Raw genomic sequence first — 113070 nt, 5'->3', positions numbered from 1 at the left:
TCCGGGCGTCGGCTGCGGCGGTGGTGTGCCGACCCGGTTCTTCACCGTCGCCCTCGACGCCGCGCGCCCGGGAGTCGTGCCCGAGGCGGGGCACGCGAACTTCCCCTTCAAGGTGAGTGAGAGCGACCCGGAGGTGTACTACATCCGGGCCGACGCCTCCGCGTACGACGTCAGCTGGTACCTGGAGCTGGCCTGGTCCAGCGGCGACCGGACGGGCACGCTGACCGTGGACGACCACGGCCGGCCCTTCCGCACGAGCGGAAACAACGGGCGCCCGGCCTACGAGTTCCCGCTGGGCGGCGAGAAGTGGGTCAAGGAAGGGACCACGCGGTAGCCGGCCCCGGACGAGCGTGCGGGCACCACCAACTCGGCGGATTCGTTAGGTTGTTGACCGCCGCAGTTGTTGCTGATTGAACAAGCTACTCTCAGGGAGAGGTCCATGTCCGGTGACGCCCTCAGCCAGGATCCCGCCGAGCTGCAGAGGAGGATCGACAGCAGCAAGGCGCACCCGGCCCGGGTCTACGACGTCTTCCTGGGCGGCAAGGACCACTACCCCGCCGACCGTGACGCGGCCGCCGCCGCGCTGGCCGCCAACCCGCGCGGGTACCTCGACGTACGGCACAACCGCGACTTCCTCCGGCGTGCGGTGACCACGCTCGTGGAGCAGGAGGGCATCCGGCAGTTCCTGGACATCGGGACCGGGCTGCCCACCGCCGAGAACGTGCACCAGATCGCGCAGCGGATCACGCCCGAGTCGCGGGTCGTGTACGTCGACAACGACCCCGTGGTGCTCGCGCACGCCCGTGCCCTGCTGACCAGCGGCCCCGAGGGGTGTACGGACTACATCGACGCCGATCTGCGCGACCCGGCCCGCATCCTCGAACAGGCCGCCAAGACCCTGGACTTCGACCGGCCGGTCGCGCTCTGCCTGGTCGCGGTCCTGCACTTCGTCGCGGACGAGGAGGCGTATCCGCTGGTGCGCGGGCTGCTCGACGAACTGCCCCCCGGCAGCCGGCTGGTGCTGAGCCACCTCACCGAGGACCTGAACCCCGAGAACATCCGCGCGGTTCAGCGGACCTACACCGAGCGCGGGTTCACCTTCGTGCTGCGGTCCCGCGCCGACGTCGAGCGGTTCTTCACGGACAGCGCTCTGGAGATCGCCGACCCGGGGATCGTCCCGGCGCACCGCTGGCGGCCCGACCACGCCGCCCCCGTCCCCGAGCAGCCGGAGGAGCCCTTCCTCGCCGGGCTGGAGGAGATCGAGAAGGTGCGCTACCGCGACATCAACGACGTGACGGACGCGGACATCAACGTGTACGCGGCGATCGGCGCCAAGGCGTGAGCCACGGGTTCCCGCCGCGGTGACCGGCGCCAAGGCGTGAGCCACGGGTTCCCGCCACGGTGACCGGCGCAAGGGGTGGGCCACCGGGCCCGCTGTGGTGACCGGCGGGGCGTCCGGATCCCGGAAACCTGCTTGTAGACGGCACGTACTTCCTTAGGCTGCGGGGCACCAGGCGTCATCGCAGCCGAAGGAGCCCTGTCATGACCGTCGCCGAGCCCCTGCCCACCCACTCTCCGGTGCCGCCCCTGGCCGCGCGGGCGCGGGCCGTCGGCGGCTCCCCCGTACGGGACATCCTCGCCGTCACCGCCCGCCCCGAGGTGATCAACTTCGCGGGCGGGCTCCCGGCACCGGAGCTGTTCGACGCCGAGGGAATCGCCGCCGCGTACGAGGCGGTGCTCGCCGAAGCGCCCGCGCGGGCGTTGCAGTACTCCACGACCGAGGGCGAACCCGCGCTGCGGGACGCGCTCGCCGCCCGGACCACCGCGCGTGGCCTGCCGACCGGCCCCGACGACCTGCTCGTCACCACCGGCTCCCAGCAGGCCCTCTCCCTCCTCGCCACCGCGCTCCTCGAACCCGGGGACACCGTCCTCGTCGAGAGCCCCTGCTATCTGGCGGCACTCCAGGCCTTCGGCTTCGCCGGAGCGCGGATCGTGCCCGTGCCCGGTGACGAGCACGGCGTCGACCCCGCGGCGCTGGAGGAACTCGTCGTGCGCGAGCGGCCCAAGCTGCTCTACACCGTGCCCACCTTCCAGAACCCCACCGGCCGGACGCTGCCCGCCGAGCGGCGCGCCGCCGTGGCCGCCGTCGCCGCCCGGCGCGGACTGTGGATCGTCGAGGACGACCCCTACGGGGAGTTGCGCTACGACGGTGAACGTGTGCCGTGGATCGCCGCCCACCCGGGCGCCGAGGACCGGACGGTGCTGCTCGGCAGCTTCTCCAAGGTCATGGCGCCCGGGCTGCGGCTGGGCTGGCTGCGGGCACCCGCGGAGCTGCGGCGTGCCTGTGCCGTCGCCAAGCAGGCCGCCGACCTGCACACCCCGACCGTCAACCAGCTCGCCGCGGCCCGCTACCTCGCCGACAACGACCTGGACGCCCATGTGGCCCGCGTCGCCGGCGTGTACCGAGACCGCCGCGACGCGATGCTCTCCGGGCTCGCCGGTGCGCTGCCCGAGGGGTCGGTCTGGAACCGGCCCGAGGGCGGCATGTTTCTCTGGGCGCGCCTGCCGGAGCCGTACGACACCACGGACCTGCTGCCGCGGGTGGTCCGGCAGAACGTGGCCTACGTCCCCGGCGCCCCGTTCTACGCGGGCACGCCCGACCGGACCACCCTGCGGCTGTGCTTCGTGACCCAGACACCGGAGGAGATCGGGGAGGGGCTGCGCAGGCTGGGGGAGGGGCTGCGGGACGACTCCACCGGGGCGTGAGGGGCCGGGGCGGCCGGCGTGGAGGGTCGGTCATTCCTCCGCGTCGCGGACCAGGAGGGCGATCTGCACCCGGTTCTCGACCGCCAGCTTCGCGAACAGGCTGCTCGCGTGTGCCTTGACGGTCGCGACGCCGATGTGCAGCCGCTCGGCGATCTCCGCGTTGCCCAGCCCGTCCGCGATGGCCCGGGCGGTGTCGAGTTCCCGTTCGGTCAGTGCGGACAGCCTCTTGCGTGCGGCCTCCCGGGACGGGCGGCGGGCCTCGGAGGAATGCGGCCCGGTGGCCGCGGCGATCACCCGTGCGGTGGCCGCCGGGGACAGTGCGGGGTCCCCGGTCGCGACGGTCCGCACCGCGTCGACGATCCGCGACGGCGGGGTGTCCTTGAGGACGAACCCGAGTGCTCCGGCGCGCAGTGCTCCGAGCACCAGATCATCGGAGTCGAACGTGGTGAGCACGAGGACCCGCGGCGGCGCCGGCCGGGTGAGGAGCTCCCGGGTCGCGCTGAGACCGTCACGGCCGGGCATCCGCACGTCCATCAGCACGACGTCCGGCCGCTGTTCGTCCACCACGGTGAGCGCGATGTCCCCGTCGCGCGCTTCCGCGACGACGGTCAGGTCCGGTTCGCCGTCGATGACCAGGCGCAGTGCCATCCGCACCAGCTGGTCGTCGTCGACGATGACGACGCGCACCCGCTCCCGTTCGCTGTCCACTCATGCACTCTTTTCACGGGTGTTGGACCGGCCAGGGTAGTCGGGCGGCGAGGACGTATCCGTGGTCGGGTGTCACGTGGTGGTCGAGTCGTCCGCCGGCGAGGCCGACGCGCTCGGCGAGGCCGAGCAGGCCGAACCCCGAGGACGGCGGCTGAGGGGCCGTGGCCCCGAGGGCCGCGGAGTTGCGGACGCTGACGTGGAGTTCGCCGCCGGCCGTTCCGTCCAGGGCGATGTGCACGTCCGAGCCCGGGGCGTGCTTGGCGGCGTTGGTCAGTCCTTCCTGGACGACCCGGTAGCAGGTGCGTCCGACGGCGTCGGACGGTTCTCCCGTCACGGTGGTGGTGAGCGTGACGGACAGTCCGGACGCGCGGGCACCCGCCACCAGCTCGGGGATCCCGTCCAGGGAGGGCTGGGGCAGCTCCGGCAGGCCCGGGTCGGCCCGGAGCACACCGAGGACGTCCCGCAGTTCCTCCAGTGCCTGGTGGGAGCCGTCGGCGATGCCGCGGACCAGCACGCGGTGGTCTTCGGCCGTGAGGTCGGTGCGGTGGTCCAGCACGCCGGCCTGCATGGCGACCAGGGAGATCCGGTGCGCGAGCACGTCGTGCATCTCGCGGGCGATCCGGTTCCGTTCCAGGGCCCGTGCCTGCGCCGCCCGTGCGTGCTGTTCGCGCTCCGCGCTCTCCGCCCGGTCCCGCAGGAACCGCACTTCGACGCGCCGCGCGCCGATGGCCACGCCCACGGCCGACGCGACGCCCGCGCTCAGTGCGGGGAGCGCGAGCTGCAGCCAGAGCGACGCGGGCGGGACCCGGGTCGGGTAGATCCCGGCGGCGAACTGCGCCCCGGCCACGTAGGCCGCCGCGACCAGCCCGATCTCCACCGGACGGCGTCGCGTGGAGACCGAGCACAGAGCCAGTAGCGCGGCGCCGGTGGCGAGGGTCGACGTGGCGGCGGCGACCACGACCGTCAGGGCGACGGCGAGCGGGAACCGCCGCCGCCACGGAAGCACCGTCAGGCAGCCGAGGGCCACCAGCGGATCACCCGTGACGAACCAGGAACACGTGCCGGTCGCGCACCCCCGGGGCAGTACCACGGCCGTGGAGAGCCAGAGGGCGACACCCAGCGCCCCGGCCGCCGTCAGCCGCCATGCCTGTCGCCACGTTCCGAGCCGTGGCGCGACGTCCCTGTCCATCCGGCCATTGTCGTGAAACGGCGTGGCGGGCACAGCAGCCCCAGGGCGGAGGCGTCCTTCGACCCGGGTCGAAGGACGGTCTCGACTTTCGTCGAGGCGATGTGAGCCGCCGGGCCGATGCGGTGCCCGCCTCGCAGCTCACAGACTCGTTCAGGTTCGACCATCCACCTTCACCGCCGACGCCCCTCGGGAGAGCATCCATGCAACGAACCCTGTCCCTCGCCCTCGCCGCCGCCGCCGTGGTGGTGACGGTGACTCCGGACGTGCGGGCGGCGACACCGGACACCGTGCGGTGGGGCCCGTGCTCGGAGAAGCCCTCCTCGTCCCGGCTGCGGTGCGCCACCCTCGAAGTCCCCCTGGACTACCGCGATCCCGAGGGCCGGCAGATCGAGATCGCGATCTCCCGGCTGGCGAGCGAGAAACCGGACGGGCGCCGCGGGGTGCTGCTGACCAACCCCGGCGGCCCCGGCATCTCAGGACTCGGCTACCCGGTCGTCCTCGCCGCCTCGAAGCTCCCGCAGAGGGTGCTGGACTCCTACGACGTGATCGGCTTCGACCCGCGTGGTACCGGCCGCAGCACGCCGGTGACCTGCGACCTGACGCCGGCACAGCGCGACCGCGGCAACGTGCCGCCGTACGCGCACACCGCGGCCGACGTCGCGCGGGCGGCCGGGCCCGCGCGAACCGTCGCCCGGCAGTGCGCCACCTCACGGACGGCGTGGATGCTGCCGCACACCACCACCGCGAACACCGCCCGCGACATGGACCGCATCAGGGAGGCACTGGGCGAGCCGAAGGTCTCGTACCTCGGCGCGTCCTACGGCTCCTACCTCGGCGCGGTGTACACGACACTGTTCCCGGGGCGCGGCGACCGGGTCGTGCTCGACAGCAGCCTGGGTCCCGGCGGCTACGACGTCACGGCCATGCGGTCGCTCGCTCTTGGACTGCAGGACCGGTTCCCGGACTTCGCGGCGTTCGCGGCCGCACGCCCCGAGTACGGTCTGGGCACCACACCGGAGCAGGTGACCGCCACGTACTTCGACCTCGCGAAGCGGTTGGAGGCGAAGCCGGTCCGGGGCATCGACGCGACCCTGTTCCGCGGACTCACCTTCGACCGTCTCTACGACGACGCGTCCATGCCGTTGGTCGCCGAGATGTGGCAGGCGCTCGACGAGGACCGCCCGCTGCCGCCCGGCACCCCGCCCTCGATGGACGCCATGGAGAACTTCATGGCGGCCCGTTTCCATGTGATCTGCGGTGACTCCCGCTGGCCGAGGGCGGTCCGGGAGTACCAGCGCGATGCCGCCGTCGACCGGATCAGGTACCCGATGCTGGGTGGGGCCACGGCGAACATCGGACCGTGCGCGTTCTGGCCGGACGAGCGGGTCGAGCCGCCGGTGCGCATCGGTGACCGGGGTCCGTCGAACGTGCTCATGGTGCAGAACGAACGCGACCCGGGGACACCGCTGGCCGGAGCCCGGAAGCTGCGGCGGGCGCTCGGGAAGCGGGCCACGATGGTGACGGCCGACCAGGGCGGTCACGGTGTCTATCCGTTCGGCCGCAACACCTGCGCGAATGACGCGGTGACGACGTTCCTGACCACCGGACAGCGCCCCTTTCAGGACCTCGCCTGCGCGGCCGAGCCGGGCAAGTAGCCGGGGAGAAAGCCATGTTCAAGGAATGGCGCCGGCGTCGGGCCGTGCGGCGGGTCAAGCCCGGGGACGGCCGGGCACTGCAGCGTTTCCGCTGGTGGCAGTTGCCCTTCCGCGCACTGTTCTACCTTCGGCTGACGCACGAGGAAGGCCGGCGGACGGTCTACGCCGTCGACGTCAGGCACGGGCAGAACCAGTCGTCCGGCCGGGTCCGAGCCCATCTGTACCTCGACGGCAGGCACCACGCCGAGTGCCGGCTCCCGGCAGCCTTCCCTGTCCAGGGCGGCATCGTCGAGGTGTCGATGAGCGACTTCGGGCTCAGACGCTGCCACTACGTCACCGCCGACGGAACCGAGTTCCCGCTCGAACCGGACCCCGACTCCGCCGAAGGGCGCCGCGCGCGCCTCGACCGCGCGCACCCGGCACTGAGCCGCGGGATCGGTTTCCTCTCGGCCCTCGTGCTCGTCACCGCCCTCGCCCTCCTCGTCCCGCAACTCGTCGGGCCGCTCACCCAGGTGGAGGCCGTCTCCCGGCATGTCGGCACCTTCACCTCGCCCGTGCGTCTGCCGACATGGCTCAACATCGCGATCGGGCTCGCAACGCTGGCGGCCAGCACGGAGCGGGCGCTGCGGCTGCGTTACAGCCGGCTCCTCGACGGGGCGGCGGGCTGACCGGATTCAGGGACCAGGTGTGCGGTTCGGGCAGGTGGGTGACGCGGCCGGGGGCGGGCCGCGCCGGAGGGGACGGCCCTGCCGGCTGAGGCCCTAGTCCCACCAGAAGTGCCAGGCCGGGCGGCCGAGGACTTGGTGCGCGGCGTAGGCCTCGAGACTCGGGTCGGCGCCCTGCCGGATGTTGTCCGGGCAGAAGCCGAAGTGCTCGGCGGCCACGACTTGCGCCAAGGCCGGGGTGGTGGGCGGGGCGGCGACCGACACCAGCAGATGGTCGAAACCGAGGGCGACGACCCGTATGCCGAAGCGGTCCTCCCAGGAGCGGAGCACCGCGCTGAGCCGGGCCGTGTCCCCCTCGTGGTTCGCCGGGCCCGTCCAGCCGATCGCCGTCGGGATGTCCGCGCTGCGGCGGGCCGGGACCAGGGCGAAACGGGGGTCCTTGAGGGGGCCGCCGTCGCCGAGCAGGGCGTCCACGATGCCGGCGGCCGCGGAATCCGGGTCCCGGGCCCCGGGAGCGGCATCGGCCGGGCCGGGCCAGGTTTCGCCCGGCGAGGCATGCTCCTCCCAGTACTCCGCCAGGACCTCCTCGGCGTCGTGGTCCCCGGGGTAGGACACCTCGCCCGGCATCAACTCCCAGCGGTCCGGGCCGCCGTGGCCGTCGCCCGTGTCCAGGACGACCGGCAGGAGCCCTGCACGACGGGCCGGCTCCAGCGCCGTCCAGCCGCCCGGGACGGCCCGTTCACCGGCGCACCACAGCAACGGCTCGTGCCAGGGGCCCTCGTCGGTGGTGTCGAGGAGCGCCCCGGCGGGGAGCCGGAGGCCGAGCGAGCCGCCGCTCGGGTCTGCCGCCAGCTTCGGCAGGAGGTTGGGAAGAGTCGCCATGGTGGTGACTGTAGGGCCGGGCACTGACAATCCGACCCGGCCTACGACCGCCGTAGCGGACAGCGACCGACCTACTTCCTCCCTACCGTTGGGACATGACCACTTCCTCCGAGAAGACGGACCTGCTCGCCGCGTTCGCGGAGCAGCGCGCGCTGCTGCTGATCACCGTGCGCGGACTCACCGACGCGCAGGCCGGGCGGCGTACGACCGTGAGCGAGCTGACGCTCGGCGGCATCGTGAAGCACCTCGCCACGGGAGAGGAGATGTGGACCCGGATCATGTCCGAGCGCGACGGTGAACTGCCCGACGGCATGCTCGACACGGCGCAGTACCGCATGGCCGAGGGTGACACGCTCCCCGCGCTGCTGGAGCGCTACGCGTCGGCCGCAAGGGCCACGGAGGAGGCGGTGGCCGCGCTGCCGGACCTGGACGTCGGCGTGCCGTTGCCGAAGACGCCCTGGTCGCCGCCGGAGCCCGAGTTCCGGTCGGCGCGCCGGATCCTGTTGCACCTGATCAGGGAGACCGCCCAGCACGCCGGGCACGCGGACCTCGTCCGGGAGGCCCTGGACGGTGCGAACACCACGGCACAGCGCTGACAGGCCGAGGGCGGCACCCCACGCGGGGTGCCGCCCTCGGCCTGTCGGTCAGGGTCCGGCTTCAGAGCCGCTCGGGTGTCCGGATGCCCAGCAGGTCCATGCCCCGGTGGAGCGTGCGGGCCGTGACGTCGCAGAGGAACAGGCGGTTCTCGATCTGCTCCTGCGTCTCGGCCTTCAGGACCGGGCACTTGTCGTAGAACGTCGTGTACAGCGACGCCAGCTGGTACAGGTACGCCGCCAGCTTGTGCGGGGCGTACTCCGTCGCCGCCTCCGTCACCGTCGCCGCGAACGAGTCCGCGTGCAGGCCCAGCGCGCGCTCCGCCTCGTGCAGCTCCAGCTCGGGGTGCGCGGCCGGGCGGGAGGCGCCGGCCTTGCGCAGGATCGACTGGATACGGGCGTAGGCGTACTGGAGGTAGACGGAGGTGTCGCCGTTGAGCGAGACCATCTGGTCCAGGTCGAACTTGTAGTCGCGGTTCGCCGACGTCGACAGGTCGGCGTACTTCACCGCGCCGACGCCCACCTGGGTGCCGCGCTCGGCGATCTCCTCCTCGGAGAGGTCTTGGGCCTTCTCGCGGACGACCGCCGAGGCACGGTCGATCGCCTCGTCGAGGAGGTCGACCAGCCGGACCGTCTCGCCCTCACGGGTCTTGAAGGGCTTGCCGTCCTTGCCGAGGACCGTGCCGAAGGCCAGCTGGTGGGCCTTCACGTCGTCGCCCAGCCAGCCCGCCTTCCGGGCCGTCTCGAAGACCATCTTGAAGTGGAGCGACTGACGGGCGTCCACCACGTAGATGATGCTGTCCGCCTTGAGGTTGAAGACGCGGTCGCGGATCGCGGAGAGGTCCGTCGCCGCGTAGCCGTAGCCGCCGTCCGACTTCTGCACGATCAGCGGGACCGGGTTGCCGTCCGGGCCCTTGATGTCGTCGAAGAAGACGCACAGGGCGCCCTCGGAGCGGACCGCGACGCCCGACTCCTCCAGCAGGCGGCAGGTCTCGGCGAGCATGTCGTTGTAACCCGACTCGCCGACGATGTCCGCGTCGCGGATCTCCATGTCCAGCTTCTCGAAGACGGAGAAGAAGTAGATCTTCGACTCGTCGACGAACTTCTGCCACATGGCCAGCGTCCGCGGGTCGCCCGCCTGGAGGTCCACCACCCGGCGCCGGGCGCGGGTCTTGAACTCCTCGTCGGCGTCGAAGAGCTTGCGGGCGGCCTTGTAGAGGCGGTCGAGATTCGACATCGCCTCCTCGCCGGAGACCTCGTCGGCCTTGTGGTCCAGCTCGTGCGGGTGCTCCTCCAGGTACTGGATGAGCATGCCGAACTGGGTGCCCCAGTCGCCGATGTGGTGACGCCGGACCACGTTCTCGCCGGTGAACTCCAGCAGCTTGACCACCGCGTCGCCGATCACCGCGGAGCGCAGGTGGCCGACGTGCATCTCCTTCGCCACGTTCGGCTGGGCGTAGTCGATGACCGTGGTGCCCGGCTGCTCGGTGTGCGGCACGCCGAGGCGGCCGGAGTCGTCCGCGTAGCGCGCGGCGAGGTTCGCGGTGATCGCCCGGTCGGTGAGGGTGATGTTGAGGAAGCCGGGGCCGGAGACCTCGACGTCCTTGATCAGCTCACCCGACTCCACCCCGGAGACGACCTGCGTGGCCAGCTCGCGCGGGTTGGCCTTCTCCTTCTTGGCGAGGGCCAGGATCCCGTTGGCCTGGAAGTCGGCCCGGTCGCTTCGTCGCAGCAGCGGGTCCGCGGAGCCGGCCTGCGGCAGAGCCGCCGACAGGGCCGCCGCGAGGCGCTGGTGGACGGAGTCGCTGAGGGACGTGACCGAGGCCATAGGTAAGGGTGCCGTTCTCCTCGAGGGAATCGATAGACACGGTCAGTATCCCATGGGGGTAAAGCCGTTTTTCCGGGCGCGAGGTGGTCTGGGACAATGGGGCGGTCAGCCGTGCGACCGTACCGGCTGCCCGATGCAGAAAGAAGGACGTGCCGATCGTGGCTCAGAGCACCGAGACCACCGACTGGGTCTCCCGTTTCGCGGATGAGGTCATCGAGGAGTCGGAGCGCCGGGCCCCGGGCAAACCCGTCGTCGTCGCGTCCGGCCTGTCACCGTCGGGCCCCATCCACCTGGGGAACCTGCGCGAGGTCATGACCCCGCACCTCGTCGCCGACGAGATCCGCCGCCGGGGCCACCAGGTGCGGCACCTGATCTCCTGGGACGACTACGACCGGTACCGCAAGGTGCCCAAGGGCATCGCCGGGGTCGACGAGGAAAGCTACACGGAACACATCGGCAAGCCGCTGACGTCCGTCCCGGCGCCGAAGGGCTCCTCGCACCCGAACTGGGCCGAGCACTTCAAGGCCGCGATGATCGAGTCGCTTGCCGAGCTGGGCGTGGAGTTCGACGGGATCAGCCAGACCGAGCAGTACACCACCGGTGTGTACCGCGAGCAGATCCTGCACGCCATCAGGCACCGTGGCGACATCGACGCGATCCTCGACCAGTACCGCACGAAGAAGGCACCGGCGAAGAAGCAGGGGCAGAAGCCGGTCGACGAGGCCGAGCTGGAGGCCGCCGAGGGCTCCGGCGCGGCCGCTGAGGACGACGGCAGCTCCGGCACCGTCGGGTACTTCCCGTACAAGCCGTACTGCGGCAACTGCGAGAAGGACCTCACCACCGTCACCTCCTACGACGACGACTCCACCGAGCTGACCTACGCCTGCACCGCGTGTGGCTTCTCGGAGACGGTCCGGCTGGAGGAGTTCAACCGCGGCAAGCTGGTCTGGAAGGTCGACTGGCCGATGCGCTGGGCGTACGAGGGGGTCGTGTTCGAGCCCTCCGGCGTCGACCACTCCTCCCCGGGGTCGTCGTTCCAGGTCGGCGGGCAGATCGTCGGCATCTTCGGCGGGAAGCAGCCGATCGGGCCGATGTACGCCTTCGTCGGCATCTCCGGCATGGCGAAGATGTCGTCCTCCAAGGGCGGCGTGCCCACCCCGGCCGACGCCCTGCAGATCATGGAGCCGCAGCTGCTGCGCTGGCTGTACGCGCGCCGCAGGCCCAACCAGTCCTTCAAGGTCGCCTTCGACCAGGAGATCCAGCGGCTCTACGACGAGTGGGACCGGCTGGACGCCAAGGTCGCCGACGGCAGCGCCCTGCCGGCCGACGTGGCGGCGCACGCGCGTGCCGTGGGCACGGCCGCCGGTGACCTGCCCCGGACGCCCCGGCCGATGCCGTACCGCACGCTGGCGTCCGTCGCCGACATCACCGCCGGGCACGAGGACCAGGCGCTGCGCATCCTCAGCGAGCTGGACCCCGAGCAGCCGCTGACCTCGCTCGACGAGGTGCGCCCGCGCTACGACAAGGCCGAGGCCTGGATCAACACGCACGTCCCCGCCGACCAGCGGACGATCGTGCGGGACGAGCCGGACGCCGAGCTGCTGAAGTCGCTCGACGAGGCCTCCCAGCAGTCGCTGCGGCTGCTGCTGGACGGGCTGGCCGAGCACTGGTCGCTCGACGGGCTGACGCACCTGGTCTACGGCGTGCCGAAGGTACAGGCCGGGTTCTCCGCCGACGCCACGCCGAAGGAGCTGCCGCCGGAGATCAAGACCGCCCAGCGGTCGTTCTTCGCGCTGCTGTACCACCTGCTGGTGGGCCGGGACACCGGGCCGCGGCTGCCCACGCTGCTGCTGGCGGTGGGCCAGGACCGGGTGCGCGCGCTGCTCGGCCGGTAGTCGCCCGAACGGGAAGGGGCCCTCCGCCGGAGGGCCCCTTCTCATGTCACGCCCCGGGCTTCCGGAACAGCAGCATCGTCGACGAGCCGAACGCCTCGGTGTCCGTGTGGGTGCTGCTCACCAGCCGGAAGCCGTGCCGGCTGATCTCCTCGGTGAGGGCGTCCCCGGACCGCTCCGAGTAGGGGAGCACCTCCAGGCCGATGTTCTTCTCCCCGTCCTCGACGCGGATCCTGCGGGAGATGACCCGCCCCGGGACGAGCTCGGCGGAGATGTCGTCGTAGTCGGGGATGGAGAAGAAGCCCTTCCCCCACTCGCTCGCGCAGTGGTCCACGACGAAGTGCCCGCCCGGGCGGAGGATGTCGTGGACGCGGGAGATGTGGCGGGCCCGCTGCTCCTCGTCGACCAGCATGTGCAGGCAGCCCATGTTCATCGCGAGGTCGAAGGAGCCCTCCTCGAAGCCGCGCAGGTAGATGATGTCGCGCTCCATGAACCCGGAGGGGTCCAGGTTCGAGGCGGCGGCCCGCTCCCGCGCGCGGGACAGCGCGGAGTGCGACACGTCGACCGAGACGACGTCGTGCCCCTGCGACAGCAGGTAGAGGGAGTCGCGACCCTCGCCGCAGCCCAGGTCGATGATCCGGCCGGAGAACACGTCCGGGCGCTCCTGCATGAGCAGATGCAGCGAGGCGTTCGGCTCCGCCGACTCCCACAGCTCGGCTCCGTGCTCGTACACGGTCCGGTAGCGGTCCTCGTAGCCGTAGTAGTAGTCGTCGAGCGAGCCGACGATGCTGCGGACGTCGTCGCTGGTGGGGGAGAACTCCACCGGGGCGGCCGTGACGTTCGCGCCCAGCACCAGGAGCGCGGTATCGTCGAGCAGCCCGATCGCCAGCAGGTACTGCGACTCGGAGCACTCGACCGCCTCGCCGACGCCGAAGGGCGCGCAGCACTCCTTCAGGGCGTCCAGGGTCAGGGCCGCCGCCTTCTCGCAGACGAAGACCGCCGCCCGGCCCTGGGCCACCTTGGCGGCGAAACCTGCCGGGCTGTCGAGCTGCCACACGGTGGTCCGGTCGGCGAGTTTGACCGTGCTCAGCGGCAGGTCGCCGGGCGCGGTCTCGTCGAGTATCGCTTGGTAAAGGCTCACTTCAGTACCCCCTGTGTGTGGCGTTCGGATGGGCGCAGACCCGCCAGCCGGGCCGCGTACTCGTCGAGCACGGGGCCGCGGTGGCGGAAGATCCGGCCGGACTCGCGCAGGTGCGCGGCGAGTTCGTAGTTCCGGGAGCGAAGGGCCGCCTCGATCCCGGTGAGTTCGACGACGTCGCGCTGGGCGTTGGAGCCGCCCATCGCGAACGCCCGGTGGTAGGACCTGGCCAGCCGCTCCGCCGCGTCGGCGTAGTCGCCGGTGGTGAAGGAGCGGAAGCCGAGGAAGACGTCGACCATCTCCTCGGGCACCTCCTTGCCGCGGGTCAGGACGGCATCCAGGAGGGCGTCGGCACGGCCGTACTCGCCGACCTGGCAGTAGGTGAGGTAGGCGTGGAAGTCGTTGAAGAGGTACCAGCTCTCCTCCAGATACGGCTCCCAGTCCTGGTAGAGGGAGCGCCAGTAGGCGGAGAGGTCGAGCTGCGGCCTGATCAGGGCGAGGCGCCAGAGCAGGGTGACGGCGTCCAGGTCCTCGGCGGAGCGCAGGGACGTCTTCCTGCGGATGCCGATGCGGTAGCAGGCCAGTACTTCCTGGATGTTGTCCGCGTAGAGCTCGAACAGGGCGTAGTGCCACCAGACATGGATGCGCATGGGCGTCGAGGCGTCCCGGCCGCGCATGTAGTCGCGGATGTAGCGGGCGCCCTCCTCGTGCCGGCCGGTCTCGTAGAGGCAGTGCACCATCGCGTGCATCGCGTAGATGTCGTCGGCGTTCAGCGCGAGGGCGAGCCGGCAGCGTTCGATCGCCGCCTCGATCAGGCCGTTCTCCTCCAGCGCGAAGGCGTGCAGGCCGTGCAGGTAGCCGATGACCGGGTCGTCGGGGGCGAAGGCCGCCAGGGAGTCCGTCGTCGTCGCGAGCATGTGCGGGGCGTCGCCGAGGAAGAAGTCCAGCATGTGCACGGCGTAGATCGACACGGCGTCGCCGGGATACGTGTCGACGAGGGTCTGGAAGCCGTTGCGGGCGGCGACCAGGTCCCCGGCGGCCCAGAAGCCGAGGGCGGAGCGCATCGCCTCGGTCCGGGCGTCGGAGGGGTCGCTCTCCGGCAGGGCGGCGAGGACCGAGGTGGCCTCCAGGACCGCCGGGCGCTCCATGGAGCACAGCAGGTCCATGGCCAGGATCAGGTGCAGGGCCGCACCGGAGCGGCGACATCGGTCGTGGTCCAGTTTCATGGAGACGAGTTGGACGATCGCGCTCTCGACTTCTTTCATGTCCGGCGGGCTTTCCACGTGTTGGGGAACGCCTCGGGAATCGGTGAGCACGGTCATTCGGACACCTCCGCCGGTACGAGTCGGTTGTGCTGGGCCTTGCGAATGGCGTGGAACGAGACAACGAGCAGCAGGGTCAGCGCGAAAGGCGCCAGCCAGATCTGCGCGGAGAAGAATCTGCCGCCCGCGAGGACCGCCGACAGCAGAAGGAGGGAGCAGGCGTTCGCGTTCGCCACGATCGCGCCCACCTGGCGTGGCGAGAAATTCTCCGCGGCTTCCGCGCGCAGGAGTACGCGCAGGGAACCGAAGGCACATCCGAGAGCGAACACGGCGACCATCTGCGCCGCCCCGAACACCGGGACGACGGCCCAGATCACCATCGCCGCGGCCACCGCGACGGCGGCTCCCGTCAGCACCCAGCGCATGTCCAGGCTCTTCGTCAGACGGTGCAGGAAGGTTCCGGCGACGGCCATGCCGATGCCGAGCAGCATGTCCAGGACGCCGACGGTCAGCATGCTCCTGCCGTGGGCGAGGGCCTGCAGCGGCAGCATGAGGTTGAACGTCCCCAGGATGGGCCACACCAGCAGGAAGGCCGCGAGATAGAGCCTGTTGACGCCGCCCGCGCGCCGCGGCCCGGCCGTCTCGGGCGTCTCCTCCGAGGCCGTGGCGGTGCGGTGGGACCCGAGGCTCAGAACCGCGACGACGGCGAACAGCCCGGCGCACACCACCAGCACCCACTCGGCCCGGATCAGACGCGTGAACAGCGGAGCGAACAGCGGACCCACCATCAGCGCGACCTGGTTGACGGTCATGGTGAGCGAACTGTGCTTGCGCAGGACGTCACCACGGACCCCGGACGCCTCGTCGTTGAACCAGACCTCCCAGGTCGACTCCAGGTAGAAGAAGAAGATCCACAGGACGAAGTTCAGGGCGACGACCGCGTGCACCTGGGACCAGCAGGCCGCGATCGCGAGCAGCGTCAGGGAGATTCCGGTGAGGCCCGCCGCGGTCATCCGGGCCCCGCCGGCGATCGGCGTGAAACGGATCAGCGGCGGGACGAAGACGGCCGGGACGAAGGAGAGCGTGGTGGAGACGGCCAGCGCGTCGTAACCGCCGCCCTGCGCGGACGCGATGTGCCAGTTCAGGAGCAGCAGCACCACTCCGTTGAAGAATCGGTAGAGACCGGAATAGAGCGTGTACCGCGTCACGCCCCGGCCGCCTCACCCGTCACGAAGATCTGGTCGGCCAGGTCCTTCGCCACCGTCACCGGCAGCGGCGTCTTCGCATCGAACAGCTCGTCCCATTCGAGCTCGACGAGACCTTCCCTCGTGCTCCAGTTCTTGGCCGCGTGGGAGAGGTCGCCGGGCTTGGCGGCGATGTTGACGCTGCGCACCTCGGGCGGCAGCGGCTTCCCGTCGAGCACGTCCAGGATCCGTCCCGGCGCGGCCTTGAGGAACGCGATCGCCGAAGTCCTGACGGGCACCGCGGCGGCCACGGTGCCGAGGAGGTCGACACCCAGGTAGGAACCGACGTGCAGCCGGTAGGGATTGAGCTCGTAGGCCCGCTCGACCTGGTCCATGATGCCGTCACCGCCCGGACGGGCCGCCACCTCGATCACCCAGGGCGTGCCGTCCGCACCGAACTTGATCTCCACATGGGCCAGGCCCCGGTCGATGCCCAGCGCGACACAGGCCCGTACGGCGAGGTCGGTCAGCGCCTCGTCGCCCGTGCGGTGACTCGGCACCAGATGGGCGAGCTCGGCGAACCAGGGGCGCGGGGACAGGTACTTCTCCGTCACGGCGAGGACCTGTGCGCGTCCGGCACCGCAGAGCACCTCCACGGACACCTCGTCGTCGGAGTCGACGAACTGCTCGACCAGGTACTTGTCGCCGAGGATGTTGAACGCCGCGCCGTACTGGGCGATGACGCCCTTGGACTCCGCGAGAGCGGCCAGCGCCTCCTCGCGGGTGGTGGCCAGGACGACGCCGCCGCTGCCGCCGAAGTCGTACGGCTTGACGACCACGGGCAGCCCGAGGTCCTCGACCGCGTCGAGCAGTTCCTCGTCGGACTGCACCAGCCGGGACCGGGGGGTGCGCACGCCGGCCGTCAGGAGGGCCAGCTTCATCGCGTGCTTGTTGCGGGCGTTGGTGACCGCGGTGTCGTCCAGGCCGCCCAGACCCAGGGTGCGGTTGACGACGTTCGCCGAGTCCACCGTCCAGTCGTTGAGCGGCACGACGACCCGGGGGTGCCAGCCCCGGGCGGCATGCGTGCGGATGGCCCGCAGCAGGGAATCCGCGTCCTTGGGGTCGGCGGAGAGCATGGTGTCGAACGTGCGGTTCAGTCTGCGGACGGCGTCCTCCGACGCCGCCCAGACCGGAAGGCCGATGGCCTCCTTCGCGCCCGAGAAGGCCCTTTCCCGGAGATATTGATCGGCTCCGAGCAGGAGTACATATTCTTTCGGCTGCATGGCTGCGCCCCCAACTTCCAGAATTCCCCCGCCATGCGACGTCGCTACGAGACATCGTCGCCCGGGAGTTGGGTGATAAAGTGAATCAATTCATCGCCGAGAGGGGTCGCCACAATGACTTGCGGCGAACTCATGTCATCTCTATCGGCGTATTCAGTGAACTGCCTGCATAGATCCCCCGCTTCCGCCGCAGGATCGTAGCCACGCGGCGCGGGAGCGCGCAAGGGATCGTTTTCGGAAATGGCCTGAACGGAGCCGTGTGCCGACCAGGGGTCCGGTGGCGGAATTAATGATTCCGAAATTCTCCCCGGCTATGCGATGTGGTCCTCTTCCAGTTCCGCGTTGTGACGGTTCGTGAAGCGGTTGACCATGCGCTTGGCGTCCTCCGGCGGCAGGCCGATGCCGAACTCCGCCTCCACGTTGTCGATGAGCTCACGCGGCGTGGGGTAGCTGCCGTTGATCGACTGCTTGAAGACCTGGTAGTACGACTCCTCGTCCGGCTCGGAGGCGGGTGAGGAGCCGGGGGCCTGCGCGCCCGGGGCCGGCGTGCCGCCGCCTTCACCCAGTTCGCGGGTGCGGCCCGGCCCCACCGGGATGGGGAAGCTGCCCGTGTCCTCCGGGGAGGACTCCTGCTCGAACCGGGCCTGGTACTCCTCGGCCTCCTGCTGTTCCGCCATCCACTGGGCGTACTGCTCGGCGGGGTCGTAGTGGGGGTCGTAGCCGCCCTGGTAATCGACCTCACGGGGAGTGTTGAACCACGGGCTCTGCTCGGGCTCCGCGATGTCGTCCAGCTGCTCGGCGCTGCGGTTGCTCTCGAGTTGCGGGCGCTGCTCGCCGGAAGCCGCGGCTCTCCGGGGGGCGGGCACCTGGCCCGCCGCACGACTGCCCGCGGCCACCTCGCTCTGCTGCGGAGCCGGCGGGATCAGCGCCGGCTCGATACCCGCCGCCGCCAGCCCCGCCGGAGCCGTCTCGGCCAGCGGCACCCCGTACCGCGCCAGCCGCAACGGCATCAGGGACTCCACCGGAGCCTTCCTGCGCCACGCCCGCCCGAACCGCGACCGCAGCCGCGCCTGGTAGACCAGCCGCTCCTGCTCCAGCTTGATGACCTGCTCGTAGGAGCGGAGCTCCCAGAGCTTCATACGGCGCCACAGGAGGAACGTGGGAACGGGGGACAGGAGCCAGCGGGTGAGGCGGACACCCTCCATGTGCTTGTCGGCCGTGATGTCGGCGATACGGCCGATCGCGTGCCGGGCCGCCTCGACCGAGACCACGAACAGGATCGGGATCACCGCGTGCATGCCCACACCGAGCGGATCCGGCCACGCGGCCGCGCCGTTGAAGGCGATCGTCGCCGCCGTCAGCAGCCACGCCGTCTGACGCAGCAGGGGGAACGGGATCCTGATCCAGGTGAGGAGCAGATCCAGGGCCAGCAGGACGCAGATGCCCGCGTCGATGCCGATCGGGAAGACGTAGGAGAAGTTCCCGAAGCCCTTCTTGAGGGCCAACTCGCGGACCGCCGCGTACGAACCGGCGAAGCCGATGCCGGCGATGATCACGGCACCGGCCACGACCACGCCGATGAGAACGCGGTGCATCCGAGTCAGCTGCAGTGGCGCGGCCACCCGTACTCCCCTCCCCTTGCGTGTTGTTGCGCGCAACAGGGTGGCACATATGTGCGGAGGACGGGTGGCCGGATCCCGTCGGAGATGCTCAGCTCTTCGACGCGGGCTTCTTCGACGGCGACGAGGCGCTCTTCGAGGGCTCGTCCGAGGCCTCCTTGGACGCCGACTTGGACGGCGACTTCGACGGGGACTTCGAGGGAGCCTTCGACGGCGTCTTCGAAGCGCTGCCGCCCGCCTTGCCGCCACCCTCGCCGTTCGCCTCGGACACGGCGTCCACCGCCTCCTTGGCCGCCTTCTTCGCGTCCTTCAGCATGTCGGAGCCGCTCGGCGTCTTGTCACCGGCCAGACCCGCGCCGTTGTAGTCGAGCGTGACCACGACGTTCTCCACGCGCGCCACGACCGTCTGCTGCTTGAAGGTGCCTTCCTTCTTCTTCAGGTCGTAGTGCACGGCCGTCGCCTGGTCGCCCGTACCGGCCACCGGCTCCGTCTTGACGCCCTTCGCACCCTCGACGGCCTGGGCCTCCTGCACCTGCTTCTCGAAGTACTCCTGGGCCAGCTTGTCGGCCGGGCCACGGGTGACGTCCGACTCGAAGCGCAGCATCGACACGTTCAGCCAGCGGAACTGCGAACCCTTCACGCCGTTGTTGTCGAGGCTGTCCCAGGAGCAGCTGCCCCGGGTCGAGATGTCGTCCGACTTGCCCTCCTTGCCGGACTTGCCCTTCGGAACGAGGTCCTCCAGCGTCTTCTTCGAGAACGCCTTGCACGGCTCCGGAAGCTTGCCGTACGCCGCCGCCTGCACGGTCGGCGACGGGCTCGCGGACGCCGACGCGGCGGCCTTCGCGGCCTTGTCCGTGCTGTCGCCGGAGCCGGAGTCCGAGGAGCAGCCGGCGGCGACCAGCATCACGGGTACGGCGGCCGCGCAGACAAGGACGCGGTTGCGGCGCTTCGCTCGCTGGTCTCGCTTTTCTCGCTGTGCTCGTCGCTGCATGGTTCCTTCACTCATGACGCTCGTGGTTCCCTGCGGTCGGAACGGGTCCGAGTGGTCACGGTACGCGGTGAGGCAACGGTGTGTTCTTCCTTCGGGTGCTTTGCGGGCACGCGTGAAGGGGGAGTGAAAGGGCCTCAGTCGCTCAGCGAATCCGCCAGCTGCGAGGCCAGTTTCTGCGCCCTGTCCTGCATTTCCTTGCTGTCCGGGACGACGCCCACGGTCGTCGGCTGCTCCGCGTACTCGATGGTCACGATGACGTTGGACGTGCGGAACGCCACAGTCACCGTCCGCTGCTTGGCCGTCGAACCGGAGCTGCTGAGCCCGTCGTCGAGGAAGGCCTCGTCACCGAGGTCCTCCAGCACCCGGGGCTGCAGTTCGGTCGGGGCGGCGGACACGGACGCCGAGGGCGAGGAGGAACCGGACGGGGACGGGGAGCCGCTCGGGGACGCGCTCGCACCGCCCGGCGGAGTACTGCCGGCCGCGGCCGTCTCGGTCGCGGTCGGCACGGGCAGATGGGCCGCGGCCTCCTGCTCCGCGAAGAGCTGCTCGGCCTGGTTGTCGTCACTGACGGCGCTGTCGTAGGAGACGACCCGCTCGAAATCGATCAACAGGTGGTCGGTGGCGTCCGGGGAGTCCACCTTCCAACGGCAGCCGACCTTGCGGTCGGTGTCGAACGTGGTCGTCGGCTCGCCCTCGTAGGCCTTCTCGCGCTGCTCCTCGTCGCCGATCCTCGGGATGCCCGGGAGGAGTTCGTCGAGCGTGCTCTCGCCGACCTCGGCGCAGGGCTCGGGGAGCGTGCGGTAGCGGCCGGGCTCGGCGGAGGCCGATGCCGTGCCGGTGTCGTCCGGGTTGGAGCCGTCCGTCGGACCTTCGTCGCCCGAGCCGCCGGTGCAGCCGGCCAGTACCGCCGCGAGGAGCACGGCGATACCGGGTACGTACGCCTTCCGTTGCACGTGGTGGCCCCTCTCGACACGGATATTGGCTTGCCGCCCCAGGCCGGGCGATGAACACAATGTGTATCGCACGCACTGCCGTGAACGCCGGTCCGATTTCCCTTTCGTCGACCTTGGCTCCGGTATTTGCTGTTGAGGACTTCTGTTCGCTTACGGGGGATTGAGGGCGTTATGTCGTATGTAGAGATACCGGGGGCGAAGGTGCCGATCCGGATGTGGACCGACCCGGCCTCGGTCGAGGAGGGCGCGCTCCAGCAGCTCCGGAACGTGGCGACCCTGCCCTGGATCAAGGGCTTGGCCGTCATGCCCGACGTGCACTACGGCAAGGGCGCGACGGTCGGCTCGGTCATCGCGATGCGGGGTGCGGTGTGCCCGGCGGCGGTGGGGGTCGACATCGGCTGCGGAATGTCGGCGGTGAAGACGTCCCTGACGGCGAACGACCTGCCCGGCGACCTGTCCCGGCTGCGGTCGCGGATCGAGCAGGTGATTCCGGTGGGGCGGGGGATGCATGACGACCCGGTGGATCCGGGGCGGTTCCATGGAATGGCCACTGCCGGGTGGGACGACTTCTGGTCGCGGTTCGACGGGGTGGCGGAGGCGGTCAAGTTCCGTCATGAGCGTGCCACCAAGCAGATGGGAACGCTCGGCGGAGGAAATCACTTTGTCGAGGTGTGCACCGATACGACCGGTTCTGTCTGGTTGATGCTGCACTCCGGTTCCCGGAACATCGGCAAGGAACTGGCCGAGCACCACATCGGCGTGGCCCAGAAGCTCCCGCACAACCAGAACCTGGTCGACCGCGACCTCGCCGTGTTCGTCGCGGACACCCCGCAGATGGCGGCGTACCGCAACGACCTGTTCTGGGCGCAGGAGTACGCGAAGCACAACCGCTCGATCATGATGGCGCTCCTCAAGGACGTGATCCGCAAGGAGTTCAAGAAGGCCAAGCCCACCTTCGAGCCGGAGATCAGCGCGCACCACAACTACGTGGCCGAGGAGCGCTACGACGGGATGGACCTGCTCGTGACCCGCAAGGGCGCGATCCGGGCCGGCTCCGGCGAGTACGGGATCATCCCCGGCTCCATGGGCACGGGTTCGTACATCGTGAAGGGCCTCGGCAACGCCAAGTCCTTCAACTCGGCCTCGCACGGCGCGGGCCGGCGCATGAGCCGCAACGCGGCCAAGCGCCGGTTCACCACGAAGGACCTGGAACAGCAGACCCAGGGCGTGGAGTGCCGCAAGGACTCCGGGGTCGTCGACGAGATCCCCGGCGCCTACAAGCCGATCGAGCAGGTCATCGACCAGCAGCGTGACCTCGTGGAGGTCGTGGCGCAGATCAAGCAGGTCGTCTGCGTGAAGGGCTGACCGGCGCTACGCGTCCCGGTGCACCTTCGTGTTGGACGCCTGGGCGCGGGGGCGCAGGACCAGGAGGTCGACGTTGACGTGGGCGGGGCGGGTGACCGCCCAGGTGATCGTGTCGGCGACGTCGTCGGCCGTGAGGGGTTCGGCGACGCCCTGGTAGACCTTGGCCGCCTTCTCCTCGTCGCCGCCGAAGCGGGTCAGGGCGAACTCGTCCGTCTTGACCATGCCGGGGGCGACCTCGATGACCCGGACGGGCTGGCCGACGATCTCCAGGCGGAGGGTCTCGGCGAGGACGTGGGAGCCGTGCTTGGCGGCGACGTAGCCACCGCCGCCCTCGTAGGTGCCGTGGCCGGCGGTGGAGGAGACGACCACGACCGTGCCGTCGCCGCTCGCGATCAGCTTGGGCAGCAGGGCCTGGGTGAGGTTGAGGGTGCCGATGACGTTCGTCTCGTACATCTGCCGCCAGTCGGCCGGGTCGCCGGTCGCGACCGGGTCGGCGCCGAGCGCGCCGCCCGCGTTGTTGACCAGGACGCCGATCGTCTTGAACGCCGTGGCGAACTCGTCGACCGCCGCGCGGTCGGTGACGTCGAGGGGGTACGCCGTGGCCTGGTGGCCCGCCGTGGTGATCTCCTCGGCCAGGGCCTCGATGCGGTCCTTGCGGCGCGCGGTGAGGACGACGCGGTAGCCCGCCGCGGCGAGCTGCCGGGCCGTGGCGGCGCCGATCCCGCTGCTCGCACCCGTGACGACGGCGATGCGGGAGGCTGCGGGCGGGGCGGCGGTGGCCATGGGGTGCTCCTCGGGTCCTCGGGCGTGGGCGGGCCCGGCGTCCGCGTCGGGTCCGTGGCCAGGATAGGCGGGCCCTTCGGTGGGAGAATGGGGACGGGTGATCCCCTGTTTTCCCGGAGGTGGATCATGGGCGAGGCACGTGAGGTCATGGACCGGCTCACGGACGCGGTCACCACACACGCCGATCTGAAGGTCCTGGGCGAGCTCTACGCGGAGGACGCGGTCGCCTTCACTCCCGACGAGGGTGAGCTGCGCGGGCGCGACGCGATCGTCGAGTACTGGCGGGCGATGACCGAGGCGGTCCCCGAGGCGACGTTCGAGGTGCTGCACTCCTACGAGGCCGGGGACACGGCCATCGACGAGGGGATCTACCGCGGGCGGAACACCGGGCCGCTGGAGCTGCCCAACGGCGAGACGCTGCCGCCGACGCAGAAGGAGGTCCGGATCCGCGGGGTGGACATCGCCACCGTGCGGGACGGGCGGATCGTCGACTACCGGCTGTACTTCGACGAGATGGACTTCCTCGGTCAGCTGGGGCTGCTGCCCGACGAGCCGCTCTGAGGCCCGGTCGGCCCGGACGGCCCGGTCGGCCCGGTCAGTTTCCCCGTGGGGCGTACATGATGACGGCCATGCCCGCGAGGCAGACGAGCGCGCCCGTGATGTCCCAGCGGTCCGGGCGGTAGCCGTCCGCGACCACGCCCCACAGGATCGAGCCGGCGACGAAGATCCCGCCGTACGCGGCGAGGACGCGGCCGAAGTGGGCGTCGGGCTGGAACGTCGCGACGAAGCCGTAGGCGCCCAGCGCGAGGACGCCGCCGGCCGCCCAGAGCCAGCCCTTGTTCTCACGCACGCCCTGCCAGACGAGCCAGGCGCCGCCGATCTCGAGGAGCGCGGCGAGGACGAAGAGGGCGGCGGAGCGGAGCACGGACATGGCGGTCAGCTTCGCATGCCCTCACCACCTCGTGGCGTCGGCGTCAGGGCGGCAGGCGTCCCAGGCGTCCAGGACGTCAGGCGTCGTCGGTCTCGGTGGCGTGCCCGGCGCGTCGTCGGCAGGCGTCCAGGGCGTCAGGTGTAACCGGTCTCGGCGTCGTCGCGCTCGCGGGTGGCCGTCCGGGCGGCGACGCTGCCGCTGAACGCGCCGACCGCCGGGCGGGTCGGCCTCCGGGATGACGCCGATGTGCCGGCCCCCGTCGCGCACTCCCGCCAGGGCCGGCTCACCGAGGGACCGCGGTGTCCGGCACCGCGTCGACGTCCCGGTCCGCGACAGCGCCGCCGACGGGACGCCCGGGCCCCAGGGACCGCATCAAGGCCTCGTCACCCTCGCGGCGCCGGCCCGGTCACCGCCATGCCCCCCGGTGCGCGGCGAGCTGGACGGCGTACCCGCCGACCGCGCCCGCCGCGCCCGTCACCGGCAGCGCACCGCCCGGCGCGGGCTCCAGCCGGTCCAGGACGCCGCGAAGGCGCCCGCCCGGCTCGACGGGGGGCGGCTGGTGCTCGTGCCCTGAGAAGTGCGGCTCCTAGGGCTCGGCGCGTCCCGCCCGGGCCTCCGTCGTGTATGCCGTGGGGGGCACCCCCACCGTCGCCGTGAAGTCCCGTACGAGATGGGCCTGGTCGGCGTAGCCGAGGTCGGCGGCGAGGGTGGCCCAGTCGATGTCGTCGCGGGTGCCGGCCTGTTCGAGGGCCTCGTGGATGCGGTAACGGAGGATGACCCACTTCGGGCTCACGCCCACGTAGGTGGCGAACAGCCGTTGCAGGGCCCGCACCGACAGGCCCTCGGCGCGGGCGAAGTCGCCGACGCGGCGCATGGTGCGGTCGGCGCGGATCCGGCGGACGAGGTCGATCGCGAGGTCGGCCCGTGGGTCCGGGCCGTGGGGCAGGGAGAGCAGGAAGGCGTCCAGGGCGGCCACCTTGGCGCGGTCGCCGGCGGCGGTGACGACCGTGCGGGCGGTGTCGCCGGTGATCTGCGGGAACACCTCCCGGGCGGGCAGCGCGCGGCCGGTCCACCGGGAGACGGGTGTCGCGGGGGTGTAGGGCCGGAAGCCGCCGGGGCGGAACTTCACCCCGCAGACGTGGCCGCGCCCGGTGAGTTTCCTGGTGTAGAGGCCCAGGGCGACGCCGGTGACCTCGGCGTACGGCGGCGCGTCCGTCTCACCGGACTCGTCCCACTGGAAGGTGAGGTTGACGGAGGGGTGCGGGACGATGTGGGAGGCGTAGGGCGCGGGCAGGTCCCAGTCGATGAGCCAGTACCACTCGACGTACCGGCGCAGGGGCTCTGCGGGCTCGTGGCGGCGGAATCGGACGCGGTGGAGCAGCCCTGACGGGTCGACGATCCCGCGGGTGTCGTGGCGGGGTGCCTCCATGGCCGGATCGTACGTCGCGTTTCTTCAAGAGGGGCAGCCCCCGGCCTGCCTACGGTCGGGGTATGGACACGAACGCGGTGAGGATCCACGGCATCGGTGAGTTGCTGGCCCGGGCGAGGGAGCGGGCGGTGCCGGTGGTGCGGGGCATTCCGGACGCGGCCCTGGCCGCTCCCACGCCCTGCGCCGAGTACGACGTGCGGGCCTTGGTCGATCACCTCTTCCAGGTGGTCGTGCAGTTCCAGCGGCTGGCCGTGAAGGAGGCGTCGGATTTCGGCGAGACGGCCGGGGTGGTCGCCGAGGACCCCGGGTGGCGTGAGCGGTTCGCGCGGGAGGCGGACCGGTTGGTGGCGGCCTGGTCCGCGCCCGGCGCCGAGGAGGGCACGACCGGCGGGATGGACATGCCGGCCCGGCTGGTCGGCTCGATGGCGCTGCTCGATCTGACGGTGCACGTGTGGGACCTGGCGCGGGCTACGGGCCAGGACTTCCCGGGTGCCGACGAGGCGGTCGTGGCGGAGCTGACGGGCGCGGTGGACGAGCTGGCGCCGACGGCCCGGCGGATGGGCGTGTTCGGGGAGCCGGTGCCGGAGGGTGAGGACGCGTCGGCGTTCGAGCGGTTGCTGGCGCGGACCGGCCGGGACCCGCACTGGGAATAGCCCCCGGGCGGCGGCCGTTCTCCGGGTATGGTTGAACCGTAAACAACCTGGAGGGTGAGCGACCATGCAGTTCGGGATCTTCAGCGTCGGCGACGTCACGCCCGACCCCACCACCGGCCGGACACCGAGCGAGCGCGAGCGGATCAAGGCCATGGTCGCCATCGCGCTGAAGGCCGAGGAGGTGGGGCTCGACGTCTTCGCGACCGGCGAGCACCACAACCCGCCCTTCGTGCCCTCGTCGCCGACCACCATGCTCGGCTACATCGCGGCCCGCACCGAGCGGCTGATCCTCTCCACGGCCACGACCCTGATCACCACCAACGACCCGGTGAAGATCGCCGAGGACTTCGCGATGCTCCAGCACCTGGCCGACGGCCGGGTGGACCTGATGCTGGGCCGCGGGAACACCGGCCCGGTCTACCCCTGGTTCGGGCAGGACATCCGCCAGGGCATCAATCTCGCCGTCGAGAACTACGCCCTGCTCCACCGCCTGTGGCGCGAGGACGTCGTCGACTGGGAGGGGAAGTTCCGCACGCCCCTGCAGGGCTTCACGGCCACGCCCCGCCCGCTGGACGGCGTACCGCCCTTCGTCTGGCACGGTTCGATCCGCTCGCCGGAGATCGCCGAACAGGCCGCGTACTACGGCGACGGCTTCTTCCACAACAACATCTTCTGGCCGGCCGACCACACCAAGCGCATGGTCGAGCTGTACCGCACGCGCTACGCCCACTACGGCCACGGCACGCCCGAGCAGGCGATCGTCGGGCTCGGCGGGCACGTCTTCATGCGGAAGAACTCGCAGGACGCGGTGCGCGAGTTCCGGCCCTACTTCGACGTCGCGCCGGTGTACGGGCACGGTCCGTCGCTGGAGGACTTCACGGAGCAGACCCCGCTGACCGTCGGCTCCCCGCAGCAGGTCATCGAGAAGACGCTGGCCTTCCGCGAGTACGCGGGCGACTACCAGCGCCAGCTGTTCCTGATCGACCACGCCGGGCTGCCGCTGAAGACCGTGCTGGAACAGATCGACCTGCTGGGCGAGGAGGTCGTGCCGGTGCTGCGCAAGGAGTTCGCCGTGGACCGCCCGGCGGACGTCCCCGACGCCCCGACCCACGCCGCCCGGCTCGCCCACGAGCAACGGTGAGGGGACGGTAGGAACCGGCTCCCGGGTTGCCCGGCCCCTGGTGAGAGGGGAGTAAGAAGGACGCCCCGGCGCAGCGCGTACGGCCTGGGGGGCCGGGCGGCTTGGCACACTGGACGCGTGCCCCACACCGTGCTGCTCGCCGAAGACGACCGCGCCATCCGCAACGCCCTGGAGCGTGCCCTGACCCTGGAGGGCTACCAGGTCATGGCGGTCGCCGACGGGGTCGAGGCGCTCGCACAGGCCCACCGCAACCGCCCGGACGTGCTCCTGCTGGACGTGATGATGCCCGGCATCGACGGGCTCCAGGTGTGCCGGGTGCTGCGCGCCGAGGGCGACCGCACGCCCGTGCTGATGCTGACGGCCCTCGTCGAGACGGCCGACCGTATCGCCGGGCTGGACGCGGGCGCCGACGACTACGTGGTCAAGCCCTTCGACGTGGAGGAGGTCTTCGCCCGGCTGCGCGCCCTGCTGCGCCGCACCAGCCCGGTGGGAGCCGGCAGCGCACCGGCGGCCGAGGCGCCCAGGCCGCTCCCGGAGCGGTTCATCGAGGCGGCCGGCCTCCGCATGGACCCGCAGGCGCGCCGGGCCTGGCGCGGCGCGCGTGAGCTGGAACTGACCCGCACCGAGTTCGAGCTGCTGGAACTGCTGGTACGCAACGCGGGCATCGTCCTCGACCACTCCACGATCTACGACCGCATCTGGGGCTACGACTTCGGGCCCGGCTCGAAGAACCTCGCCGTCTACGTCGGCTACCTGCGCCGCAAGCTCGACGAGCCGGAGGCGCCGCAGCTGATCCACACGGTGCGGGGCGTGGGTTACGTGCTGCGGGAGGACTGAGTGGGCCGCCCGGGCCGCCTGCTGGCCGGGCGGCGGCCGAAGCTGGTCTCGCTGCGCACCACGTTCGCCGTGTCGTTCGCGGCGGTGACGGCGGCCGTGACGATCCTGGTCGGCATCCTGTCCTACAGCGCCGCCGCCCGGTTGGTGCGGGTGGACCAGCAGACGGTGTTCGACGAGGTCGTGCAGGACCTGCGCGACGAGGTGCGGCAGAACCACATGACGCCCGGCGACTTCTCGTCCGCCGCGCCCGGCCACGACCTCGTACGCCCCGCACGCACGGATGTGCAGGTGCTCGGCCCGGACGGGCATGTCGTCGACGGGGGCAGTCCGGGGCTGCCGGTCACCGGCACCGACGCGCGGATCGCCGCCGAGACGCTGTCCGGGCAGGTCGCCGAGCACAAGGACGTCGACGTGGGCAGCGACGTCTACCGCGTCGCCACCGTCTCCCTCGGCGGCGGGCGCGGGGCGGTGCAGGTCGCGCAGGAGTTCAGCGACGTCGAGGACCTGCTGCGGGCACTCCAGCAGCGGACGCTGCTGCTGATGGCGGCCGTGGTGGTCGGCGCGGGGCTGTTCGGCTGGTGGCTGGCCCGGCGGATCACGCGCCGCCTGGTCGTGCTGACCGACGCCGCCGAGGACGTCGCCCGCACCCGCCGGCTGGGCATCCAGGTGCCGGTGGCCGGTCATGACGAGGTGGGCCGGCTCGGCCGGGCCTTCGACCGGATGCTGGGGCGGCTCGCACAGTCCGAGGAGGACCAGCGCCGGCTGGTCCAGGACGCGGGCCACGAGCTGCGCACGCCGCTGACCTCGCTGCGCACGAACATCTCCCTGCTGCGCCGGATCGACGAACTCCCGCCGAAGGCCCGCGAGGAACTGGTCGCCGACCTGGGCCAGGAGGCCCGGGAGCTGACCGACCTGGTCAACGAGCTGGTGGATCTCGCGGCCGGGCAGTCCGACACCGAGCCGCCGCGCCGGGTGGACCTCGCCGACGTCGCCGAGGAGGTGGCGGGGGTGGCCCGGCGCCGCAGCGGCCGGGAGATCCTGCTGCGCGCGAGCGGCGACACCACGACCGACGGACGGCCCGGGATGCTGACCCGGGCGCTGTCCAACCTCGTCGAGAACGCGGTCAAGTTCGACCAGGGCGGCCGGGCCCCCGTCGAGATCGTCGTCGCCGGGCCCGCCCGGCCCGGCACGATCCGGGTCGAGGTGCTGGACCGCGGCCCCGGCATCACCGATCACGACCTCGCCCGGGTCTTCGACCGCTTCTACCGTGCCGCCGACGCCCGCTCCCTGCCGGGCTCGGGCCTCGGCCTGTCCATCGTCCGCGAGGTGGCCCTGGCGCACGGGGGAGCGCCGTTCGCGCACCGGCGGGACGGGGGTGGGGCGGTCATCGGGTTCACGGTGGGCGGCCGGCCGGCGGGAAGCGGTGGCGAGGCGGGCTGAGGAGGAGTCCGGCAGGAAACCGGGGCAGCCGCCGTCCGACGACGGCCCGCACACCGGCCGGTCACCGCTTTCCTCGCAACGCCCGGACCACCTCGGCCACTGCCACGAGGATCCCCGCCCGGTCCTTCGACTCGGATCCGCTGAGCGCGGACCGGACGACGAGTACGGCCGCACAGGCGATGATCAGGAGCATCAGCACGCCACAGGCGGCGGCGGCGAGCACGGGGTCCATCGAGGTTCCCTCCCGGGAAAGCGGAGCAGCGGGGTGACGCGACCGACCGTGCCCGGAGCGGTGCGGCCGGCGTTCGGGCGCAATCGCCGATTCCGCGGTGATGCCGCAGGTCAAACCGGTAATGTGCGGCCTCACGAGTCGTACGGGTCGTACGACTCGGGTTGCTCGGCCGACTGGGGCGCCGGTGGGGGCGCGGGAGGGGGACGGCGGCGATGGCGGGACGGCAGCGGTACGACCAGGCGCTGGCCAAGCTGATCGAGTGGGCCGGGAACCCCAGCCCGGCCGAAGTGCGCGAGGAGATCGCGACGGACCTGGAGCGAGGCCGGCGTCCACCGGGAGTGAGCTCGGTCGACTCCCGGCTCTCCGGGGCGATCCCGCGCGACCGCAGGGACCGGCACGACTTCCTGAACGCCCTGGCGAGAATCGCGCACCGACGCAACGGAAGCCGCTTACCGCTTCCCACGCTGACGCAGTGGGACAGCATGGCGGAGGAGGCGCGCAGGGCCCGCCTCAAACGGTCGCCCGAGACGGCCGGCCCTCCGGCCGGGCCGCTCCCGGCCCGCCCGGAAGGGCAGGACTGGCAGGACGACACGGCTCAGTCCCAGGCCTGGCAGTTCGTCCGGCCCGGCTCCGAAGAGCGCGCCGACGCCCTGCGGGAGCAGGCCCGGGAGTTCGCAGGCCGGCTGGCCGAGCTGTACGGACCCGCGCGCGACCTCCTCGCCGACGACCCGTGGCACGACCCGAACCTGGCCCGGCGCGTCGCCCACCGGACCAACCTCCTCCTGTACCAGCTCCGCTGCCACCAGAAGGGGATCCTCGAACCGGCCGAGGCGGCCCTGCTCGCCCTCCTGCCGTTCCTGTACCAGGTGCACGGTGCGCAGGCGGCCGCGACGCTGTCCCACGTGGACCCGGCCGACCTCCGGGAACAGCCGGAGGGAAGTCCCGAGCGCCGGGCGTACGAGGTGCTCCTGCGCTCCCACAAGAGGCTCGTCCGCCAGGCCGTGCGCGGTGACGCGCTCCAGGACCGGGCCGGTGGACGCCGGGAGATCGGGTGGTGGCTCTTCCACCAGTGGGCGAAGGGGCAGCCCGTGGACCTCCGGGCCGTGCCGAGCACGGCGGACGGCGCCGGGACCGACATCGCGACCGTCTGCCGTCCGGACCTGGTGTCCCGGTTGCTGGCCTGTGCGCAGGTGGCGCCGCGCAAGCTGTACGGGCGCGGCGGCGCCGCCGGCGCCCTGCGTGAGGATCCCTACCAGCTCGACTTCGGCGGCCGGGACTGGCAGCAGGTGCGCGAATGGCTGGTGGGGCCGCTGTTCGCGATCGCCCACGCCCTGGCGATCGAGGTCACGGACCTTCCCCCGGCGGTCGTCCGGCACCTCGGCATCCCGGACCCCCTGGACCTGGAGTGCCTCTTCACCACCGTGGGAGAGGCCACCTGGACCGCCCACCGGGACGTCCTCGGGCTGAGAGCGGTGTGTGATCACCCCGCGGCCGTGGCCGCACTGTCCGAGCACGCCGAACTCGTGGACACCCTGCTGCGCGGCGCCCGGCGCGCGAAACTCGCCGAGGAGGTCGGCGCGCTTCCGGTGTATGCCCACGCCGACGAGGTGCACGAGGCGGACGACGGATCGGGACCAGCGCAGGCCGGGGAAGTGATCCGGTTCCGGCTCGACGAGGAACGTATCCAGGAACTTCTCATGGGCGAGAACCTCTACCGCGACCGCAGCCTCGCCATCCGCGAGCTCTACCAGAATGCCCTGGACGCCTGCCGCTACCGCCGCGCGCGGCAGCACGCGCGCGACGGCCGCGACACCTACGACGGCGAGATCACCTTCACGCAGGACTTCGACACGGAGGAAGGCCGCTACTACCTGGAGTGCGCAGACAACGGGATCGGCATGGACGAGACGGTCCTGGCGGACGTCTTCTCCCGCGCCGGCGTCCGGTTCACCGACCTTCCCCGCTACCAGGAGGAGCTGCAGGACTGGGAGAAGCAGGGCATCACCGTCCATCCGAACAGCAGGTTCGGCATCGGAGTGCTCAGCTACTTCATGATCGCGGACGAGATCAGGGTCACCACCTGCGCCATGGACGGCGGCACCGGACGCCCGGAGGAACTCACCGTCCTGATCACTGGCCCCGGCCACTACTTCAGGGTGCGCCGGACCGGCCGGAAGGGCCCCGTGGGCACGAAGGTGCGCCTGTACCTCCGGGACGGGGACAAGGCACCTTCTTGCGTACGGGAGTTGCGAAGACTGCTGGGGCTGGCCGAGTTCGTCACCACCGCCCGGCACGGAACCCAGGAGGCGACCTGGAAACCGGGGGAGCTGCGCCTGCGGGAGGCTGCCGGAAACCGGTCCGAAGGTTTCGTGGCCCACGGGCGGACGGTCGCCTGGCCGGTGGGCGCCTACCAGGCCGACGGCCAGGTGATCTGGTGCGAGGAGGGGGGCGGCATCCTGGTCGACGGCATCCACACCGAGCCCCGGGCACGGCGGGGGGTGCTGACCGATCCCGGCGATCACCGCCGCCCGCGCGGGGTCGTCGTCAACCTGACCGGGGGAACTCGGCCCAGGGACCTGTCGGTGGACCGTACGGAGATCCTGGACGACGACGTGTGTGAGCCGGTGGAGCGGCTCATCGTGGACGCCCTGCCGGCTCTGCTCTCCGCCGATCCCCCCCTGCTCGGCTTCGAGTGGCTGTCCGAGGTGGCGTGGCGCAGCCCGCGCCTTGCGGACATCGTGACCGAGGCGGCCGGAGAGGCCGGGGTCGAGGTGGACCTGCACGGTTACCCGGTGCCGGTCGCCAGGACCGGGTTCTTCCCGCCGGACGACGGAGTCGTCCACCAGGCCGACTCGGGCCTGCCCCAGCCCGGAGGATTCACGGGCAGCCTCGTCGGCGGCGAGATCTACGGCTTTCCTGACGACATCACGTTGCTGTGGCGGCTGCTCGCCCACCGGCCGAACGTCGAACTGTCCACGCTGGCCACGTTGGTACCCGAGCTGGACCGGGTCTGCTCGGTGCTCGCCGCCAGGCCCTCGGACATGCTGCTGTGCACGGACTCCAGAGGGGTGTGGAACAGCAGAAGCTGGATGGACCCGCACACGCTGAACGACGTGACGGCGTGCCCGGGCCATGCCTTGTCCGTGGCGCTCAACTGCGGGATGCCCTACGAAGCGGCCGTCGCCCGCCTGGAGCGACTCCGTCTGCCCACACCGGGTCCCGCCGACGCCGCCGCCCAGGTCGACCCTACCGGAGTGGCGATGCTCGACCAGGACAACAGGGCCCACGGGGGCGGCTGGTGGCAGCCCGGGGAGGTGGTGCCTCCTGGCCACGTTCTCAAGGCGGCACTGCTGTTGAACGTCGGTGTCGACGAGGCAGTCGGCCGGATGAGGGCCTTCGGCTTCGATGTCCAGGTGGGAGTGATGCCGATGGAGGCGCCCGAGGACTGGGTGGTGAAGCTGCTCAGCCGCGACCTGGACGGGGAGAGGCCCTGGCTCGGTCTCCATGCCACGGTCCGTGCGGGGCACGTCCTGTCCGGCGTCACGAAGTGCCGGCGCACCTTCGGCGAAGTGGTCGAGGTTCTCAGGGCGTACGGATTCGACGTGGAACTCGGTTCCCTTGACGAGGAGGCCGCCGCGGAACTGCTGAGACAGGGCGAGGAGTGGGGCTGGGACGCTGACGCTGCCGAACTCCTTGACGTGGGCAAACCGGTGCCGCCGGGCCTCCTCGCCCGCGCGGCGCTCACCTCGGACGTTCCCCTTTCCGACGTCGCCCGCCGCCTCGCGGGGTTCGGCTTCCCTGTCGGTGCCCACCCCGAGCATGCCGACCCGACGGACACGTCGATTCTCAGCGCTGATGTTCATGGGCGCTCCTGGCACGCATGCGGCGCCGAGATCGACCTCACCACCCTCGTGGTTGCCGCCCACCGCAGCGGGCTCGCGCCGGCGGCGGTGGCGGCCCGGCTCCGCGCCTACGGTTTGGCGGTGCCCTGGACGGAGCTGCCCGAGCGGGTGGAACCGGACGACGTGACGATGCTCCGCCAGCTCTTCGCCCAGAGGCTCCGGTACGACGAGGAACTCGCCCCGGGCCGGCCCGTGCCCATGCTGGCCGTGATCCCGGTGGCGCAGAGCCTGAGCAAGTCCCCCCGGGCGGTCGTCGACCGGCTCGCCCGCTACGGATTGCGCACGCCGTGCACCACGGCACCGGCCAGGGCGAGCGGCAATGACAACAGCCTCATCGCCCCTTGGGTGCGCGGCTCCGCCAGGGAGACCGAACTCGACTGGAACGAACCCGTGCCGGTGCACTACCTGGTCTCCGCGCCGCACACCCTGCTGATGGAGCCCCAGGAGGTCGTGGACCGCCTGACGGCCTTCGGCCTGGAGACCCCTGTCCACGCGCTGAGCGGCCTGGACGAGACCGACCGGCGCCTGTGCCTCCGAGAGCACGAGGAGAACGGAAGCAGGGCCCGTCTCCCGCTGACCCTGCGCTGGCCGATCAGCGACTTCCTGAGCATCGCCCGCTTCGCGGACCTGCCCCTGGACGAGCTCCTTCCCCGGCTCACCCGCCTCGGTGTGGACATCCCCCGCGTGGTCGACGCCGTCCGCACCGCCCTGCCGCGAGTCCCCGGCCTGGTCATGGCCCCGGAGGAGGCGACGGCCACCTCGTGAAGGACGGCCCCTCGTGGGGGCCGGGCCAGGTCTTCCGCCGATCAGTCCGCGAGCGAGTAGAACCCGATCGGGGAGTTCGGCCGGAACCCGATCCGCGGGTACACGGGCGCGCCGGCGGCGGTCGCGTGCAGCGTCGCCCGGGTCGGTCCGGTGGCCCGGGCCCCCTCGTACAGCGCCTTGCGGGTCACGGCCTCCCCGTACCCGCGCCGCTCCCACGCCGGATCGGTGGCGACGAGCACGACGAAGAGCCGCCCGTCCGCCTCGACGGTGGCGGCGCACGTCACGGGAACCCCGTCGCGCAGACCCAGGTACGCGAACACGTCGCTCTTCCACAGCGAGGACCCGGCGAGCCCGTCCCGCCCGTCCTCCAACGGGAACCCGTACGCACGCGAGTTGATGTCCGCGTAGGCCGCGAGGAGTTCGTCGTCGGTCACGCGCACGAAGGTCAGCTCGGGATGGGCGGGCTCGGGGATCGGCAGCAGATCTCCCGCCATGCCGGTGCCGGGGAAGGCGTAGGCGAGCCCCGCTTCCCCGGCGGCCTCCTCGAGCGCGGCGCGCGCCGGGTCGTCGAGCAGATCCTCGAAGACCCACAGGAACCCGGGACGGGACTTCGACCGCATGATCTCTGCGGCCTCGTTCAGCCGCTGCTTCAGCAGCCCGGCGTCCGCGCCGACGTCCGTCAGGGTCAGACAGTTCCAGAAGGCGAACCGGCAGTCGGCCCACCGCACGGCGATGCCCGGCAGGTCCCGCACATCGGCCCGCGGGTCCCGGTCGAGCACCATGGCCCGCCAGACCGTGGCGAGCTGCTCCACCGATTCGATCGAGTCCGCGAGATCACGCACGAGGTCCCCCTGGGGTCATGGTCACCGGCTGCGTACCCGTACTGCCCAACGCGGGCACGGCTCATCCCCCTGACCGGGGCGGTGCAGCCGCTCGACCCGCGGGTCGACCGGATCTCGCCCCCTGGACCGTGCCCGGTCGAGGAGCGGGTCGGCTCAGGGCCAGACCAGGCAGTAAGGCTGGTGCCCCGCCTCGTGCAGCCGGTGCGAGAAGTCCTGCCACTCGTGCAGCAGTTGGTAGACGTTGAACGCGTCGCGGGGGCCGCCCCGGTCGGGGACCGTCGACCAGATGAAGGCCGCCGCGCCGACCGCTTCCTCGCCGATGCCGCGCAGGGGGTCGACGACCGTCATGGGGAGTTTCACCACTGCGTAGTCGGGGTGCAGGACGACCAGTTCCAGGGGCGGGACCTTGTGCAGGGGGACGCCCTCTATGCCCGTGAGGACCATGGCCGCCATGGTCTCCGGCTTGATCTTCGTGAACATGCCGTTCATGCCGAGCTCGTCGCCTCCGAGCTCCTCGGGGCGCATCGAGATCGGGACGCGGGCCGCGGTCGCGCCGTCGGGCGCACCGAAGTACTTGTACGTCACCCCCACCCGACCACCATTCCCGCTGCCCCCGGCCCGAAGATCGTCCACCTGGCGTTCAGTACGTCCGGCGGCCCGCTCCGGTTCACTCGGCCGGTCCTGTGTCTGACGCGCTTCCTGAGCGTCCTCCGCCTCGCGTCGGTGCCTTCCCCGCCGGGCACGTCGAGGACCCAGGTCATCAGTCCCCTCGCCCAGTCCGCCACCGCGATGCATATCTCCACCCGACTGCTTTTCCAGAACGCGTCGCCCCCGCCGCGCAACCCGATCATCGTGTCAGTGACCTCCCCCACGGCCGCCCGCCGAAACGTGCGCTGAAACATCTGCCCGCAGGATCTCCGCAGCCTCCGGCCACCCCGGGCCGTTCGAGCTGTGTGTATCAGGGACCAGTCTCGCAGACGGCGGCGGGTGCGGGGCCGGTTGTCCCGTGCCCCGCCCGCCCACGCCCCTGGCCTACCCTGAACAGGTCACTGGCACCCGGAGCCCGACAGCGTCGGAGAAGGTCGGAGAAGTCGCAGGTCATGAGTGAACTGGCATATCCGTATGAAGCACCGGCCTCGCAGGCTCTGTTCGACCGCGCGGCGGCCGTCACGCCCGGCGGCGTGAACTCACCGGTGCGGGCCTTCCGAGCCGTCGGCGGCACGCCGCGGTTCATGGTGTCCGGCACCGGCCCCTATCTGACGGACGCGGACGGCAGGGAGTACGTCGACCTCGTCTGCTCCTGGGGGCCCATGATCCTCGGGCACTCCCACCCCGAGGTCATCGCCGCCGTGCAGGACGCCGTCTCGCGCGGCACGTCCTTCGGCACGCCCGGTGAGGGCGAGGTCGCGCTCGCCGAGGAGATGACCGCCCGGGTTGCGCCACTGGAGCAGGTGCGGCTGGTGTCCAGCGGCACCGAGGCGACCATGTCCGCCATCCGGCTGGCCCGCGGATTCACGCGGCGCACCAAGGTGATCAAGTTCGCCGGGTGCTACCACGGGCACGTCGACTCGCTGCTCGCCGCGGCCGGCAGCGGTGTCGCCACGTTCGCGCTGCCCGACACCCCCGGCGTCACCGGTGCGCAGGCCGGCGACACGATCGTCCTGCCGTACAACGACCTCGACGCCGTCCGCGAGGCCTTCCGGGCGCACCCGGGCGAGGTCGCCTGTGTGATCACCGAGGCCTCCCCGGGCAACATGGGCGTCGTACCGCCCGCCGACGGGTTCAACCAGGGCCTGAAGGACCTCTGCACCGAGAACGGCGCGCTCTACGTCTCCGACGAGGTCATGACCGGCTTCCGGACCAGCCGCGCCGGGTGGTTCGGGGTCGACGGCGTGGTCCCCGACCTGATGACCTTCGGCAAGGTCATGGGCGGCGGTTTCCCCGCGGCGGCCTTCGGCGGGCGGGCGGACGTCATGGCCCACCTCGCTCCGGCCGGGCCCGTCTACCAGGCCGGCACCCTCTCCGGTAACCCCGTCGCCACCGCGGCCGGCCTCGCCCAGCTGCGGCTGCTCGACGACGCCGCGTACGCCAAGGTCGACGCCGTGTCGAAGGAGATCCAGGGGCTCGTCACCGGGGCCCTGACCAAGGAGGGCGTCGCGCACCGGGTGCAGACCGCCTCCAACATGTTCTCGGTGTTCTTCACCGACCGGCCCGTGCGGAACTACGAGGACGCCAAGACCCAGGAGTCCTTCCGCTTCACCGCGTTCTTCCACTCGCTGCTCGCCGACGGCGTCTACCTGCCGCCGTCCTCCTTCGAGTCCTGGTTCGTGTCCACCGCGCACGACGAGCGGGCCGTACAGCGGATCGCCGACGCCCTTCCGGCGGCGGCCCGGGCGGCCGCGGAGGCGACGGCATGAGCGACCAGCGCAACGACAGCGCCGAGGACATCACCGTCGTCCACCTCATGCGGCACGGTGAGGTCGCGAACCCGGACGGCATCCTCTATGGCCGCCTCCCCGGCTACCACCTCTCCGACCTGGGCCGCCGCATGGCCGACCGGGTCGCCGAGCACCTGTCCGGCCGCGATGTGACGCATGTCGTCGCCTCGCCGCTGGAGCGGGCGCAGGAGACGGCCGAGCCGATCGCCAAGGCGCACGGGCTCGGTCTCGCCACGGACGAGCGGCTGATCGAGGCCGACAACATCTTCCAGGGCAAGACGTTCGGGGTCGGGGACGGGGCGCTGCGCAAGCCGGGCAACTGGAAGCACCTGGTCAACCCGTTCCGGCCGTCCTGGGGCGAGCCGTACGTCGACCAGGTCGTCCGCATGATGAGCGCGCTGGGGGCGGCCAAGGACAAGGCCCGCGGGCACGAGGCGGTCGTGGTCAGCCACCAGCTGCCCATCTGGATCGTCCGGTCGTACGTCGAGCGCCGCCGCCTCTGGCACGACCCGCGCAAGCGCCAGTGCACGCTCGCCTCGCTGACGACCTTCACGTACCAGGGTGACCGGATCGTCTCCGTCGGCTACACCGAGCCGGCCCGCGACCTGGTCCCGGCCCACCTCCTCGCCGGCGCGAAGCCGGTCAAGGGCCAGGCCAAGGCCTTCGGGGCGTAGACGCGGCGCGCGTCAACAGGGTGTGGACAAGCGCGGCTGCCGGGCGAGATCCCGGCCGGCCGTGCACCCGCCCTCCGGGGCGAAAACCCGGGGAGCCGCGCACCCCGCCCCCGGGGGAGCCCCGTGCGCCCGGGGCCGGGCGGTCGCCGCACGTGGCAGGCTCACGGCGCGGTAGGCGTGAACCCGCCGACGGGACGACAGCAGGGGCGTTGGCTCGCGGCCTGGCGGCCTGGCGGCCTGGCGGCCAGGCGGCCCGGCGGCCAGGCGGCCCGGCGGCCTGGCGGCTCCGGAACTCCGGAACCTCAGAGCCCCGGCCCCTCTCAGGGCCCCGGACCTTCGCCCCCTTCTGATCGTTTACGACTGCTTCGTTACGGAATCTGCGCAAATAATCGGAACCTCCCCGTTCTTCACGTCCTCTGACTGGGTGACCAGCACGACGTGATGAATCGGGGATGCCATGCGCGCTCTCTCCCGCAGGGGAATGCTCGGACTCGGGGCGGGAGCCGCCGCCGTCTCACTCGCCGGATGCGGCGGTCTCACGGGCTCGGACGACTCCGGCCGCGCCGACGGTTCCGGCGGCGACTCCGCACAGGGCGGAGCGAAGGCGAAGCCCAAGCCCGCCGCCCGCCCCATCGGTGACGGCTCCACCGCCTACACCGGCAAGCAGCCCCACCAGCCCGCCGAGCCCGAGCCGCTGGAGCCGGGGCAGGCCCCGCCGCAGTTCGTCGTGTTCTCCTGGGACGGCGCCGGCGAGGTCGGCAACGGCCTCTTCCCCCGCTTCCTGGACCTCGCCAAGGAACACGGCGCGAGCATGACCTTCTTCCTGTCCGGGCTGTATCTGCTGCCCGAGTCGAAGAAGCGCCTCTACAACCCCCCGAACAACCCCCGCGGCGCCTCCGACATCGGTTACCTCACCGACGACCACGTCAAGGCGACCCTGAAGAACGTCCACCGTGCCTGGCTCGAGGGCCACGAGATCGGCACCCACTTCAACGGGCACTTCTGCGGCGAGTCCCACGGCTCGGTCAAGAACTGGACGCCCCGGCAGTGGCGCAGCGAGATCGACCAGGCCAAGGCCTTCGTGAAGGAGTGGCGCACCAACACCGGCTGGACCGACCTGCCGTCGCTGCCGTTCGACTACGACAAGGAGCTCGTCGGCGGCCGTACGCCCTGCCTGCTCGGCCGGGACAACCTGCTGCCCACCGCCCGCGAGCTCGGCTGGCGCTACGACGCCTCCTCACCCGGCGGCCTCCAGGTCTGGCCCGCCAAGCGCCAGGGCATATGGGACCTGCCCCTCCAGCAGATACCTTTCCCCGGCCGTGGCTTCGAGGTCCTGTCGATGGACTACAACATGCTCGCCAACCAGTCCCTCGCGACCACGAAGGCACCCGCCCACAACTACCCGGGCTGGCGGAAGCAGTCGGCCCAGGCGTACATCCAGGGATTCAAGCGGGCATACGAAACAAATCGGGCGCCCCTCTTCATCGGCAACCACTTCGAGCAGTGGAACGGCGGCATCTACATGGACGCCGTCGAGGAGGCCTTCAAGCACATCGCGCGCGAGAAGGAGAAGGGCGCGGATGTGCGTCTCGTCTCCTTCCGGCAGTTCACCGACTGGCTGGACGCGCAGAAGCCCGAGGTGCTCGAAAAGCTCCGCACGCTCGGCGTCGGACAGCAGCCGGCCGGTGGCTGGCGGGAGTTCACCGGCCGGGCCGCCACGCCCAGCGGAGAGGCCTCGCGGAACGCCGCCTGAAATGCGGTTTTCCGCCCGCAAGGGGGGTGGGCGAGATCCCCGGAACGGGCATGCGAAACTTTTCACATGAGTGCCGACAGCAGCGCCCCCCTGCGCTCGAACCGCACGACAAGTGCCACCGAGCGCACCCGCCGTGTCCGCCGTAGCGCCGCCCTGACCGCACCTCTCGCCGCGGTCGCGCTGCTCGTCTCCGCGTGCGGCTCCGGCGGCACCTCCGGCGGGGGCGGCAACACCAACTTCGTCACCGGCACCGACGGCGTCGCCACCGTGGCCCAGGGCAAGCGCACCCCGGCCCCCGACCTGTCCGGCGAGACCATCGCCGGCAAGACCCTCGACGTCGCCGACTACAAGGGCAAGGTCGTCGTCCTCAACGTATGGGGCTCCTGGTGCAACCCCTGCCGCGCCGAGGCCAAGTACTTCGCGAAGGTCTCCAAGGCGTACGCGGACAAGGGCGTGCAGTTCGTCGGCATCAACACCCGCGACACCTCCACCGGCGCGGCCCTCGCCTTCGAGAAGGACTGGGGCATCACCTACCCCAGCCTCTACGACCCGACCGGCAAGCTGCTGCTGCGCTTCAAGAAGGGCACGCTCAACCCGCAGGCGATCCCCTCCACGCTCATCCTCGACCGGGACGGCAAGATCGCGGCCCGCTCGCTGTCCGCGCTCAGCGAGGAACGGCTGCTGAAGATGCTCAAGCCGGTCGTCGCCGAGAAGTGAGCGGAGTAGTGACGTGAGCGCAGTCACCACGCTCGCCGAGGTCGCGGACCCCAACGGCACGGTGCTCAACGGCGCCCTGCTCGTGGCTCTGCCGATCGCGCTGCTCGGCGGCCTCGTCTCCTTCTTCTCGCCCTGCGTCCTGCCGCTGGTGCCCGGTTACCTGTCCTACGTCACCGGAGTCAGCGGCACCGACCTGGCCGAGGCCCGGCGGGGACGGATGGTCGCCGGTGCCTCGCTGTTCGTCCTGGGCTTCACGGCGGTGTTCGTCTCCGGCGGGGCCCTCTTCGGATACTTCGGCCAGACGCTCCAGGAGGAGCGGGGCGTGCTGACCAAGGTGCTGGGCGTCCTGATGATCCTCATGGGCGTCTTCTTCATGGGATTGATGCCCTGGCTCACCCAGCGCGAGTTCCGTTTCCACAAGAAGCCGGCGACCGGCCTCGTGGGAGCCCCCGTGCTCGGCGCCCTCTTCGGTATCGGCTGGACGCCCTGCATCGGCCCGACGCTGTCCGCCGTGCAGACACTCGCCTGGCAGCAGGGAACCGCCGGTCGCGGGGCGATACTCACCTTCGCGTACTGTCTGGGCCTGGGCGTGCCCTTCGTGCTCGCCGCGGTCGCCTTCCGCAAGGCCCTCGGAGCCTTCGGCTGGATCAAGCGCCACTACGTCTGGGTGATGCGGGTCGGCGGCACCATGATGATCGTGACCGGTCTGCTGCTGCTGACCGGCGCGTGGGACCGCATCGTGCAGGAGATGCAGGTCTGGTCCGACGGCTTCACTGTGGGGATCTGATCGATGAGCAAGACCACCGCCTCCGACCCGGCCCCCTCCGCCGCCGAGGACCAGGAGCTGGGTGACGCCGGCTCCCAGCTGTCCACCGCCCCCAAGGAGGACGCGCCCAACCTGCCCGCCCTGGGCGTCATCGGCTGGGCCCGCTGGTTCTGGCGGCAGCTGACCTCCATGCGGGTCGCCCTGCTGCTGCTCCTGCTGCTCTCCCTCGGCGCGATCCCCGGCTCGCTCATCCCGCAGTCCGGCAGCGACGAGACGAAGGTCGCCGACTTCCGCAAGGCCCACCCGACCCTCGGGGACGTCTACGACAAGATCGGCATGTTCCACGTCTACAGCTCGGTGTGGTTCTCCGCGATCTACATCCTGCTGTTCGTCTCCCTCATCGGCTGCATCGTGCCCCGCACCTGGCAGTTCGTCGGCCAGCTGCGCGGCCTGCCGCCCGGCGCGCCCCGGCGGCTGAACCGGCTGCCCGCCCACACCACCTGGCGCACCACGGCCGAACCCGAGCAGGTCCACCAGGCCGCTCTCGCCCTGCTGAAGAAGCGCCGCTTCCGCACCCACCTCACCGGGGACGCTGTCGCCGCCGAGAAGGGCTACCTGCGCGAGACGGGCAACCTCGTCTTCCACATCGCCCTCATCGTGATGCTGATCGCCTTCGCCTGGGGCCAGCTGTACAAGTCCGAGGGCAACAAACTGGTCGTCGAGGGCAACGGCTTCTCCAACACCCTCACCCAGTACGACGACTTCAAGTCCGGCAACCTCTTCACGTCGGATGACCTGGTGCCGTTCAGCTTCAACCTGAAGAAGTTCACCGGCACCTACGAGCGCACCGGCCCCAACAAGGGCACCCCGCGCGTCTACAAGGCCGACCTCACCTACAGCGTGGGCGCCTACGGCAAGGACGAGAACGACACCGTCGAGGTGAACCACCCGCTGGAGATCGGCGACTCCAAGGTCTACCTCGTCAGCCACGGCTACGCCCCCGTCGTCACCGTCCGCGACGCCAAGGGCAAGGTCGTCTTCGACGACGCCGTACCGCTGCTGCCGCTGGACGCCAACGTCACCTCCTCCGGTGTCGTCAGGGTCCTCGACGGCTACCGCAACGCCAAGGGCGAGAAGGAGCAGCTCGGCTTCAACGCGTTCTTCGTGCCGACCTTCGGCGGCCACGCCAGCGGCACGATGCTGTCGCAGTTCCCCGCGCTGGACAATCCGCTGCTCGCGCTGTCCGCCTACCACGGCGACCTCGGGGCCGACTCGGGCATCCCGCAGAGCGTGTACCAGATGGACCGCACCAACATGAAGGAGTTCAAGGACTCGAAGGGCAAGCTGTTCAAGAAGCTGCTGAAGCCCGGCGAGACCATGAAGCTCCCGAACGGCGCCGGTTCGGTCACCTTCGGCAAGGACATCAAGGAGTGGGCCGGCTTCCAGGTCGTCCAGCAGCCCGGCAGCGGCTGGGCCCTCGCCGGTGCCCTCGCCGCGATCGGCGGCCTCGCCGCCTCCCTGTTCATCCAGCGCCGCCGCGTCTGGGTGCGCGCGGTCAAGGGCGCCGACGGCGTCACCGTCGTCGAGATGGCAGGCCTCGGCCGCAGCGAGTCCGCCAAGGTCCCCGAGGAACTGGGGCACCTCGCCGGCGACCTCTACGAGCAGGCACCAGGGCTCTCCGAGGAGACGGTGGCGGAGCCGGACAAGGTGTCCGACTCCGGCGCCGCGTCTGCCGAAGGGGCTGAGAATTGAATCCTCTCCCGCGCGGAACAAGGGAGATTCCTGGCTCTCGCCGCCCGGCGGACCAGCGGCCCTCCGGGTCTTCCACGATCAACGCCAGCCGGGTTGAAACCAGCCCGGTGACACGACCGCAAGCTTCTCTCAGACCGCACCGCCCGACCGCAGGTCGCCGGGATGTTCACCCGAAGGAGTGCTGAGGTGTCCCTCGCCGCCGCCACCAACGAAAACCTCGCGCAGATCAGCAACGTGCTGATCTACTCCGCGATGGCCGTCTACACCCTGGCCTTCTTCGCCTACATCGCCGAATGGCTCCTCGGCAGCCGCAGCAAGGTCGCCCGGACCGCCGCCGCGCTCACCACCGAGGCGGACGCCAAGAAGGCGGCCCCGGCCGTCACCGTGAACCAGGCCGGCGGCACCGCCGTGCTGGAGCGGCCGAAGGTCACCGTGCGGGCCGCGGCCGGTCAGCGCGACGTGCCGGACGGCCCCGGGGCGCACGGCGGGGACGAGCAGGGCGACCTGTACGGCCGGATCGCCATCTCCCTCACGGTGCTCGCCTTCCTGATCGAGTTCGGCGGTGTCCTCACCCGCGCCCTGTCGGTGGAGCGCGCACCGTGGGGCAACATGTACGAGTTCAACATCACCTTCTCCACGGTCGCGGTCGGCGTGTACCTCGGGCTGCTGGCGCTGAAGAAGAACGTGCGCTGGCTCGGCCTGTTCCTGATCACCACGGTCCTGCTCGACCTGGGCCTGGCGGTCACGGTCCTCTACACCGCCAGCGACCAGCTGGTCCCTGCTCTCCACTCGTACTGGCTGTACATCCACGTCTCGACGGCGATCTTCTGCGGCGCGGTCTTCTACGTGGGCGCGATGGCCACGATCCTGTACCTGTTCAAGGACTCCTACGAGAGCAAGCTGGCGAGCGGCGGCACGCCCGGCACCTTCGCGACGTCCGTGCTGGAGCGGCTGCCCTCCTCCGCCTCCCTCGACAAGTTCTCCTACCGCGTCAACGCGGCCGTCTTCCCGCTGTGGACGTTCACGATCATCGCGGGCGCCATCTGGGCCGGCGACGCCTGGGGCCGCTACTGGGGCTGGGACCCCAAGGAGACCTGGTCGTTCATCACCTGGGTCGCCTACGCCTGCTACCTGCACGCCCGCGCCACCGCCGGCTGGAAGGGCCGCAAGGCCGCCTACCTGGCCCTCATCGCCTTCGGCTGCTGGCTGTTCAACTACTACGGCGTGAACATCTTCGTCTCCGGCAAGCACTCCTACGCGGGCGTGTAGCTCCCGCCGGGGAACTCACCGCCGGGCGGCGGGGGCGTGGTCCGCGACCGACACGATGATGTCGCGCAGCCGGTCGGCGTACAGCCGCAGGTTCTTGTGCGCGACGTCGGTGTCGGGGTAGCGGGCCGCGAACCACAGGCCCTCGTGGAGCCGGGTGACCCAGGCGCAGACCTGGTCGCCGTAGGACACCCGGATCAGGCCGTAGGCGTTGCGCTCGGTCCAGGTCGTGGACTCGGGGATGCCGCGGGCGTCGGCGAACGACACGATGGAGTACATGTCGGGGGACGTCGGCCGGAAGTCGGCGCCGAGCAGCCGCAGCACCCGGGCCAGCGGCATCCGGGCCAGCGGCCGGGTGGCGTGCAGCGCGGCGCGTACGGTCTTCAGCGCGGCGGGGAAGTCGGGCGCCTCGGCGATGGGCACCTCGATCGGGGCGCCGCCGACGTACCAGCCCACCGAGTCCGAGTAGGCGGACTTGGCCCGGGTGTGGAAGGGCACCACCGTCCGGTAGACGGGCTCGCCGCCGATCTCGTGGACGATCAGGGCGGTCGCCGCCAGCAGCCCGACCAGGGAGCCCCCGAAGGGGCGGCAGTACGCCTCGAACGCGGCGGCGGCGTCCGCGTCCACCAGCATCTCGCGCATGAGCTTCTGCGTCGGCAGACCGCCCCCGGGGTCAAGCCCGAGGTCGACGGGGAAGCTCGGCAGCCGCCCGTCGCAGCGCCGGATGAACTCCCGCCAGCGGGCGACGATCTCGTGGTCCGCGTCGATCCGGTCGGCGTCCGCCCGCTCGGCCTCGCAGAAGTCGACGTAGCTGGAGACGGGCGGCTGCTCCGGGGCGCTGCCGGAGAGGTGAGCGGCGTACAGCTCCTGGATCTCCGCGGGGATGCGGTAGAGGGAGTACGCGTCGACGTTGCTGTGGTCGAAGGCCATGTACACGCTGGTGCTGTCGTCCCGGACGACGGCCGTGTAGATGATGTTCGGCCAGCGCAGGGCGTCGGCGGTGGTGTCGAAGCGGTCCTGGAGGTGCTGGGCCAGGGCCGCCGGGTCGGTGAACTCCCCGGCGTCCTCGCGGTGCAGGGACACGGCCTCCGCGTCGAGTGTGAAGCGGCGCAGGGAGTCACCGGGCCCGCCCGCCCAGCGGAAGCCGCTGCGCAGGGTCTCGTGCCGCAGCGTCCAGGCGCGCAGTGCCTCCCCGAGGGCGTCCAGGTCGGCCCGGCCGGGGAGGTCGAAGGCGGCGCCGATCCAGGTCGGCACGAACAGCCCGTCCTCGCGCACCGACCGCGCCGTCCGCAGATGCGACTCCTGGATGTAGGCGGGGGGCCTGGAGTCCTCGGGCAGGGCCTTCGCCGTCGCGACGGTCGCCGGACTGAGCGTCCATTCGACGAGTCGTCCAGGCCGGACCTCGCAGCGCTGGATGTCGGTCATTCGCACGGGGCGTCTCCGTTCGCAGATGGGACAGACCCGATCAAGGGAAAGCCGAGCCCGCCACCGGCCACACCGCGTGTCGCCGTATTTCAGGGGAACGGATGGCATCTCGAACGGCGATACGGGGCCCGCCCGGTGTGCTCAGTTGACGCCGATGTCCTCGTTCCAGAGCGCGGGGTGTGCGGCGATGAAGTCACGCATCAGCCCGGCGCACTCGGCGTCGTCCAACAGCACGATCTCCACCCCGTGTTCGGCCAGCCAGTCATGGCCGCCGCGGAAGGTGACCGCCTCGCCGATCACCACCCGCGAGATGCCGAACTGCCGCACCAGGCCGGAGCAGTACCAGCACGGCGACAGGGTCGTCACCATCGTCGTGCCCCGGTAGGTGCGTTGCCGCCCGGCCGCGCGGAAGGCCGCCGTCTCCGCGTGCAGGGACGGATCGCCGTCCTGGACGCGGCGGTTGTGGCCGCGGCCCAGCAGGGTGCCGTCGGCGCCGTACAGCGCGGCACCGATCGGGATGCCGCCCTCGGCGAGCCCGGAACGGGCCTCCTCGACGGCGGTCGTGAGCCATGTGCGTGCCCGTGCCTGGTCCATGACCTCATCCATGACCCTGGTCCGCCCTTTCGTAACCCGGCCCGGTCTTCGCCGCGTCGAGGTAGGCGTGCAGGGCCCCCGCGCCCTCGATCATGACCCTGGTACGGGCCGTCAGCGCCTCGCCGCGCGCTGCCACCGCCGCCCGCAGCGCCGCACTGCTGCCCTCCCGCCGCAGTCCCTCCAGCACCGGCCTGATCTGGTCGAACAGGTAGTGGCTGCGGCGCAGGGTGTGCACGAGCCGGGCGTCGCGCACATCGGCCGGCTCGTAGACCCGGTACCCCGTCGCGCGCTCACGGCCCGGCGTGAGCAGCCCGGCCCCCTCCCACACCCGCAGCGCCGACGTCCGTACGCCCAGCAGTACCGCCACCTCGCCGATGCGCAGCCCGCCCGAACGCGGCAGCGGGGCGGGCGGCTCGGCCGCGAGCAGTTCCAGGGCCTCGCTCGCCGCCCGCAGCGACACCCGCTCCTCGTGCAGGGCGGCATGGGCGGCGTCGAGCAGCGCGAGCGCGCGGGGGACGTCCCCCTCGTGCACGGTCCGCATGATCGCCGTCGCCGTCACCGGCCCGTATCCCCGCATCAGCGTCCGGTACGCCAGCAGCGCTCCGCGGTGCGTCTCCCCGAAGACGCGGTAGCCGGACGCGGTCCGCGCGGCGGGCGGCAGCACACCGGCGTCCTCGTAGTTGCGGATCTGCTGCGTCGAGACACCGGCCGCCCGGGCCAGGTCGACGGGGCGGAGGCGTCGGTCGTTCGTCATCGATTTGAAGGTTACGGCAGGAAGCAGGCCGCATAAGCCCTCTCAAGTCTCAACACCGCACTTCAATGGAAGACTTGAAGGAATGGACGACTTCATCCGCGTCACCGGTGCCCGCCTCCACAACCTCAGGAACGTCTCCCTCTCCCTGCCGAAGAACAAGCTGGTCGTGCTGACCGGCCTGTCCGGTTCCGGCAAGTCCACCCTCGCCTTCGACACCCTTCACCGGGAGGGCCAGCGGCAGTACCTGGAGTCGCTGGGCATGGTCACCGGCTTCGTCAGCAAGCCCGCCGTCGACTCGATCACCGGCCTGTCCCCGTCCATCAGCGTCGACCAGCACCTCACCAACCGCAGCCCCCGTTCCACGGTCGGCACGGTCACCGAGGTCTTCACCTACCTGCGGCTGCTGTGGTCGCACATCGGGATCCGGCCCTGCCCCGGCTGCGGCAAGGACATCCCGCCGTCCTACGCCGACGACACCGAGGCCGACGAGGACGCCGAACCCGGGCAGCGGCCCTGCCCGCACTGCGGCACCCCCGTGCCCGAACTGGTCATGGGCTCCTTCTCCTTCAACAAGCCCGCCGGAGCCTGCCCGGCCTGCACCGGCCTGGGCGAGGTGATCCGGCCCGACGTACGGCGCCTGGTCGACGACGACAAGTCCGTCGCGCAGGGGGCGGTCAGGGGCTGGAACGCCAAATTCACCGACTGGAGCCTCCCCGTGCTGCGGGCCGCCGCCGGCCACTACGGCTTCACCTTCGACATGGACGCGCCGCTCGGCCAACTGGACGACAGGCAGCGGGACCTGCTGCTCCACGGCGTCGAAAGTCCCGAGTTCCGGCGGCACTTCCCCGACACGGATCCTCCGGCGACCGTGGCGGCGGGCCGCTTCGAAGGGGTCGCGACGGCCCTGCTGCGCCGCTACAACGACCGCGCCGACGACCCCGAGTACCGCGAACGGGCCGAGCGGCAGGGCCTGGTGAAGCAGCCCTGCGGGGAGTGCGGCGGGGCCCGGCTGGGCGCTGCCGCCCGGGCGGTCACGGTGCACGGCCTCACCGTCGTCGAGGCCGCCCGGCTTCCGCTGACCGGCCTGGCCGGCTGGCTGGGCGGCCTGCGCGAGCGGTCGGGCGGGGCCGAGTGGCCGCTCGTGGAGCCGGTCGTCGCCGACCTGGAGGAGCGGGTCGGCCGCCTGCTGGACGTCGGCGTCGGCTACCTCACCCTCGGCCAGGCCACCCCCAGCCTCTCCGCGGGCGAGACCCAGCGGCTGCGCCTGGCCGCCCTGCTCGGCTCGGGCCTGACCGGCGTCCTCTACGTCCTGGACGAGCCGACCATCGGCCTGCACCCCTCGGACACCGCCCGCCTGATCGGCGTCCTGCGCCGGTTGCGCGACCTGGGCAACACGGTGCTGGTCATCGAGCACGACCTGGACGTCCTGAAGGCCGCGGACCATGTGGTGGACGTCGGGCCGGGGGCGGGCCGGGACGGCGGGCGGATCGTCGCCGAGGGCACGCCGGAGGAGGTCGCCCGGACCGAGGGCTCGGTGACCGGCGCGTATCTGTCCGGTGCGCTGTCCGCGCTGCCGTCCCGGGGACGCGGTGACAGCGGGACGGCCGTCGTGATCCGCGGGGCCCGGGCCCACAACCTGAGGGACCTGACGGTACGGATCCCGCTGCGCCGCCTGGTGACCGTCACGGGACCGTCCGGCTCGGGCAAGTCGACGCTGGTGCTGGACACCCTCGGCCGGGCCGCCCGGCGCCACTTCAACGGGGCGGGGGAACAGCCCGCCGAGCACGACGGCATCGACGGCTGGGAGCATCTGTCGAAGGCGGTCCTCATCGACCAGCAGCCGGTCAGCCGCGTCCCGCGTTCCAACGCGGCGACGTACTCGGACGTCTTCACCCCGATCCGGGAGGTCTTCGCGGCGCGCAGTCAGGGCCGCCTGACCGCCGGCCACTTCTCCTTCAACGTGCCCGGCGGGCGCTGCGAACGCTGCGAGGGCGCGGGCGTCCTCACCGTCCATATGCACTTCCTGCCGGCGGTGGAGGTGCGCTGCCCGACGTGCAAGGGCCGCCGCTTCCGGCCGGAGGTGCTGTCGGTCCGCCACGAGGGCCATGACATCGCCGAGGTGCTCCAGGCGACGGTGGACGAGGCGCTGACGGTGTTCGGGGACGTCCCGCAGGTCGCCACCCGGCTCCGACGCATGGCCGACGTCGGCCTCGGCTACCTCCCCCTCGGCCAGCCCGCCACCACGCTCTCCGGCGGCGAGGCCCAGCGCCTGAAGCTCGCCAGGGAACTGGGACGGCGGACGACCGGACGGGCCCTGTACCTGCTCGACGAACCGACGACCGGCCTGCACTCCGCGGACACCGCCCGCCTGCTCGGCGTCCTCCAGCGCCTCGTCGACGCCGGGCACTCGGTCGTCACCGTCGAGCACAACCTCGACGTCGTCCGGGCCTCTGACTGGCTAATCGACCTGGGCCCGGCGGGCGGTGAGGGCGGGGGTCGGCTGGTGGCGCAGGGGGCGCCCGGGAACTGAACCGATCCTGACCCCCGGACGTCTTCGTTGCGTATCCACCGCACCGGAGCCCTGGCTCCCGAAGGAGGCCCACCGATGAAGGCGTCACTTCTCCTGGCGGCGGCCCTGGCCTCGTTGTCCGTGGGCTGCACGCCGGCGTCGTCACCGGACGACGACACCGGCGGCGCGCGGCCGGCGCCGTCCTGCGCGTACGTCGTCGAGTACGGCGGCCGCACCTACCTGGGCAGGGAGGAGAGCGACGTCCCCGTGGGGAAGTCGCTCGGCGCCGCCACCCGCCCGGCGTGCGACGACACTCCGGGCGACGGCGACGCGGGGGAGGGCCCGGCCCTGATGACGGCGTTCGCCGTGCGGGGGGTGGACCCGGCCGTCGCCGTCGCGGTGGCCGAGGACCCCGGCGCGTACCGTCTCGTCGTCGCCGACTCCGTCAAGGAACTCCCGCCGGAGCTGAGGAAGGTGACCGAACGCTCCTGACGGGCACCGGCCGGGGCGTCAGCCCTGCCGCTCCAGCACCGCGTAGTCGGCGAAGCTGCGGCGGTAGCGCAGGTGCCTCGTCTCCTGGGTGTGCCTGCGCTGCCACTCCTCCACCTCGCCGGGCGCCTGGCACGGGCCCGAACCCGCCCCGCAGTCCTCCTCCTCGCCCGAGACGCAGTACGCCTCGTACTCGGGCTGGGCCGACGCGTCCTGAACGATCGTGTACGGCACGTACCGGAAGATCCTGCGGCCGGCCGGTTCCCCACCGTGCTCTGCCCGTTGGTGCTGGCGCAGCAACACGTTCGCGTCCGTCACCGCACTGCCGTCGAACGCGGCCCGCGCCCTGTCCCGCCGGAGCGCCAGCTCCTCACAGGCCGCGCACCCGGGCACCGGGGAGGGAGGCCGGGTCGGGTCGGCCGACAAGCCCTCCCTGGAACGGTCGTTGAGCGCGCGTACGCCCGCGCTGAGCCGCTCGTCCAGGGTGGCCTCCCGGATCCTCGCCGGATCGGCCTGCCATTCCCGGCCACCGCCGACCGGGCGCAGCATCACGTACGGGCCGGTCCTGTCCTGGTACTCGCCGACCTTGCGCGTGTGCGGGTCGTAGACGAGCGTTCCCGGTTCCATTTCGCGTACCTCCGTCACTCTGGGTGTATAGAGCGTTGCGCACGGGAACAGTCCGGTTCAATGCTTGGCGTGTGACACCGGTGCACTGTCACGGAGGGGGAGCCGTGAGCCGACGGTACGGCGGCGCGAGTACGGCGGCGGTCTTCGGGGAGGTCCTGCGGCACTTCCGTGAGGCCGCGCTGCTCACGCAGGAGGGTCTGGCCAGACAGATCCCGTGCGACCGCTCGCACGTGGCACGGGTCGAGGGTGGTACGAGGGTTCCGCAGGACACGTTCGCCAAGACCTGTGACGAACTGCTGGGTACGGGTGGGGTGTTGACGCGGTTATGGGATCGCATCGACTGGTACCAGCAGGTGGAGCATCCTGATTGGTTCCAGCGCAGGGCGCAGATGGACGCGCAGGCGGTCAAGTTGTACGAGTATCAGGAAATGGTGATGCCGGGCTTGCTGCAGACCGCGGGCTACGCACGGGCGTTGCTTTCCCAGAGGGCTAGCGGCGAACTGCTCGAAGAGCGGGTCCGGGCACGTCTGAGTCGACAGCAGCGCTTCCTCTCAGGGAGCGGGCCGATGTACGTCGCCGTGTTGGACGAGAGCTGTTTGCGTCCAGTGGGCGATTCCGCCGTGATGCATGATCAGTACGCGCACCTGCTGAGCCTCGGGCGGCGTCCCAACATCCGTATTCAGGTGGCCCCGGCTGACCGATCAGACCTCGTCCGCCCCAGCAGCTCGATGTCGTTGATCACGTTGCCGAACGGCGAACAGTGGGTCTACTCGGAATCCCTGAGTCACGGCTACTTCAGCAACGATCCCGGAGCCTGGGCTGAACAAAGCCAGACCTATGATGTGCTCAGGGCTGACGCTCCGTCTGCCCCACAATCTGCCGCCTTGATCAGGGAGGCGATGGAAGGGTATGGGCGGGACCATGAACAGTCGCGACCACGGCGCAATCTCCTGGATCAAAAGCAGCTACAGCGGCAACGACGCTGGCAACTGCATAGAAATAGCCCCCGATTTCCCCGAAACCGTCCCCGTCCGCGACAGCAAGAACCCTGACGGACCGGTCCTGGTCGTCAGCCGGTCCGCCTGGGCGGCGTTCACCGCCGCCCTCTGAGCGAGGGTCTCAGACGCCGGTCCGCCCGTCGACGAGTTCACGCACGACGTCGAGGTGGCCGTTGTGGCGGGACGTCTCCTCGATCAGGTGGAGGATCACCCAGCGGAGATCGACATGGCGGCCGTCGCCGATGGGGCGCTTGGCCGTTGCGTTCAGGTCGTGCTCGGACACCAGGCGGCGGGAACGGGCGTTCTGCTCCTGGTACTCGGCGAGAAGCCGGGGCAACGGGATGTCGACCGCGGTCCGCATCTCGGGGTCGGGATCATCGTCGGTCGCCTCCGTGAGCGGCCCGGCGGCCTCCTCGCCCAGGAACATCACCTGGAACCAGTAGTACTCGACCCAGCGCAGATGGCTGATCAGCCCGCACAACGTCATCAGCGGCGAATTCGGGAGCGGCGCCTTGCGGGCGTCTTCGGCTGACACGCCCTCGCACTTGGCCAGCGCGGTGTCACGGGCATAGTCCAGAAAGGTGACCAGCTGCGTACGCTCGTCCCACGCGGAAGGTGTATCGGTTCGTTGAGTCATCGCGAGGAGCTTCGCGCAGCTCCGAGCGGATGTCGACTCAATAGATCGGCAGCCGCACAGGCATTACTCCTCGCGCCTGCGCTCGTCGGGATCCGGGTCCGGATCCGGGTCCGCGTCTTTGTCCTTGTCGAGCGACTTCAGGAAGTCGGGATTGTCGTCGGGAGCCACCCACTGCCGGGAGCGGCCGCCGCGGGCCCCGGACCAGCCGTCGGCGGCGGGGCTGCGCTTCTTACCGGCGATCAGCCAGGAGATCGACCCGACGAGCGGAAACAGCAGCACGAGGATCGCCCACAGCGGCTTGGGCATGTGGCGGATCTCGTCGTCCTTCGTGCTGATGCAGTCGATGAAGGCGTACACGCTGAGCGCCAGCGGCACGAGGAACATCAGTACCCGGAGCATGCGGCCTCTCAGCGAAAGCGGTGGGTGGTTCCAGGCCAGGGTAGCGGCTCGGGGATACTGGACCCCATGGCTTACGACGATCTTCGCTCCCTGCTCAGGGCGCTGGAGCGCGAGGGCGACCTCAAGCGCATCAAGGCCGAGGTGGACCCGTATCTGGAGGTCGGGGAGATCGTCGACCGGGTGCAGAAGTCCGGCGGCCCCGCCCTGCTCTTCGAGAACGTGCGCGGTTCGAGCATGCCGCTGGCGATGAACGTGTTCGGCACGGACCGCCGGCTGCTGAAGGCCCTGGGCCTGAAGTCGTACGCGGAGATCTCCGAGCGGATCGGCGGGCTGCTGAAGCCCGAGCTGCCGCACGGCTTCGTCGGCGTGCGCGAGGCCTTCGGCAAGCTCGGCGCGATGACGCACGTGCCGCCGAAGAAGGTGAAGGACGGCCCCGTGCAGGAGGTCGTCCTGACCGGGGACGACGTCGACCTGGACCAGCTCCCGGCCCTCTTCACCTGGCCGAAGGACGGCGGGTCGTTCTTCAACCTGGGGCTGACCCACACCAAGGACCCGGAGAGCGGCGTCCGCAACCTCGGGCTGTACCGCCTCCAGCGCCACGACAAGCGCACCATCGGCATGCACTGGCAGATCCACAAGGACAGCCGGAACCACTACCAGGTGGCGGCCAGGCGCGGGGAGCGGCTGCCCGTCGCCATCGCCTTCGGGTGCCCGCCCGCCGTCACGTACGCCTCCACCGCGCCGCTGCCCGGGGACATCGACGAGTACCTGTTCGCCGGGTTCCTCGCGGGCAAGCGGATCGAGATGGTCGACTGCAAGACCGTGCCGCTCCAGGTGCCGGCGCAGGCCGAGGTCGTGATCGAGGGCTGGCTGGAGCCGGGCGAGATGCTGCCCGAGGGGCCGTTCGGCGACCACACCGGCTTCTACACGCCGCAGGAGCCCTTCCCCGCGCTGACGATCGACTGCGTGACGATGCGGAAGCGGCCGCTGCTCCAGTCGATCGTCGTGGGCCGCCCGCCGACGGAGGACGGGCCGCTGGGCCGGGCGACGGAACGCTTCTTCCTGCCGCTGCTGAAGATCATCGTGCCGGACATCGTGGACTACCACCTGCCGGAGGCGGGCGGCTTCCACAACTGCGCGATCGTCTCGATCGACAAGAAGTACCCCAAGCACGCGCAGAAGGTCATGCACGCGATCTGGGGCGCCCACATGATGTCGCTGACCAAACTGATCGTGGTCGTCGACTCCGACTGTGACGTGCACGATCTGCACGAGGTCGCCTGGCGGGCGCTGGGCAACACGGACTACGCCCGTGACCTGTCGATCGTCGAGGGCCCCGTCGACCACCTCGACCACGCCTCCTACCAGCAGTTCTGGGGCGGCAAGGCCGGTATCGACGCGACGAAGAAGTGGCCCGAGGAGGGCTACACCCGCGACGGCGGCTGGCCCGACATGGTCGAGTCCGATCCCGAGACGGCGGCGAAGGTCGACCGCCGCTGGAAGGAGTACGGGCTGTGAGTTCCGCTTCCGCCGCGATCCCGCAGCCGGGACGCACCAAGGCCTTCCTCCGGCTGGTGATGATCGAGCACTCGGTCTTCGCGCTGCCCTTCGCCTACATCGCCGCGCTCACCGCGATGTTCCAGTGGGACAAGAACATCCACTGGGGCCGGCTGCTGCTGGTCACCGTCTGCATGGTGGGCCTGCGCACCTTCGCGATGGCCGTCAACCGGATCATCGACCGGGAGATCGACGCCCGTAACCCGCGCACGGCGCAGCGCGAACTGGTGACGGGCGCGATGTCGGTGAAGCACGCCTGGACGGGTGCGCTGATCGCCCTGGCCGTGTTCCTCGGCGCGGCGGCCCTGCTGAACCCGCTGTGCCTGGCACTGGCCCCCATCGCGGTGATCCCGATGGTGGTCTACCCCTACGGCAAGCGGTTCACGAACTTCCCGCAGGCCATCCTCGGTCTCGCCCAGGCGATGGGCCCGGTCGGCGGCTGGCTGGCGATCTCGGGGGAGTGGTCCTGGGACGCGGTGATCCTCGGCCTCGCCGTGGGCATCTGGATCGGAGGCTTCGACCTGATCTACGCCTGTCAGGACGTGGAGACCGACCGCGAGATCGGCGTCATGTCCGTCCCGGCGCGCTTCGGCATCCCGTCGGCGATCTGGGGCGCGCGGGTCTGCCACGCCCTGACGACGGTCCTGTTCATCTGGTACGCCCTGGCCACCGGCGCCGGCGCCTTCTTCTGGCTGGGCCTGCTGATCGTCGCCGCCGCGTTCCTCTACGAGCACTCGATCGTCCGCCCCCACGACCTGTCCCGCGTGAACCGCGCCTTCTTCAGCGTCAACGGCTTCATCGGGATCGCGCTGTTCGTGTGCGCGCTGCTCGATCTGCTGGTGCGGGGTCTGACCGTCTGATCACGGAGCGCCGAGCGCGCGGCTCGGCTCCGGGCGGCGGCGGAACAGGAACGCCGCCGCCACGCCCGCGAGCAGGCCCAGCAGATGGCCCTGCCAGCTGACGCCCGCCTGGGTCGGGGCCAGGCCCGCCAGGATCGAGCCGCCCCAGACCGCGGCGACCAGGACGCCCGCCAGGACGCCCAGGGGGCGGCGCTCGACGAAACCGGTGACCAGGAGGAAGCCGAACAGGCCGAAGATCACGCCGGAGGCGCCCGCGGTGTTGGTGTGGGCCGGGGCGATGAGCCAGACGCCCAGGCCGTCCACGACGATGATCAGCGCGCAGACGAGCAGGAACCGGCGCACCCCCGCGAGCGCGGCGAGGAATCCGAGGACCAGCAGCGGCACGGTGTTCGCCGCCAGATGGGCGAAGCCGAAGTGGATGAAGGACGAGGGGACGACATCGACCAGCTCGGAGGGGTCGCGCGGGGTGACACCGAAGCCGTCCAGCGCATGGCCCGTGGCCACGTCCACCACTTCCAGCAGCCACAGCAGCGCCACCCAGGCCAGCATCAGCTTGCCCGCGGCCAGCGCACGGTCGCCCTGCGACCACCTGGCTTGCGGATCCGACATGGCGACCCCCAGTGCTCGCTCGTCCCCTCCGTGCAACGGCCCGCACCCCTTGGCCGGTTCCCACCCTGCGACGCCGGATAGGCTCGGTGTTGTGAACCCAGTCAAGCCAGGCGAGATGCCGCGTACGCCTTGGATCGTAGGGGTGTCCGGGGCCTCCGGCACCCCGTATGCCGCTGCCGTGCTGCGGGCTCTTCTCGACGCCGGTGAGAGCGTCGATCTCGTGGTGTCCCGGGCCTCCCGGCTCACCCTGCTGGACGAGACCGGGATCTCCTTCAGGGACGCCCACTGGCAGGCCGACCTGCGGGAATGGCTGTCCCGGGGCGCCGACGGCAAGCCGGACACCTTCGCCGTGGACATCGACGCCGTACGGCACTGGAGCGCCGGGGACCTGGCCGCCGGGCCCTCCTCGGGGTCGTACCCCACCAAGGGCATGCTCATCGTGCCCGCCTCGACGGCGAGCGTGGCGGGGGTCGCGCTCGGGCTGTCGAAGGACCTGCTGCAACGGGCGGCGAGCGTGACCCTCAAAGAGGACCGCAAGCTGATCGTGGCCGTGCGCGAGACCCCGCTGAACGGCCAGACCCTGCGGCACCTGGTCACCCTCGACGACGCGGGCGCGACGGTCGTGCCCGCCTCACCCGCCTTCTACGCGGGCGCGACGCACATCCAGGACCTGGTGGACTTCGTCGCCGGACGCGTCCTCGACGCGGCGGGCGTACCGCACCGGCTCTACCGCCGTTGGCAAGGTGAACTCGGCGGCGGTGCACACCGCGACGGCTGAGCAGCACCCGAACCCCATCGGACTCAACTACAACTTCAGCGGAAGGCTTCGATCGCAATGGACGCGGTGGACAGGCAGCTCATCCAGGCCCTGAGGGAGAACGGCCGGGCCTCCTACGCGGAGCTGGGACGCCTCGTCGGACTGTCGGGACCCAGTGTCACCGACCGTATCAACCGGCTGGAGGCGGCCGGAGTCATCACCGGCTACCGGGCCACCGTCGACGCCGCCTCGCTCGGCCTCGGCGTCACCGCCCTGGTCGGCATCTCGCTCTCCGACGCCACCGACCACGAGGACGTGGCGCAGCGGCTGAAGGACCTCTCGGAGATCGAGGACTGCTGGTTCATCGCCGGCGAGGACTCGTACATGCTCAAGGTGCGCGCCGCAGACGTGGACGGCCTGGAGAAGATGATCCGGCGGCTCAGCGGCACGAAGGGGGTCTCCCGGACGCGTACGACGATCGTGCTCTCCACGAAGTGGGAGAACCGGGTCGGGGAACTGCCCGAAGAGGAGTAGCCGTACGGTAAGGGACGTCGTCGTAGAAAGGTGTGGGCATGGATCTCGGGCTCAAGCGCGAGCTGGAGGAGAAGGTCAGGACGGGCGTCCGCCTGACCCGTGAGGACGGCATCGCGCTGTACGAGTCGGACGACCTGGCCTGGCTCGGCGGACTGGCGCACGAGGTGCGGACGCGCAAGAACGGCGACGTCGTGCACTTCAACGTCAACCGGCACCTCAACATGACGAACGTGTGCACGGCCTCCTGCGCGTACTGCTCCTTCCAGCGCAAGCCGGGGGAGAAGGACGCGTACACGATGCGCATCGAGGAGGCCGTCAAGCTCGCGAAGGCGATGGAGTCGGAGAACCTCACCGAGCTGCACATCGTCAACGGGCTGCACCCGAACCTGCCGTGGCGGTACTACCCGCGGTCCCTGCGGGAGCTGAAGGCCGCGCTGCCGGACGTCTCGCTGAAGGCGTTCACGGCCACGGAGATCCACCACTTCGAGACGATCTCGGGGATGAGCGCGTCGGAGATCCTCGACGAGCTCATCGACGCCGGTCTCGAGTCCCTCACCGGTGGTGGCGCCGAGATCTTCGACTGGGAGGTCCGGCAGCACATCGTGGACCACCGGACCCACTGGGAGGACTGGTCCCGGATCCACCGGCTCGCGCACGAGAAGGGTCTGAAGACCCCGGCCACCATGCTCTACGGCCACATCGAGGAGCCGCGGCACCGGGTGGACCACGTGCTGCGGCTGCGTGAGCTGCAGGACGAGACCGGCGGCTTCCAGGTCTTCATCCCGCTGCGGTACCAGCACGACTTCGTCGACATGAAGGACGGCAAGGTCCGCAACCGCCTCCAGGCGCGGACGCAGATGGCGACGGGGGCGGAGGCGCTGAAGACCTTCGCGGTGTCGCGACTGCTGTTCGACAACGTGCCGCATGTGAAGGTGTTCTGGGTCATGCACGGGGTGCAGACGGCGCAGCTCGCGTTGCAGCACGGTGCGGATGACATGGACGGGTCGGTCGTCGAGTACAAGATCACCCACGACGCGGACAACTACGGGACGCCGAACAAGCTGACGCGTGAGGATCTGCTCGACCTCATTCGTGATGCCGGGTTCCGGCCCGTGGAGCGGAACACCCGGTACGAGATCCTTCGGGAGTATCCGGGTCCTGACCCGGAGCGGCGTGAGTCGCCGCAGCCCATGAGGGTTTGATCGCCTTCGGGTGCGGGTGCGTGGGGGCTGGTCGCGCAGTTCCCCGCGCCCCTGGGTGGGGTACCCGGAGGGCATGATCAGAGCCGGGGCGTCCGAGGACGCCTATACCGCTGAACCCTTCGTTCCTGAGCGCGGTGGGCTTGCCGCTCTGCGGCGGGCCGCCGGCGAGTGTCGGGGGTGTCCCTTGCACCGGGACGCCACGCAGACCGTGTTCGGGGCCGGGGGCGCGGACGCCCGGGTCATGCTCGTGGGGGAGCAGCCCGGGGATCAGGAGGACCGGCAGGGGAAGCCGTTCGTCGGGCCCGCCGGGAAGCTGCTGGACCGGGCCCTGGCGGAGGCCGGGATCGATCCGTCCGAGGCCTATGTCACCAACGCCGTGAAGCACTTCAAGTTCACGCAGGCCGAGCCACGGAAGCGGCGGATCCACAAGGCGCCGACCCTGCGGGAGATGACCGCGTGCGGGCCCTGGCTGGCCGCGGAGCTCGCCGTCGTGGAGCCGGAACTGATCGTCGTGCTGGGGGCCACCGCCGGGAAGGCGCTGCTCGGGTCCTCGTTCCGGGTCACGCAGGTGCGCGGGACGGTGCTGGAGGAGGAGATCCACGGGCGGCCCGAGCGGCTGGTGCCGACCGTGCATCCGTCGTCCGTGCTGCGGTCCGACGACCGGGAGGCCGCGTACCGGGGGCTGGTGTCGGACCTGAAAGTGGCGGCGGACACGCTGTCGTAATAGCTAGAATCCACGCATGCCCCTTACCTTCACGCTCGACCCCGCCGTCACCCCCGAGCTGCGAGACGGCCTGCTCGATCTGTGGACGGATGTCTCCAACGCCGGCGGAGCCGTCGGGTACGTGCCGCCGGTGACGCGCGAGGAGATCCGCCCCGCGCTGGTGCAGCACTTCGCGTCGATGGCCGAGGGGCGGGTCAAGCTGCTCGTCGGGCACGACGAGGAGGGGCGGGTCGCGGCGACCGCGTTCCTGACCTACAACACGCACCATCTGATGACGCACTGGCTGTGGCTGTACACGGTGATGGTGCACCCGCGGCACCAGGGGAAGGGCTACGGCCGGGACCTGCTCGGTGCCGCCGCCGACGCGGTCCGGCGCATGGACGGCATCGAGGCGATCCGGCTGACCTGCCGGGGCGGACTCGGCCTTGAACGGTTCTACGAGTCCTGCGGCTACAAGGAGGTCGGGCGCATCCCCGGGGCGATCCGGGTGGCACCGGGGGACGACCGCGACGACGTCATCATGCTGCTGTCCCTGGCCTGACCCCGGCCCGACCCCCCTGCAAGATCGGCCGCTCGGCGTGCTTCACTGGACGGTGCCCCTTTGGGTGCGTTCCGACCGTTCGAACCGGAAGAGTGGATTGAGATGCTCCGCTACACGCTGATGCGCCTCGGAGTCTTCGTGGGCTGCCTCGTGGTCGTCTGGGGCGCCGTCTACTCAGGCATCGCCCCGCGCGGTCTCGGCAACAGCAACGGACTGTGGGTCGTGCTGCTCGCCCTGCTGATCTCCGCGCCGATCAGCTTCGTCGTGCTGCGCAAGGAGCGGGACCGGGCGTCGGTCCAGGTCGCGCAGCGCGTCGACCGGATGAAGGCCAACCTGGACGCCAACCGCAGCCAGGAGGACGTCGCCGACGACAGCGCCCGGGCCCAGGGGCAGAGCTCGTAAGGTCCGCTCACACGTTCGCAGCGCCCCGTTTCCGCACATGCTCGAAAACGGGGCGCTTTGCGTTGTATGGGTGTGTGTGCGTCGTCACCTGTCAAAGCCAGGCTTTGGGGTCCTCAAAGTTCAGGTGTTAAGGTCGTTGTATGAAGTCAGCAGTCGCGCCCCACTCGCCTCTGAGCGCTCCGCTCGTGGCGCGGCTGCACGTGGATCTCTGTCGGTGCGCGTCCGCTTTCTGTCGTCCCTGACGTCACGCAACCCCCCGTCGTCTCCCACGTCAGTTCCCCCCTCGCGTCCCCCAACGGAGTCAGTCCGTGTCCTCACACACGAAGTCCTTCAAGGTGCCCTTCTGGGTCCAGATACTCGCCGGTCTCGTCCTGGGTGTGCTGCTCGGCTGGCTCGCCCGCAACCAGGACGTGTCCTGGCTGGTCACGACCCTGGAGAAGGTCGGCGACACCTTCATCGGGCTGCTGAAGCTCGCCGTCGCCCCCCTCGTCTTCTTCGCGATCCTGGTCTCGATCACCAACCTGCGGAAGGTCAACAACGCGGCCCGCCTGGCCTCGCGCACCCTCCTCTGGTTCATGATCACGTCGCTGATCGCGGTCAGCATCGGCCTGGTCATCGGCCTGCTGACCAACCCCGGCGCCGGCACCGGCCTCACGCCCAAGGACGGCGCGAAGCCCGAGAGCACCGGCTCCTGGATCGACTTCCTGACCGGCATCATCCCGAGCGACGTCATCACGCCGTTCACCGAGCTGAACGTGCTGCAGATCGTCTTCATGGCCGCCGTCGCCGGTATCGCCGCGCTCCAGCTCGGTGAGAAGGCCCAGCCGATCCTCACCCTCAGCGAGTCCGTCCTCAGCCTGCTCCAGAAGGCGCTGTGGTGGGTCATCCGGCTCGCCCCGATCGGCACGATCGGCCTCATCGGCTACGCCATCGCCACCTACGGCTGGGACCTGATCGGCAAGTACGCGACGTTCACCGCCGACATCTACATCGGCTGCCTCATCGTGCTGTTCGGCGTCTACCCGACGCTGCTCGCGACCGTCGCCAAGGTCAACCCCATCCAGTTCTTCAAGGGCGCCTGGCCCGCGATCCAGCTGGCCTTCGTCTCCCGCTCCTCGGTCGGCACCATGCCGCTGACGCAGAAGGTCACCGAGCGGCTCGGCGTGCCGAAGGAGTACGCCTCCTTCGCGGTGCCGTTCGGCGCGACGACCAAGATGGACGGCTGCGCCGCGATCTACCCGGCCATCGCCGCGATCTTCGTCGCCCAGATCTTCGACATCCAACTGGGCGTCGGCGACTACCTGCTGATCGCGTTCGTCTCGGTGGTGGGCTCCGCCGCCACGGCCGGCCTGACCGGCGCGACGGTCATGCTGACCCTGACCCTCTCCACCCTCGGCCTGCCGATGGAGGGCGTGGGCCTGCTCCTCGCGATCGACCCGATCCTGGACATGATCCGCACCGCGACCAACGTCGCCGGGCAGGCGCTGATCCCGGTCCTGGTCTCCGCCCGGGAGAACCTGCTCGACCGTGACGCGTACGCCACGGCCGACGGCTCCTCCCTGGACGACCCCTTCGACGCGGAGCCCCGCGACAAGACCGAGCCGGTCCCCGCGGCCGCCTGACGGACGGTCGGTCCCGGTCACAGACGGGCCCCCTCGGCGGTCCTTCCCCGGTTTCCCGGACGAAGGCCGCCCAGGGGGCCCGTACGCTAAGCGGTATGGGTGCCGTGAAGACGAAGCGGATGCCGCGTGCGGTCCGTGAGCAGCAGATGCTGGACGCCGCCGTGCAGATCTTCGGCCAACGGGGCTACATGGCCGCGTCGATGGACGAGATAGCCGAACTCGCCGGCGTGTCCAAGCCGTTGGTGTACCTGTACCTCAACTCGAAGGAAGACCTCTTCACCGCCTGCATCCGCCGGGAGGCGGGGGCCCTCGTCGAGGCGGTACGGGCCGGGGTCCGCCGTGACCTGCCCGCCGACCGGCAACTGTGGGAGGGCCTCGGCGCCTTCTTCACGCACACCGGGGAGAACCCGGACGCCTGGTCGGTCCTGCACCTCCAGGCCCGTACGCACGGCGAGCCGTTCGCCGCCGAGGTCACCGCGATGCGCGAGGAGATCGTCGCCTTCGTGACGCAGCTGATCCTCGCCGGCGCCCGCGAGGCCCACCGCGACCCGGACCTGCCCGAGCGCGAGGTCGCCGGGCTCGCCGAGGCCCTGGTCGGCGCCGCCGAGTCGCTCGCCGCCTGGGCCAACGTCACCCCGGGCGTCAGCGCCCGCCAGGCCGCGGCCACGCTGATGAACTTCGCCTGGGCCGGGCTCGGCGACCTCATGGCGGGGCGCCCCTGGGCACCCCCGGAGGAGCAGGCGGGCCCTCACACCGGGTAGCCGTCACACGGGGTGGACGTCACACGGGGTGGACGTCACACGGGGTGGATGTCTCCCGTCACATGGATCCGGTCCTCCCCGCCGCGCAGCTCGAACCGGCCGTCCCGCTCGGCGTACGTCACCGTCCCGGGGAGCAGCACCGGCGCCCGGAACTCCGCGCGCAGATGGCAGGAGTCCGGGACGCCGTGCGCGGCGAGGCAGCGGGCCACGGTCCACATGCCGTGGGCGATGGCCCGGGGGAAGCCGAACAGCCGGGCCGTGAGCGGGTGCAGGTGGATCGGGTTGCGGTCCCCGGAGGCGGCCCCGTAGCGACGTCCGACGTCCCCGGCGAGCCGCCACCGCGCGGCCTCGGGCAGCGGCTTGCGCGCCTCCGCCTCCCGGGGAGCCGCCGCCGGCTCCCGCGTGCGGTGCCGGGCCAGGTAGGTGCTCCGGGACTCCCACACGACGTCCCCGCCGCCGCGCACCTCGGTGACGACCGTGGCCTTCGTGCCGCGCCGGTGAGGGGCCAGTCCCTCGACGTGCACGGAGAGTTCGTAGGTGCCGCTCGCCGGCATCCGCGCGTGCCGGGTGACGGTGATCGACGTGTGGACGAGGCCGAGCAGCGGCAGCGGGAAGCCCCGGCCGCTCATCAGCCGCATGGCCAGGGGGAATCCGAGCACGTGCGGATACGTCACCGGCAGCGCGTCCTCCCCGGTCGGGAACCCGCAGACCCGCTCGTACGCCGCGAGCCGGGCGAGGTCGACGCGCAGGCCGGGCAGGACGAGCCGGGTGCGGGGGAACTCCGCGTCGGAGCCGGGGCGTTTGAAGGGGGACAGCAGGGCGCCGCGGGCGAGGAGCGGCGCGAGGGATGGGGGCTCCGTGAGGACGAGAGCGGCGGCGGGGTCGGCCATCACGCCCCCAGCAGACTCTGGCCGCAGACGCGGACGACCTGGCCGTTGACCGCGCCCGAGGCCGGGTGCGCCAGCCAGGCGGTGGTCTCGGCGACGTCGGCCGGGAGGCCGCCCTGCGCGAGGGAGTTCATGCGCCGGCCCGCCTCCCGGATGAACAGCGGGACGGCGGCCGTCATCTTCGTCTCGATGAAGCCGGGCGCGACCGCGTTGACCGTCACGCCGTGCTCGTCGAGTGCGCGTGGCGCGAGGGAGCGGACCAGGCCGACGACGCCCGCCTTGCTCGCCCCGTAGTTGGTCTGGCCGGCGTTCCCGGCGAGCCCCGCGATCGAGGCGGTGGCGACGATCCGGCCGCCGCGCTTCAGCGCGCCGTCCTTCAGCAGGGCGTCCGTGGTGCGCAGCACGGACGCCAGGTTCACTTCCAGCACGGAGATCCAGCGCTCGGCGGGCATGTTCACCAGACGCCGGTCGCGGGTGATGCCCGCGTTGTGGATCAGCAGGTCCAGGCCGTCGGGCAGCGCCTCGGCGATCCGGGCGCCCGCGTCGGCGAACGTCATGTCGAGCAGCAGCGCGGTGCCGCCGAGCCGCTCGGCGACCCGCCGGGCGTCCTGCTCGGCCTGCGGCACGTCGAGGACGACGACCCTGGCACCGTCCCGCGCGAGGGTCTCGGCGACCGCCTCACCGATGCCCCGGGCGGCGCCGGTCACGAGGGCGGTGCGGCCGGACAGGGGGCGGTCCTGGTCGGCGTCGGTCGGCTCCCGGTCGGCAGCGGATGCCTCCCGGGCGGCGCCGACCTCGATCACCTGCCCGCTGACGTACGCCGACTTCGGCGACAGCAGGAAACGCAGGGTGGACTCCGCGGCGGCGGCGTCCGTGAGCCGGACGAGATTCACCGTCCTGCCCCGGCCGATCTCCTTGCCGAGGGAGCGCGTGAAGCCCTCCAGGGCCTGCTGGGCCGCGGCCTGGTGGTGGTCGGCGGGGTCGAGCGGCGCGCCGAGCACCACGACGCGCCCGCTGGAGGCGACCGACCGTACGACCGGATGCAGGGCGGCGTGCACCGCGGCCAGGGCCTCGACGTCCCGCACCCCGGTCGCGTCCAGGACGACGGCGGCCGGAGCGTCGGCGGCCCGCTCGGTTCGGCCTGAGCCGGCCGGGCCGATCCCGGTGCGGGCCAGGACCGGAGCCAGGTCGAGGGCGGACCGGCCGGCGGTGAGGTGCAGCAGGCCGCCGTCGAGGGCGGGCCGCTCGGCGGACCAGCGGGTCAGCGCCGCGGGCTGCGGCAGCCCCAGCCGGCGGGTGAGGAAGCGGCCGGGCGCGGTGCCGGTCAAGCGCAGATAGCGGTCGGCCATGGACGACTCCCAGTTCCCGAGGACGGCTCACCGAAGCCCCACTCCTGCTTACTCTGGAGTAAGGTTACCGGAGGTAAGGCTACGTCACGGACGAGGAGCAGGTCGAGATGAGCTGGTCGAAATGAGTCCCCAGCAGCTGTCGCCGTCGGTGCGGCGCGTGGCGATCGTCGGCGGAGCGCGCATCCCCTTCGCCCGCTCCGACGGCCCTTACGCCACCGCCTCCAACCAGCAGATGCTCACCGCCGCCCTGGACGGCCTCGTCGAGCGATACCGGCTCCAGGAGCCGGGCGCGGTCGGCGAGTTCGTCGCCGGTGCCGTCCTCAAGCACAGCCGCGACTTCAACCTCGCCCGCGAGACCCTCCTCGGCTCGAAACTCCACCCGCGCACCCCCGCCTACGACATCCAGCAGGCCTGCGGCACCGGCCTCCAGGCCGTCATCGCCGCCGCCAACAAGATCGCCCTCGGCCAGACCGAATCGGCCGTCGCGGGCGGCGCCGACACCGCCAGCGACGCGCCCCTCGGCGTCAACGACTCCCTGCGCCGCATCCTCCTCGAAGCCCGCCGCGCGAAATCACCGGGTGCCCGCCTCAAGGCCCTGGCGAGGATGCGACCGGGCCACCTCGTCCCCGACATCCCGCGCAATGCCGAGCCGCGCACCGGCCTGTCCATGGGCGAACACGCCGCCGTCACCGCCCGTGCCTGGGGCATCCCCCGCGAGGCGCAGGACGAACTCGCCGCCACCAGTCACCAGCGGCTGGCTGCGGCGTACGAACGCGGCTTCTTCCAGGACCTGGTGGTCCCCTTCCGCGGCCTGGCCCGCGACCAGAACCTGCGCCCCGGCTCGACGGTGGAGAAACTCGCCTCCCTGAAGCCGGTGTTCGGGCTCGGCCACCCCGAACCGACCATGACGGCCGGGAACTCCACCCCGCTGACGGACGGCGCCGCGACCGTCCTGCTGGCGAGCGAGGAGTGGGCCCGCGAACGCGACCTGGAGCCGCTGGCGTACCTCACCGCGTACGAGACGGCGGCCGTCGACTTCGTGGGCGGCGATGTGGCCGGCGGCGAGGACGGACTGCTCATGGCACCCGCCTACGCCGTCCCGCGCATGCTGGAGCGCGCCGGGCTGGGCCTGGACGACTTCGATCTCGTCGAGATCCACGAGGCGTTCGCCTCCCAGGTGCTGGCGACGCTCGCCGCCTGGGAGAAGCAGGGCCTCGGCACCGTGGACCGCGCCCGGCTGAACGTCGCCGGCTCGTCCCTCGCCACCGGCCACCCCTTCGCCGCCACCGGCGCCCGCATCATCGCCACCCTGGCCAAGCTCCTCACCGAACGGGACGCCCCCGCCCGAGGCCTGATCTCCGTCTGCGCGGCGGGAGGACAGGGGGTGACGGCCGTCCTGGAGCGGGCCTGAGAGTGAGGGCCGTGCGGAACCTGAAGCACCCTCACTTAACCCCCGAGATTGCACAGGCCTGGCTCCGGACCATCCCCGAACCCGCACAAACCCGCCACGTGAGCGCCGTACGATCCCGTTCCTACCGTCAGTAACCCCTTTCTGGGGGTACGGCCGGTTGAGCGCCTCGGCGTGCGAGGCACGTACGTCATGCAGCAAGCAGTTCTTCGCTGCACGCCCCAGGAGCCGCCCGTGTCCACTGCGTATCCCTCCTCCGCCTACGGCGACGCGTACGGAGGGCCGGTGCTGGTCGAGCCCGAGGTACGGCGGCTGGACGGGGCGGTACGGGAGGCCTCCGTACCGGCGCTGGCCCCGCCGTGGACCCACGGGTCGCTCGCCGACCTGCCCTTCGACAACGCGAGCGCGAACCCGGGCGCCGTGGCCCTCAGCCGCAAGGACGCCGACGGCCGCTGGGGCGACGTCACGGCGGCGCAATTCGCCGACCAGGTGCGGGCCGTGGCCAAGGGCCTGATCGCCGAGGGCCTGATGCCGGGCGACCGGGTCGCCGTGATGGCCCGCACCATCTACGAGTGGACCGTCCTGGACTTCGCCGCCTGGTCGGCCGGACTGGTCACCGTCCCCGTCTACCCCACCTCCTCCGTCTTCCAGGCCCGCTGGATCCTCCAGGACTCCGGCGCCGTCGCCCTGGTCACCGAGACCGCCGCACAGGCCGCCGCCCTCGGCCCGGAGCGGGAGCGGCTGCCCGACCTCACACACATGTGGGTCGTGGAGAAGGGGCACGTGGACCGGCTCGCGGAGGCCGGGGCGCATCTGCCCGACCAGGAGGTCGAGGTGCGGCGCGGCATGCTCGGCCCCGACACCCTCGCCACCCTCGTCTACACCTCGGGCACCACGGGCCGCCCCAAGGGCTGCGCCCTCACCCACGGCAACTTCTTCGCCGAGGTCGACAACGCCATCGAGCTGCTCTACCCCGTCTTCCGGGCGAAGACCAGCGAAGAGGCCTCGGTCCTGCTGTTCCTGCCGATGTCCCACGTCTTCGGCCGCATGGTGGCGATCGCCTGCGTCCGGGCCCGCGTACGGCTGGGCCACGCGCCCAGCATCAAGGCCGAGCACCTGCTGCCCGACCTCGCCGGCTTCCGGCCGACCTGTCTGCTGGCCATCCCGTACATGCTGGAGAAGGTCTTCAACTCCGCCCGCGCCAAGGCCGAGTCGGGCGGCCGGGTCTCCTCCTTCGACCGCGCGGTGGCCGTCGCACAGCGCTACGGAGAGGCCCTGGAGGCCCAGCAGACGGGCACCGGACCCGGCCCCACCCGCGCCCTGAGGACCGCCCGCGCCTTCTACGACCCCCTGGTCTACCGCCGCATCCGCAACGCCATGGGCGGCAGGGTCCGCTACGCCATCTGCGGCGGCTCCCCCCTCGGCCGCCGCCTCGCCGCGTTCTACGCCGGTGCCGGCATCGAGATCTTCGAGGGCTACGGCCTCACGGAGACCACCGGCGCGAGCACCGTCACCCCGCCCCTCAAACCCCGCCTGGGCACCGTCGGCTGGCCGCTGCCCGGCACCCGCGTCCGCATCGCCGCCGACGGCGAGATCCTGGTCGGCGGCGACCACGTGCTGCGCGGCTACTGGGACCCGCAGGCCGGGGGCGTTGTCCCCGCCGCCCCCGACGGCTGGCTCGCCACCGGCGACCTCGGCGAACTCGACGACGAGGGCTATCTGACGATCACCGGCCGCAAGAAGGAACTGCTCATCACCGCGGGCGGCAAGTCCGTCGCCCCGGCCCCGCTGGAGAACTGGCTGCGCTCGCACCCGCTGATCTCCCAGTGCCTCGTCCTGGGCGACGGCCGCCCCTTCGTCTCGGCGCTGATCACCCTCGACGAGGCCGGCGTCACCCACTGGCGCCAGATGAACGGCAAGCATCCCGTACCGCCCACGCTCCTCGTCGAGGACGAGGAACTGCGCGCCGTCCTGCAACGCGCGGTCGACGAGGCCAACAAGATGGTCTCCCGCCCGGAGTCCATCCGCCGCTTCGCCATCCTGCCCGAGGACTTCACGGAGGAGGCGGGCCATCTGACCCCGTCGATGAAGCTCCGCCGGGAGGCCGTGCTGCGTGCGTTCGCCACGGAAGTCGAAGGTCTGTACACCCGGTGAGTCACCTTTGCGATCTCTTCACACGTGGTTCTTGACGACGCACGGCGTCTGCCCGTTGGCTTTCGACCACCTCGTCACGATGCTCCCCCCATCGGAAGGCACCACCAGTGATAGCGCGCAACCCCCGTCAGGCCGCCGTGCGGCGAATCTCCATGGCCCTGGCGGTCTCCGTATCGGCCCTGTCCCTCGCCGCCTGCGGCGATGGCGGGAGTGACGACTCCGCCGCGAAGAAGGGCAACGACATCACGGTGGGCCTGCTGCTGCCCGACCGCGACACGGCACGCTTCGAGAAGTTCGACTACCCCCTGATCAGGCAGGAGGTCGCGTCCCTCACGGAGAACAAGGGCACGGTCCGCTACGCCAACGCCGAGGCCAGCGTCACCAGACAGAGCGAGCAGTTCCGGAAGATGATCGCCGACAAGGTGGACGTCATCCTCGTCGACGCCCTCAACTCCAAGACCATTGCCACGGACGTCCAGAAGGCCAAGGACGCCGGTATCCCGGTCATCGCCTACGACCGGCTCGCCGAGGGCCCGATCGACGCCTACGTCTCCCACGACAACGAACTCGTGGGCCAGGTCCAGGGCCGCGCCATCATCGGGGAACTCGGCGACAAGGCCGAGAAGAGCAAGGTCGTCATGATGAACGGCGACCCCGGCGACCCGAACACCGCCCGGTTCAAGGACGGCGCGCTGAGCGAGCTCCGGGGCCAGGTGGACATCGTCAAGGAGTACGACACCAAGGAGTGGAAGCCCGCGATCGCCAAGGCCAACATGAAGAAGGCGATCCAGTCCGTCGGGCTGAACAACATCGCCGCCGTCTACTCGGCCAACGACGGCATGGCCGGCGCCGTCATCGAGGCGCTCCAGGAGGCCGGGACCACCAGGATGCCGCCGGTGACGGGGCAGGACGCCAACCTCGACGCGGTGCAGCGAGTCGTCTCCGGCGAGCAGTACATGACCGTGTACAAGTCCTTCCTGCTGGAGGCGACCAACGCCGCGAAGATCGCGGTGGCCAAGGTGCAGGGCCGCGCCATCGAGTTCGCGGCGCTGACCCGGGAGACGGTCGACAGCCCGACGCAGAAGAGCATCCCGTCGATGCTGGTGCCGGTGGTCGCCCTCACCAAGGACAACATCAAGGACACGGTGATCACGGACGGCGTGTACACGGTGAAGGACATCTGCACGTCCAAGTACAAGGCGGACTGCGCGGCCATCGGCCTCGACTAGCGGGCGCGGGTGGTTGTCGGTTCCGGGTGGCGGGCGCGGGTGGTTGTCGGCCCTGGCTCGGCGGGCGCGGGCGTGGGCGTGGCGATCGGCTTCGGGGGGCGGGCGCGGGCGTGGCGATCGGCTTCGGATGGTGGGCGCGGGTGGTTGTCGGCCTCGAGTAGCGGGGGCGTGCGCGGCGACGGGCTTCGGGCAGCGGGCTCGGGTGGCCGTCGGTGCCGGGTGGCGGACCCCGCGCGGCCATCGGTCCCGGTGCGGACGCACAGTGGTGCCGCACGGGTCTTGACTTCGCAAGACCCCCGCGCGACATTCCCCACCCCTTTTCGCGTTCTCGTCGGGCTGGAGCGGCCATGACCACACGCACGGACACCGCCGGCACTGCCGGAGCCCCGACCCGAAGACGAGTGCTGGCCGGTGCCGCCGGTGCCGGTCTCGCGGTCGCCACGGGCGTCCAACAGGGCGCCCGCGCAGCTGACTTACCCCCGCTCGGCACGTACGACGTCGTCGTCGTCGGCTCCGGGGCCGCCGGCATGACCGCCGCACTGACGGCCGCACGGCAGGGCCTGAGCTGCGTCGTCGTGGAGAAGGCACCGACCTTCGGCGGCTCGGCCGCCCGCTCCGGCGCCGGGATCTGGATCCCCAACAACCCGGTGCTCCTCGCGGCCGGCGTCCCGGACACCCCCGCGAAGGCCGCCGCCTACCTCGCCGCGGTCGTCGGCCCGGACGTCCCCGCCGACCGGCAGCGTGCCTTCCTCGCCCACGGCCCGGCGACGATCTCCTTCGTCATGGCGAACAGCCCGCTCCGCTTCCGCTGGATGGAGGGCTACAGCGACTACTACCCCGAGCTCCCCGGCGGCCTGCCGGGCGGCCGCTCCATCGAGCCGGACCAGATCGACGGCAACCTCCTGGGCGCCGAGCTGGCGCACCTGAACCCGCCGTACATGGACGTCCCCGCCGGCATGGTCGTCTTCAGCGCCGACTACAAGTGGGTCGCCCTGGCCGCCGTCAACGCCCGGGGCGCGGCCGTCGCCGCCCAGTGCCTCGCCCGCGGCGTGAAGGCGGCGGCACTCGGCCAGAAACCCCTGACGATGGGCCAGGCGCTCGCGGCGGGCCTGCGCGCGGGCCTGCGATCGGCCGGGGTCCCGGTCTGGCTGAACTCGCCCCTGACCGACCTGCACGTCGAGAACGGCACGGTCACCGGAGCCGTGGTCTCCCGCGACGGCGCCCCGGGCCTGGTCCGCGCCCGCCGGGGCGTGATCGTCGGCTCGGGCGGCTTCGAGCACAACGCCGCGATGCGGGAACGCTTCCAGCGCCAGCCCATCGGCACGGACTGGACCGTCGGGGCGAAGGAGAACACCGGCGACGGCATCCGGGCGGGGGAGCGGCTGGGCGCGGCGCTCGACCTGATGGAGGACGCCTGGTGGGGCCCGGCGATCCCGATCCCCGGACAGCCCTACTTCTGCCTCGCCGAACGCACCCTGCCCGGCGGGCTGCTGGTGAACGGCTCCGGCCGGCGCTTCGTCAACGAGGCCGCGCCCTACAGCGACGTCGTGCACACCATGTACGACGTCCAGGACACCGACCCGGCCATCCCGTGCTGGCTGATCGTCGACCAGAACTACCGCAACCGGTACCTCTTCAAGGACGTCCTGCCGGCCCTGCCCTTCCCCGGCACCTGGTACGACTCCGGGGCCGCGCACAAGGAGTGGACCCTGGACGCCCTGGCGGCCTCGATCGGCGTCCCCGCGGCGGCCCTGCGCACCAGCGTGAACCGCTTCAACGCCCAGGCGCGCCGGGGCGAGGACCCCGACTTCCACCGGGGCGACAGCGCCTACGACCACTACTACACGGACCCGTCGGTCCTCCCCAACTCCTGTCTGGCCCCCCTCTGGCTGCCCCCGTACCACGCCTTCCGCATCGTCCCCGGCGACCTCGGCACCAAGGGCGGACTGCGCACGGACGCCCGGGCCCGGGTGCTGCGCGAGGACGGCTCGGTGATCCCCGGCCTGTACGCGGCGGGCAACGCCAGCGCGGCCGTCATGGGCCACAGCTACGCCGGCGCGGGGTCGACGATCGGCCCGGCGATGACGTTCGGGTACATCGCGGCGCGGGACATCGCGGGGGTGCTCTAGGGGCCGGGGCCGGCCGGCGCTGGAGACCGGGGGCGGGTGGGTCGGCAGCGGGCTCGCGCTGGGGAGCGTACGCCCGGCTGCGGGGGCCGCTCGGGCATCACACGTGGGGCTACGGCGATGCCCCGGGCGGCCTACTTCCCGGGCTTGCGGGCCACGATGCTCGCCTGGGCGACCGGCTCGCCCTGCGCCTCGTCGGGCTCTCGTACCGTCGTGGCGCGGACGGTGAATCCGGCGCCGCTCAGCAGGGCGGCGATGCGCTCCGGCCGGCGCCGGCGGAACGTCAGGGACACCTGGTGCCCGAAGGCCTCCTCGTAGCGGCGGGGCTCGTCCCCGCACTGGAAGCCGAGCAGCAGATGGCCGCCGGGGCGCAGGACGCGGTGGAAGACGGTGAAGAGGGCGGGCAGGTGCTCCTCGGGTGTGTGGATGATCGAGTACCAGGACACGACACCGTCGAGCGAGCCGTCCGGCAGGTCCGGCTCCTGCATCGAGCCCCGCACGAACCGCAGGCCCGGGTTCTCGCGGCGGGCGATCGCGAGCATCGACTCCGACACGTCGAGCCCGAACACCGACAGTCCCTGGGACGCCAGGTACGCCGTGACCCGCCCCGGCCCGCACCCCAGGTCGGCGACCTCGCCCCCCTGGCCCACGAGCTGCGCGAACCCATGGAGCACGCCCCGGTCCAGCGGCGTCCCCGGGCGCAGGTCACCGAACCGGACGGCGTACTCCTCGGCGACGGCGTCGTAGAACACACGGGTCTCGGTCACGAAGTCGGGGGCGTCGTCCACGAGGCCGGAGGGGTCGTTCACGAAGTCGGCGTCGTCGTCCACGAGGCCGGAGGGGTCGTCCACGAGGCCGGCGTCGTCGGCCACGAAGTCGTGGGCGTCGGCCACGGGGCCGGGGGCGGCGTTCACGAGGTCAGCGGCGTCGGTCATGGCCGGAGACCCTAGCGCGAGACGCCGTCGCCCCGGCTCTCGTCCGACCGGCCGTCCCCTTGATTCCGGCCATGTTCCCCGTCGCCCGTGTTCTCCCCGTCGCCCGTGTTCTTCCCTACGCCGTCGTTCTCCCCGGCGCCCTCGTGTTCGTGCTCCCCGTCCTCCTGGAGTCGCGAGGCCTGTCCCGCGCCGATGCCCGCCCCCGCTCCGACCGCCGTGCCGAAGCCGAGGCCAAGGGCCAGGCCCAGCGCGAGGTTGTCGAAGACGGTGATGCCGAGCACGAGGCCTATCGCCGTGCCCAAGGACAGGCCGACCGACAGGCCCATCGCCAAGGGCTTGTCGGCCGGCGTACCGCCGACCTCGCCACTGTTCCGCTGATCTTTCCGCATCCGCTCATCGTCCCACGGCCGGAATTCACCGGGAATTCATCGGACAGAAGGGCCCGGAAAGGGCAGGAGCCCCGTCGCCTGGCGGCGCGGGGCTCCTTGGGTACTACAAATCAGACCGGCGTGACGTTCTCAGCCTGCGGGCCCTTCGGACCCTGCGTGACGTCGAAAGACACCTGCTGGTTCTCCTCGAGGGACCGGAAGCCGGTCGCATTGATCGCGGAGTAGTGGACGAAGACGTCGGGGCCGCCGCCCTCTTGGGCGATGAAACCAAAGCCCTTTTCGGCGTTGAACCACTTAACGGTTCCGGTAGCCATAAGCCCTCCTTGGGCCCAAAAGGGTTGCCCTGCTCCAGAACCAGCAAGTGTGAAGATGAATTCCGCACAAGTGCATATGTCTGAGAATGACGAGAGCCCGCGGTCACATGCTCCGCAGGCTCTGTACTGCAAGGGAAACCAAACTGCAACTTGCGACGAGCCTAGCACGCAGTCCGCGGAATGCAATAGGGGTCAAGATCACGTCACCCGAATGTTTGAACATCCTCCGGCCGACTGGCGGAGGGGGCGCCCGCAACGGGCCCACACCCCGACGGCGGGGTCGCGCGCCGGTCCGTACGCCGTGAGGGCTAGCCTCACGATGTGGACAATCCTCGCACCCGGCCGCGCGTCGGCCACATCCAGTTCCTGAACTGCCTGCCCCTGTACTGGGGGCTCGCGAGAACGGGCACGCTCCTCGACTTCGAGCTCTCCAAGGACACCCCGGAGAAGCTCAGCGAGAAGCTGGTGCAGGGCGAACTCGACATCGGTCCGATCACCCTCGTCGAGTTCCTCCGGCACGCCGACGACCTGGTCGCCTTCCCCGACATCGCCGTCGGCTGCGACGGCCCGGTCATGTCCTGCGTGATCGTCTCGCAGGTCCCCCTGGACCGGCTGGACGGCGCCCGCGTCGCCCTCGGGTCGACCTCCCGCACCTCGGTGCGCCTGGCCCAGCTGCTCCTCGCCGAGCGCTACGGCGTCCGGCCCGACTACTACACCTGCCCGCCCGACCTGAGCCTGATGATGCAGGAGGCCGACGCCGCCGTCCTCATCGGCGACGCCGCGCTGCGCGCCAACATGCTCGACGGGCCGCGCTTCGGCCTGGCCGTGCACGACCTGGGCGCGCTGTGGAAGGAGTGGACGGGCCTGCCGTTCGTCTTCGCGGTCTGGGCGGCCCGCCGCGACTACCTGGAGCGCGAGCCGGTCATCACGCGCCGGGTGCACGAGGCCTTCCTCGACTCCCGCAACCTCTCCCTTGAGGAGGTCGGCAAGGTCGCCGAGCAGGCCGCCCGCTGGGAGGCCTTCGACGAGGAGACCCTCGCCCGCTACTTCACGACCCTCGACTTCCGCTTCGGCGGCCCGCAGCTGGCGGCGGTCGCCGAGTTCGCACGCAGGGTCGGCCCGACGACCGGCTTCCCGGCGGACGTGAAGGTGGACCTGCTCCAGCCGTGAGCCGGGCGGTGCTCCCGCACTACTCTGCTGGGTGGTGCAGGCGTACCGGGACCGGAGCCGTCCCCGCCTGCCCACGGGGGAGGGGTGACGCCCATGCGGCCGCTCGACGTCGACGAACCCACCGTCGTGGGGCCCTACCGGCTGCTCGGCAGGCTGGGCTCCGGCGGCATGGGCCGGGTCTACCTGGGCCGCAGCCCCGGTGGCCGCACGGTCGCCGTGAAGATCGTGCATCCGCACTTCGCGCTGGACGAGGAGTTCCGGGCGCGTTTCCGGCGTGAGGTCGACGCCGCGCGCCGGGTGGGCGGTGCCTGGACGGCGCCGGTCCTGGACGCGGACCCGGGCGCGCGGGTGCCCTGGGTGGCCACCGCGTACGCCGCGGGTCCCTCCCTGTCGGCCGCGGTCGCCGACGGGGGGCCCCTGCCGGCCCCGACCGTACGGGCCCTGGGCGCGGGACTCGCCGAGGCGCTGGCGGCGGTGCACGAGCTGGGCCTGGTGCACCGGGACGTGAAACCGTCGAACGTCCTGCTGACCCTCGACGGCCCCCTGCTGATCGACTTCGGCATCGCCCGGGCCACGGACGGCACCGCGTCCCTCACCTCCACCGGCGTGTCCATCGGCTCACCCGGCTACATGTCACCCGAGCAGATCCTCGGCAAGGGCGTCACGGGCGCCGCCGACGTCTTCTCGCTGGGCGCGGTCCTCGCCTACGCGGCGACCGGCCGGCCCCCCTTCCCCGGCGACTCCTCCGCCGCCCTCCTCTACAAGGTCGTCCACGAGGAGCCGGAACTAGGCCTGCTGGACGACGAGTTGCGGGGCCTCACGGCGGAGTGCCTCGCCAAGGACCCGGCGGCGCGGCCCACCCCGGCTCAGCTGGCCCGCCGACTGGCCCCCGAGGGCGCGGCCCGGCTCGTGGCCGGCGGATGGCTGCCGGGGACGCTGGTGGAACAGGTGAGCCGCAGTGCCGTGCACCTGCTGAACCTGGAGGCGACGGGAGCCGGGGCGGCGGCCGGGGCCGGGGGAGGGGCCGGGGGGCCTTCCGGGCCGGTCGGTTTCAGCAGCCCCTCGGTGGGCGGGCCGGAAGCGGCCGGGAGCGGCGGGATCGGGGTGTTCGGTCCGCCGCCGGTGATGCCATCGCCCGGGGTGCTGCCGCCCGGGGCGATGCCGTCTGCGGTGACCTCTTCCGAGGCGACCTCTTCCGAGGAGGCCCCGCCCCCGGCGATGCAACCCCCGGCGATGCCACCCACTCCCCACGTCGCCGCCGTTCCCGAGCCCCGGGACGGCGACCACCCGCAGGACACCGCCCCGGCCTCCGGCCGGCGCCCCGGCAGGGTCACCGTCTCCGTCGCGGCGACGTCCACGCCGGAGGGCGAGGACGGCGGCCGGGTGCGCAGGCTGAGCTGCTCCGTGGCGCTGGCGGTCGCGGGAGCGATGGCGGCCGTGACGATCGGGTCGGTGTTCGTGTTCGACCTGCTGCCGGACCGGGGCGGCGGCCAGAACGACGCGGACTCCTCCAGCGGTTCCGACTCGCCCCCGGCGGCCAGCGCGAGCTCCGGCCCCTCCGCCGGCGCGGTGCCCGCCGCGTACCTCGGCACCTGGGAGGGCCAAGGCGTCGCCCTCGACGGCAGACTGCCCCTCGGCACGTTCCGCATCACGGTAGAACGGGCCGCCGTCGGCCAGGAGTTGGGCAAGCTCCGTCAGACCGACCCGGTCGGCGGCGTCTGCGTCGACGTACTCACCCTGAAGCAGGTCACGAAGAACGAGCTCGTCGCGACGTCGGTCGGCGCGAAGAGCAATCACAGCGGCTGCAACCCCGCGAAGACGACCGTCCACCTCAAGCCGGTGGGCGACGACCTCCGGTACCGGTCGGAGAGCCAGGAGTCGGGTCGGCCGGAGGCCCGGATGTCGAGGGTGGGGTAGGGGTCGCCCTGCGGCTGAGCCTGACGAGCAGGGTGATCAGCAGCGCGGCCGCCACGAGGGTGGAGACGAGCCCGACGACCCACAGCCATGGGTAGTGCACGTGCACCCAGCAGGGGCCGCCCTCGCTGAAACAGCCGGAGTCCCAGTCGCGGCGCCGTCTGGGCCGTACGGTCGTGGCGATCACCCCGCCGACCAGGTAGCAAGCGCCCAGCCCGGGCAGGGAGGCTGCCACCCAGGCCGACGAACGCGCCCTGCTCCTCTTCCAGTCCATCCGGGTCAGTGGCGCCACCCAGGCGAAGAAGACCACCGGCACCAGGGCGCCGACCACGCCGGTGAAGGCGTACGCACCGCCCGGCCACGCCGGAGCGAAGTCACCCCACAGCTCGTGGCCCCAGTACATGTCGAACAGGACCAGCGGCATGATCAGGGCGACGAAGCCGGGGAGCACCAGGCAACCGAACAGGCGCTCCCCGAACCCCGTCTTCACGCGGCGAAGGGACGGCGGACGCTCTGCCCTGTGCTCGTAGCGCAAGGCAGGCCCAGCCGCCTTCCTCCGCTTCGGCCTCGCCGAACTTCCGCTCATAGCCCCTAATTCTCCCCCTGGTTCGGGCGCTCACTACTGTGTCTGCTAAAGCGAACACCATCACAGACGAATGACGCATGCCCCATCGGGCCATGCCGGGAAGGCCCACCATGGAGACACTGCAGCCGGACGATCCTGTGGAGTTGGGCACGTACCGACTTCTGCGAAGACTCGGTGCCGGCGGCATGGGGCGCGTCTACCTCGCCCGTTCACCCGGTGGCCGTACCGTCGCGGTGAAGGTCGTACGTCCGGATCTTGCCGCGGACGGCGATTTCCGCGACCGCTTCCGGCACGAAGTCGAGATAGCCAAGGCGGTGTCCGGCCGCTTCACAGCCCCGGTCGTGGACGCCGACCCGGACGCGCCGCTGCCGTGGCTGGCGACGTCGTACGTGCTCGGCCCGGACCTCACGGACGTGGTCGCCGCGCACGGTGCACTGCCGGAGCACACCGTCCGGGCGCTGGCCGCCGGCCTCGCCGCAGCCCTCCAGGAGGTGCACGCGGCCGGACTGATCCACCGTGACATGAAGCCGTCGAACGTCCTGCTGGCGGCAGACGGTCCGCGCGTCATCGACTTCGGAATCGCGCGGGCGGTGGACGGAAGCCGTATGACGCAGACGGGCGTCGTGGTCGGGTCTCCCGGCTACATGTCACCGGAGCAGGCGCTGGGCGAGAACATCGGCACGGCGAGTGATGTCTTCTCGCTGGGCGCCGTACTCGCGTTCGCCGCGACCGGTCGGGGCACCTTCGGCCATGGAGCCGCCTCGCACGCCTCGTTGCTCTATCAGGTCGTACACGGTGATCCCGACGTCGACGGCGTACCACAGCAACTGCTGGGCCTCGTCCGCGCCTGCCTCGCCAAGGACCCGGCGCATCGGCCGGTTCCGGCCGACATCGTGGCGGCGCTCGCCCCGCAGGGGGTCGAAGGCGTCCTCAGCGACTGGCTGCCGTCGGCGGTGGCCTCGACGATCGCCACGCATGCGGCCGGCATCCTGGACCTGGAGGCGCCGCAGCGGCCTCAGCCCACGGGCGCCGCGTCCTTCGGGCCCGCGCCGGCGATGCCGGAGGGGGCACCGCAGTCACCGGGCACCCCCACCCCGGGCTACGGGTATCCGCAGGCCCCGGGATACGGCGGCGCCCCCGCGGCCGCCGCCCAGGGAACGCCGGCCCCCGGCTACGCCACACCGCCGGGCGGCCTTCCCGCTCCCGGGTACGGAACGCCCCCGCCGGGCCACGGTGCTCAAGGACACCCCGGCGCCCCGGGACCGGCCTCCACTGTCGCCACCACCTCAACCGCCCTTTCCCGCCGCCGTGTTCTCGGTCTCGCGCTCGGCGGTGCCGCCGCCGTGGCGCTGGCGGGCGGCGGCACCGCCTGGTGGCTCAGCCGGGACGGCGACACCGAGGACGGGGCGACCGGTACGAACGGCGCCGGTTCCGCCCGGCCCGCCGGGGAGAACTTCACCACCCCGCCGGCGGGAGTCGCCCCCCAACCGCTGTGGCACGAGACAGCGGCGGAAGACAGCACCACCACCGACGTACCCCTCCTCATCCATGACGGCCTGTTCTTGATCAGCGGCGACCCTCTGGTGGCGTACGACGTGAAGACCGGTGAAGCCCGCTGGTCGAAGCCCGATGTCTGCGCCCCCGGTTCCCCGCTCCTGTTCCACGACGGCAAGGTGTTCCTCACCGACAGCGGCGTCGATGGAGTCCTCGTCGCCCGGGACGTGAAGACCGGCAAGGAGGTGTGGCGCAGCCGTCTCGGCAAGAAACTCGGCATCGAGAGCACCATCGCCATCGACGACAAGAACGTGTACGTCACGGCAACCGACTACGCACAGGCCCGGAGCGCCACCGACTACCGCACCGCCATCGCCGCGATCAGCCACAGCACCGGGAAGAAGGTCTGGTTGCAGCACCGCGACTGGGGCACGCGGGACTACGACGTCCAGGGCACCGTCTCCGGTAAGCACCTCGTCTACGCGGACTCCAACCAGAACCTCACCGTGCGCGACACCGCGACCGGCGACCAGTTGTGGACGCAGAGGATCGGCGACGACTGGGCCTGGCAGCCCACGGTCGCGAACGGCCTCGTCTTCCTGCCCGGCGAGAAGCTGACAGCCGTCGACGCGGAGACCGGCCGCACCCGCTGGACGCTCTCCCCCGAGGGCCGCCGCGGCTTCAACAACCCGGCCGTCATCGACGGTGTGCTCTACATCAGCGACTACGACCGCGGCATCTGGGCCGTCGACGTCAAGACGCACCGGCGGATCTGGCTCTGCGAGGACCAGAACCGTGGCGGGCCGGGGACGTTCGTGAGGGCAGGCACGACGCTGTACTGCGCCGCCGGGCCCCTGTCAGGGGGCGTCATCGCCCTCGAGGCCAAGACCGGCACAGTGCGCTGGACCTGGACGGACGACAAGGACTCCGGCGCCCCGTGGCAGATCGCGACGGCAGGAAACCGACTGTTGGTGACGAACGGACCGGAGATCTACGCGATGCCGGCGGTGTGAGGTCGGGGCGCTGGGGCGCGATGCCGGGGACTGCCATAGTCTCCGTTAGCTGAAGTTAACGAACGTGGCCACAGGGGCCGACGGGGAGGACGACCATCATGCGGATGCTGGTCACGGTCGTACGCGAAGGCGGTGAGTCGGAGGACATCGTCGTCACCGCCGACGACACCGCCACGGCAGGCGATGTCGCGGAGGTGTTGGCGCAGGCCGTCGGACAAGGCATCAACCCGCGGGGTGCCGGGTCGGAGAACGTCGTGGCCATGCCCGGGACCTCACTGGCCTCGCTGCCCGGCTACGGAACGGCGGTCTCCGGGGCGCCGGTGCTGTGGGCGGACGGTGAGCTGTGCGACCCCGCGGCACCGGCGGCCGGCGTCCTGCGGGACGGCATGCGCGTCTCCGTCGACCCCTCGATAGGCCCGCTGCTGCGCAAGGGCGAGCCGGTCGGGCAGTACGAACTGCGCGTGGCGGGCGGTCCCGGCGCGGGGCGCGTGGTCCGGCTGGGCGTCGGCGCGGCAACCGCCGGATCGGCGCCGACCTGTTCGCTCCCCCTGCCGGACGCCTCACTGCCGGCGGTCGCCCTCCGGCTGACCATCGACCTCCAGGGCAACGTCACCCTCACCCCGGAGGCCGGCGCCGGCGCCCGGCTGAACGATGACGCGGTGACGGCCGGTACTCCTTGGCCCTTGGGCGGTGCCGTACGGGTGGGCGACTCGCTGCTGGTCCTCGACCGGGTGGCCGAGCCGGATGCGCATCTGTCCCTGATGAGCGAGGGCGGCCTCGCCTACAACCGCCCCCCTCGGCTGTCGCCGCTGCGGCCTCGGCGGCGGCTGTCCGTGCCGGTGCCTCCCTCCAAGGGGGAACGGGCACGTTTCCAGTTCATCATGGCGTTCATGCCCATGCTGTTCGGGCTGTCGATGTACTTCCTCACCAAGCAGATCTACATGCTGCTGTTCTGCCTGATGAGCCCGCTCATGATGCTGGGCCAGTGGATCAGTGAGAACCGCGAGGGCAAGAAGAAGCACAGGACGTCCCTCAAGCAGTACAAGAAGGATCTCGCGGCCCACGAGTCCGAACTCGTCACTCTCGGCAAGGAAGAACAGCGTGCCCGCCGCGAGGACAACCCCGACCCGGCGGAGATCCTGCTCTTCGCGACCGGACCGCGCCGCCGTCTCTGGGAGCGCCGGCTCACCGACCCGGACGCGATGCAGCTGCGTATCGGGCTGGGAGCCCTGCCCTCCGACGTGGAACTCGTCTTCGCGCGTGGCGGTTCATCGCACGACGAGGAGCCCCCGGAACCCCCGGTCCTGCCCGACGTCCCCGTCACCCTGCCCTTCGCCCGGCTCGGCGTGGTCGGCATCGCGGGGGACCGTGCCCGTGCCCTTGCCACCGCGCGCTGGCTGAGCGTGCAGGCCGCCGTGCTGCACAGCCCCCGGGACCTGTCACTGGTCTCCCTGGCCGCGACACCGGCCGCCGGCGCCGAGTGGCACTGGGCGCACTGGCTTCCGCACACCGCTCCCGACGAGGGACAGGACTGCGTCGCTCTGGTCGGTTTCGACTCGGAGGGCATCAGCCGCCGGGTCAACGAACTCCTCAACGAGCTGGCTCGCCGCAAGGCGGCCCGCGAGCAGCACAACATGACGGGCCAGCTGTATCCCGACGCCAACGTGCTCCTGATCCTCGACGGAGCACGGCTGCTGCGCCGAGTCCCGGGCGTTCCCCAACTCCTCACCGAGGGACCGCAGTACGGCATCTTCGCTCTCTGCATCGACGAGGACGAGCGGCTGCTTCCCGAGGAGTGCAAAGCCGTCGTGGCCTGGTCACCGGACGCGGCCCACCATGTCCGAGTGCGCGGCTACGGCCTGGAGGCCGTCGGCGATGTGCTGGCCGACCAGGTCCCGTACGAATGGTGCGAACTCCTGGCCCGCTCCCTCGCCCCCGTCCGCGATGTCAGTCGCGACGACGCCGATTCCGCGCTGCCCACCTCGGCCCGGCTGCTGAACCTGCTGAACATGCCCAACCCGGCGGGTACCGAAGTGGAACGCATCTGGCGGGCAGGTGGCTCGACCACGGCCGCACCCATCGGACTCGCCGCCGACGGCGCGTTCGTTCTGGACATCCGCCGCGACGGGCCGCACGCGCTGGTCGCCGGTACGACGGGTGCCGGTAAGTCCGAGCTGCTCCAGACAATCATCGCCTCGCTGGCGGTCGCCAACCGTCCCGACGCCCTGAACTACGTCCTCATCGACTACAAGGGCGGCAGCGCGTTCATGGACTGCGCCCGCCTGCCCCACACCGTCGGCATGGTCAGCGACCTCGACGCCCATCTGACCGAGCGGGCCCTCGCCTCACTCGCGGCCGAACTCCATCGCCGGGAGCGCATCCTCTTCGATGCGGCGGCCAAGGACATCGAGGACTACAACGACACCCGCAAGCTCCGCCCCGAACTGGAGCCGATGCCCCGGCTGGTGCTCGTCATCGACGAGTTCGCGTCCCTGGTCGCCGAACTGCCCGACTTCATCGCCGGCTTGGTCGACATCGCACGCCGGGGCCGCTCGCTCGGCGTGCACCTGATTCTCGCGACGCAGCGTCCCGCGGGTGTGGTGAGCGCCGACATCCGGGCCAACACCAACCTCCGCATCGCCCTGCGAGTCACCGACGCCTCCGAGTCGATGGACGTCATCGACGCACCGGACTCGGGCGCGATCGCCAAGTCGACTCCAGGTCGCATGTACGTGCGTTCCGGCGCCCAGTCCCTGGTCGGCGTGCAGTCGGCCCGTATCGGTGGCCGTCGCCCCGCCACGGGCCAGACGGGCCCGAAGGCCACGCTGATCCCGTTGCCGTGGAACGCCTATGCCCGCCCGTTGCCCAAGCGAGAGGAGGCCGACGACGACGGCACGATGGTCACGGACCTGGCCGTCCTCGTCGACGCCGTACGCGAAGGCGCCGAGCGGATGGGCTTCGGTGAGCAGCGCAGCCCATGGCTGCCGCCGCTGGCGGAGTCCGTCACACTCGACGAACTGTCCGCCTACGGCGGTGCACCGGCCGCCCCGGGCGGCGACGTGCCCCCGATCCCGTACGGCCTGGTCGACCTGCCGGCGAAGCAGAGCCGCGTGCCGGTGTCCCTGGACCTCGTGCACGGGGAGCACACACTGCTGCTCGGCGGCGCCCGCTCGGGTCGCTCGACGGCTCTTCGCACCCTGGCCGGCTCCCTGGCCCGGAACACCTCCCCGCTGGACGTGCACGTCTACGGCATCGACTGCGGCTCCAACGCCCTCCTGCCGCTGGTACGTCTGCCCCACGTGGGCGCTGTCGTGACCCGCGACGAGCCGGACCGAGCCCGTCGCCTGATCCAGCGCTTGCAGGTGGAGGTCGCCCGTCGACAGCAACTGCTGGCGATGGAAGGTGCGTCGAGCGCGGCGGAACAGCGCGCGGGTGCCGCTCCCGAAGAGCGCCTGCCCTGGATGGTGCTCCTGCTGGACAGCTGGGAGGGCTTCGCGTCGACCTTCGAGAACTACAACTACGGTCAGCTGCTGGAAGCGGCCCAGCGACTCTTCCGCGAGGGTTCGGCAGCGGGTCTGAAGGTCGTCATGACGGCCGACCGCAGTGGCCTCAGCGGTCATGTCTCCTCGGCCTTCTCCGACCGTCTTGTCATGCGCTTCGCCGACCCGAACGACTATTCCACCGCAGGTCTCCAGGCCCGCGAGGTCCCGAAGAACATGCCGCCCGGACGCGCCCTGCGCATCACGGACACGGGCGTGGACGAGACGCAGATCGGGCTGCTGGCGCAAGACCCCGCAGGCCAGGCCCAGGTTCGTGCCCTCCGCGAGATCGCGGAAGAGGCGCGAACCCGCTACGGCCGCGTCCCGGCGGGCCGCCGCCCTCTGCGAGTCGATGCCCTTCCGACGCGCATCACGGCGTCGGAGGCAATGGCTCTGGACCCGGACTTCGTCCCCTCGTCGCCTTTGTGGGCGCTGCTCGCCGTGGGCGGCGACGAACTTCACCCCATCGGTATCGACCTGGAGGAGAACGGCCCCGGCTTCGTCATCGCGGGCCCGCCGAAGTCCGGCCGTTCGACGGCACTGTTGTGCGCCGCCGAGTCCCTTCTGCGAGCAGGTACGCCTCTGGTGGTCGTCACACCTCGCCGGTCTCCACTGCGGGACCTCGAGGGGCGAGAGGGCGTGCTCGGCATGCTGAACGCAGACAGCTCGAGTGACGACCTGGAGGAGATCCAGGACCAGCTCGACGGACGGCCGTACGTCGTCGTGGTCGACGACGCCGAACTCCTCTACGACGCACCGCTGGACGAGCCGCTGGAAGGGGTCATCCGCAAGGGAGCCGACGGCGGTGTGGGCCTGCTCGCTGCCGGCACCACTGACTCACTGTCCGGCCAGTACCGGGGCTTCGCGGTGGAGGCCCGCAAGTCCCGCAACGGCATGCTGCTGACGCCGCAGAGCTCCTCGGACGGCGAACTGTTCGGCATCAGGCTCCCGGCGAACAGCGGGGGCGGGGCAGCGGGGAGCGGGTTGTTCGTGGCAGGCGGGGGGTTCGTGCCGGTGCAGGCTGTGATGAACGGCTGACCGCGAATCAGTGACGAAACCGCGGGCCTCGCCTTTCCGGCGAGGCCCGCGGTGCTGGTGCCGCCGTTCAGGGCTTGGTGAGACGTACGGATTTGGAGCCGTGCGCTTTCGCTGAACCGGCAACGGAGGCGTCCGAGGGCCAGTTTCGTAGAATCCAACGGCGACGGAACACCAGTGCCACTGTTCCCGACAGGAAAAAGGCGGCGATAGCCGCCGTGCCGTATGCCGGCAGGTTCGTCGGCGGGTCCTTCACCCAACTCTGAGTGAGGATACGGGATGGGTCCTCGGGGTCGTATGTGACGATCATGGAAGCGCCGGTTTGCGTCTCGGGAAGCATTCCGGCGTAATCCCAGAGCTTGACCTCGGTGCCCACCTGGGGGCTGCTCACGAGACGGACCTTCACGTACTGCGGCTTTGAGTCGACACCGACGACCGTGGCAGCGGCGCTCACCCCGCGGGAGCGCAGGTCCCGTACCAGGAAATACGATGGGAGCGCCAAGCTGAGGACCATGCCGACGCACAGCAGGCATAGGCCGAACGTGCTGAGCATCAACCGGAGTCGGGGGAGCCGAGGCCGTGGCCGCCATGCCCTTGCCTCGGCGACTTCCTGGTGCGACCTCTTGATATGAGGCGGCAGTTGATACTGCTTCGCAGGACGTTTTCTTTTCTTCTTGATCACGTCGTCTACAAGCGCTAGTCATCTGTCCTGCTGAAATGCCGCCGGGGGCACCCCGTCCGAGACTTGATGGTCTCGAAGGAATGCCCCGGCAGGCTGCATCCGCGCGTTCCGCGTCGGATCAGGTGGCGCGCTCGATGTTGTCGGCGCTGGTGTTGGCCGACTTGCTGGCGTCGTTCAGCGTGTCGACCCACTTGTCGAACGTCGGCTTGATGTCGTGCCAGTCGTTCCGGAAACGGTCGGCCTTGGGGCCCTTCCAGTAACCCGAGCTGTGGCTCGTGGCGGACTCCAGCGCCTTGATGAGGCCCTGGAGGTCGGTGGCCTTCTTGCCGAAGAGCTTGGACAGCTCCCGAAGCTGAGTGAGATCTGCACCGCGATCCATGGCGTTCCTCCCCGTGTCACGTGAGTAAACGGACTATCCGTTTGCAACAAGGGACGCTACCGCACCAGACGTAGTTGCAGTCCTGGGCCTTCAGAGATGGGGGTTTCGTGTGAACGAGTGGTGCTGGCCTGGGTCAGGATCCCCAGGAAGGTCTACACGCGGCGCCAGTATGCTGAGGCTCCTGGGACAGCGGGGGAGGCTGCTATGGCAAATCCAGACATTCAGGAACTCAACCGGCGGGCCGGCCAGCTGCGGTCGCTGGCCGACCACATCGACTCACTCGTCGATGCGGCCAAGAAGCACAGCACCATCGGCATGAAGACCTGGTCGGGACCTAACGCGGACGACGTGCGCGGGCGTCTCAAGAGCTGGCAGACCACGTGCGGCACGGTCGCCAAGGCGCTGCGCGACGAGGCGCACAAGTGCGCACAGGACGCCAAGGACCTGAAGGACGAGAAGAAGTAGCAGGGGCTCGCCCTGCTGCAGCGAGAGGAATCGCACCAGTGCCCTCGTACGACAGCTCCCGAGCCCGCTTCCGGCTGGCCGACCGTCACATCGCCGTGTTCGCACACCTCTTGGACGGTGAAACCCCTCCTGAGGAGCTGTGGGAGTCACTGGTCGAGCTCCAGCGCATCGGCCTGGTGGGCGAGGAGGGAGAACTGGCGCCGGTTCTCCGCGAGCCGCTGGCTGCCCTGGCCGACCCGATGGTCATGATCCAGGTGGAGATCACGGGCGAGCACGGCGCGGTCAACCACGGGGTGATCGTTGGCCAGGAGGCAGTGATCTCCCATGACGGCTGGCCGGGGGAGGAGGAGTCCGAGTACGTCTCCATCGAGCCGAACACCCTCGTGTGGGAACTTGCCCGCAAGGTCAACCTGCACCGGACCGAAAAGCCGGAGGAAGGTGCTCCCGAGGTTCGTGTCGAGACGACCATGGGTGCTCTGGACGCCGCGTTCGTCGCCCTGGAAGAGTCCGGCGCCGACGAGGACGAGACCCGCGATCGGGTGCGCAAGGCACTCGTCGAAGCGGACACCGGCCTGGAGGAGCCGGCTCTGGGCCGGTTCCTGGACATGGTCGTCTCCCTGAACGCCACCTGGCGCATCACCACCGCGTGGGACGGCGAACACGAGGGTCAGCGCTCCACGATGGTCCGCGCCCTGGCCGCCTGGGACTGCGGCCCCCTCGGCTACTGGATCCGGGAACAGCCCGAAGAGCCCATCATGCCGGGGCAGGTCGGGCCGGACAGCGCACTCGTCCTGGTGAAGTCCAACTCCGCCGCAGTGTGGGAGAAGATCACCGATCTGCTGCCGGACAAGGAAGAGTTGCTGGTCACGGACGAGTGAGCCGTGGGCGAAGTAGAACCCTCCGGGTGTAGGCGTGTGTGGCCGGTCAGAACCAGTTCATTGGATTCGCCTTGGACTTGGCGATGCTCTTTCCCAGGTCCTTGGCCTTGTCGCCGACCCAGCCCGCCGCCTTGCCCGCGCCGTCCTTGATGTCGTCCCAGTGCTGGACGACCTTCGCTCCGCCGTAGATGAGACCCGTTCCGACCGCGAGGCCGATGGTGACCGGGTTCGGAGCGACCATGGCCGCCGTGAGAGAGGCGTTGAAGCCGACCTCGGCGACGTCGGCGACGTAAGCCGCGCCCTTCTTCTTGAAGGCGTCGACAGGGTTGCCTTGCGACATGACGTTGGCGGCGCTGAAGCCCGTCGACAGGACACCGCCCACGATGCCGGCGCCGCGCAGGAAGCCGGCGGTCTTGGCGGCGGCGCCGAGGCCCGTGCGCAGGGCCCCCGCACCCCGCGCGGCATTGGTGGCCTCGGCCACGGAGTTGGCGAAGCGCTGGCTGTTCGCGGCCTTGGTGAACACCTTGATCAGGCTCGCGTTGCCCGCGCGGGCGACTGCCTGGCCGGAGTGCGTGAAACCGCCGTACATCGTGGCCGCCTGGTCGGAGCCGACCAGGAAGTCGATGACCCCGTTGGCGCGGAGCGTGTTCATCAACGGCGTGGCGCGAACCCAGTTGTAGCCCTGGCCTATCAAGTCACCCCGGATGCCACTCGTCAGGGGGATGCGGGAGAGGCTCTGGTAGGTGCTGCTCCGGCCGAAGAGAGAGCCGAGTTGACCGGGAAGCCAACTGCCCGGAGCGCTCAATGAGCGTACTTTGGGTGCCCACTTGACCAGGCCGTTGCCGGCGGACCGAATGAGGCCGTTCTCGGATCCCCGCAGGACGACCCCGAGCCGCGTCTTCCAGGTGCGCAGCGCACCCGCCTTCAAGGAGTTGCCCAGCAGCACCTTGGTGAGTGACGTGCCCTGCATGGTCACCACAGCCGTGGCAGCCGTCACGGATCCCCAGTCGCCGTAGAGGCCGATCATGGAGGCGATCGTCTCTTCGTGCGGCTGGAGCCCGGGTATCTGGGCGATGGCGTGAGCCTCCAGCCGTTCAATCCAGTCCGCCAGCGACTCATCCGGCTGCCGCTTGAACTTGTAGGCGTTCGGATCGTCGCTGGCCGCCACGGAGTTGGCCAGCACAAGGGCGTCCGGGCCGAGGCCCTCGCTCTTGTACCTCTCGATCTCCTTGGGGCTGAACCCGGCCCACATGAGCCCGGCCTGCGGGTCACCACTTTCCAGCCGGGCGAAGACGGCCCGCTTGCGCAAGTCCGGTGCGGTGTCCTCGACCCAGCCGCGCAGAGGTTTGAGCGTGGTCAACTTGCTGGTCACGCCGAGCCGGGACGCTCTGGTGAATGCTTCATCCACTTTGTCCTGGACCCCGCCGCGTCCGTCGAGCAGCTTCGCGAGCTGGTCCAGATCGTCCGGATTCACGTTCCGCATGCCCACGTTTCAAATCCCCAGAGCGTGTGTTCCGGAACCAGCCGGTCAAGGCTGTGGAGTCGCACACTCACCTTACGGACAAGAGTTCGCACGAGACCGTTGGATCGCCGTCTCTTTGCCATGTGCAAACGCACTCTTGAGGAAGATCACCGCGTCGGCACCGCATGTCCCCGGGGCGTGCTCACTTCATACGCAGGAGCGCGTATGCGAAGACCAGACGCCGGTCCAGCCAGGCGGCCCGAACCAGGAACCTGAGATCGCTCTCGGAGGTCAGGACGAGTTCGTCGCCGGCTTTCCACTCGAGGACCCGCGACCCGGACGTTCGGTCACCGCCTTCCGCGCCCATGTCGGCGACGGCCTGGACGACACCCAGCAACAGCTTGCCGGCACCGCGCTGCACCATTTCCCTGGGGCCACCCTTCGCCCACTCGGCGCTGCTGACGATCTCGGGTCGCCCCGGCTGGGCGATGCGCCACGTCGGCTTCAAGGCGCGCTTCAGCGGAGCGATGCGCTGGACCGTGCCGATGGCATCTCCCCGCGCGTCGCGCACCTCGTAGTGCTGCCTGCCCTTGATGTCCTGAGGCTCATCGAGAGAGCAGAGCAGCCTGGTGCCCTCGGCGTCCTCGTACAGACGACGAGCGTCCGCATCCGACGGCTGCGGCGGAAAGAAGGCACAGGGGGCGTTGACCCGTTGTCCTGCCGGACCCTGCGGGACCCTGAACGCACGGACGCCGAGCGCGGCACGTTTGCGCTGTCCACCGGCAGGCCGCTCTTCCTCGGTGATGGCGAACGCCCAGGCATCCGTCCACGGGACGAGGGGGACGGGAGGTTCGTCGACGTGCCTGTTCTTGCCGAACACGGTGTGCCTCTCCGGCTCACTTCGGGGATGGGCTCCGACCATAACCCCAGCCGGTGAAGGGGGCGTGAGGGCGGCCCGGCCGTCGACGCTCACACCCCCGAATCCGGCTTTCGCGGGGGACGGACCGCTGCTGCGCGCTACTCGCTCGTCCGGGTGAGGCGCACCGCCTGCTCCGTAAGCCCCGACACCTTGAACAGCACGCCCGCGAATTCGACCGTGTCGCCGACCCTCACGTCTTTGTAGACGGCCACCGCAACCCCGGCACAGTTCGCGCCGAGGCCGGCCGAACCCGCCGCGGTGTCGACGTACGAAACGGTGAGGGACGGGCCGGTGGGCAGTTGCTTCACGCCGCCGTTGTCGAGGAGGGACAGGGGCTGCCCCTTGGCCGGGAAACCCTTCGACGCGGCGGCCAGGACGGCGCGGTTGGTGGTGAAGCACAGGGCGTTGTCGGCGGCGCCGCCCGCGAATTCCATGGACTCGGGAGCGGCGGCGAGAGCGGCCTTGTCCTTGGCGTCCCGCGGTTCCAGGACGACGCGGTAGGAGCAGACCTGCCGCACCGTGTAGGCGTGGCCGGAGACGGTGACCCGGGATCCCGGCTTCACGGTCCACTGCTGCTGCCCCGACCCGTAGCCGGCCCCGTCGCGCAGTGTCGCAGTACGCGACGTTCCGTCCGCGCTCGCGGCCGCGTACTGCACGCCGCCACCGCCGGGCAGCCGGAACCCGCCTCCGCGCAGGACGTGCACGCCGTCCGCCGGGGCTTCACCGACACATTGCGGGCCCTTGTCCTTCGCCGCCGCCTGCGTGGTCGTGGGTGCGGTGGTCGGGTCGTCACCACCGCCGGTCGACGATCCGCAGGCGGTCAGCGCCCAGAAGGCCAGGGCGGCGCCCGCGATGCCGTACCTACGTGCCGGGCTGAACACCGGTGTCCTCCTCGCAACCGTCGATCACGTGCTCCAGCACGATGCGGGTGCGGTAATCGACTTCCGCCACCCGCCAACTGTCCCCGGTGATCTCCAGCACGTCACCCGGGGTCAACCCGTCGAACTCCCCGACGGGTCGGCCTTCGCAGCCGACCCGGATACGTCCGTGCACGGACGGTTCGGCGAAGACGGTCGCCAGGACCTGATAGGTCCGGCCATCGTGCTCGACGGTGTACGGAATCTGGTGACGAAGTGCCCAGCGACCATCGAACGCGAAGGGGTACTTCACCTTCTCGCCTTCGGACACACTGCTCACCTCCCGGGCGTCACGGGGCATCGAAGGCCTCCGCTCCGCCGAAGTACTTGTTGAACTGCTCCTGCGACACGGTAATCGGCGGATAGCCGGAGACGCCCCAGGGGTTTCCCAGGATGACCTTGCCGTCGTCGGTGAATCCCCGGACGTAGTACGCGTGGTTGCTGTGATACGCGTTGCCCCATTCGGCCGGGTGGTCCTTGTCCAGCCCCTCGTCGGCCGGGGTGGAGACGGTGACCACCTTTCCGGAGCCGTAGGCCTCCTTCAGCGACTCCAGGCTCTTGTCCTCGTGTTCGCCGATACCCAGAAAGCCGCCGGTGGTCAGGTCCTCGCCTTCCTTGCCGGTCAGGTACGGAGCGGACTTCTTGGGGTCGTCCCCTTCGATACCGCCGTATCCGCGCTCGTCGTCACCGTCGTCCGAGTAGGCCATCGCAAAGGCCTTCTCGTAATACGCGGGCCAGCTCTCCCCATTGCCGTACGTGCCGATGGGGTTGCCGTTCTGGTCGGACGGCAGGTCGGCCGTCATCGTCACCCAGTGGTAGTTGCCCTCTTTGTCCCAGACACGAACGCTGACCGTGCCGTTCGGGTTCTGCTTGATGCCCTCCTGCACGAAGGCGGGGTCCTTCTGCGCCAGGCCGGCCAGCGAGGCGACGTACCAGCAGTCGCCGAACTGGCGTTGATTGACGTCATCGGCGGACACCCCGTCCTGGAACAGGGGGTCCGGAGGCGGCGCCCAGTGAATGCCGTTGTTGGTCTGGCCGTTCTGGCTGTTGCCGCCCGCCTCGTACGCATCGGTGTTCGTGAACGTGGGCTGCACGCCCGGGAAGGCCGCCGTGAACTTGCCTACGTTCTCCGGACTCACCTTGGACAGCATCAGGCTCAGCGTGTCCCGTCGCCTGTCCTCGGGCAGGCCGTTGTCGTCGAACGGGTTCCAGACGGAGTCGTCGGTGTCGGTGAGCAGCTGGTTGTAGAAGGACAGGTCCTTGGGCGAGGCCTTCGTCACGAAGGAGTCCAGTTCGGCCGCGGTCAGTCCGTCGAGCTCGCCGGAGATCTGCTCCAGGTCGTCGCGGTTGCCGTTGGTGCCGAAGTCCTTGCCCTTCAGCTCGTGGAGATGGCGCAGGGCATCGTCGATCTTCTTCGCGTCGGGCGCCTTCTCGTCGAGGAAGACGCTGCTGTCGCTGACGGGGTATCCCCGCTTCTCCAGCTCCTGCAGTCCCTCGATCTGCCTGATGCGGCGCTTCATCGACGACTGCATGTCGTCGAGTTCGCCGCCGAGGGAACCGGGCAGACGCGGGCGACGGAAGAACGACGGCATCGGGATCACATCGCCGACGAGATCCTGGAGGTCGGGGTTGCGGGAGGCGTTCTGCCCCGACGGCAGGTTCTGCTGGGCGGTGGTGAGCACGGCGGCCAGCTGTGAATGGAGCTTTCCGGAGCTCTGGGCCAGGGTGTCCAGGTGGCCGGCGAGAGTTGTCAGCTTGGCGGCGTCGAAGCCTCTGAAGCCCATCAGCTGCCACCCGTTCCGGCCTGGGCCTTGTCCTTCTCCCCGGCCTGCCGGTCCAATTCGTCGGCCTGGCTCTCCCAGCGGGTGGCGTCTCCCAGCAGTGCGGTGCCCATGCTGTTCAGCGTGCGCTGTCGTTGCTGCAGCTTGGCCGTGCATTCATCGGCGAACGGGCCCTGCCAAATGGCGCCCTCATCGCCGCCGGTTCGGAAGGCTGCGGCACGCGGGGTGGCCTTCTTCACCGCGTCGTCGAGGTACGGCCCCAGCCTGCGGGCCAGCGTCCTGGCCTCCCGCGCGGCATCCCGAAGCCGTTCGGCCCGCTTCTTCAACTCGACTGCGTCATCGCCCGGTGTGGGCCCCACAGTTGTTTCCTCCCCCGTCTGCTGCTGGTACCTGCCGTGCGTCGCGCATGGATCCACGGCATCGCCGGGGAAGCATACGGGGGCGGTGTACGGCCCTACGAAGGTGTGGGAAATTCCCCCTGACCGTCACATGGTCGACACAATCCATACGGCTTCTCATTGCGCGCGCCTGCCACTCGCGGCCAGTGGGAAGGTTGTACCGACTTTGGTCTGAGAATCGCCCCTATGCCCATCATTGGCTTATTGGCGCCTATTTCCTCCGGGTACTTGTCTCCAGACGTTGCGGTTACCTTTGCTTTAAAGTGGCTTTGCGTGCGCCGCTCCGGTCGGCCAGGGCTCAGGGGAAAGAGGAGAAGGGGCAGGCGTATGGGCGGACTCACGTTCGAGCTGCAGCGGGCGGCCTCGGTACGGGGAGCCCGTGGCGACGTCTACCTCTGGACCGGCGACGTCGGCGGCCTCGGCCGTGTCGAGCTCGCCTTCCCCGCGGAGCACAGCGACTACCCGTCGGAGTACTGCGAGGTGGCGGTGAGTGGCGAGAGCTTTCCGCTCGTCACGTACCTCGGGCTCCGGTACCTCCGTCGGCCGCTTCTGGCCCGAGGTGAGCTGCGCGTGGACTGGGACCCTGCGGACCTCTCCCGCAACGTGTGGTGGCCGGGGAGGGGCGGGCGTGCCCTGCGCATCAGGCTCAAGGAGCGGACGTACACGTACGTCGAGCGGGGCGGCAAGCGCCGCCATGAGCTGGTCCGCCCGGGTGCCAGCGTGCACATGACGCGTTCGAGCTGGAGGAATCCCAGCACCATTTCCGGGACCTGGACCGGCGATGCGGACGCCCTCGACATCGGCGTCGCGCTCGTCCTCGAGGGTGTGTACACGCGGAACTTGTCGCTGTCCGGTGCATTGGTATCGCTGCCCGGGCGTTTCCTCAACCGTTTCAACGATCTCTAATTTCGGAATTTCAGGGGGACGATAAAAATGCCTTCCATGGATGCGGCCCGGCGTCGACTGCGGTTGTCCGATGCCCATGTGAGTGTGCTGGGGCTACTCGTGGAGGAAGGTCAGGTTCCGGACGAGCTGGCCCGGGCACATGCCGAGCTCCAGGAGGCGGGCCTCCTCGACAGCGACAGCAAGATCTCGGCCGACCTCTACCCGCTCGTCTCCACGCTCATGGAGCCGCGCGTCATCGCCCGGGTCGAGGTCACCGGTCCCCAAGGCGCCACGCAGAGTGGGGCTGTCGTCGGCGACGACTTCATCTTCACGCACGAGAGCTGGCCCGGCGAGGCCGAGTCCGAGTACGTACCCGCCGAGCCCGAAATGCTGGTCTGGGCCTTGGCGAGGATGGTGGACCTGCACCGGGACTTCACTGCCGAGGTCGACTCCGGTGAGGTGATCGGCTCGACGATGGGCACCCTCGACCGGGTGCTCGAACGCATGGAGAACGGTGAGTTCGAAGAACCTGAGGCCGTGGCGGCAGCGGTCGGCGCCCCGGCGAGGTTGACCGAGGTGCTGGCCCAGCTGAACTGCATGTGGCGGATGACCGTTGTGTGGAAGGGAGCGGAGGAGCCACGGGGCGAAGGGGGGCTCGCCGTCTCCGCTCTGGCCGTCTGGGACTGCGGCCTGGAAGGCTACTGGGTGCGTGAGCTGCCCGCCGAGCCGGTGGCCGACGGACAGGTGGACGGCAGCAGCGAGTTGAGGGTGCGGCGCACCACGGCCAAGGAACTCTGGCAGCTGATCACGGATCTGCTGCCGGCCGGGTCGCAGCTCGCGTCCCCGCCGAAGCCCCAGTCTGCCTCCTGAGGTCCTACTCGCATGCCGGCGGCGGCCTGGCGGGACGTCACTGTCCTGCCCTGGCTTCCGGCACCAGTCCTTGCACACGGCGCAGCACATGATCACGGGGAAAGAATGAGCAACAGTTCCAAGCGCATGGCCAATCCGAAGGACATGGAACACTTGGCCAAGCTGTTCGACGGCAGGGGCCAACTGCGGGACAAGCTGGACGAGGCCTTTACCCGCGCGTCCGGCCTGGGTGTGACCGACAGGCTGGCCGCCCTCAAACCCATGCGGAACTGGGCCGACGACGCGGCGGTCGACCTACGGCGCCGTGCGGCCATTCTGCGGGCCGACAAGGGTGATCCCAAGGCCGCCGCGTTGTACGCGGGGTTCACGCCGGAGGAGTTGAAGGGCGCCAACCTTCCGCCCGACGCCATGCTGATCGCGAACGCCTCCGTTGCGAATGGCGACAAGTTCGACACCAAGTGGCTGGAGCGGCAGAAGGGCGAGACGCTCTCGGACTGGATCGAGCGCATCAAGGGTGATGCCGTCGCCAAGGTCACGGGCGACGAAAACCTCGGGGAAGTGGTCGGGGACTACATCGACCTGACGGCAATGGTCTCCACGGTTCCGGGCGCCTTCAAGATGGCGGCGGTGGGTACCGGTCAGCTGATCTCGTACTTCAAGAGTCTCAAGACTCCCGGCCAGGTCAAATTCCTGAAGGCGCCTGGTACCACGCTCGCTCAGCTGTTGAAGGGGCAGGCGACATCTCGCTTCATCCCTGCACGTATCAAAGCCCTGGCTGCAGCCGTCGGGGCACGTACTCCTGCGCCGATCCTTGATGTACTGGCCGGAAAGGACAGTCTCGCGGCCCTCTCGGGGAGGCAGTGGGCTTGGGAGGCAAACCTGCTCAAGGTCGGCAAGAACGCCGGTGCACTGAGCAGGGCGACCGGAGCGAGTCGTCTGGGCGCCTTCGCCTCCGGAGCCGGGACAGCGATGCGTACGGCGGGTTGGTGGCGTGCGGCCGGCGTCGGCGGCAGCGCGGTGTCCACGGTGATCGGTGCCGTCGACCTCGTACAGGAAGGAAACCCTGTCGAGGCCTTCAAGCGTGACAAGGCCGGATATGTGGCGAAGGCTTCCGGCGTTGCCTTCAATGCCTCCATGACGATGGCCATGGTCGCGCCCACCCCCCTCACAATCGGCGCCGCCGTGGTCACGGGTGCCGTCTATGGTGTCGCGACCATCGTCGACAACTGGGAGACCGTCAAGAACTACCCAGGGAAGGTCGCGGACGCCGGGGCCTGGGCAGGGAAGAAGATAAGTGAGGGAGCTGGGAAACTCGCCGACGGTGCGAAGGCGCTGGGCAGTGCGCTCAATCCCTTTGATTGATCCTTCGGAGCGGTAGAGGTTAAGGTCTAGGAATGTCTCAATTTTCGTTCGAGCTTGAGCGCTTCGCGAACACTGTGACGTCGATGAATCAACGTCACGTGAGCTGCTGGCGAGGTGACGTCGGCGGGCTCGGCCCAGTGGAACTCGTCGTTCCCGCCTTGGAGGTCGTTCCTGTTACCGAACGCGCCGATTACGAAGGCGCCATGGTGACTGGTGAGAACATTCCTATGTCCTCCTTCAAGGCTCTTCGGTACGGCGGGCGACCTCGTGTGGCCGAAGGAAAACTGAGCGTGGCAGGGCAGCATGCGTCCTTCACCCGGAAGTCCTTGCGGCTGAGTAGAGGCGGCCGGGCTCTGAAAATCTGGGCTGTGGGGCGGGAGTACCGGTACCGGGAGGATGGAAACCGGCGGCATCACGTGCTGGAACGCCCCGAGTCTCGTATCCTCATGGCCCGTTCCAGTGCGTCAGATCCGAAGACCATTTCCGGTACGGCTCACGGGAGTGCGGACTCCGTTGACATCAGTCTCGCGATCCTGTTGGAGGGTGTGTACACGCGCAACCTGTCATTTGGGGGTGCGCTGATCTCGGCCCCAGGAAGATTCTTGGACGGGGTGTCCAAGCTCTCTTGATTTTCTGGAACACAGGGCCACAGGGCCTCACCCGCAGTGGGCGGACCTGGGTCGGGACTTCACTGCCGAGGTCGACTCCGGTGAGGCGATCATCTCGATGATGGGCACGCTGAACGCCGTCGCAGCCGAGATCGCTACTCCGCCCGGTCCGAGAAGTGTTGCATCAGGGCGAACGGGGACGACAACGCGGCGCCGCCGAGGGTGAGTACGTCGGTGTCCACTTCCTCCAGGACGATGGCGATCGCCAGATCCACGACGTCGGCCGAGTCGGTGGCTGTGCCCGTGCTGGCGGTCCCGGCCTGCGGGATGTATTGGCCGGGTTCCATCGTGACTCGGAGTCCCTCTCTCTCCAGGACCTTGGCCTTGCCGAGACCCTCGGCGGAGTAGATGTACTCTCTGCCCTCGTATGCGATGCGCAATGCCCGGTCTTCCTTTCGCAGGGCCCGGGGATTGAATCGTAGTTCCGCGTTCCGGCCAGCCAGGGTGAGCTCTGCCTTGAACAGCGAGGGCTGTCCCGACCTGCGCTTCCCGCGGAAGGTCGTCTCCGGGAATTCGGGACCGCTCAGCCGGACGGTTTCCATTCCCTTTTCGGCCGGTCGATAGAGCGTGCAGCGCTCCACTGTGACTGCCCCGAAATGCCCCACATCCCCCCTGAGCCCCGCCTTGGATCCTTCTTCAGCGCTGCTCTTGTACGGCATAAGCTCGAATCGCAAGGACTCGCTACTCGTTTCCACGGCCAGTTGCTCACTTCCTACGGAAAATTTCGGGATCCGGAATATCGCTGCACGCCTTCCCCCGATGGTAGCTAATCGAACGGGTTGAGCGCGCTGCCCAGGCTCTTGGCGCCGTCGGCGATGTCGCTCCCGATGTCACTCGCCTTGTCCCCCACCCAGTCCGCCGCCTTGTCGGCACCTTCTGTGATGTCGTCCCAGTGCTCGACGACCTTCAGCCCTCCGTAGACGATGCCCGTCCCCACGGCGAGGCCGATCGTGACTGGATTGGGCGCCACCATCGCCGCGGTCAAGGAGGCGTTGAACCCGACCTCGGCGTAATTGGCGAGATATCCAGCCTTGCTCTTCTTCCATTCCTTCGCATGATCCATGGTGGCGATGTTGGCGACGGAGAACACCGTCGCACCCGCGGATCCGACAATTCCCGCCCCACGCAACAGCCCTGCGGTCTTCGCCGCCGCGCCGAATCCACCGGCCTTCCCGACCGTCCAGAGGCTGGCCTGCCCCGCGCGGGTGACCGCCTGGCCGGAGTGTGTCAGCCCGCCGTACATGCGAGCCACGTCGTCCGACCCGGCGATGAAGTTGATGGCCTGGTTGGGGGTGAAACCCAGCAGTTTGGCATTCATGAAGCCGCGTTGGCGCAGCGCGTCCCATCCGCCACCCCAGCGGTCACCCAGGAAACCGGAACTGAAGGGAACGTTGGCAACCCGCTGGTACGCCTGGCTCCGGGAGGCAAGATTGCCGAGTTGTCCGGGAAGCCAGCTGCCCGGTGCGGCCAGTGAGCGTATCGGTGGGTTGTAGCTTCCGAGTTTGGTTCCGACCCAGCGCAGGATGGGGCTGTTGCCGGCAGCGGTCCACCGTGCTGCGAGAGCGTCCTTCATCGGTCCCAGCTTGCCGGTCTTCACCGCGTTGCCCAACAGCACTTTGGTTCCCGAAAAGCCGGTCGCCGTCACGACCTGGGTCGCGGCAGCGACGTTGAACACGTCGCTGCCGAACTTGATCATCTCGGTGAGGGTCTCTTCATGAGGTTCCAGACCAGGGATCTTCGAGATCGCGTGCGCCTCGAGTCGCGCGACCCAGTCTCCGAGCTTTTCGCCAGGCTGCCGCGCCAGGTCCTTGGCGCGGGGATCATCGCTCGCAGCCACTGAGTTGGCCAGCAGCAGCGTTTCCGGCTTGATCCCCTGGCCTTTGTACTTTTCCAGGTCATTGGCCGTGAATCCCGCCCACAGCAACCCGGCCATCGGGTCGCCGTTTTCCAGTCGCATGATGACGGCGCGCTTGCGCAGGTCCTGTGCTTGGCTGCCGGCCCAGGATCTCATCGGCTTCAGTGGCGAAAGGTGCCCGCTCACACCCAGACGAGCGGCGCGTGTGAAGGCCTCGTCAAGGCCGTCCCCCACGCCACCGCGCCCCTCCAGGAGTTTCGCCAATTGCTCCAGGTCCTCAGGGTTCGCCACCCGAAGCGACATGCTTCCCCCCGCCCTTCGATCGCTGGCCTGCCCTCACTGCTCGCACTTCAGACTATGGGGGGCCCACCTGTTGCACTAGGCCCGGTCCGTTGTCCAGAAAGAGTTCACTGAGGACTGAGCCTTCAGTGATCGCCTGGAGGTGGAGCAAGTCTGCCGGAGAGGAATTCGCCTTGCCTCTCCGGCTTCCTGCCGCTGGTTTCGCAGAGCGGGGGCGGTTCGGTCCGTCACCTGTTGACGGACTGGATCTCCTGGACCGTGATGTCCTGGTCGTTGCCGAAGGTGCCGTTGGGGAGCTGTGTCGGGTTGGGGTTGCCCGTGCCGGTCCAGGTGATCTGCCAGGTGACGGTGGCCCGGAGCTTGTACGTGCCGTCGCCGGAGGAGCGGAGGTACCTGATGCCGCACGGCGGGGTCTCGTCGGCCTTGCCCTTGGCGTAGGGCTCGCCGATGGAGTTGTCGGCGTTGATGACGCACTCGCCCGAGGCCGGGTACATCACGGCGTCCTTGGTGCCCGGCTCCAGCTTGAGGGACACCGGCCTGGCGGTGGTGGTGGCCTGGATGTTGAAGCCGGGGACGTTGAGGGCCGCCGTGGCCTGGACCTCGTCGAAGACGGCCTTGTCGAGCCAGGCCCAGGTCGGCAGGTTCACCTTGGTGGTGGCCTCGGGAGCGAGGGTGACCTTGGTGTCGGGGAGTTCCATGTGCTGGTAGGCGAGAGCGGCGAGTATCTCGGGTGAGATGGCCTCTTCGTACTGGGGCGGCGGGGCATCGCCGTTTTCCACCCAGAAGGGGAGGTCGGTGCAGGAGGACCGCTTGAGGTAGTCCGGCTCGTCGGGGTTCTCGACGCCGGCCCAGAACATCCCCTTGCCGTCGTTCTCGACGTTGTAGTCCTTGTAGCCGGGACTCCCGGACCAGCCGTACCCGTCCTCGTAGTGGCGCTGTGCCTCACCGATCGCCGCACCCGCGGTTCCCCCCATGCCGGGTGCATTGAGCTGGCTGTCGATGTGCTCGGACATCTCCTTCTTGAAGTCCTTGGCGCCGAGGTACGGGGCGTACCAGCAGGGTGGAGGCGTCCAGTTGACGTCGGCGGACGTCACGTTGCCGGCGCCGCCGCCCTTGGCCACGGATCCGGAGTACTGGATGCGGGCGGCGGCGTAGATGCCGCTCTTGTCGCCGCCGCCCTCCTGCTCGGTGTTGGCCCCCTTGCCGGAACCCACCGGCTTTGCCGCGTACGCGGTTTCGGTGAGGACAAGGGCGCTCAGGGCCAGAGCCAGCGCCGCGGTTCCGAGGAGTGTGCGTCGTGCCCCCGTCACTGGCATTTCGCCGCCTTCGTCTCGACGAAGACCTTGGACGCCTGCCACAGGTCCGTCCCCGTGGGGAACCTGACCATGACGATCTTGAAGTAGTCGAAGTCCTCAATGCTGGGCTTGGTGGTGAGGATCTTCTTGGTCTTGATTTCCTTGCCGTAAAACTTGCCGGCGTCCGCGCAGAACGCGACCTCAACGGACTTGCCGTTGGGGGCGGAACGCGTGGTGGCATCGTAGTGACGCAGTGTTCCGGTGGCGGTCCAGCCACCCTTGATCCACTCGTTGATCTGTACCTGCGCGTAGTGCAGCCCATCACCGGTGGCGTAGGTCGTCACGGCCGCATCCTTGGTCGTTCGCTTGTCGACGCCCCGATAGATGGCGCGGAGGTAGTTCGCCGCGTCCCCCATCGCCGCCGCCTCGTTCTTGTCCTTCGGCTTGTCCCAGTCGAAGACCAGGTCCATGTCGCTGGGCAGGGACACATCCACACCGTCCGGCTTGTCCCCTGCCGGAGCCCCCGAGGCGGATGCCGACTCCTTCGGAGACTCCGCTGCCTGGCCCGCGCCGGCGATCTTGTCGTTGTCGCCGGACTTGTCGTCCCCGCTACCGCAGGCCGTCAACAGCAGTGCTGCCGTCGCTGTCAATGCGGCAGCAACGGGCAATGAGCGGCGCTTCACAGTGACTCCCCGTGAGAGACAGAAGTTCAGTTGGTGCCCTGACGGTACCGGTGAGGTTTTCGGTTTCACCAGCGCGAACTTCCGCGAGAACACGGGCAATGCGGGGCGTACGGGACTCCGATTCGCTAGTGCCCGCCAAGCGTGTCCAATCTGTGAAGCTCACCGTTCCACCCCTACCGCCGGACCTCCGAAACTACACTCGCGCCCCATGCGTAACTCCCGCAGCATCAAAGCGATTACGGCAGCCGTGGCCAGCAGCGTGTTCCACGCCAGAATGTGGAGACGGCAGCCCGCGGAGTACGCGGGAGTCGGACGATGGCCGGAGCCCGGGGGCGGTGACGTCCCCTGACCCGCTCTCGAGGCAAAGGCGAACCCCGCCGCACCGGACCCCCCAACTCCAACCCCCGCCGCACCAAACCCCGCCACAAACAGTCCCGCGACCCCCGAGCCCACTGGCTCCTCCTCGCCCTCACCCTCCCCCTCGTCTTCGCCCTGCTGATCTTCCAGGGCTGGACCCAGCACGAGGTCGATGCCGCGAAGGCGCGGTCGCCCTGTACCGCTCCCGTGCCCGACGCTGTCGACCGCGGTGGGCCCGTGATCGGGATAGACCGGGACGGGATACACACCGGGTCGATGCCCGCCCGGACCGTCGCGCTCACCTTCGACGGGGGGCCCGACCCCGTGTGGACACCCCGGATCCTCGACCTGCTGCGCAGGAACAACGCGCGGGCGACCTTCTTCGTGCACGGGGCCCAGGCCGCCCGGCACCCGGAGTTGGTCCGGCGGATCCGGGCCGAGGGGCACGAGATCGGGTCCAACACGTACACCGGGGCCGTGCTGGGGGAGTCCTCCGCGCCCCGTTTCCGGGCCGAGCTCGAGATGACCCAGAGCGCCCTCGCCGGGGCCACCGGCCGGCGGACCAATCTGCTGCGCATGCCCCGCACCACCAGCCCGGACACCCTGTGCGGGCGGGAGTGGCAGGCCGCGCGGCGGGCCGCCGGGTACGGGTACGTGCTCGTCGCCGCCGACAAGGGGTCGCGCAGGCCCGCGCAGGGCATCGTCCGGCAGCTCAGCCAGACGGAGAGCGCGTACCAGGAGGCGCGCAGACTGCTGAGGAACCGGGCCGTCGAACGGTTCACCACCGTGTCCGACGGGCTCGGGCTCGTCCCGGACGCCCCTTCGTCCCTCCTCGCACGCTGGGTCGGACAGGGGCTGATCCGGGTCACCGGCCTCGGGCAGGTCTTCTCCACCGCCATGATCTGGATCCTCGGCGTCGCGGGTGGCCTCGGTGTGCTGCGGCTGCTGCTGCTCGCGCTCTTCGCCCGGGCCCATGTGCGGCGGCTGGAGCGGTTCCGGACCGGTGCGCCCTGGATGCGGGAGACGTCCGGGCCGGTCACCGTGCTCGTCCCGGCGTACAACGAGGAGGCCGGGATCGGCTCGACCCTGCGGTCGTTGCTCGATTCCCGGCACCGGGAGCTCCAGGTCGTCGTCATCGACGACGGGTCCACCGACCGGACCGCCGACATCGCCGCGAACACGGGGGACGCGCGGGTGGAGGTCGTACGGCAGGTCAACGCCGGTAAGGCCGCCGCTCTCAACCGCGGTCTCGCGCATGCCCGTTACGACATCGTCGTGATGGTCGACGCCGACACCGTGTTCGAGCCCGACGCCATAGAGCGGATCGTGCAGCCGCTCGCGCACCCGGCCGTGGGGGCCGTCAGCGGCAACACCAAGGTCGGTAACCGGCGCAGTCTGCTGGCGCGTTGGCAGCACCTGGAGTACGTCTTCGGTTTCAACCTCGACCGGCGCATGTTCGAGGTGCTGGAGTGCATGCCGACCGTGCCGGGTGCCATCGGGGCGTTCCGGCGGGACGCCGTGCTCGGTGTCGGCGGGGTCAGCGAGGACACCCTCGCCGAGGACACCGACCTGACCATGGCCCTGTGGCGGTCCGGCTGGCGGGTGCTGTACGAGGAGTCCGCCGTCGCCTGGACCGAAGTGCCGACCGGCCTCCGGCAGTTGTGGCGGCAGCGGTACCGGTGGTGCTACGGCACGCTGCAAGCGATGTGGAAGCACCGGGGAGCCCTCTTCGGCAGGGGCCCGGCCGGGCGGTTCGGGCGGCGCGGGCTGACGTATCTCGCGTTGTTCCAGGTTGCGTTGCCGCTGCTCGCGCCCGTCATCGACGTGTACGCCCTCTACGGCGTGCTGTTCCGCGACCCGTGGGAGTCGGCCGCGGTCTGGTTCGCGTTCCTCGGCGTGCAGATCGTCTGCTCCGGCTACGCGCTGAGACTCGACGGCGAGCCGGTGCGGGCCCTGTGGTCCATGCCGTTCCAGATCGTCGTCTACCGGCAGTTGATGTATCTCGTCGTCATCCAGTCGCTGGTCGCGCTGCTGCTCGGCAGCCGGCTGCGGTGGCAGCGGATGCACCGGTCCGGGACGGCCGCTGAACAGATCGGCGGGCCCGTTCCGTATAGGGGGGTGCCGATGCGCTGACCCGAAAGCCCCCCACAGCACCTTCGAGGCGTCGATGAGCGAGTGGACCGATCGTCCGGGAGACCACCGGACGGGGCGGGACCCGAGAGGGGCCCCTCCGCTGTCCTTCCGGGCACCCCCGCCCTCGACCCGCACCTCCCCCCTGCCCGGCATGCCCTCGCCCGCCGCGCCCGGCCGCTACGACAGCGGCCCCGGCCCCCGCGGCGGCCGTGGCAGCAGGAATCCGCGGCGCCGGGCGGGCAGGGGCCGCCGGTACCTGCGGACGGCGGCCGTCCTGTCGTCCTTGCTGCTGCTCGGCGGCGCAGGTACGTACGTCTGGGCCGACACCCGGCTCAACCAGCAGGTCGACCTCGGCGCGCTCGGCGCACGGGTGCCGGCCGGAGAGGGCACCACCTACCTGGTCGTCGGCTCCGACAGCCGCGAGGGGCTGTCGGAGCAGGACCGCAAGGACCTCAACACCGGTTCGGCCGAGGGCCGTCGTACCGACTCGGTGATCCTGCTGCACACCGGTGCGAACGGCGCCACGATGCTCAGCCTGCCGCGCGACTCCTGGGTGACCCTTCCGCCCTACGTCGACCCCGGCACCGGCCGCAGCTACCGGGCCGCGCCGGACAAGCTCAACGCAGCGTTCTCGCTGGGCGGACCCGACCTGCTGGTGCGGACCGTGGAACGCAACACCGGCGTGCGCGTCGACCACTACGCGGAGATCGGTTTCGCCGGTTTCGTGGGCGTGGTCGACGCCGTCGGCGGTGTGGACCTGTGCCTGGACAAGGCCGTCCGGGACGAGGACTCCGGCGCCGACCTGCCCGCCGGCTGCCAGACCCTGGATGGCGCCGAGGCGCTGGCCTTCGTACGGCAGCGCAAGCAGGAGGCCCAGGGGGACCTGGGCCGCACCCGCAACCAGCAGAGGTTCCTCGCCGCCCTCGCCCGCAAGGCGGCCACCCCGTCCACGCTCGCCGACCCGTCGAAGTCGTTCCCGACCCTGGACGCGGGCCTCGACACGCTCATCGTCGACGAGGGCACGGAACTGCCGGATCTCATGGGGATGTTCGAGGCCCTTCGGAAGGCCACGGGCGGCGGCGGACGGCGGCTCAACGTGCCCGTGGCCGACCCTGACCTGCGCACCTCCAAGGGCAGCGCGGTGAAGTGGGACGACCGGCGCGCCCGTGCCCTGTTCACCGCCCTGCGCGAGGACCGGCCACCCGGCTGACCGGCGAGGCATTCACCGGAGTGGTGCATCCGGGCGGCCCGGCCCGCTCGGGCGGCCCGTGGACTGTGCGCTGAGTGCGCTGAGTGCGCTGAGTTCTGCGTACGCGGTGCGCCGGAGGCAGGACGCCGACGGTTGGGTCGGCGCGGTGAACGGCAGGCGGTCGAAGGGCTCGGGCTCGGGCTCGGGTGAGCGTCGGCGCCACAGGGCGGCGCAGCCCGGTGGCCCCGGACCCGGCCGGCTAGGTGCGCAGGGCGCTGGGGAGCGGGGGAGGGGACTGGTACCGGTAGTTCTCCAGCTCAGCTTCCGGAGTGGCCTTCGCGGAGAGGCCGGGCGCATCGGTCCTCGTGATCGGCAGTTCCCCGAGCCGCGCGGCCGGAGACCCCTCCGCTCGGCCCCGGAGTGCTACAGATCCCCCATGCGAATCCTGGACTTCGAGATCTCCCGCCATGACTGGCAGGCGATGACCTGCGGTTGCAACAGAAGCGCGGTCCATGTCCCCGAGGACTTCCTCGCCGCGCTGGACGGCCCGCTCCCGGGCCGGGTCGGGGAAGGCTGGGCGGACAACCACGTGTACATCCAGTCCCATCTCATGGAGCCGGCGTACGCGACCGCCGCGATGCTCGCCGGCGCACTCGCCGACCGGCAGGTGCCGCTCGCCTGGCGATCGCACATCCTGGCCGTTCTCAGCCACCTCACGGGCGGTGAGCAGGAGGACATCGCGGCGAGGTGCAAGGAGGCGGTACGTGGGTGCACGGAGATCCTCTTCCAGGAGATCGTGACCGGCCGCTGCAGGATGGCCGCGGCCTACGCGTTCGAGGTGCTGACGGAATTCACCGACCTGAAGGACAGGTTGCGCACCTGCCAGATGGAGGCGCGGGCGCATCTTCCGGCGGATCTCCAGCCGGGACGCCTGGACCTCGACGCCCTCCGGGGATGACGCCGACGCCCGCGGACGTCATCCGCACATGGGTATCGGCGCCTGCCGACCACCGGGCTTCGTGAGTGAATCGTGCAGGCATCATGGCCGACAAGTGACGAACCCGTCCGTCGGCAAAGGCCGTTGGGGTCGATGGCGATTCGCGGGCGCACAGGTGGTGCTCTCATGCGGGGCTGGTTCCGGCCGGGTTGGCCAGGGCTGACGTTGCAGATGGATAACAGGCCGCAACCTGCGGCCCGTGGGGCCGGGAGCGCCTTGAGGGGCTTATGTGCGGCTGATACGGTGCGATGGCTTGACACTCACCCCCAGTGCTGGCTATTCGCCCAGGTCGGGCGGGTACGTCCGGCCCGTCCCGTACTTCTCTTTACGGGGCGACGCGGGTGAAGTGTCCGATTTTGAAGGCACATGACAGACATCTTCTTGGGTGTACGGGGAGCGGTTGCGTGAAGATCCAAGAGCGTACGGGGGCGGGCGCCGGTCGTTCCGCCGCTCCGGCTCAGCCGTCGGTCGGCGACCGGCTTCCCACCCCGCCTCGCGAGCGCAAACCGGCACTGGCCGCGCTCGCGGTGCTGCTGATCCTGGTGGGCGCGCTGGGCGTGACGATGCTCGTGCTCCAGGTCGGCAACCGGGTCGAGGTCGTCAAGGTGACGAAGGAGATCCAGGCCGGGGAGTCCGTCGGTGACAATGTGACCTCGGTGATGGTCGCCGCCGACGACAGCATCAACTACGTCACGTGGGACCAGCTGGCCACGCTGAAGACCCTCAAGGCCAAGTCCACCATCTACTCCGACACGGTCGTGATGGGCCAGATGTTCGCCAAGAAGGCCAGCCTGCCCGCGGGCAAGGCCTCCGTCGGACTCGCCCTCAAGGAGGGCACGTACCCCGCGGACATCAAGGCCGGCGACCTCGTCTCCGCCTACCGCGTCAGCTCCACCGGCTCCGGTTCGAACAGCTCCGACAGCAACAGCGGTTCGAGCGGCACCTCCACTTCCGGCGGCGCCCTCGTCGACGACGCGCGCGTGAACACCGTCTCGGCGGACGACGACGCCACCGTGAGCACGGGCAACCTCTCGATCACCGTCCTCGTCGACGAGGCCGACGCGGCAGCGCTCGCCTCGGCGGCGGCGTCGAACCAGGTCGCCATCGTGCGCGTCCCCGGCAACTAGAAGGCGGCACTCGACCCATGGCGCTCATCGCTCTCGCCGCCGACAAGGGTTCCCCCGGCGTCACCACCGCGGCCGTCGCCCTCGCGGCGGTCTGGCCGCGGCGCGTCCTGCTCGCCGAGGCGGACCCGGCGGGCGGTGACCTCGTCTACCGCAGCGCGGCCGCGCACGGCGGACCGCTCAACCCCAACACCGGCATGCTGTCCATCGCCGCAACCGCACGCCGCGGCCTCGTGCCCGACCAGCTGTGGGACCACGTGCAGCCGCTGAGCGGCGGGCTCGAGGTCCTCGTCGGACTGGGGATCGCCGAACAGGCCGCCGGACTCGCGGGGTTGTGGCCGACCCTCGGACACGCCTTCAGCTCCCTCGCCGACTCCCCGCACGCCGCCGCCGACGTGATCGCCGACTGCGGACGCATCAGCGGCGACACCCCGGCCGTCGAACTCTTCCCGCACGCCGCGCTCGTGCTACTCGTCTCGCGCACCGAGCCCGAGGCCATCGCCCGCGTCCGTGACCGCGCCGCCGCCCTCGCGGGCAAGCTGCACGGCGGACCGCGCGGCGCCGCGAGCCTCGGCACCCCCATGATCGGTGTCGTCCTGATCGCCGACACCGGCACGGCCGGCAAGCTCGCCTCGCAGGTCAACGACATGCTCGTGCACGCGCAGACCGGCGCCCGCGTGGTCGGCACCATCGCCGACGATCCGGCCGGCGCCGACCAGCTGGCCGGCCGTAAGCGCGGTCGGCTCGACAAGTCGCTGCTGATCCGCTCGGCCCGCAAGGTCGCCGCCGACCTCTACCAGCAGTACGGCGCCGCCTGGGCCGCCTCCGCGCAGGCCAACCAGGCACCCCAGGCCCACCACGCCCCGCACGCCCCGGGCCAGATGCAGGGCCACGCGGGGGCCGGCGCATGACCGCTGTCGACCACCAGTTGGTCAAGCGGTTCCGTCAGGACGCCGGCGACCGCATCGCCGAGCAGCGCCGACAGGACCAGGTCGCGGGCGTCACCCCGATGTCCACGGAGGACGAACGGCAGTACGCCCGTGCCGTCATAGCCCAGATCCTGGAGGAATACGCCCGCTCCGAGATCAACGCGGGCCGTACGCCACTGGACGCCGAGACCGAGGAGCAGTACGCGGCCGCCGTGCACGCCGCGCTGTTCGGCGTCGGCCGGCTCCAGCCGCTGCTGGACAACCCCGAGGTCGAGAACATCGACATTAACGGCTGCGACCAGGTGTTCATCGGGTACGCCGACGGCCGTGAGGCGCAGGGTGATCCCGTCGCCGAGACCGACGAGGAGCTCATCGAGCTCATCCAGGTGCTCGGCGCGTACTCCGGTCTGTCCTCCCGGCCGTTCGACTCGGCCAACCCGCAGCTGGACCTGCGCCTGCCCGACGGTTCGCGTCTGTCGGCCGTCATGGACGTCACCCGGCGCCCCGCCCTGTCCATCCGCCGCGCGCGCATGGGCAAGGTGTTCATCTCCGACCTCGTCGGCAACGGCACCCTGTCGCCCGAGGTCGCCCACTTCATGGCCTGCGCGGTCCGCGCCCGCAAGAACATCATGATCGCCGGCGCCACCAACGCCGGCAAGACCACGCTCCTGCGCGCCCTCGCCAACGAGATCCCGCCGCACGAGCGCCTCATCACCGTCGAACGGGCCCTGGAGCTCGGCCTCGACACCTTCCCCGACCTGCACCCCAACGTCGTCGCCTTCGAGGAACGCCTGCCCAACTCCGAGGGCCAGGGCACCATTTCGATGGCGGAACTGGTACGACGCTCGCTGCGTATGAACCCCTCCCGCGTCATCGTCGGTGAGGTCCTCGGCGACGAGATCGTCACCATGCTCAACGCCATGTCGCAGGGCAACGACGGCTCCCTGTCCACGATCCACGCCAACAGCTCGCACGAGGTCTTCAACCGTATTTCCACCTACGCGCTGCAGGCCACGGAGCGGCTGCCCATCGAGGCCAGCCAGATGCTGATCGCGGGCGCGGTCAACTTCGTCGTCTTCATCCAGCGGCGCAACAACTACGGCAACGGCGGCCGCCTCCAGCGCATGGTCACCTCCGTCCGCGAGGTCAACGGCGTCGACGGACGGGTGCTGTCCAGCGAGGTGTTCGCGGAGGCCCCCGACGGCCGGATCGTGCCGCACGCCCCCATAGCCTGCCTGGAGGAACTGATGGCACACGGCTACCGGCCGACCGGGACCTGGGGGTGAGCCGGGAATGAACACGAATCTCGCGGCACTCGGCTCGCTCGGCTCCATGGGCGGCCTGTTCTCCACCACCGTCCTGTACTCGATTGGCAGCGGCGTCGCCGTCGGCGGCGGACTCGCCCTCCTCCTCATCGCCATCCGCGGGCTGCCCGCCAAGCCCGACCACGAGAAGCAGAAGGCCGCCGAGCGGGCGAGCGAACTGATCCGCTTCGCCGGCCAGCGCGGCTCGCTCGCCGCCATCGTCGGCCTGGTCGTCCTCGTCCTCACCCGCTGGGCCGTCGCGGGCATCGCGGCCGGTGTCCTCGTCTTCTTCTGGGACCGCCTGTTCGGCGGTGCCGGTGAGGAACGGGCCGCCATGCGCCGCGTGGAGGCCCTGGCCTCCTGGACGGAGTCCCTGCGCGACACCATCGCCGGCGCCGTGGGCTTGGAGCAGGCCATCCCGGCCTCCGCCCGCGCCGCGGCACCCGTGCTGCGGCCCCATCTCGACGCCCTCGTCGACCGGCTGCGCGCCCGCACCCCGCTGCCCGAGGCGCTCCAGCAACTCGCCGACGAGATCGACGACGCCTCCGCCGACATCATCGTCGCGGCCCTCATCCTCAACGCCCGTCTGCGCGGCCCGGGCCTGCGCCAAGTCCTCGGCGCCCTGGCCAAGTCGGCCCGCGAGGAGGTCGACATGCGCCAGCGGGTCATGGCCCAGCGCGCGTCGACCCGCAGGTCCGTGCAGATCGTCGTCGCGGTGTCCGTCGCCTTCGTCCTCGGCCTGTCGATCTTCAACCGCGATTTCGTGGAGCCGTACGGAACGGCCGTCGGCCAGCTCGTCCTGGCCTGTGTCTGCGGCCTGTTCGCACTCGGGTTCTGGTGGCTGCGCAAGCTGTCCACCATCGAGACGCCCGAGCGTTTCCTGGTCCGCGACGAGGCCTCCGTCCAGTTCGTCCGTCCCAGGACGCCGTCGCACGCGCAGTCCCAGCAGCGGATGCCGCAGGAAGAAGGGGCACGCTGATGGACCTCACGATGCCGCTCGTCGTCGGCGCCGTCATCGGCCTGGGCATCTACGCCCTCGTCCGCGCCCTCATGCCGAGCAAGCGCAGCGCGATCTCACAGGTCGCGCGGATCGACGCGATGCGGGCCCGCGGCTCGGCCTACGAGTCGGCCCGCGCCGAGCGCGAGAAAGGACGCCTGGGCGCGCTGCGGGCCGAAGTCGGTCTGCGCGTCTCGGAGTTCTACCTCCAGCAGGGCTGGGAGCAGCGCTCGCTGCGCGCGGACCTGGCGGTGCTGGACCGCAGCTGGGAGAAGTTCCTGGCGACGAAGGTGCTGCTGGGCGTGGCCGGCCTGTTCTTCGGCCCGTTCATGTTCGCCATCGTCTACACGCTGGGCTTCGGCAGGAACCCGATCATCCCCGTCTGGCTGGCCCTGCTCTTCGGAGTGATCTTCTTCTTCCTGCCCGACCTGGAGGTACGCAGGGACGCCGCCGAGAAGCGGCGCGACCTGCGGCGGGTGATCGGCGCCTACCTCGACCTGGTGTCCATGAGCCTCGCCGGCGGACGCGGTCTGCCCGAGGCCCTCATGGCGGCGGCCGAGATCTCCGACGGCTGGGCCAACCAGCGCATCCGCAACGCCCTGTCCGACGCCCGCATCACCGGCGTCAGCCAGTGGCAGGCCCTCGGCGCGCTCGGCGAGGAGATCGGCGTCGAGGAACTCAAGGACCTCTCCGCCTCCCTGGCCCTGGTCGCGGACGACGGCGCCAAGGTCCGCGAGTCCCTCGCCTCCCGTGCCGAGACCATGCGGCACCGCGAACTCGCCGAGATCGAGGGCAGCGCGGGCGAGAAGTCCCAGTCGATGCTCGTGGCGCAGCTGCTGCTGTGCGCCGGGTTCCTGGTGTTCCTGATCTTTCCGGCGGCGATGCGGGTGTTCCAGGTGCAGTGAGCCGTGCATGAGCCTTGCAGCGACCTTCACGAGTCCAGAACCTCCGTGAACCGATTTCGAAAGGACAAGACGTCATGAACGGACGCAACTTCCACACCGGCATCCCCGCCGTGGACTTCCTCGTCACCTTCCTCCAGGCCCGCACCGAGCGGGCCCGCTCCGGCGAGCTGGACCGCGGTGCCTCCGCGGTCGAGTGGGTCATCATCTCCGCGGTCGTCGTGGCGATCGTCGGAGTCGTGGCCGCCATCATCAACGCCGCGCTCAGCGAGGGCGCCAACAAGGTCGGCGACTGCATCAAGGGTGCGGACGCGGGCAAGACCTGCTGACCGTCTCGAGAGCAACGGGGTTCACGGGGATGCCGGCAGACGTCAGCAGACGGGTACGCCGCCGGGTGCGGGCCGCACGGGAACGGGCGGCCGCCCGCGGCGACTCAGGCATGACCGCGATCGAGTTCGTGCTGCTCACCCCGGTCCTCTTCTTCATGATCTTCGCGACCGTGCAGTTCGCCCTGTACTTCTTCGCCGACCACGTCGCCCAGGCGGCGGCCCAGGCCGGAGCCCGCAAGGCCCGTGCCACGGCCGACGAACAACCGGGCGCGTGGCGGGGCGAGGCGCGGGACGTCGTCGACAGCTACATCCGCCAGCTCGGCCCCCAACTGGTCCTGTCCCCGGACGTGACGATGGTGCAGCCGGAGCAGAACACGGTGGGCGTGGAGATCGAGGCGAGGGTCCCGTCGGTGTTTCCCGGGCTGGACCTGACGGTGCACGCTCAGTCGGCGGGGCCGGTGGAGCGGTTCGTACAGGACGAGGGGAACTGAATGTCCGTCCCTTCCCTCACCGGGGACCGGCGGTCCGCGGACGACAGCGGCCTGTCCACCGTCGAGGTCGTGATCCTCGCGCCGGTGATGATCCTCTTCATCCTGGTCCTGGTGGCCTTCGGCCAGCTCGTGGACGGCCGCGGAGCGCTCGACGGAGCGGCCCGGGACGCGGCCCGCGCGGGCTCGATCCAGAAGGACCACGCGACGGCCATGGCCGAGGCCAAGAAGGCCGCGGAGGCGAACCTGGGGGACGTCTGCTCGGGTCCCGTGACCGTCACGCAGACCAGCCCGGGCTTCGAGCCGGACACCATCTTCACGGTCGAGGTGAGCTGCCAGGTGCGGGGTCTCGCCATGCTCGGCCTGGACATCCCGACGACCCTGTCGGCGAGCTTCAGCTCCCCGCTCGATCCGTTCCGGAGGTCGGTGTGAGACGTCTTCGGTCCTTCCGGCCGTCCTGGTGGGCGGCCCGTCGCGCACGTCTGGACGACCGCGGCTCCGGTGCCGGCGCGGTCATCATCTTCACGCTCGTCTTCCTCTCCCTCTCCGCGTTCGTCATCGACGGCGGCCTGTCCATCTCCAAGCGGGAGCGCGCCGCCGACATCGCCGAACAGGCCGCCCGTTACGCGGCCCAGGACATCGACCGCGACGCCCTCTACGAGAACGAGGGCGGCCCGGCCCCGATCAACTTCGAGAACTGCAACGCCCGCGTGAAGGCCTTCGCCCGCGAGATGGACATGACGGGCGCGGACATCGGCGCGACCCACTGCGTGGCGGCCGACGCCCAGCAGGTACAGGTCGAAGTACAGCTCACGTACTCCCCGGTCTTCACGGGCATGTTCTACAGCGGCGACGTGGTGGTCCACGGCGAAGCGGTGGCGCAGAACGAGGTCGGCTGAGCCGGACCGGAACATCCGGCGAATCTGCACACCGTTCACCGTGAGGTCGGGACGGGGTGGGGCAGAAACCGAGTCCGGCCCATTTCTTGTGCCGCGGAAGGCGTTTCCGGACCGCGAAGTGGCAGAGGGTGTGAAGACCACGGGGTCCCATGTGGCCGAATGGTCACACTCATGAATTCGCGCCCAGAAATCCACGCACATTCATATCCACGGACTGGGCACGGACTGGCCGCCCCTTCTTCCGACGTGCTTTGATCGGTCGCGCTCGAGCACTTCGAATTATTGAACGAAGGGAACCGCCCCCCATGGCCTTCACCCCGCAGATCCAGACCGCCCAGATGTCCGACGCCGAGCTGGACTCCATCGCCGGCGGCCAGGCGGGCGGTGCTGCCGCGGGTGCCGGCGCCGCAGCCGGTCTCTACGTCGAGACCACGGCCGCCGGCCTCACCGCCGGCGTCGGCGGCGGCCTGGGCCTCGCCGTCTCGCCGCAGGGCATCGCGGCGGACCTGCACCTCAACGCGGCCGTCTCTTCCTGACGAACGCGCAGTAAAGGGCCCCGGATTCCCGTATCCGGGGCCCTTTCACGTCTCTCGGCGACGGTTGTGCCCATGCGGAAGACGGTCATCGACCACATCCGCTCACGGTTCCGCACGAAGCGCGATCAGCGCATCCCCGATACGGTCGCCACATTCAGGGCGATGCCGGGTTGCAGAAAATGCTGACCGCTGGACTGGACCATCAACTACGACTTGCTGATGTGAGGTGAGCGCATGGAAATCATCCTGGACCCCCAGAACGGTGGGGCCGGTGGCCCGGCCCGTCAGCGGTTGATCGACTGGATTTCCTGGACGTTCATCTCCTGGGTCGTTTCGAAGGTGCCGTCGGGCAGGTCGCCGCCGGTGCCGTCGGAGCCTTCCCAGGTGATCTGCCAGGTGACGCTGGCGGAGAGCCGGTAGGGGGTGCCGTCGGTGGCGCGGAGGTAACGGATGCCGCACGGCGGGGTCTTGTCGGCGTTGCCCTTGGTGTACGGGGTGCCGATGGAGCCGTCGTCGTTGATCCGGCAGTCGCCGGAGGCGGGGAAGACCTCGGCGTCCTCGGTGCCGGGGTCCAGGTGGAGGGCGACCGGCTTGGCCGTGGTCTCCGCCCAGAGGCCCGTACCCGGGAGCTCCGCGCGGACCTTGACGTCCCTGAAGGTGCCCTTGTCCAGCCACACCCAAGTGGGGAGATTCACCGTCGACTTGGCGGCAGGCTTCAGCTCCACCTCGGTCTCGGGGACCTTGATCTTGTTGTAGGCGTAGTCGGCGAGCGTTTCAGCCGTGGGAGCGTTCGGCACGTCGGGGATCTCGCCGGCGTCCTGCCAGAACATCAGCCTGCTGCACAGTGACGTGTCATCGATCCCGGTCACGTCCGGGGCCACCCCGCGCCAGAAGTAGCCCTTCTTGCCCAGGTTGTAGTTCTTGTACCCCTTCACGGTCGCCGGCTTCGTGAAGATGGTGGTGGCGTCCTTCTCGTCCCTGAAGTGGTCCGTCCAGAGCTCCGAGCCGTACCAGCCGTCGCGCAGTCCGGCGTCGCCGCTGCCGTCGTTCTCCGAGAAGTTCTTCAGCTGTTCGGGGGTGAAGACCGGCTCGTACCAGCACGGCGGCGGCTTCCAGTTGACGTCCGTCGAGGCGACGGTTCCCTGCTTGCCGCCGGTCGGCCCGCTCTCCTGGGTGACCCTGATCCGGGACTGTGAGGCAGACGCCGACAATTCGTGGCCGTCGGCTCCACCGCGTGTGCCCGAGCCGCC

The 113070-nt window shown here is 70.4% G+C and carries 106 protein-coding genes and 1 pseudogene (2 of these 107 only partly in view); 64 read left to right on the top strand and 43 right to left on the bottom strand.

Annotated features, from left to right (window positions below; genetic code table 11):
• From BJ965_RS16555 to BJ965_RS16545, 3 genes are all read left to right on the top strand, one after another.
• On the top strand, nt 1-334 hold the final stretch of the coding sequence (locus BJ965_RS16555; protein ID WP_184909380.1) for a helix-turn-helix domain-containing protein. The gene continues 1124 nt to the left of window position 1, outside the view; only the last 334 of its 1458 coding nucleotides appear in the window; its start codon lies off the left edge, out of view; it ends in the stop codon at nt 332-334.
• A gap of 105 nt (nt 335-439) precedes the next feature.
• Nucleotides 440-1342, top strand: coding sequence for an SAM-dependent methyltransferase (locus BJ965_RS16550; RefSeq protein ID WP_184909379.1), 903 nt, complete (start codon nt 440-442; stop codon nt 1340-1342).
• A 200-nt stretch (nt 1343-1542) separates the two neighbouring features.
• A complete protein-coding gene (locus BJ965_RS16545) occupies nt 1543-2766 on the top strand; it encodes an aminotransferase-like domain-containing protein (RefSeq protein WP_184909378.1) in 1224 nt (407 codons plus the stop codon).
• 30 nt (nt 2767-2796) lie between these two features.
• Here the strand turns inward: BJ965_RS16545 and BJ965_RS16540 are convergent, their stop codons facing one another.
• Both BJ965_RS16540 and BJ965_RS16535 read right to left on the bottom strand, forming a co-directional pair.
• Nucleotides 2797-3474, bottom strand: coding sequence for a response regulator transcription factor (locus BJ965_RS16540; RefSeq protein WP_184909377.1), 678 nt, complete (start codon nt 3472-3474; stop codon nt 2797-2799).
• Nucleotides 3475-3487: 13 nt separating this feature from the next.
• The gene (locus BJ965_RS16535) at nt 3488-4663 is read right to left on the bottom strand and encodes a sensor histidine kinase (RefSeq protein WP_184909376.1); all 1176 of its coding nucleotides are present in this window, start codon (nt 4661-4663) and stop codon (nt 3488-3490) included.
• A gap of 200 nt (nt 4664-4863) precedes the next feature.
• Here BJ965_RS16535 and BJ965_RS16530 point away from each other — a divergent pair, with 200 nt between their 5' ends.
• Together BJ965_RS16530 and BJ965_RS16525 are read left to right on the top strand one after the other, a co-directional pair.
• Nucleotides 4864-6318 (top strand): alpha/beta hydrolase, encoded by a 1455-nt coding sequence (locus tag BJ965_RS16530; protein WP_184909375.1) that lies wholly within the window; start codon nt 4864-4866, stop codon nt 6316-6318.
• A 14-nt stretch (nt 6319-6332) separates the two neighbouring features.
• Nucleotides 6333-6986 (top strand): hypothetical protein, encoded by a 654-nt coding sequence (locus BJ965_RS16525; protein ID WP_184909374.1) that lies wholly within the window; start codon nt 6333-6335, stop codon nt 6984-6986.
• A gap of 93 nt (nt 6987-7079) precedes the next feature.
• Here the strand turns inward: BJ965_RS16525 and BJ965_RS16520 are convergent, their stop codons facing one another.
• Nucleotides 7080-7865: a DUF4253 domain-containing protein gene (locus tag BJ965_RS16520; protein ID WP_184909373.1), complete on the bottom strand. Its 786-nt coding sequence runs from the start codon at nt 7863-7865 to the stop codon at nt 7080-7082.
• A 95-nt stretch (nt 7866-7960) separates the two neighbouring features.
• Between BJ965_RS16520 and BJ965_RS16515 the strand changes: the two genes are divergently transcribed.
• The gene (locus BJ965_RS16515; RefSeq protein ID WP_184909372.1) at nt 7961-8461 is read left to right on the top strand and encodes a DinB family protein; all 501 of its coding nucleotides are present in this window, start codon (nt 7961-7963) and stop codon (nt 8459-8461) included.
• Between the two features lie 61 nt (nt 8462-8522).
• Here BJ965_RS16515 and argS read toward each other — a convergent pair whose 3' ends face one another.
• The gene (argS, locus tag BJ965_RS16510; protein ID WP_184909371.1) at nt 8523-10286 is read right to left on the bottom strand and encodes an arginine--tRNA ligase; all 1764 of its coding nucleotides are present in this window, start codon (nt 10284-10286) and stop codon (nt 8523-8525) included.
• 149 nt (nt 10287-10435) lie between these two features.
• On the opposite strand from argS, the gene lysS reads away from it, so the two are divergent.
• On the top strand, nt 10436-12181 hold the full coding sequence (gene lysS, locus BJ965_RS16505) for a lysine--tRNA ligase (protein WP_184909370.1): 1746 nt from the start codon (nt 10436-10438) through the stop codon (nt 12179-12181).
• Nucleotides 12182-12227: 46 nt separating this feature from the next.
• Here lysS and BJ965_RS16500 read toward each other — a convergent pair whose 3' ends face one another.
• From BJ965_RS16500 to BJ965_RS16470, 7 genes are all read right to left on the bottom strand, one after another.
• Nucleotides 12228-13319, bottom strand: a complete 1092-nt coding sequence (locus tag BJ965_RS16500; protein ID WP_313666901.1) for a class I SAM-dependent methyltransferase — start codon at nt 13317-13319, stop codon at nt 12228-12230.
• Entirely contained in the window at nt 13316-14581 is a 1266-nt protein-coding gene (locus tag BJ965_RS16495) for a hypothetical protein (RefSeq protein WP_246545913.1), read from the bottom strand. Before BJ965_RS16495 ends, BJ965_RS16500 begins: the two co-directional genes overlap by 4 nt.
• Nucleotides 14582-14634: 53 nt before the next feature.
• Nucleotides 14635-15786 (bottom strand): MFS transporter, encoded by a 1152-nt coding sequence (locus BJ965_RS16490; protein ID WP_184909368.1) that lies wholly within the window; start codon nt 15784-15786, stop codon nt 14635-14637.
• Nucleotides 15783-17045, bottom strand: a complete 1263-nt coding sequence (locus tag BJ965_RS16485; protein WP_184909367.1) for an ATP-grasp domain-containing protein — start codon at nt 17043-17045, stop codon at nt 15783-15785. Before BJ965_RS16485 ends, BJ965_RS16490 begins: the two co-directional genes overlap by 4 nt.
• A 311-nt stretch (nt 17046-17356) precedes the next feature.
• Complete coding sequence (locus BJ965_RS16480) at nt 17357-18640, bottom strand: DUF2637 domain-containing protein (RefSeq protein ID WP_184909366.1); 1284 nt, start codon at nt 18638-18640, stop codon at nt 17357-17359.
• A gap of 115 nt (nt 18641-18755) precedes the next feature.
• Complete coding sequence (locus tag BJ965_RS16475; protein ID WP_246545912.1) at nt 18756-19655, bottom strand: DUF3558 family protein; 900 nt, start codon at nt 19653-19655, stop codon at nt 18756-18758.
• Nucleotides 19656-19789: 134 nt separating this feature from the next.
• Entirely contained in the window at nt 19790-20608 is an 819-nt protein-coding gene (locus BJ965_RS16470) for a DUF3558 domain-containing protein (RefSeq protein WP_184909364.1), read from the bottom strand.
• Between the two features lie 171 nt (nt 20609-20779).
• Here BJ965_RS16470 and BJ965_RS16465 point away from each other — a divergent pair, with 171 nt between their 5' ends.
• The gene (locus BJ965_RS16465; protein WP_184909363.1) at nt 20780-21973 is read left to right on the top strand and encodes an RtcB family protein; all 1194 of its coding nucleotides are present in this window, start codon (nt 20780-20782) and stop codon (nt 21971-21973) included.
• A 6-nt stretch (nt 21974-21979) separates the two neighbouring features.
• Here the strand turns inward: BJ965_RS16465 and BJ965_RS16460 are convergent, their stop codons facing one another.
• Nucleotides 21980-22756, bottom strand: a complete 777-nt coding sequence (locus BJ965_RS16460) for an SDR family NAD(P)-dependent oxidoreductase (protein ID WP_184909362.1) — start codon at nt 22754-22756, stop codon at nt 21980-21982.
• Between the two features lie 126 nt (nt 22757-22882).
• Between BJ965_RS16460 and BJ965_RS16455 the strand changes: the two genes are divergently transcribed.
• A complete protein-coding gene (locus BJ965_RS16455) occupies nt 22883-23317 on the top strand; it encodes an ester cyclase (protein WP_184909361.1) in 435 nt (144 codons plus the stop codon).
• 34 nt (nt 23318-23351) lie between these two features.
• Here BJ965_RS16455 and BJ965_RS16450 read toward each other — a convergent pair whose 3' ends face one another.
• Nucleotides 23352-23687, bottom strand: coding sequence for a YnfA family protein (locus BJ965_RS16450; RefSeq protein ID WP_030840287.1), 336 nt, complete (start codon nt 23685-23687; stop codon nt 23352-23354).
• Nucleotides 23688-24111: 424 nt separating this feature from the next.
• Here BJ965_RS16450 and BJ965_RS16445 point away from each other — a divergent pair, with 424 nt between their 5' ends.
• Nucleotides 24112-24261 (top strand): hypothetical protein, encoded by a 150-nt coding sequence (locus BJ965_RS16445; RefSeq protein WP_184909360.1) that lies wholly within the window; start codon nt 24112-24114, stop codon nt 24259-24261.
• Between the two features lie 12 nt (nt 24262-24273).
• On the opposite strand, the gene BJ965_RS16440 is transcribed toward BJ965_RS16445, so the two are convergent.
• Nucleotides 24274-25116 carry a helix-turn-helix domain-containing protein gene (locus BJ965_RS16440; RefSeq protein ID WP_184909359.1) on the bottom strand — a complete coding sequence of 281 codons (843 nt, stop codon included), beginning with the start codon at nt 25114-25116 and terminating at the stop codon, nt 24274-24276.
• 62 nt (nt 25117-25178) lie between these two features.
• Between BJ965_RS16440 and BJ965_RS16435 the strand changes: the two genes are divergently transcribed.
• The 4 genes from BJ965_RS16435 (at nt 25179) to BJ965_RS16420 (ending at nt 29187) form a co-directional block, all read left to right on the top strand.
• Nucleotides 25179-25769: a TIGR03086 family metal-binding protein gene (locus BJ965_RS16435; protein WP_184909358.1), complete on the top strand. Its 591-nt coding sequence runs from the start codon at nt 25179-25181 to the stop codon at nt 25767-25769.
• Between the two features lie 64 nt (nt 25770-25833).
• Nucleotides 25834-26910 carry an LLM class flavin-dependent oxidoreductase gene (locus tag BJ965_RS16430; RefSeq protein ID WP_184909357.1) on the top strand — a complete coding sequence of 359 codons (1077 nt, stop codon included), beginning with the start codon at nt 25834-25836 and terminating at the stop codon, nt 26908-26910.
• A 117-nt stretch (nt 26911-27027) separates the two neighbouring features.
• On the top strand, nt 27028-27747 hold the full coding sequence (locus BJ965_RS16425) for a response regulator transcription factor (RefSeq protein ID WP_184909356.1): 720 nt from the start codon (nt 27028-27030) through the stop codon (nt 27745-27747).
• A complete protein-coding gene (locus BJ965_RS16420; RefSeq protein WP_184909355.1) occupies nt 27748-29187 on the top strand; it encodes a HAMP domain-containing sensor histidine kinase in 1440 nt (479 codons plus the stop codon).
• A 61-nt stretch (nt 29188-29248) separates the two neighbouring features.
• Here BJ965_RS16420 and BJ965_RS16415 read toward each other — a convergent pair whose 3' ends face one another.
• Nucleotides 29249-29419 (bottom strand): hypothetical protein, encoded by a 171-nt coding sequence (locus tag BJ965_RS16415; protein WP_184909354.1) that lies wholly within the window; start codon nt 29417-29419, stop codon nt 29249-29251.
• A 212-nt stretch (nt 29420-29631) separates the two neighbouring features.
• Between BJ965_RS16415 and BJ965_RS16410 the strand changes: the two genes are divergently transcribed.
• Nucleotides 29632-34086 (top strand): wHTH domain-containing protein, encoded by a 4455-nt coding sequence (locus BJ965_RS16410; protein WP_184909353.1) that lies wholly within the window; start codon nt 29632-29634, stop codon nt 34084-34086.
• 41 nt (nt 34087-34127) lie between these two features.
• Here the strand turns inward: BJ965_RS16410 and BJ965_RS16405 are convergent, their stop codons facing one another.
• Nucleotides 34128-34928: a GNAT family N-acetyltransferase gene (locus tag BJ965_RS16405; RefSeq protein ID WP_184909352.1), complete on the bottom strand. Its 801-nt coding sequence runs from the start codon at nt 34926-34928 to the stop codon at nt 34128-34130.
• Between the two features lie 153 nt (nt 34929-35081).
• The gene (locus BJ965_RS16400) at nt 35082-35519 is read right to left on the bottom strand and encodes a hypothetical protein (protein ID WP_003974483.1); all 438 of its coding nucleotides are present in this window, start codon (nt 35517-35519) and stop codon (nt 35082-35084) included.
• Nucleotides 35520-36028: 509 nt separating this feature from the next.
• Between BJ965_RS16400 and hemL the strand changes: the two genes are divergently transcribed.
• The 7 genes from hemL to ccsB all read left to right on the top strand — a co-directional run bounded on the left by hemL (nt 36029) and on the right by ccsB (nt 44297).
• On the top strand, nt 36029-37345 hold the full coding sequence (gene hemL / locus BJ965_RS16395) for a glutamate-1-semialdehyde 2,1-aminomutase (protein ID WP_184909351.1): 1317 nt from the start codon (nt 36029-36031) through the stop codon (nt 37343-37345).
• Nucleotides 37342-38040, top strand: coding sequence for a histidine phosphatase family protein (locus BJ965_RS16390; protein ID WP_184909350.1), 699 nt, complete (start codon nt 37342-37344; stop codon nt 38038-38040). Before hemL ends, BJ965_RS16390 begins: the two co-directional genes overlap by 4 nt.
• 457 nt (nt 38041-38497) lie before the next feature.
• A complete protein-coding gene (locus tag BJ965_RS16385) occupies nt 38498-39793 on the top strand; it encodes a hypothetical protein (protein ID WP_184909349.1) in 1296 nt (431 codons plus the stop codon).
• A 66-nt stretch (nt 39794-39859) separates the two neighbouring features.
• On the top strand, nt 39860-40510 hold the full coding sequence (locus BJ965_RS16380) for a TlpA family protein disulfide reductase (protein ID WP_184909347.1): 651 nt from the start codon (nt 39860-39862) through the stop codon (nt 40508-40510).
• A 13-nt stretch (nt 40511-40523) separates the two neighbouring features.
• The gene (locus tag BJ965_RS16375; protein WP_097218870.1) at nt 40524-41297 is read left to right on the top strand and encodes a cytochrome c biogenesis CcdA family protein; all 774 of its coding nucleotides are present in this window, start codon (nt 40524-40526) and stop codon (nt 41295-41297) included.
• Between the two features lie 3 nt (nt 41298-41300).
• Nucleotides 41301-43028, top strand: coding sequence for a cytochrome c biogenesis protein ResB (gene resB, locus BJ965_RS16370; protein ID WP_184909345.1), 1728 nt, complete (start codon nt 41301-41303; stop codon nt 43026-43028).
• 162 nt (nt 43029-43190) lie between these two features.
• Nucleotides 43191-44297, top strand: coding sequence for a c-type cytochrome biogenesis protein CcsB (ccsB, locus tag BJ965_RS16365; RefSeq protein ID WP_184909343.1), 1107 nt, complete (start codon nt 43191-43193; stop codon nt 44295-44297).
• A 15-nt stretch (nt 44298-44312) separates the two neighbouring features.
• Here ccsB and BJ965_RS16360 read toward each other — a convergent pair whose 3' ends face one another.
• The 3 genes from BJ965_RS16360 to BJ965_RS16350 form a co-directional block, all read right to left on the bottom strand.
• On the bottom strand, nt 44313-45725 hold the full coding sequence (locus BJ965_RS16360; RefSeq protein ID WP_184909341.1) for a condensation domain-containing protein: 1413 nt from the start codon (nt 45723-45725) through the stop codon (nt 44313-44315).
• Nucleotides 45726-45860: 135 nt separating this feature from the next.
• Nucleotides 45861-46313 carry a nucleoside deaminase gene (locus BJ965_RS16355; RefSeq protein WP_184909339.1) on the bottom strand — a complete coding sequence of 151 codons (453 nt, stop codon included), beginning with the start codon at nt 46311-46313 and terminating at the stop codon, nt 45861-45863.
• Between the two features lie 4 nt (nt 46314-46317).
• A complete protein-coding gene (locus BJ965_RS16350) occupies nt 46318-47067 on the bottom strand; it encodes a MerR family transcriptional regulator (RefSeq protein WP_184909333.1) in 750 nt (249 codons plus the stop codon).
• Nucleotides 47068-47149: 82 nt separating this feature from the next.
• Between BJ965_RS16350 and uvrA the strand changes: the two genes are divergently transcribed.
• On the top strand, nt 47150-49597 hold the full coding sequence (uvrA, locus tag BJ965_RS16345; RefSeq protein WP_184909331.1) for an excinuclease ABC subunit UvrA: 2448 nt from the start codon (nt 47150-47152) through the stop codon (nt 49595-49597).
• A gap of 75 nt (nt 49598-49672) precedes the next feature.
• A complete protein-coding gene (locus BJ965_RS16340) occupies nt 49673-50068 on the top strand; it encodes a DUF6281 family protein (RefSeq protein WP_184909329.1) in 396 nt (131 codons plus the stop codon).
• An 18-nt stretch (nt 50069-50086) separates the two neighbouring features.
• Here BJ965_RS16340 and BJ965_RS40160 read toward each other — a convergent pair whose 3' ends face one another.
• A complete protein-coding gene (locus BJ965_RS40160; RefSeq protein WP_184909327.1) occupies nt 50087-50692 on the bottom strand; it encodes a DUF7848 domain-containing protein in 606 nt (201 codons plus the stop codon).
• A 104-nt stretch (nt 50693-50796) separates the two neighbouring features.
• Here BJ965_RS40160 and BJ965_RS16330 point away from each other — a divergent pair, with 104 nt between their 5' ends.
• Together BJ965_RS16330 and BJ965_RS39350 are read left to right on the top strand one after the other, a co-directional pair.
• Nucleotides 50797-51744, top strand: coding sequence for a helix-turn-helix domain-containing protein (locus BJ965_RS16330; RefSeq protein ID WP_313666899.1), 948 nt, complete (start codon nt 50797-50799; stop codon nt 51742-51744).
• A complete protein-coding gene (locus BJ965_RS39350) occupies nt 51692-51802 on the top strand; it encodes a DUF397 domain-containing protein (protein ID WP_313667761.1) in 111 nt (36 codons plus the stop codon). Before BJ965_RS16330 ends, BJ965_RS39350 begins: the two co-directional genes overlap by 53 nt.
• 9 nt (nt 51803-51811) lie before the next feature.
• Here BJ965_RS39350 and BJ965_RS16325 read toward each other — a convergent pair whose 3' ends face one another.
• Nucleotides 51812-52327, bottom strand: a complete 516-nt coding sequence (locus tag BJ965_RS16325; protein ID WP_184909325.1) for a DinB family protein — start codon at nt 52325-52327, stop codon at nt 51812-51814.
• 63 nt (nt 52328-52390) lie between these two features.
• Nucleotides 52391-52726, bottom strand: coding sequence for a PLD nuclease N-terminal domain-containing protein (locus BJ965_RS16320; protein ID WP_184909323.1), 336 nt, complete (start codon nt 52724-52726; stop codon nt 52391-52393).
• A 66-nt stretch (nt 52727-52792) separates the two neighbouring features.
• Between BJ965_RS16320 and BJ965_RS16315 the strand changes: the two genes are divergently transcribed.
• Together BJ965_RS16315 and mqnP are read left to right on the top strand one after the other, a co-directional pair.
• Nucleotides 52793-54244 (top strand): menaquinone biosynthesis decarboxylase, encoded by a 1452-nt coding sequence (locus BJ965_RS16315; RefSeq protein WP_184909321.1) that lies wholly within the window; start codon nt 52793-52795, stop codon nt 54242-54244.
• Nucleotides 54241-55143 (top strand): menaquinone biosynthesis prenyltransferase MqnP, encoded by a 903-nt coding sequence (gene mqnP, locus BJ965_RS16310; protein ID WP_184909319.1) that lies wholly within the window; start codon nt 54241-54243, stop codon nt 55141-55143. Before BJ965_RS16315 ends, mqnP begins: the two co-directional genes overlap by 4 nt.
• Here the strand turns inward: mqnP and BJ965_RS16305 are convergent, their stop codons facing one another.
• Nucleotides 55144-55752 carry a rhomboid family intramembrane serine protease gene (locus BJ965_RS16305; RefSeq protein ID WP_184909316.1) on the bottom strand — a complete coding sequence of 203 codons (609 nt, stop codon included), beginning with the start codon at nt 55750-55752 and terminating at the stop codon, nt 55144-55146.
• Between the two features lie 115 nt (nt 55753-55867).
• Here BJ965_RS16305 and BJ965_RS16300 point away from each other — a divergent pair, with 115 nt between their 5' ends.
• From BJ965_RS16300 to BJ965_RS16265, 9 genes and pseudogenes are all read left to right on the top strand, one after another.
• Nucleotides 55868-56530, top strand: a complete 663-nt coding sequence (locus BJ965_RS16300; RefSeq protein WP_184909314.1) for a UbiX family flavin prenyltransferase — start codon at nt 55868-55870, stop codon at nt 56528-56530.
• 57 nt (nt 56531-56587) lie between these two features.
• Complete coding sequence (locus BJ965_RS16295) at nt 56588-57043, top strand: Lrp/AsnC family transcriptional regulator (RefSeq protein ID WP_030840157.1); 456 nt, start codon at nt 56588-56590, stop codon at nt 57041-57043.
• Nucleotides 57044-57081: 38 nt separating this feature from the next.
• On the top strand, nt 57082-58245 hold the full coding sequence (gene mqnE, locus BJ965_RS16290) for an aminofutalosine synthase MqnE (protein WP_184909312.1): 1164 nt from the start codon (nt 57082-57084) through the stop codon (nt 58243-58245).
• A 73-nt stretch (nt 58246-58318) separates the two neighbouring features.
• Nucleotides 58319-58969: a UdgX family uracil-DNA binding protein gene (locus BJ965_RS16285; protein ID WP_184909311.1), complete on the top strand. Its 651-nt coding sequence runs from the start codon at nt 58319-58321 to the stop codon at nt 58967-58969.
• Between the two features lie 16 nt (nt 58970-58985).
• Nucleotides 58986-59510 carry a GNAT family N-acetyltransferase gene (locus BJ965_RS16280; protein WP_184909309.1) on the top strand — a complete coding sequence of 175 codons (525 nt, stop codon included), beginning with the start codon at nt 58986-58988 and terminating at the stop codon, nt 59508-59510.
• A 102-nt stretch (nt 59511-59612) separates the two neighbouring features.
• Nucleotides 59613-59912: a DUF4229 domain-containing protein gene (locus BJ965_RS16275; RefSeq protein ID WP_184909307.1), complete on the top strand. Its 300-nt coding sequence runs from the start codon at nt 59613-59615 to the stop codon at nt 59910-59912.
• Between the two features lie 182 nt (nt 59913-60094).
• Nucleotides 60095-60154, top strand: a pseudogene (locus BJ965_RS40440) (putative leader peptide); the annotation flags it as partial.
• Between the two features lie 66 nt (nt 60155-60220).
• Nucleotides 60221-61534, top strand: a complete 1314-nt coding sequence (locus BJ965_RS16270) for a dicarboxylate/amino acid:cation symporter (RefSeq protein WP_184909305.1) — start codon at nt 60221-60223, stop codon at nt 61532-61534.
• 95 nt (nt 61535-61629) lie between these two features.
• Nucleotides 61630-62295, top strand: a complete 666-nt coding sequence (locus BJ965_RS16265) for a TetR/AcrR family transcriptional regulator (RefSeq protein WP_184909303.1) — start codon at nt 61630-61632, stop codon at nt 62293-62295.
• Nucleotides 62296-62330: 35 nt separating this feature from the next.
• Here BJ965_RS16265 and BJ965_RS16260 read toward each other — a convergent pair whose 3' ends face one another.
• Together BJ965_RS16260 and BJ965_RS16255 are read right to left on the bottom strand one after the other, a co-directional pair.
• Entirely contained in the window at nt 62331-63185 is an 855-nt protein-coding gene (locus BJ965_RS16260) for a MaoC family dehydratase (RefSeq protein WP_184909301.1), read from the bottom strand.
• Complete coding sequence (locus tag BJ965_RS16255) at nt 63185-64531, bottom strand: 3-oxoacyl-ACP reductase (protein ID WP_184909299.1); 1347 nt, start codon at nt 64529-64531, stop codon at nt 63185-63187. The genes BJ965_RS16260 and BJ965_RS16255 overlap by 1 nt, the downstream gene beginning before the upstream one ends.
• Before the next feature lie 121 nt (nt 64532-64652).
• Between BJ965_RS16255 and BJ965_RS16250 the strand changes: the two genes are divergently transcribed.
• From BJ965_RS16250 to kstD, 4 genes are all read left to right on the top strand, one after another.
• Entirely contained in the window at nt 64653-65942 is a 1290-nt protein-coding gene (locus tag BJ965_RS16250; RefSeq protein WP_184909297.1) for an acetyl-CoA C-acetyltransferase, read from the top strand.
• A gap of 231 nt (nt 65943-66173) precedes the next feature.
• Nucleotides 66174-68093 carry an AMP-dependent synthetase/ligase gene (locus BJ965_RS16245; RefSeq protein ID WP_184909295.1) on the top strand — a complete coding sequence of 640 codons (1920 nt, stop codon included), beginning with the start codon at nt 66174-66176 and terminating at the stop codon, nt 68091-68093.
• A 152-nt stretch (nt 68094-68245) separates the two neighbouring features.
• The gene (locus BJ965_RS16240; RefSeq protein ID WP_184917223.1) at nt 68246-69322 is read left to right on the top strand and encodes a sugar ABC transporter substrate-binding protein; all 1077 of its coding nucleotides are present in this window, start codon (nt 68246-68248) and stop codon (nt 69320-69322) included.
• A 347-nt stretch (nt 69323-69669) separates the two neighbouring features.
• Entirely contained in the window at nt 69670-71451 is a 1782-nt protein-coding gene (gene kstD, locus BJ965_RS16235; RefSeq protein ID WP_184909293.1) for a 3-oxosteroid 1-dehydrogenase, read from the top strand.
• A gap of 131 nt (nt 71452-71582) precedes the next feature.
• Here the strand turns inward: kstD and BJ965_RS16230 are convergent, their stop codons facing one another.
• From BJ965_RS16230 to BJ965_RS16220, 3 genes are all read right to left on the bottom strand, one after another.
• On the bottom strand, nt 71583-72236 hold the full coding sequence (locus BJ965_RS16230; RefSeq protein WP_313667760.1) for a class I SAM-dependent methyltransferase: 654 nt from the start codon (nt 72234-72236) through the stop codon (nt 71583-71585).
• A gap of 158 nt (nt 72237-72394) precedes the next feature.
• On the bottom strand, nt 72395-72772 hold the full coding sequence (locus BJ965_RS39345) for a hypothetical protein (protein WP_246545911.1): 378 nt from the start codon (nt 72770-72772) through the stop codon (nt 72395-72397).
• A 110-nt stretch (nt 72773-72882) separates the two neighbouring features.
• Nucleotides 72883-73086: a cold-shock protein gene (locus BJ965_RS16220; protein WP_004984723.1), complete on the bottom strand. Its 204-nt coding sequence runs from the start codon at nt 73084-73086 to the stop codon at nt 72883-72885.
• A 321-nt stretch (nt 73087-73407) separates the two neighbouring features.
• Between BJ965_RS16220 and BJ965_RS16215 the strand changes: the two genes are divergently transcribed.
• On the top strand, nt 73408-74256 hold the full coding sequence (locus BJ965_RS16215; RefSeq protein ID WP_184909288.1) for a menaquinone biosynthetic enzyme MqnA/MqnD family protein: 849 nt from the start codon (nt 73408-73410) through the stop codon (nt 74254-74256).
• 93 nt (nt 74257-74349) lie between these two features.
• The gene (locus BJ965_RS16210) at nt 74350-76173 is read left to right on the top strand and encodes a protein kinase domain-containing protein (protein ID WP_184909287.1); all 1824 of its coding nucleotides are present in this window, start codon (nt 74350-74352) and stop codon (nt 76171-76173) included.
• Here the strand turns inward: BJ965_RS16210 and BJ965_RS16205 are convergent.
• Nucleotides 76088-76660: a hypothetical protein gene (locus BJ965_RS16205; RefSeq protein ID WP_184909286.1), complete on the bottom strand. Its 573-nt coding sequence runs from the start codon at nt 76658-76660 to the stop codon at nt 76088-76090. The genes BJ965_RS16210 and BJ965_RS16205 overlap by 86 nt on opposite strands.
• Nucleotides 76661-76866: 206 nt before the next feature.
• On the opposite strand from BJ965_RS16205, the gene BJ965_RS16200 reads away from it, so the two are divergent.
• Complete coding sequence (locus BJ965_RS16200; RefSeq protein ID WP_184909285.1) at nt 76867-79263, top strand: serine/threonine-protein kinase; 2397 nt, start codon at nt 76867-76869, stop codon at nt 79261-79263.
• A gap of 98 nt (nt 79264-79361) precedes the next feature.
• Nucleotides 79362-83840, top strand: coding sequence for an FtsK/SpoIIIE domain-containing protein (locus tag BJ965_RS16195; RefSeq protein WP_184909283.1), 4479 nt, complete (start codon nt 79362-79364; stop codon nt 83838-83840).
• 67 nt (nt 83841-83907) lie between these two features.
• Here the strand turns inward: BJ965_RS16195 and BJ965_RS16190 are convergent, their stop codons facing one another.
• Together BJ965_RS16190 and BJ965_RS16185 are read right to left on the bottom strand one after the other, a co-directional pair.
• Nucleotides 83908-84390, bottom strand: coding sequence for a DUF3592 domain-containing protein (locus BJ965_RS16190; protein ID WP_184909281.1), 483 nt, complete (start codon nt 84388-84390; stop codon nt 83908-83910).
• A gap of 247 nt (nt 84391-84637) precedes the next feature.
• Complete coding sequence (locus BJ965_RS16185; protein ID WP_097218954.1) at nt 84638-84898, bottom strand: WXG100 family type VII secretion target; 261 nt, start codon at nt 84896-84898, stop codon at nt 84638-84640.
• A 204-nt stretch (nt 84899-85102) separates the two neighbouring features.
• Here BJ965_RS16185 and BJ965_RS16180 point away from each other — a divergent pair, with 204 nt between their 5' ends.
• Complete coding sequence (locus tag BJ965_RS16180; protein WP_184909279.1) at nt 85103-85363, top strand: hypothetical protein; 261 nt, start codon at nt 85103-85105, stop codon at nt 85361-85363.
• Between the two features lie 38 nt (nt 85364-85401).
• On the top strand, nt 85402-86241 hold the full coding sequence (locus BJ965_RS16175) for a hypothetical protein (RefSeq protein WP_184909277.1): 840 nt from the start codon (nt 85402-85404) through the stop codon (nt 86239-86241).
• Nucleotides 86242-86287: 46 nt separating this feature from the next.
• Here BJ965_RS16175 and BJ965_RS16170 read toward each other — a convergent pair whose 3' ends face one another.
• The 6 genes from BJ965_RS16170 to BJ965_RS16145 form a co-directional block, all read right to left on the bottom strand.
• The gene (locus tag BJ965_RS16170; RefSeq protein WP_184909275.1) at nt 86288-87724 is read right to left on the bottom strand and encodes a PE-PGRS family protein; all 1437 of its coding nucleotides are present in this window, start codon (nt 87722-87724) and stop codon (nt 86288-86290) included.
• Nucleotides 87725-87905: 181 nt separating this feature from the next.
• Nucleotides 87906-88676 carry a hypothetical protein gene (locus BJ965_RS16165; RefSeq protein WP_184909273.1) on the bottom strand — a complete coding sequence of 257 codons (771 nt, stop codon included), beginning with the start codon at nt 88674-88676 and terminating at the stop codon, nt 87906-87908.
• A gap of 44 nt (nt 88677-88720) precedes the next feature.
• Nucleotides 88721-89503, bottom strand: coding sequence for a hypothetical protein (locus tag BJ965_RS16160; protein ID WP_184909271.1), 783 nt, complete (start codon nt 89501-89503; stop codon nt 88721-88723).
• On the bottom strand, nt 89484-89810 hold the full coding sequence (locus tag BJ965_RS16155; protein ID WP_313666892.1) for a hypothetical protein: 327 nt from the start codon (nt 89808-89810) through the stop codon (nt 89484-89486). Before BJ965_RS16155 ends, BJ965_RS16160 begins: the two co-directional genes overlap by 20 nt.
• Nucleotides 89811-89829: 19 nt before the next feature.
• Nucleotides 89830-91323 (bottom strand): C2 family cysteine protease, encoded by a 1494-nt coding sequence (locus BJ965_RS16150; protein WP_184909268.1) that lies wholly within the window; start codon nt 91321-91323, stop codon nt 89830-89832.
• Nucleotides 91323-91679 carry a hypothetical protein gene (locus tag BJ965_RS16145; protein ID WP_184909266.1) on the bottom strand — a complete coding sequence of 119 codons (357 nt, stop codon included), beginning with the start codon at nt 91677-91679 and terminating at the stop codon, nt 91323-91325. The genes BJ965_RS16150 and BJ965_RS16145 overlap by 1 nt, the downstream gene beginning before the upstream one ends.
• Nucleotides 91680-92045: 366 nt before the next feature.
• On the opposite strand from BJ965_RS16145, the gene BJ965_RS16140 reads away from it, so the two are divergent.
• The 4 genes from BJ965_RS16140 to BJ965_RS16125 all read left to right on the top strand — a co-directional run bounded on the left by BJ965_RS16140 (nt 92046) and on the right by BJ965_RS16125 (nt 95464).
• Complete coding sequence (locus BJ965_RS16140) at nt 92046-92624, top strand: hypothetical protein (protein WP_184909264.1); 579 nt, start codon at nt 92046-92048, stop codon at nt 92622-92624.
• A gap of 27 nt (nt 92625-92651) precedes the next feature.
• Nucleotides 92652-93473 (top strand): hypothetical protein, encoded by an 822-nt coding sequence (locus BJ965_RS16135; RefSeq protein WP_184909262.1) that lies wholly within the window; start codon nt 92652-92654, stop codon nt 93471-93473.
• 105 nt (nt 93474-93578) lie between these two features.
• Nucleotides 93579-94835 carry a mucin-2 gene (locus BJ965_RS16130; protein WP_184909260.1) on the top strand — a complete coding sequence of 419 codons (1257 nt, stop codon included), beginning with the start codon at nt 93579-93581 and terminating at the stop codon, nt 94833-94835.
• Between the two features lie 32 nt (nt 94836-94867).
• On the top strand, nt 94868-95464 hold the full coding sequence (locus BJ965_RS16125; RefSeq protein ID WP_184909258.1) for a hypothetical protein: 597 nt from the start codon (nt 94868-94870) through the stop codon (nt 95462-95464).
• Between the two features lie 134 nt (nt 95465-95598).
• On the opposite strand, the gene BJ965_RS39340 is transcribed toward BJ965_RS16125, so the two are convergent.
• From BJ965_RS39340 to BJ965_RS16105, 4 genes are all read right to left on the bottom strand, one after another.
• The gene (locus tag BJ965_RS39340; RefSeq protein WP_246545910.1) at nt 95599-95883 is read right to left on the bottom strand and encodes a hypothetical protein; all 285 of its coding nucleotides are present in this window, start codon (nt 95881-95883) and stop codon (nt 95599-95601) included.
• A 386-nt stretch (nt 95884-96269) separates the two neighbouring features.
• A complete protein-coding gene (locus tag BJ965_RS16115) occupies nt 96270-97661 on the bottom strand; it encodes a PE-PGRS family protein (RefSeq protein ID WP_184909255.1) in 1392 nt (463 codons plus the stop codon).
• A gap of 224 nt (nt 97662-97885) precedes the next feature.
• Nucleotides 97886-98974 carry a hypothetical protein gene (locus tag BJ965_RS16110; RefSeq protein ID WP_184909253.1) on the bottom strand — a complete coding sequence of 363 codons (1089 nt, stop codon included), beginning with the start codon at nt 98972-98974 and terminating at the stop codon, nt 97886-97888.
• Complete coding sequence (locus BJ965_RS16105; RefSeq protein ID WP_184909251.1) at nt 98965-99636, bottom strand: hypothetical protein; 672 nt, start codon at nt 99634-99636, stop codon at nt 98965-98967. Before BJ965_RS16105 ends, BJ965_RS16110 begins: the two co-directional genes overlap by 10 nt.
• Before the next feature lie 564 nt (nt 99637-100200).
• Between BJ965_RS16105 and BJ965_RS16100 the strand changes: the two genes are divergently transcribed.
• The 13 genes from BJ965_RS16100 (at nt 100201) to BJ965_RS16040 (ending at nt 111820) form a co-directional block, all read left to right on the top strand.
• Complete coding sequence (locus BJ965_RS16100) at nt 100201-102126, top strand: glycosyltransferase (RefSeq protein WP_184909249.1); 1926 nt, start codon at nt 100201-100203, stop codon at nt 102124-102126.
• Between the two features lie 34 nt (nt 102127-102160).
• Complete coding sequence (locus BJ965_RS16095; protein WP_184909248.1) at nt 102161-103336, top strand: LCP family protein; 1176 nt, start codon at nt 102161-102163, stop codon at nt 103334-103336.
• A gap of 415 nt (nt 103337-103751) precedes the next feature.
• A complete protein-coding gene (locus BJ965_RS16090) occupies nt 103752-104273 on the top strand; it encodes a hypothetical protein (RefSeq protein ID WP_184909246.1) in 522 nt (173 codons plus the stop codon).
• Nucleotides 104274-104716: 443 nt separating this feature from the next.
• Nucleotides 104717-105439, top strand: coding sequence for a hypothetical protein (locus BJ965_RS16085; RefSeq protein WP_184909244.1), 723 nt, complete (start codon nt 104717-104719; stop codon nt 105437-105439).
• Between the two features lie 17 nt (nt 105440-105456).
• Nucleotides 105457-106347, top strand: coding sequence for a hypothetical protein (locus tag BJ965_RS16080; RefSeq protein WP_184909242.1), 891 nt, complete (start codon nt 105457-105459; stop codon nt 106345-106347).
• The gene (locus BJ965_RS16075) at nt 106344-107651 is read left to right on the top strand and encodes a CpaF family protein (protein ID WP_184909241.1); all 1308 of its coding nucleotides are present in this window, start codon (nt 106344-106346) and stop codon (nt 107649-107651) included. The genes BJ965_RS16080 and BJ965_RS16075 overlap by 4 nt, the downstream gene beginning before the upstream one ends.
• A gap of 46 nt (nt 107652-107697) precedes the next feature.
• Entirely contained in the window at nt 107698-108648 is a 951-nt protein-coding gene (locus BJ965_RS16070) for a type II secretion system F family protein (RefSeq protein WP_184917220.1), read from the top strand.
• On the top strand, nt 108648-109571 hold the full coding sequence (locus BJ965_RS16065; protein WP_184909239.1) for a type II secretion system F family protein: 924 nt from the start codon (nt 108648-108650) through the stop codon (nt 109569-109571). Before BJ965_RS16070 ends, BJ965_RS16065 begins: the two co-directional genes overlap by 1 nt.
• Nucleotides 109572-109645: 74 nt before the next feature.
• Complete coding sequence (locus tag BJ965_RS16060; protein WP_010041603.1) at nt 109646-109897, top strand: hypothetical protein; 252 nt, start codon at nt 109646-109648, stop codon at nt 109895-109897.
• 29 nt (nt 109898-109926) lie between these two features.
• Nucleotides 109927-110388 carry a TadE family protein gene (locus BJ965_RS16055; RefSeq protein ID WP_030840014.1) on the top strand — a complete coding sequence of 154 codons (462 nt, stop codon included), beginning with the start codon at nt 109927-109929 and terminating at the stop codon, nt 110386-110388.
• Nucleotides 110389-110817 carry a TadE/TadG family type IV pilus assembly protein gene (locus tag BJ965_RS16050; RefSeq protein WP_184909237.1) on the top strand — a complete coding sequence of 143 codons (429 nt, stop codon included), beginning with the start codon at nt 110389-110391 and terminating at the stop codon, nt 110815-110817. It abuts the gene before it with no gap.
• Nucleotides 110814-111284 (top strand): TadE/TadG family type IV pilus assembly protein, encoded by a 471-nt coding sequence (locus tag BJ965_RS16045; RefSeq protein WP_184909236.1) that lies wholly within the window; start codon nt 110814-110816, stop codon nt 111282-111284. Before BJ965_RS16050 ends, BJ965_RS16045 begins: the two co-directional genes overlap by 4 nt.
• Before the next feature lie 305 nt (nt 111285-111589).
• Nucleotides 111590-111820, top strand: a complete 231-nt coding sequence (locus tag BJ965_RS16040; RefSeq protein ID WP_030840005.1) for a hypothetical protein — start codon at nt 111590-111592, stop codon at nt 111818-111820.
• A 284-nt stretch (nt 111821-112104) separates the two neighbouring features.
• Here the strand turns inward: BJ965_RS16040 and BJ965_RS16035 are convergent, their stop codons facing one another.
• Nucleotides 112105-113070 carry the 3' portion of a hypothetical protein gene (locus BJ965_RS16035; protein WP_376777923.1) on the bottom strand. Its footprint extends 90 nt past the window's final position, so the window shows 966 of its 1056 coding nt (coding positions 91-1056); its start codon lies off the right edge, out of view; it ends in the stop codon at nt 112105-112107.

This window comes from Streptomyces luteogriseus, assembly GCF_014205055.1.
GTDB lineage: Bacteria > Actinomycetota > Actinomycetes > Streptomycetales > Streptomycetaceae > Streptomyces > Streptomyces luteogriseus.
This window is presented reverse-complemented; position numbering and strand designations above follow the sequence as displayed.

Excerpts from the sequence above, each read along its gene's own strand:
- BJ965_RS16255 (WP_184909299.1), bottom strand. The coding sequence starts at position 64,531 with ATGGCCGACCGCTATCTGCGCTTGACCGGCACCGCGCCCGGCCGCTTC.
- BJ965_RS16410 (WP_184909353.1), top strand. The coding sequence starts at position 29,632 with ATGGCGGGACGGCAGCGGTACGACCAGGCGCTGGCCAAGCTGATCGAG.
- BJ965_RS16430 (WP_184909357.1), top strand. The coding sequence starts at position 25,834 with ATGCAGTTCGGGATCTTCAGCGTCGGCGACGTCACGCCCGACCCCACC.
- BJ965_RS16055 (WP_030840014.1), top strand. The coding sequence starts at position 109,927 with ATGCCGGCAGACGTCAGCAGACGGGTACGCCGCCGGGTGCGGGCCGCA.
- BJ965_RS39345 (WP_246545911.1), bottom strand. The coding sequence starts at position 72,772 with ATGCGGAAAGATCAGCGGAACAGTGGCGAGGTCGGCGGTACGCCGGCC.
- BJ965_RS16095 (WP_184909248.1), top strand. The coding sequence starts at position 102,161 with ATGAGCGAGTGGACCGATCGTCCGGGAGACCACCGGACGGGGCGGGAC.
- BJ965_RS16185 (WP_097218954.1), bottom strand. The coding sequence starts at position 84,898 with ATGGATCGCGGTGCAGATCTCACTCAGCTTCGGGAGCTGTCCAAGCTC.
- BJ965_RS16465 (WP_184909363.1), top strand. The coding sequence starts at position 20,780 with ATGTCGTATGTAGAGATACCGGGGGCGAAGGTGCCGATCCGGATGTGG.
- argS (WP_184909371.1), bottom strand. The coding sequence starts at position 10,286 with ATGGCCTCGGTCACGTCCCTCAGCGACTCCGTCCACCAGCGCCTCGCG.
- BJ965_RS16460 (WP_184909362.1), bottom strand. The coding sequence starts at position 22,756 with ATGGCCACCGCCGCCCCGCCCGCAGCCTCCCGCATCGCCGTCGTCACG.
- BJ965_RS16125 (WP_184909258.1), top strand. The coding sequence starts at position 94,868 with ATGTCTCAATTTTCGTTCGAGCTTGAGCGCTTCGCGAACACTGTGACG.
- BJ965_RS16520 (WP_184909373.1), bottom strand. The coding sequence starts at position 7,865 with ATGGCGACTCTTCCCAACCTCCTGCCGAAGCTGGCGGCAGACCCGAGC.
- BJ965_RS16340 (WP_184909329.1), top strand. The coding sequence starts at position 49,673 with ATGAAGGCGTCACTTCTCCTGGCGGCGGCCCTGGCCTCGTTGTCCGTG.
- BJ965_RS16295 (WP_030840157.1), top strand. The coding sequence starts at position 56,588 with ATGGACGCGGTGGACAGGCAGCTCATCCAGGCCCTGAGGGAGAACGGC.
- BJ965_RS16130 (WP_184909260.1), top strand. The coding sequence starts at position 93,579 with ATGAGCAACAGTTCCAAGCGCATGGCCAATCCGAAGGACATGGAACAC.
- BJ965_RS16355 (WP_184909339.1), bottom strand. The coding sequence starts at position 46,313 with ATGGACCAGGCACGGGCACGCACATGGCTCACGACCGCCGTCGAGGAG.
- BJ965_RS16440 (WP_184909359.1), bottom strand. The coding sequence starts at position 25,116 with ATGGAGGCACCCCGCCACGACACCCGCGGGATCGTCGACCCGTCAGGG.
- BJ965_RS16480 (WP_184909366.1), bottom strand. The coding sequence starts at position 18,640 with ATGCACCGCGTTCTCATCGGCGTGGTCGTGGCCGGTGCCGTGATCATC.
- BJ965_RS16050 (WP_184909237.1), top strand. The coding sequence starts at position 110,389 with ATGTCCGTCCCTTCCCTCACCGGGGACCGGCGGTCCGCGGACGACAGC.
- BJ965_RS16220 (WP_004984723.1), bottom strand. The coding sequence starts at position 73,086 with ATGGCTACCGGAACCGTTAAGTGGTTCAACGCCGAAAAGGGCTTTGGT.
- BJ965_RS16300 (WP_184909314.1), top strand. The coding sequence starts at position 55,868 with ATGCCGCGTACGCCTTGGATCGTAGGGGTGTCCGGGGCCTCCGGCACC.
- BJ965_RS16210 (WP_184909287.1), top strand. The coding sequence starts at position 74,350 with ATGCGGCCGCTCGACGTCGACGAACCCACCGTCGTGGGGCCCTACCGG.
- BJ965_RS16195 (WP_184909283.1), top strand. The coding sequence starts at position 79,362 with ATGCGGATGCTGGTCACGGTCGTACGCGAAGGCGGTGAGTCGGAGGAC.
- BJ965_RS16535 (WP_184909376.1), bottom strand. The coding sequence starts at position 4,663 with ATGGACAGGGACGTCGCGCCACGGCTCGGAACGTGGCGACAGGCATGG.
- ccsB (WP_184909343.1), top strand. The coding sequence starts at position 43,191 with ATGTTCACCCGAAGGAGTGCTGAGGTGTCCCTCGCCGCCGCCACCAAC.
- BJ965_RS16135 (WP_184909262.1), top strand. The coding sequence starts at position 92,652 with ATGCCTTCCATGGATGCGGCCCGGCGTCGACTGCGGTTGTCCGATGCC.
- BJ965_RS16415 (WP_184909354.1), bottom strand. The coding sequence starts at position 29,419 with ATGGACCCCGTGCTCGCCGCCGCCGCCTGTGGCGTGCTGATGCTCCTG.
- uvrA (WP_184909331.1), top strand. The coding sequence starts at position 47,150 with ATGGACGACTTCATCCGCGTCACCGGTGCCCGCCTCCACAACCTCAGG.
- BJ965_RS16550 (WP_184909379.1), top strand. The coding sequence starts at position 440 with ATGTCCGGTGACGCCCTCAGCCAGGATCCCGCCGAGCTGCAGAGGAGG.
- BJ965_RS16265 (WP_184909303.1), top strand. The coding sequence starts at position 61,630 with ATGGGTGCCGTGAAGACGAAGCGGATGCCGCGTGCGGTCCGTGAGCAG.
- BJ965_RS16150 (WP_184909268.1), bottom strand. The coding sequence starts at position 91,323 with ATGGGCTTCAGAGGCTTCGACGCCGCCAAGCTGACAACTCTCGCCGGC.
- BJ965_RS16180 (WP_184909279.1), top strand. The coding sequence starts at position 85,103 with ATGGCAAATCCAGACATTCAGGAACTCAACCGGCGGGCCGGCCAGCTG.
- BJ965_RS16070 (WP_184917220.1), top strand. The coding sequence starts at position 107,698 with ATGGGCGGCCTGTTCTCCACCACCGTCCTGTACTCGATTGGCAGCGGC.
- BJ965_RS16275 (WP_184909307.1), top strand. The coding sequence starts at position 59,613 with ATGCTCCGCTACACGCTGATGCGCCTCGGAGTCTTCGTGGGCTGCCTC.
- BJ965_RS16455 (WP_184909361.1), top strand. The coding sequence starts at position 22,883 with ATGGGCGAGGCACGTGAGGTCATGGACCGGCTCACGGACGCGGTCACC.
- BJ965_RS16115 (WP_184909255.1), bottom strand. The coding sequence starts at position 97,661 with ATGTCGCTTCGGGTGGCGAACCCTGAGGACCTGGAGCAATTGGCGAAA.
- BJ965_RS16515 (WP_184909372.1), top strand. The coding sequence starts at position 7,961 with ATGACCACTTCCTCCGAGAAGACGGACCTGCTCGCCGCGTTCGCGGAG.
- hemL (WP_184909351.1), top strand. The coding sequence starts at position 36,029 with ATGAGTGAACTGGCATATCCGTATGAAGCACCGGCCTCGCAGGCTCTG.
- BJ965_RS16075 (WP_184909241.1), top strand. The coding sequence starts at position 106,344 with ATGACCGCTGTCGACCACCAGTTGGTCAAGCGGTTCCGTCAGGACGCC.
- BJ965_RS16260 (WP_184909301.1), bottom strand. The coding sequence starts at position 63,185 with ATGGCCGACCCCGCCGCCGCTCTCGTCCTCACGGAGCCCCCATCCCTC.
- BJ965_RS16325 (WP_184909325.1), bottom strand. The coding sequence starts at position 52,327 with ATGACTCAACGAACCGATACACCTTCCGCGTGGGACGAGCGTACGCAG.
- BJ965_RS16390 (WP_184909350.1), top strand. The coding sequence starts at position 37,342 with ATGAGCGACCAGCGCAACGACAGCGCCGAGGACATCACCGTCGTCCAC.
- BJ965_RS16090 (WP_184909246.1), top strand. The coding sequence starts at position 103,752 with ATGCGAATCCTGGACTTCGAGATCTCCCGCCATGACTGGCAGGCGATG.
- BJ965_RS16060 (WP_010041603.1), top strand. The coding sequence starts at position 109,646 with ATGAACGGACGCAACTTCCACACCGGCATCCCCGCCGTGGACTTCCTC.
- BJ965_RS16170 (WP_184909275.1), bottom strand. The coding sequence starts at position 87,724 with ATGCGGAACGTGAATCCGGACGATCTGGACCAGCTCGCGAAGCTGCTC.
- BJ965_RS16305 (WP_184909316.1), bottom strand. The coding sequence starts at position 55,752 with ATGTCGGATCCGCAAGCCAGGTGGTCGCAGGGCGACCGTGCGCTGGCC.
- BJ965_RS16080 (WP_184909242.1), top strand. The coding sequence starts at position 105,457 with ATGGCGCTCATCGCTCTCGCCGCCGACAAGGGTTCCCCCGGCGTCACC.
- BJ965_RS16240 (WP_184917223.1), top strand. The coding sequence starts at position 68,246 with ATGGCCCTGGCGGTCTCCGTATCGGCCCTGTCCCTCGCCGCCTGCGGC.
- BJ965_RS16315 (WP_184909321.1), top strand. The coding sequence starts at position 52,793 with ATGGCTTACGACGATCTTCGCTCCCTGCTCAGGGCGCTGGAGCGCGAG.
- BJ965_RS16530 (WP_184909375.1), top strand. The coding sequence starts at position 4,864 with ATGCAACGAACCCTGTCCCTCGCCCTCGCCGCCGCCGCCGTGGTGGTG.
- BJ965_RS40160 (WP_184909327.1), bottom strand. The coding sequence starts at position 50,692 with ATGGAACCGGGAACGCTCGTCTACGACCCGCACACGCGCAAGGTCGGC.
- mqnE (WP_184909312.1), top strand. The coding sequence starts at position 57,082 with ATGGATCTCGGGCTCAAGCGCGAGCTGGAGGAGAAGGTCAGGACGGGC.
- BJ965_RS16385 (WP_184909349.1), top strand. The coding sequence starts at position 38,498 with ATGCGCGCTCTCTCCCGCAGGGGAATGCTCGGACTCGGGGCGGGAGCC.
- BJ965_RS16190 (WP_184909281.1), bottom strand. The coding sequence starts at position 84,390 with ATGCTCAGCACGTTCGGCCTATGCCTGCTGTGCGTCGGCATGGTCCTC.
- BJ965_RS16320 (WP_184909323.1), bottom strand. The coding sequence starts at position 52,726 with ATGCTCCGGGTACTGATGTTCCTCGTGCCGCTGGCGCTCAGCGTGTAC.
- BJ965_RS16350 (WP_184909333.1), bottom strand. The coding sequence starts at position 47,067 with ATGACGAACGACCGACGCCTCCGCCCCGTCGACCTGGCCCGGGCGGCC.
- BJ965_RS16435 (WP_184909358.1), top strand. The coding sequence starts at position 25,179 with ATGGACACGAACGCGGTGAGGATCCACGGCATCGGTGAGTTGCTGGCC.
- BJ965_RS16380 (WP_184909347.1), top strand. The coding sequence starts at position 39,860 with ATGAGTGCCGACAGCAGCGCCCCCCTGCGCTCGAACCGCACGACAAGT.
- BJ965_RS16250 (WP_184909297.1), top strand. The coding sequence starts at position 64,653 with ATGAGTCCCCAGCAGCTGTCGCCGTCGGTGCGGCGCGTGGCGATCGTC.
- resB (WP_184909345.1), top strand. The coding sequence starts at position 41,301 with ATGAGCAAGACCACCGCCTCCGACCCGGCCCCCTCCGCCGCCGAGGAC.
- BJ965_RS16110 (WP_184909253.1), bottom strand. The coding sequence starts at position 98,974 with ATGCCAGTGACGGGGGCACGACGCACACTCCTCGGAACCGCGGCGCTG.
- kstD (WP_184909293.1), top strand. The coding sequence starts at position 69,670 with ATGACCACACGCACGGACACCGCCGGCACTGCCGGAGCCCCGACCCGA.
- BJ965_RS16200 (WP_184909285.1), top strand. The coding sequence starts at position 76,867 with ATGGAGACACTGCAGCCGGACGATCCTGTGGAGTTGGGCACGTACCGA.
- BJ965_RS16475 (WP_246545912.1), bottom strand. The coding sequence starts at position 19,655 with ATGCAGCGACGAGCACAGCGAGAAAAGCGAGACCAGCGAGCGAAGCGC.
- BJ965_RS16065 (WP_184909239.1), top strand. The coding sequence starts at position 108,648 with ATGGACCTCACGATGCCGCTCGTCGTCGGCGCCGTCATCGGCCTGGGC.
- BJ965_RS16285 (WP_184909311.1), top strand. The coding sequence starts at position 58,319 with ATGATCAGAGCCGGGGCGTCCGAGGACGCCTATACCGCTGAACCCTTC.
- BJ965_RS16485 (WP_184909367.1), bottom strand. The coding sequence starts at position 17,045 with ATGCAGCCGAAAGAATATGTACTCCTGCTCGGAGCCGATCAATATCTC.
- BJ965_RS16280 (WP_184909309.1), top strand. The coding sequence starts at position 58,986 with ATGCCCCTTACCTTCACGCTCGACCCCGCCGTCACCCCCGAGCTGCGA.
- BJ965_RS16040 (WP_030840005.1), top strand. The coding sequence starts at position 111,590 with ATGGCCTTCACCCCGCAGATCCAGACCGCCCAGATGTCCGACGCCGAG.
- BJ965_RS16140 (WP_184909264.1), top strand. The coding sequence starts at position 92,046 with ATGGGCGGACTCACGTTCGAGCTGCAGCGGGCGGCCTCGGTACGGGGA.
- BJ965_RS16495 (WP_246545913.1), bottom strand. The coding sequence starts at position 14,581 with ATGAAAGAAGTCGAGAGCGCGATCGTCCAACTCGTCTCCATGAAACTG.
- BJ965_RS16545 (WP_184909378.1), top strand. The coding sequence starts at position 1,543 with ATGACCGTCGCCGAGCCCCTGCCCACCCACTCTCCGGTGCCGCCCCTG.
- BJ965_RS16525 (WP_184909374.1), top strand. The coding sequence starts at position 6,333 with ATGTTCAAGGAATGGCGCCGGCGTCGGGCCGTGCGGCGGGTCAAGCCC.
- BJ965_RS16450 (WP_030840287.1), bottom strand. The coding sequence starts at position 23,687 with ATGTCCGTGCTCCGCTCCGCCGCCCTCTTCGTCCTCGCCGCGCTCCTC.